This window comes from Modestobacter lacusdianchii (genome assembly GCF_054177765.1).
In genome coordinates this window covers 1-83,726 of record NZ_JBJJTJ010000017.1, presented here as the reverse complement: position 1 = coordinate 83,726, position 83,726 = coordinate 1, and the positions used below count along the sequence as shown (strand labels likewise).

Below are 83,726 nucleotides of genomic sequence, written 5' to 3'. Positions count from 1 at the left end.
TGGTCGCCGCCGAACTCAACGGCCGACCCCGCCAGACCCTCGGCTGGCGAACCCCCGCCGAAGCCCTCAACGACCTACTCTCACCACCTCAACCAACAGGTGATGCAACGACCGCTTGAACTCACCTGACCTGATCCAACGCTGAGCTCAGCCGCGGGGGTCCCAGGGCTCCCGGCCCGGCGGGAGGTTGGAGCGGTCGGGGGCGATGACCGTGGCCTCCTGCGAGTCCGGCAGCGCCACGGTCGCCGTCGCCCGGTCGAGCACCAGGTCACCGGTGCCGCGCAGCATCGTCTCGCCGCGGAAGAACGCCGGGGCGACCCGGTTCCAGACCACCATCAGCACCAGGCCCAGCACCAGCGAGCCGACGCCGACCACGAACACGCCGCCCACGCCGAACAGCACCGTCTCGCCGTAGTCGGGGTCGGCGTACTCGATGCAGGCGAGGACGAAGACGGCGAGCATGAACAGCCCGCCGAGCAGCGGCAGCACCAGCCGCATCAGCACGTCGCGGACCGAGTGCAGGGAGCGGCGGAACTCCCAGGCGCAGGCGAACCCGGTCAGGCCGTAGTAGAACGCGATCAGCATGCCGGTGGCGGTGATCGAGTCGATCAGCACGTTCTCGCTGACCAGGGTCAGGCCGACGTAGAAGGCGATCGACACCAGCCCCATCCACACCGTGGAGACCGTCGGCGTGAAGTAGCGCGGGTGGATCCGGGCGAAGGAGCGGGGCAGCGCGCCGTAGGCGGCCATGGACAGCGAGCCGCGGGCGGTGGGCAGGATCGTCGTCTGGGTGCACGCCGCCGCTGAGGTGAGCACCGAGATGATCAGCAGCGCCTCGAAGGTGTGCCCGAAGACCCCGCCACCGAAGACCGTCGCCCCCAGCGAGGCGAACACGTCCTCGGCGTTGGCCTCGTTGCCCAGCCCGATGCCCTCGGTGCCGACCCCGGCGAAGGCGACGGTGGCCACCGACACCACGGTGTAGATGCCGACCAGCAGCACCGTGGAGATGATCGCCGCGCGCCCCGGGGAGCGGGTCGGGTTGGCGGTCTCCTCGTTGACGGCGACCGCGGAGTCCCAGCCCCAGTAGATGAAGATGGCCAGCAGCAGTGCCTCGGTCATCGCCGTCCAGCTGACGCCCGAGGGCCACAGCCAGGACAGCGACGGGGTGAGCGAGCCCGCCGGCGCCGTCCCGCCGTACACCTTGACCAGGGCGTAGGCGGCGAAGGCGACCAGGACGACGACCTCGATGGCCAGCAGCACCATCTGCAGCCGCGCCGTCGGCTCGATGCCGCGGTAGCAGATCCAGGTCATCAGGGCGATCCAGCCGACGCCGGCGAGCGTCGTCCAGAAGGCGCTCTCGGCCAGCCCGTCCAGCCCGAGCAGCCGGTACCCGTACGAGCCGGCGATCTGGGCCAGGTTGGCCATCACGATGACGTCGGCGGCGATGATCCCCCAGCCACCCATCCAGCCGGTGCGTGGCCCGAAGGCGCGGGCGGCCCAGGTGAACGTCGTCCCACAGTCGGGCTCGCGCTTGTTCAGCTCGGAGTAGGCGACGGCGATGAGCCACATCGGCACGAAGGCGAGCAGCATGATCGCCGGTGCGTCGACCCCGACCGCGATGACGACGAAGCCCAGGGTCGCGGCGAGGGCGTAGGCCGGTGCGGTGGAGGAGACGCCCAGGACGATCGAGGAGACCAACCCGAGCGCCCCGCTCTTGAGGCCCTTGTCGACGGCGGCACCCTCGACCCGGGTCGGTGCGGAGGACGCGGTGCTCATGGGGCGGTGCTCGTGCGGGGGGTGCTCATGCGGGGGCCGGACGCGCAGTCATGGCACGGTTTATCGCACAGGCCGGTGACCACCCGCGCACCGGACTCCCACCGGACGGGAACGGCGACGTGATCTGCGCCGGGGTGCTTGCTCCAGCCTGTTGCGCGTGACATAACTGCCTGCGGGCCGTTCAGCAGTCAGCGGTCGTCTACCTCCGGCGCAGCCGCCGGGCGATGCGTGGAGTGGGTGGCCGTGGTGGAGCCGACATGGGTCGGCGGCCTGGACGACCTCGAGGGAGCTCGGGTCCGGGCGCAGCTCGCGATCGACGCCGCCGGGATCGGCACGTTCGACTGGGACCTGCGCACCGGCCGGCTGGTCTGGGACGAGCGCCTGATGACGATGTTCGGCTACGACCCGAGCACCTTCGCGCAGACCATCGAGGCGTTCAACGCGCGGCTGCACCCCGACGACCTGGCCCGGGTGTCCGACGCCCTGCAGAGCGCGATCGGCACCTGCGGCGAGTACGAGGCCGACTACCGGATCGTGCTGCCCGGCGGGCACACCCGGTGGATCTCCGCCCGCGGCAGGGCCCTGGGCGGCCCCGAGGGCGGGGCCAGCCGGGTGATCGGGGTGGCCTACGACGTCACCGCGGAGGTGGCCGAGGAGGCCCGGGTCAGCCGCGTGCTGGAGGCGATGCCGGCCGGCTTCTACTCCCTGGACGCCCAGTGGCGCTTCGCCGCGGTGAACGCCGAGGCCGAGCGGCTGCTGGGCCGGCACCGCGACGAGCTGCTCGGCCAGGTCATCTGGGACGCCTTCCCGGCGGCGGTGAACAGCGTCTTCGAGGAGAACTACCGGCAGGCCGTGGCCACCGGCGAGCCGATCGCCTTCGACGCGCACTACCCCGCGCCGCTGGACGGCTGGTACGAGGTGCGCGCCTGGCCGACCCCCGACGGGCTGTCGGTCTACTTCATCGAGGTCACCGAGCGACGCCGGGCGCAGGAGCAGGTCGAGCGGTCCGCCCGCCGGCTCGCGTTGCTGGCCCAGGTGAGCGCCGAGCTCGCCTCCACCCTGGACGCGGGTTCCGCGGTCGCGGCCCTGCCCCGGATCGTGGTGCCCGCGCTCGGTGACTGGTGCATCGTCTCGGTGCTCGACCCGTCGACGGGGGCGCCGACCGACGTCGGCTCGTGGCACCCGGACCCGCAGGTCGCCGCCCGGGTCGCCCGCTACTCGACGTTGCGGCTGGGCGCGCTGCCGGCGGCCGCCCCGGCCGTGTGGTCGATGCGCCACGGGCAGGCGGCGACCGCGACGCTGCCCGAGCTGCTCGACCTGCTGGTGCCCGGCGAGGCCCGCGACCTGCTGGCCGAGCTGGCGCCCGACCGGGTGGTCGCCCTCCCGCTGCGCGGCCGGAGCCGGACCCTGGGGCTGCTCAGCCTGTACTTCGAGGACGGGCGGGTGCCCACCGACGCGGAGCTGGCCACCGCGCAGGACGTCGCCGACCGCGCCGGGCTGGCCCTGGACAACACCCGGCTGTACGGGCAGCAGCAGGCCCTCGCCGAGGGGCTGCAGCGCAGCCTGCTCACCGACCCGCCGGAGCCGGACCACGCGGAGATCGTGGTGCGGTACCTGCCGGCCGTGGAGGCCGCGCGGGTCGGCGGCGACTGGTACGACGCCTTCCTGCAGCCCAACGGCGCGACGATGCTCGTGATCGGCGACGTGGCCGGGCACGACACCGCGGCGGCCGCCGCGATGGGCCAGGTGCGCGGTCTGCTGCGCGGGATCGCCGCCTACAGCGACGCCGGCCCGGCCGAGGTGCTGCGCGGGCTGGACGCCGCGATGACCGTGCTCCAGCTGGACACCCTCGCCACCGCGGCGATCGCCCGGTTCGAGCAGACCGACGACGAGCTCCGGCGCGGGGTGACCCGCATGGTGTGGGCCAACGCCGGGCACCTGCCGCCGCTGGCGATCGACCCCGCGGGCGACGTCGTGGTGCTCGCGGACTGGAAGGCCGACCTGCTGCTGGGCGTCGACCCGACGGTCACCCGCACCGAGCAGGTGGTCACCCTCGACCGCGGGACGACGGTGCTGCTGTACACCGACGGCCTGATCGAGCGCCGGGACAGCGACCTGGACGCCGGCCTCGCCCGGTTGCGCACCCACCTGGCCGACCTGGCGGGCCTGCCGCTGCAGCAGCTGTGCGACGCGCTGATCGAGCGGCTGGTCGACGGCCGCCCCGAGGACGACGTCGCCCTCGTGGCCGTCCGGCTGCACCGGCAGGACCGGCCACGGCCGGTCGAGGCGGGCCCGAACCGGGTGTCCGCCGGCGTGCCGGCGGACCCGGCCACCCCGTGAACGGACGGCGCGACGGACGTCCGCGGGGAGCCACGCTCAGCGTGCCGCGGCCGGTCGGCCTACCGTGGGCCCGGCACTCCGGCGCAGGTCGGACCACGACGACCGGAGGGAGCTCCACCGTGACGACGACCGAGCGGGGCCCCTCCCGGTACGTGCACGACCTGCTGCTGCACGACAGCCCCGAGGAGCTGGCCGCCGGCGCGGTGCCCTTCCTGCGCGCCGGGCTCGACGCCGGGGAGGTCGCGGTGATCGCCACCGACGAGCCCTCGGCGGCGCTGCTGCAGGACGCACTCGGCCCGCACGACCGGCTGCAGGTGCTCAGCCAGGCCGACGTCCACCCCGGGCGCACCCCGGCCGCGATCACCGAGCTGCGCCGGCTGGCCGACCGGTGGGGCGGGGACGAACCGCGGCACGTGCGCATCGTCGGCCAGACCGACTTCGGCGCGACGCCGCGGGACTGGCTGGAGTGGCAGCGCTACGAGGCCGCGGTCAACGAGGTGCTGCGCCCCTGGGGCGTCTGGGGGCTGTGCACCTACGACACGCGGGTGATCCCGGCCGAGGTGGTCGCGACCGGCTTGCGCACCCACCCGCACCTGGTGACCGGCGAGGGCCGGGTGGCCAACCCGGAGTTCGTCGACCCGGCCGGCTTCCTGCGCAGCTTGCCCACGCCGGACGAGCCGCTGGAGCGCACCGAGCCGCTGCTGGACGTGGCCGACGTGCGCGACTACATCGGGCTGCGGCACGCGGTGGGCGGGCGGCTCGCCGCCCTCGACGGCGACCGGGACCGCCTGGAGGACCTGCACCTGGCCATCGACGAGATGAGCTCCAACGCGGTGCGGCACGGTGGCCCGCCGGTGCAGCTGCGGCTGTGGGCGTCGGCCGACCGGGTGGTGTGCACGATCAGCGACGGCGGCACGGGCATGGACGACCCGTTCGCCGGTTACGGCCCGGCCCACGGCGAGGACCTGTCCCGAGGCGGCATGGGGCTGTGGCTGGCCCGGCAGCTGTGCGACCACGTCGACGTCGTCGACGACGGCACCGGCCTCACCGTCCGGCTGACCACCGCCCTGCACTGAGCCAGGCCCGCGCACGCCCCACCGCATACCGCTCCGCGCGCTACCGCAGACCGCTCCGCGCGACGCCCTCCACGAACTGCCGCTGGAAGAACGCGAAGACCGCCAGGATCGGCAGGGTCGACACCAGGGCCATCCCCATCAGCGCCGGGTAGTCGGTGCCGTACTGGCCCTGCAGGAACGCCAGCCCGATCGGGACGGTGAACAGCGACTGGTCGTTGAGCACGATCAGCGGCCAGGCGAACTCGTTCCAGCGGTACATGAAGGTCAGGATCACCAGCACCGCGATCAACGGCCGGCACATCGGCAGCACGATCGACCAGAACACCCGCAGGTGCCCCGCCCCGTCCATCCGGGCGGCCTCCAGCACCTCGTCGGGGATGTTCAGCATGAACTGCCGGCACAGGAAGATGCCGAAGGCCTCCGCGGCCCGGGGCACGATCACCGCCCAGTAGGAGTCGACCCAGCCGAGCCCCGCGACCAGCTGGAACTGCGGAACCATCACCACCTGCACCGGGATCATCAGCGTCGACAGGATCAGCACGAACACCACCTGCCGGCCGCGGAAGCGGTACTTGGCCAGCACGTAGCCGGCGAGCAGGTTCAGCGACACCGACAGCGCCATCGCGACGACGGCGATGGCGGCGGAGTTCAGGAAGAACCGGCCGAAGGGCAGCAGCTCGAACGCCCGCCGGAAGGCCTCCAGGCTGGGCGACTCGGGCCAGAACCGCAGCGGCCCGCTGGTGAGGGTCCCGCCGTCGCTGAGCGCGGTGACGAGCATCCAGTAGAGCGGGAAGAGCATCACCAGCGCGCCCAGGACCAGCGCCGGAGCCCGCCAGGACAGCCACCCCTGCCCACCACGACGGCGACGGCGACGGCGGGCCGGGGCGGGGCGAACGGCGGTGCTCACTGCGCGGCCTCCTGGGCCTTCTGCCGGCGCCACCACAACGCGGTGAGCACCAGGACGAGCAGGTAGGTGACGACGCCGATCGCGGCCGCATAGCCCTGCCGGCGGGCGTCGAACCCCTCGGCGTAGGCGTAGGTCACCAGCATCTCGGTGGCGTTGCCGGGCCCGCCGCCGGTCAGCACGTAGACCACGTCGAAGACCTGGAAGCTCTCGATCACCCCCAGCACGACCAGGAACACCGTGGTCGGCTTCAGCAGCGGGACGACGATGTGCCGCAGCCGCTGCCACGAGCCGGCGCCGTCCATCGCGGCGGCCTCCAGGTACTCGCCGGGGATGCTCTGCAGCGCGGCCAGGTACACCACCATGGCGAAGCCGATCTTGGTCCACACGCTGATCAGCACCAGCGCCGTCATCGCCGGCGCGGCCTCCGACTGCCAGGCCACCGACGGCAGCCCGACCGCCTGCAGCAGCCGGTTGACCACCCCGACGTTCTCGTCGAAGACCCACCGGCCGGCCACCGCCACCACCACGCCGCTGATCACGTAGGGCACGTAGTAGACGGCGCGCAGCAGCCCCCGCCCGCGCAGCGGCCGGTTCATCGCCAGCGCCACGCCGAGCCCCAGCACCAGCGAGACCGGCACCGTGATGCCGGCGTAGACGGCGGTGTTGACCGCCGAGCGCCAGAAGGTGCTGTCGCCGAACAGCTCCCGGTAGTTCTGCGTGCCGACGAAGTCCCGGGGCCCGAAGCCCGAGGAGCTGTAGAGCGACAGCCAGAAGGTCGCCGCCAGCGGCAGCAGCAGGAACACGCCGAACAGCAGCAGGTTCGGCAGCAGCAGCCCCCAGGCCGCGGCGGCGTCCCGGCCGGCTCCCGGGCGCCGGGACCGCCGTCCGGGTGCCGCGGCTGCCGGGAGCACCACCGATGCCTGCGCGGCCGTGGTCACGACAACCGCCCCTCGATGTCGCCGGCCAGGCCGTCGAGCACCTCCGCCGGGTCGTCACCGCCCAGGAACGCCTGTTCCAGCCGGTCGACCAGGGCGGTGTTGACGGCGTTGAACTGCGGCACGGTCACCTGCTCCACCAGCTCCGGGGTGATCGCGGTCGCCTGCTGCACGAACAGCTCCATCAGGTCCGGCCGCAGGGCGTAGTCCAGACCGCGGTCGATGAGCGAGGTCCGGGTGGGGAGCACGACGGCGTCCTGGCAGAACCGGGCCTGCGCCTCGTCACCGCCGAGGAACGCCAGGAAGTCCGCGGCCGCCTCGGCGTTGACCGTCGTGGCCGTGGCCACCACCGCGTTGCCGCCGAGGTCGGCCGACGCCTGCTCGGCGCGGGGCAGGAAGGTGGCGCCGTAGCGCCGGCCCTGCTCGGCCATGAGCGGGTCCAGGGTGGGCAGCAGGAAGTCACCGGCGAACACCATCCCGACGGTGGAGTTGGTGAACAGCTCGTCGGCGTAGGAGCCCTTGGTGCTGGTGGTCGGCGGCACCAGCCCGTCACGGAAGAACGACTGGGTCAGGGCGAGCGCCTCGCGGGCCGCACGGCTGGGCACCGCCGGGCCGGTCAGCTCCTCGTCCAGCAGCCGGCCGCCGGCCTGCTCCACCCAGTTCAGCCAGCGGTAGGCGCCGGCCTGCTGCCAGTTGACCGCGAAGGCGTACTGGCCCGGCCCGGCAGGCAGCCGACCGGCGGCGTCGGTGAACTCCTCCCAGGTCCACGCGTCGTCCATCGTCGTCGGCGGGGTCAGCCCCGCCGCCTCCACCGCCTGGGCGTCGAAGAGGACGAGCGAGGTGTCGGTGTGGTGCGGGATGCCGTACAGCCGGCCCTCGTGGGTGACCGCCCGCCGGAACGCCTCGGCGATGCCGTCGGCCACGCCGGCCGGCAGCCGGTCGGTGAGGTCGAGCAGTGCACCGCCGGCGGCGTAGAGCCCGACGTCCTGGTAGGTCACCCGGAACAGGTCCGGCGCCCGGTCGCTGGCCAGGCCGGCGTCGATGCCGGTGAGCAGCTCCCCGAACGGGACGACGTTGAAGGCCACCGGCACCCCGCTGGACGTCGTCCACTCGTCGGCGAGGGCACGGAAGGCGGCGAGCTCCACGTCCCCGGCCCACAGGGTGAAGCTGAGCCGGCCCTCCTGGCTGCCCGTCCCACCGCCCTGCAGCGCGAACCCGGTGCCGCAGCCGGTGAGCGCGAGCGCGCCGAGCGCGGACCCGGCCAGGAAGCGCCGGCGGGAGAGCGTGGGGAGACGATCGCGTGCTGCGGTGCTGCCGTTGCTGGGCGTCACGCGGCTCACTGTGTCGGCTGCCCGTCGCGCGCGCCACTCGATCGCGGGGCATCTTGTTGCCCGCCGGTCGGTGCGCCTCGGGCACCGCGTGGCGGACCGTGACAGGGTCGCCCTCGCCCGATCCGCTCCCGAGAGGACGACCGTGGAACTGCCCGCCGGACTGCTCGACCTGCTCCGCCGCCCCAGCCCCTGCTTCGTGGCGACCCTGATGCCCGACGGCGCCCCGCAGATGACCCAGACCTGGGTGGACACCGATGGCACCCACCTGGTGATCAACACCGTCGCCGGCTTCCAGAAGGTGCGGAACATGGAGCGGGACGCCCGGGTGGCGCTGAACGTGGCCGACCCGGACGACGTCTCGCGCTACTACGCGGTGCGCGGCCGGGTCGTGTCGATCACCGCGGACGGCGCCGCCGAGCACATCGACCGGCTGGCGCAGAAGTACCTCGGTGGCCCCTACCCGTGGTTCGGCGGCCGGGACCAGACCCGGCTGGTCGTCACCATCGCCGCCGACCGGGTCAGCTCGCCGCAGGGCTGACCAGCGGGTCCCGCGGCATCGTTCCCACGATCCCGCGGTGCCCCGCGCGGGGGATGCGCTCCCGGCGAGTCCCGGCTCACCTGCGGTTTCACCGGCCAGAGCCGCTTAGGATCGCCCGGCGCCCGCCGGCCGGCAACGACGCCCCGGCGGCCCGCACCCCACGTCGGGCGTCGCGCACGGTGCGTGCCCGGAGAAGGAGTCGACTCGTGCGCTGGTCAGCCACACGGAGCACTGCCCCTGCGGTTCCCGAGCCGGTGGAGCCGGTCGAGGTGCCGCAGCCGCGCTCCGCGGCGGCGCCGCGGCCGCACCGGCGGGTCGAGCAGGACGCCAGCATGGAGACCGCCGCCCAGCAGGCCGGGGTGCTGTCCCAGGCCAGCCGCGAGGTCTCCGACACCTCCCGCCAGGCGGCCGAGTCCCTCGCCGAGCTGCGCGCCGCGATCGGTGACATCTCCGCCAGCACCAGCCGCGCCTCGTCGATCGCCGAGGTCGCGGTGCAGGACGCGCAGGCGGTCGACGAGCGGATCACCGCGCTGCAGAACGCCAGTGCAGCGATCACCGAGATCGTGCAGCTGATCTCCGCGATCAGCCAGCAGAGCCGGTTCCTGGCGCTGAACGCCTACGTCGAGGCCGCCCGCGCCGGCGAGGTCGGCCGGGGCTTCGCCGTCGTGGCCGACGAGGTCAAGCAGCTGGCCGGCCGCACGGCGCAGGCCGCCGAGGACATCGGCGCCCAGATCGGCGCCGTGCAGGCCGAGACCCGGCAGGCCGTCGAGGTCATCCAGCGGATCAGCGGCACGCTGGGCTCGATCGCCGAGGCGCAGGACTCCATCGCCGCCGCCGTCGAGCAGCAGCGGGACGCCGCCGACCGGGTGGTGGACAACGTCGACCGGGCCGCCAGCGGCTCGGCACGGATCACCGAGGCCGTCGCGCAGCTGGCCGACAGCCAGCGGCTGGTCTACGTGCGCCGCGCGCTCTCCCTGGCCCAGGACCTGCTGGACGACGAGGGCGGCGCCGCGCTCGGCGACCAGCTGCGGGCGCACACGGTGAAGGAACAGGTCAGCGGCGCCGCGCACACCGCGCAGCTGCCCGAGCTGCTGCTGGGCGGTGCGGTGCTGCCCTGGAACGACGACCCGCACCGCCCCTCGCGGCTGGTCGACGACGTGGTCGCGGCGGTGGGCGGCAGCTGCACGCTGTTCCAGCGCCTGGACGCCGAGGGCAGCATGGTGCGCGTCGCGACGACCGTGGTGAACCCGCAGGGGCGCCGCAACGTCGGCACCTACCTCGCGCGCACCGACGTCACCGGCTCGCCCAACCCGGTGCTGGCCACGGTGCTCTCCGGGCAGGTGTACACCGGCCCGGCCACCGTCGCCGGCAAGCCGTACTTCACCGCGTACGCGGGGGTGCACTCCCCCACCGGCGAGTTGGTCGGCATGCTCTACGTCGGCCTGCCGATCGACGCGCTCTGACCCGCGGACCCCGCTGGGCGGGTCAGCCCAGGGACTCCAGGAGCCCCAGCACGGCCGGGCCGACGACCACGATCATCAGCGCCGGCAGGATGCACACCATCAGCGGGAAGGTGACCTTGACCGGCACCTTCATCGCCTGCTCCTCGGCCCGCTGACGGCGCTTGACGCGCATCTCGTCGGCCTGCACCCGCAGGACGTCGGCGAGCGGGATGCCGTAGACGTCGGCCTGGTTCACCGCGCCGACGAAGCGGCGCAGGTCGGGCACCCGGGTGCGGGCGGCGAGGGCCTCGTAGGCCGCGCGCCGCGGCCGGCCGGCGGCGATGTCGTGCTGGGTGCGCACCAGCTCCTCCGCGAGCGCACCCCGGCCGGTGGTGGCCGCCCGGGACAGCGCGGCCTCGAAGCCCAGGCCGGCCTCCACCGCGATGGTCATCTGGTCCAGCACGTCGGGCAGTTCGCGGCCGATGACCTGCTGCCGTTCCTGACCGCGACCCCACAGCGCGGCCTCGGGCAGGTGGTAGGCGGCCAGCACCGCCACCACGGCGGCCAGCCCGGCCGGGAACCCGGGCGCCTCGAGCAGCACGAGGCCACCGAGCAGCGCCGCGGCGACGGCGAGCCCGAGCTTGGCCCACAGCACGCGGGTCATCGTGAAGCTCGCCGGCCGGCCGGCGACGTCGATCATGCGGCGGATCCGGCGGGCCGCCGACTCGGGCGTCAGGGCGCGGAGGACGGCGCCGGCACCGGTGCCCCGCGCCTCCAGCGTGCCGACCTCGAAGGCGGGTGTGACCAGGCCGCGGGTGAGGTTCTGCCGAGCGACGACCCCGGCCTTGCCGGGGCGGGTCAGTGTCAGGTGGGCCAGGACGGCGACCGGGACGACGAGCGCGGCGACCGCGGCCCACACGAGCGCGGGCATCAGAACCGCACCGTCACGACGCGGCGCACCCAGAGCGCCCCCACGACCATGAGCAGCCCGGCGGTGACCAGCAGCGCCAACCCGGTGCCGTTGTCGACGAGCCGGCCGATGTAGGTCGGTGACACCAGGGCCATCGCCCCACCCACGACGATCGGCAGCGTCAGCAGCACGACGGCCGAGGCGCGCCCCTCCGCCGAGAGCGCCTGCGCCTGGCGGCGGAGCTGGCCGCGGTCGCGGATGGTGGCGCCGACCCGGTCGAGCACCTCGGCCAGGTTGCCGCCGACCTCGCGGTGGATGGCCACGGCCTGCGCGATCCAGGCGAAGTCGTCGCTGCGCATCCGCTCGGCCACCTCGTCCAGCGCGAGGACGACGTCCCGCCCGACCCGGACCTCGTTGAGCACCCGGGCGAACTCCTCGCTCGTGGGCACTGCCCCGTCGTGGGACACCGCCTCCAGCGCCCGGAGCACGCTGTGCCCGGCCCGCAGGCTGCTGGCCATCAGCCGCAGCGTGTCGTCGAGCTGCTCGGCGAAGGCGGTCCGCCGGCGGCGGCTGCGCACCTCGAGGGTGACCACGGCGGCGACCGGGGCGACCAGCGCGAGCAGGAGACCGCCCAGCAGGCCGGAGGCCAGGCCACCGACGACGTCGCCCACCAGCGCGCCGACGACGACCAGCCCGAACACCTGCGCCGGTGGCCGGTGCACGCCGGCCCGCTCCAGCGCGGCGGCCAGGGCGTCCCGGCGGCCGATCCGGCGCAGCGCGCGGTCACCGAGCCGGTGTGCCGCCGCGGCGAGCGCCGGCCGACCGTGCAGCACCGGGGCCGCCGTCGGGTCCAGCCGGGTGACCTCCACCCGGGGACGCCGCGGGACGGCGACCAGCGCGACCAGCAGCGCGAGGGCGAGGGCGGAGGCCGCGACGCCGGCCCAGACGAGCGGGCTCACCGCCCGCTCCCCCGCACCGGCGCCAGGTGCGGCACCCCCAGCACCCGCGGCGGGACGGTGACCCCCCGCTCGGCGAACCGCTCGAGGAACCGCGGCCGGATGCCGGTGGGCACCGCCCGGCCGGGCTCACGGCCCTCCCGCTCACTGCCCCCGGCAGGGTCGCTGCCGGCAGCGTGGTCGAAGACGAAGACGTCCTGCAGCGTGACGGTGTCGCCCTCCAGGCCGAGCACCTCGGTGACGCGGGTGACCCGCCGGCTGCCGTCCCGGAGCCGGGACACCTGGACGATCACGTCGACGGCGGAGGTCACCTGCTCCCGCACCGCGCGCAGCGGCAGGTCCATCCCAGCCATCAGCACCAGCGTCTCCAGCCGGGCGACGGCGTCGCGCGGGGAGTTGGCGTGCACCGTCGACAGCGAGCCGTCGTGGCCGGTGTTCATCGCCTGCAGCATGTCCAGGCTCTCCCCGCCCCGGACCTCACCGACGATGATCCGGTCCGGGCGCATGCGCAGGGAGTTGCGGACCAGGTCGCGGATGCTGATCGCGCCCTTGCCCTCGATGTTGGCCGGTCGCGACTCCAGCCGGACGACGTGCTCCTGCTGCAGCTGCAGCTCGACGGCGTCCTCGATGGTGATGATCCGCTCGCCCTCGGGGATGAAGGAGGAGAGCACGTTGAGCAGCGTCGTCTTCCCGGTGCCCGTGCCGCCGGAGACGATGACGTTGAGCCGGGCCGCCACGCAGGCGCGCAGCAGCTCGGCCATGTCCGCGCTGAGCGTGCCGCCGGCGATCAGGTCGCCGATCTCCAGCGGCCGGCGGGCGAACTTGCGGATGGTCAGCGACGAGCCGCTGAAGGCCAGCGGCGGGATGATCGCGTTGACCCGGGAGCCGTCGGGCAGCCGGGCGTCGACCAGCGGTGAGGACTCGTCGATGCGCCGCCCGACCCGGGACACGATGCGCTCGATGACCCGGCGCAGGTGCTGCTCGTCGGCGAACCCGGCAGCGGTGCGCACGATGCGGCCGCCGCGCTCCACGTAGACGGTGTCCGGGCCGTTGACCATCACCTCGGTGACGTCCGGGTCGTCCAGCAGCGGCTGGAGCGGCCCGTAGCCGAGCACCTCGTCGGTGAGCTCGTGGATGAGCCGCCGCCGGTCCTCCTCCGACAGGGGCGTCGGCTCGTGGGCGATGACCCGCTGGAGGTCGGCGCGCACCAGGGCGTGCAGCTGCTCGTCGGGGATGTCGGCGTCGGACAGCTTGCCGCCGAGCCGCTCGAACAGGGCGCGGCTGGCGCGGTCCTTGAGCTGGGTGAGGGTGTCCGCTCCGGCCGCCGGGCGGGCAGCGGCGTCGGGGTGCACCCCGGTCGTGCCGGCGAGTCGTGACGCCAGGCCGGTGGGCGGCGGGGCGGGGCGGCCCACGACACGGACCACGACGTCGTCGTCCGGCCGGGCGCCGGCAGGGCCGGGCTGTGCCGCGGCGTCACCGCGGACCAGCGCGAGGCGGGCGCTCAGGCTCACCGGGCACCGACCCGACGGCGTCCACGCCGGCCCTGCCCGGCAGCCGTCTGGGGGGCGAACCGGGCGACCAGTGAACGGAGCCCGCGGGTGACCGGGTCCTTGCCGCCGCTGACCAGCAGGGGGACGCCGGTGTTCGTCGACAGCGGGACCGCGTCGTGCCGCGGCAGGACGAGGTCCAGCGGGGCACCGACGGTGCGCTCGACGTCGGCCAGGGCCAGCCCACCGGAGGAGCCGGCGCCGTTGAGCACCAGGTGGCGGCCGGCGGGCACGAGCTGCAGCTCCCCGAGCACGTCGAGCTCCTTGCGCAGCCCGCGCACCCCGGGCACGTCCATGCTGCCGACGAGCACCAGGTCGGTGGCCCGCTCCAGCGCGGTCAGGGTGTGGTCGGTCAGCCCGGGGGCGGTGTCGAGCACCACGTACCGGAACTCCCCACTGAGCATGTCGACCAGGCGGGCGACCTCGGCCGGGGTGACCGCGTCGCCGGCTGCGGGTGAGTCGCTGCCGGCGACGACGTGCAGGCCGGACGGGTGCCGGGTGAGGAAGGTCTTGAGCACCAGCGGGTCGTTGCTCGCCGCGCCGCGCACGGTGTCCGGGAGGGTGAACTCCGGTGCCAGGGCCAGGGCGCTGGCGACGTCACCGAACTGCACGTCCAGGTCGACCAGCACGGTCGAGCCGGGCTCGGCGGCGGCCAGGCCCACGGCCAGGTTGGTGGCGACGGTGGTCTTGCCGACCCCGCCCTTGGGTGAGGCGACGACCACCACCCGGTGGGTGGGCAGGCTGCCCACGGCCGTCGACGCCGCGCGGCGGGTCTCGGCCCGGGCGGCTGCCCGCTCCAGGACGGCGGCGACGTCGGCGGGCCCGGCGTGCGGGGAGAGGACGTCGCGGACGCCAGCGCGCATCGCCTCCAGCCAGAGCTCGGGGTCGGCGAAGGCGACGACGACGACGCTGGTGTCCGGTGCCGCACCGTCGACCTGACCGGCGATGGCGAAGGACTCCTCCAACGGGACCTCGGGCCCCAGCACCACCAGCTGCGGGGCCTCCGGCCCGGCGAGGTGACGGAGCAGGGCGCCGTGTGCCAGCGACTCGACCCCGAGGGCGAGGACGTCGCCGCCGCTGGCCTCGGCGAACCGGGCGACGAGGTCGGCGTCGGCACCGATGGTCAGGACGGTGCTCACTGGTCTGCTCCCGTGGTCGTCGCGGTGGTGCTGTCCAGGGAGGTGTCGGCAGGTCCGGCCGGGTCCTGGAGCGACAGCCACACCGCGCCCCGCTCCATCCCGGCGATGACCACGGCGGCGTCCGCCGGGGTGAGGGCCAGCGTCACCGTGACCGTCTGGGCCGCACCGGTCATCGCCGCCGTCTGACCGTCGGTGCCGTCGACCCGGGTGACGAGCACCTCGCCGACCGCGAGGGCGGTGGTGGTCGGGTCGCCCTGGCTGATGAACACCCCGATCCGGTCTCCGGCGGCCAGTGCCCCGCCCACCGCGCGCTGGGGCTCGAGGGTCAGGCTCACCTCCTCGGTGTTCTCCGGTAGCTCGACCTGGCCGTCGGCGGCCGCCTGCACCGACGGATCGGCGAAGCGGGCGAAGACCAGCTGCTCGCCCTTCACCAGCGCGGTGGTCGTGGTCAGGCCGGCCACGTCGGCGAGGTCCTCGACGGAGCCGGTGACGACCAGGCGACTGGGCACCTCCGCGATCGTCACCAGGTCGGCGACGTCCTCGGCCGGCGTGCCCGCCGAGACGTCCTGCTCGGCGACCAGCACCGGGACCAGCACGGCGCCGGCCTCGGCGCGCGCGTCGGCGCCCCGGACGTAGCTGACCAGGACGACGGCACCGAAGGCCGCCAGGGCGAGTGCCGCGAGGGCGGCGAGGACGCGACGCATGGTGGTCATCCCTGAGGAGTGAGGCTGATGGAGGTGGCGCCCAGGTCGGCCGCCGGCGCGGTGCTGGTGCTGCTGGCCGGGGCACCCGCGACGACGGCGCGGGTGAAGTAGCCGTAGAAGACCGGCTCGCTCGAGGTGAGCTGGTAGCCGGTGAGGTGGAAGAGCGCGTAGCCGTAGACGTGCGCGCGGTTGCCGAAGATCCAGCCGTCGACGTAGTCCCAGACCGGGATCTGCAGGTCGGTGCCGATCAGGCTGTCGAGGTGCGACGCCGAGCACCGGTTGGGCAGCACGCTGCTCCAGATGCTGATGCCGATGAACTGACCCACCGAGGACGTCGACCGGCACACGGTCGAGGAGTCCGTCCCGGTGAGCGCGTGCCCACCGCCGAACACGAGCCCGCCGCCGGGCCCGGTGCACAGCGACAGCCAGCCGAGCTCCCAGTCCAGCCGGCGCGGGACCGTGCTGGTCAGCGGGTACTTCGCGATCTGCTGCTTGTACTCGCACCAGGAGATCGCCAGCGGCAGCTGGGCGACACCGGTCGACATCGCCCGCCAGGTGGCCGTCGCGGTCGCGGTGACCCGGGTGGAGTCGATGCCGAGCACGGGGGCGAACCAGTGCGCCTGGTCGGCGCTCACCGTCACGGTGACCGTGTTCCCGGTGAGCGCGACGTCGGGGGTGCGCAGGGTGGCGCCGGCCGCGTCGGCGGCGCCGGCGTTCGCGGTCAGCGCGGCGGTCGCCGTCGCGACGGGGTTGGCGCAGGCGCCGCGCGCGCAGTCGGTGGCGACGGCCAGGGCTGCCGAGTCGGCGGCGTTGCGGAGCTGCTCGCGGTCAGCGTACAGCGAGGCGACGTCCACCGCGATGGCGGCGAACCCGAGCAGCGGCACGAGCATGAGCGCCACCATCACCGCGACGGCTCCACGCTCGTCGGCCAGCCGCCGCGGCCCGAGGAGCCGCAGCAGCCGAGAGGTCAGCCGCATCGCATGGCCGCCCGGCCGGTCAGGGTGATGCCCGAGGACCCGAGCACCCCGCCGAGGAACGTCTGGCGGTGGGTGACGGTCACCGTCACCGTGGTGCCGGCCGCCGCACCCACGCAGGTGAGCGGGGTGATGCTGATGGCGGAGGTCGGGACGCCCAGCGACCCGGCCGCCGACTGCACGATCGACAGCGCGGACGCGGCCGTGCCCGCCGTGGCGATGGTGCGGGCACCCTCACGGGCGGCCGCGGCCAGCGTGGCCTGGGTGTTGAAGGCCTTGCTGAACTCCATGATCCCCACGAGCAGCAGCAACAGCAGCGGGACGACCAGCGCGAACTCGACCGCCGCCGCGCCCCGCTCGCCGAAGAGCCGGCGAGCGGGACGGCGGTGGAGCCGGGCAGGGCGTCCGGGCACGGAGCTGCTCCTGTCGTGGAAGGCGGGAGAGGGGGTCAGCTCTTGGGCGCGGACGTCGGAGTGCTGAGGGTGATGCTGTTGAACAGCGCCTCCAGCTTCGAGCCGAAGACCAGGACGGCAGCCGCGACCACCAGCGCGATGGCGCCGACGAGGATCGCGTACTCGACGGCGGAGGCGCCCTTCTCCTCCTTGACGGTCCGCAGCCGGTCCGCGGCACGGTCGACGGTGACGACGGACAGGGCGTGCAGCGTCTGGAACAGGCTGACCAACGTGATCTCCTGGGGAACCGACCGTCGACTGAGCGGGTCGGTTGACCCGGGTCGCGGTCCTCCCCCCGTTGATCGACCGTGCACGACCGACTCCGCAGCCGGGGCCCGCCGGCCTCACCCGCCCGGGTGACGCGGGTCGGCCGGTCAGGAGAGCGGCAGTGCCCACTCCCCCGCGAGCAGCGCCGCGAGCAGGGCGCCGACCAGCAGCGCGGGCCCGAACGGCAGACCGGTGCTCCGGTCCACCCGACGGGCGGCGAGCAGCCCCAGCCCGACCAGCGCCTGCAGCAGGAAGCCGACGAAGAAGCCGGCGAGGACGACAGACCACCCCAGCCAGCCCAGGTACAGGCCGAGCAGCGCAGCCAGCTTGACGTCGCCCATGCCCAGGCCGCTCGGGCTGATCAGCGCCATGGCCAGGAGCACCGCGAACGCCGCTCCCCCGGCCAGCAGCGCCCGGCCACCGGCCGACCAGTCGCCGTCGACGGCGGCGGCCAGGCCCAGCAGGGCGACCCCGCCGATCACCCCGGGCAGCAGCACCCGGTTGGGCAGCAGCTGCTCGCGCAGGTCGACGACGGCCAGCAGCAGGCCGACGGCGGCGAACCACAGCCAGGCGGCGAGCTGTGGGCTCCAGCCGAACCGGAGGGTGACCGCGGCCGCGCAGAGCGCCCCGGCCAGCTCCGGCCACGGCGCCCCGACCGCCCGCGCCCGCCGGTCGACCCGCACCGCGACCCGGCCGTCCCCGGCGGGCCGTCGGGACGCCACGAGTGCCACCGAGTCGGCGGCACGGCCGACGAGGGCACCGCCCAGCCCGGCGACCAGCGCGGCCAGCAGGGCGCTGCTCACGTCAGGCGGGGGCGGGTCGGCGGGCGCACGCCGGACAGGGTGACACGCAGGCGCCGTCGACCCGGGCAGGTCCGGGTGGCGCCGCGCCCGGGCGTCAGGGCCGGACGGCGCGCACCAGCCAGCGGTCCTCGGCGTCGTCGACGTCGGTGCAGGTCCACCCGGCGGCGGTCAGCAGCGCCCGGATCCGGGGCTCGGACCGGACGTCCTCCGGGGTGAGCTCGCGGCCGTGCCGCCGGGCCAGCGCCGCCCGGCCGACCGGGTGGAACAGCCCGAGCCGCGCCCCGGAGGCGGCGACCCGGGCCAGCTCACGGAGGCCCGCTGCCGGGTCGGGCAGGTGCGACACCAGCCCGGAGGCGAAGACGACGTCGAACGTCGCGGGAGGGAACGGCAGCTCGGTCACGTCCGCCCGCACCAGCTCGGCGAGCCGGTCACGGCCCCTGCGCTGTGCCTCGCCGAGCATCTCCGGGGTCAGGTCGACACCCACCACGGTGCCCGCCGGCCCGGTGGCGGCCCGCAGCACCGGCAGCGCGCGGCCGGTGCCGCAGGCGGCGTCCAGGACGGCGTCGCCCGGTCGGACGCGCAGCTCACCGACGGCCCGCTCGAACCGCGGGCCGTCGTCGGGGAACTTCTCCTCCCACCCGGTGGCGCGGGCGCCGAAGAACGCCCGGCTCTCCCCCGCGGTCACCGACCCGATGCCGGTCAGCCGTTCGCGCCGGCCGGCTCGGTGGCCGTGGCCGGCGCGGTCACCGGCTCCGTGGCCGCCGGCTCAGTGGTCACCGGCTCGGTGGTCGCCGCCTCCGTGGCCGCCGCCTCCGTGGTGGCCGGCTCGGTGGTCGCCGGCTCAGTGGTCGCCGGCTGGGCGGGGGTGGTCTCCTCGGTGGTCACCTCCTCCTCCTCCGCGGCCGGCTCGGCGGCCGGACACGGCAGGCCGGTGAAGGCCCGAACGGCCTCGATCAGCGCGGCGGAGTCGGTGCCGCCCAGCACGACGGTGATCCGCTCGACCGGCTCGACCCGCAGCAGGTCGGCCATGCCGAGCGCCTCGGCCAGCGACCGAGCCTCGGCGGCCGCGCTCTCCGGGTGGGCGATCCCCGAGGCGGGGCGGTCGGCGGAGTCGCGCGCCTCGCCGATCGTCAGTCCGCCGTCCGTCAGCCGGGCGACCACCTCGGTGGCCGCTTCCGGTGAGCCGGTGCCGTTGACCACGTCGACGGTGAGCGCCGCAGCCGGCTGGTCCGCGGTCTCGCACGGGGTGGGCGCAGAAGCTGGTTCCTCGACCGGCGGCTCCGGCGCGGGCTGCTCCGGTGCGGGCTGCTCCGGTGCGGGCTGCTCCGGTGCGGGCTGCTCGGGCGCGGGCTGCTCCGGTGCGGGCTGCTCCGGTGCGGGCTGCTCCGGTGCGGGCTGCTCCGGCGCGGGCTGCTCGGGGGCGGGCTGCTCGGGGGCGGGCTGCTCCGGCACCGGCTGCTCCGGCACCGGCTGCTCCGGGGTGGGCTGCTCCACCACCGGAGGCGGCGGGACGGGGGCCGGCAGCTGCGGCGCCACCACCGGTGGGCGGTCGGCCGCGGACACCGGCGGCTCGGGCAGCGCGGGCGGGCGTGCCGGGTCGACCGGCGGCAGCGCGGGCGCCGGGCCCGCCGGGGTCGGCACCCGCGGCGGCGTCGTCCCTGCGTAGGTGGCGGCCAGCGACAGCACCGACGCGACGTAGCTGTCGGAGTGGTTGTAGGCGAAGACGGCGCGCGCCTGCCCGGCCGGCGTCGAGAGGTCCTTGCCCCCGGCGCACAGGTACTTCCCGGCGGCCGCGGCCGCGTCGTGGATGTTGAACGGGTCGCGGCGTCCGTCGCCGTTCCCGTCGGCGGCGTAGACAGCCCAGGTGGTCGGGATGAACTGCATCGGGCCCACGGCGCGGTCGTACACGGCGTCGCCGTCGAGGCGGCCGCCGTCGGAGTCGGTGATCCGGGCGGTGCCACCGCTGCCGGTCAGCGGGATGCCGATGATCGGCGGGCTCGACAGCCCATCGGTGTGCAGGGTGGCGCCGGCGAAGCGGCCGTGGTTCGACTCCACCCGGCCGATGGCGGCGATCAGCGTCCAGGAGATCCCGCAGTCGGCGTTGGCCTCGGCGGCGGCGGTGTAGGCGTCCATCGCGGTGGAGGGGATCCCGCTGGAGGCGAGCGTCGAGCTGGCACCCGACCGCGGGGCCGACCGGTCGAACGCGGCGGGGTCCTGGTCGAGGTCGGGGCTGCCGTACCCGTCGTCGGTGCCGGTGTCGTCCGGGGCGGAGCTCATGGTGTCCAGGTCGGGGTCGGCGGGGCCGGCCACCCGGGTCGATCCGCCGAACAACCGGGACATCGAGCCCTGGGGCTCGTCGGCCTCGGCGCCGGCCACCACCGGTTCCCAGTCGGGGTGCATTCCCGGGGCGGCACTGGCGGCCGGCAGGAAGGCGACCAGCGCGGTGGTCACGCCGGCGGTCACGGCGATCCCGCGGCCGCTCGGGAAGGGACGGCGGTGCCGCGGGCTCATGGCCGGGCTCCCCGGCACGCCGGCCGGCGACGCGTTCGGGCGCGTGGCCGTTGCCGCAACGCGAGGTCAGGCACCAGTTCCCCCTGTGGCCGCCGAGCTGTCCACGCCCGCACCGTCGGGACCCGAGGGCGCCGATGACCGCGGACGAGGAAGACGTTAAGCCGCCGGCACCCTCCGCACCATGCCCAGACGGTGAACTCCAGGCGGCGGGTCAGCCGCAGCCGAACCGGGCCGGCCGGAAGTCGGCCAGCAGCGGGCTGGGGTCTCCGCCGACGAGCTCGCCGGCAAGGAGCTCGCCGGCGATGAGCCCGAGCGTCGCGCCGCTGTGGCTGAAGGCGGCGTGCAGGCCGTCGACGCCGGGCACCGGGCCGAGCACCGGGTGCCCGTCGCCGGGGATCGGCTTGCGCCCCACGCCGTAGGACGCGCAGGTCAGCTCCGGAGAGCCGGCGAGCACCCGCGCCGCCTCGGCCAGCAGGCCCCGCACCGTGCCGTCGGGGACGTCGAAGCTGCCGTCGTCCCGGCGCACGACCTGCGCCTCCGACCAGGCGGCGTCCATCACCAGGGCGCCGTCCGGTGCCGGGCGCAGCGCCACCCGCGGGGTGTTCAGCACGGCCCGCAGGCCGTGGTCGACCGGCCGGGTGCGGACCAGCAGCGCGTTCGAGGTGGCGTCCGGGACCTGGACGCCGAGGTCGGCGAGCGCCCCGGGGACGGCGGCACCGGTGGCCAGCAGGACGGCGTCGGCGGGGAGCACGTCACCGGAGCCGGTGCGGACGCCGGTGACCCGGCCGCCTGACACGACCGCCGCGCAGCGGCCGGCGGCGGTGCGCACCGCTCCCCCGGCGGCGACCAGGTCGCGGGCGAGCTGGTCGATCAGTGACGGCAGGTCGACCCAGCCCTCGCCCGGGTTGAACAGCGCACCGTCGTCCGGGAGCACGCCGGCGTCCACCGCGGGGAACCGCGCAGCGACGTCCACGCGGCTCAGCCACTGCGCCGGGTAGCCGATCTCGTCCTGGTGCTCGAACGAGGCCCGGACGCCGTCGCCCCAGCGGAGGCCGCCGTCGAGCGCGACCCGCGCGGTCGAGTCGGTGCGGGCGGCGAACGCCCGGTAGCGGTCGAGGCCGAGCAGGCGGAGGCGGTGGTACCCGGCGGGGAGGTCACCGGCCGAGTTCAGCCAGGCCAGCGACCGTCCGGAGGCGCCGTCGGCGAGTCCGCCGTCCGTCAGCAGGGTGACCCGGGCGCCCCGGGCGGCCGCCTGGGCCGCGGCCGAGACGCCGAGCACTCCCCCGCCGACCACGACGACCCGCGGTCGGCCAGAGCTGTCGATGCGCACCATTCCCGCAGTCGCGCGGCGACGGTCAGGCCTGCGCCGGGGTGGACGTCCCCCGGCCGGCGTCAGCCACTGCGACCGCGTCGTCCGCGCCGTCCAGCGCCTGGAGCAGCGCCTGCCCCTGCCGGAGGTGGACGGTCAGCATCCGGCGGGCGACCCCGAGCAGCTCCGCGGTCTGCGGGTCGCACAGCGTGCAGAACACGTTGTTGCCCACCCGTCGGCTGTCCACGATGCCGGCCCTGCGCAGGACGCTGACCTGCTGCGAGAGGTGGGACAGCTCCAGCCCGGTGGCCTCGGCCAGCGCGCCCACCGTCTGCTCCCCCTCCGCCAGCAGCTCGAGCACCCGGATGCGGGCGGGGTGCGCGAGCGCCTTGAAGAGGTCTGCCTTGGCCTCGGCCAGCGGTCGACCGGGAGTGAACGGCATGGGCGCTATCCTACGAGCGGATCGGTTACGGACGACTTGATAAGTTCATCAAGTAGGCAACACAACTCGACCGAGTGACGAGGTTCGATGGCGCGCTGGTGGCGCACAGGCGGCGAGGTCGGCGACGACGACGCGCAGACGTTGGAGACCATGCCGATCGGGCTGCTCGAGCTCGACACCGAGTGGACCGTCCGCTTCATCAACGCCGCCGCCGAGCGGATGGTCGGGTACTCCCGCGGCGACCTGCTCGGCCGCTCCTACTGGTCGGCGTTCCCGGCCAACGTGGACAACGAGTTCGGCCGCGCCTTCCGGCGGGCGGTCGACACCCGGGAGCCGCAGAGCGTGGAGGCCTTCTACCCCGAGCCGCTGAACCAGTGGTTCGAGGTGCAGGCCGTTCCGACCCCCCAGGGCCTGTGGCTCTACCTCACCGAGGTCACGGCGCGGCGCAGCGCCAGCGAGCGGCTGGCCCTGCTGGCGCGGGTCAGCCACGAGCTGGTCGGCACGCTGAACGCGCCGGCCGCCGTCGGGCGCATCCCCCGGGTGCTGGTGCCCGGCCTCGCCAGCTGGGCGACGGTCACCCTCCTCGGCGAGGACGGCGGACTGCGGGACGCCGGCGGCTGGCACACCGACCCGGCGGGGACGCCCCTGGTACGCCGCTACGGAGCCGCGACCCAGGAGTCGTCCCCCACGACGGCGCCGGTGCTCCGCGCGATGACCACCGGCGCCCCGGTCCACGTCGCGGGCGTGGAACTGGCCGGCCCGGCGCTGAGCGCGGTGGCCACCGGCGCCGCTCGCGAGATGCTGCAGGTGCTCGCCCCGGGCGCCATGACCGTCCTGCCGATCCCCGGCCGGGACCGGGTGCTGGGCGCCCTCACCCTGGGCCACGACCGGCACCGGCCGGTGGACCCAGCCGACGTGGCGACCGCGACCGAGGTGGCCGAGCGCGCCGGCCTGGCACTGGACAACGCCCGGTTGTACGAGCAGCAGCGACGGCTGGCCGAGGAGCTGCAGCGCAGCATGCTGACCGCACCGCCGGAGCCCGACCACGCCGAGGTCGTCGTCCGGTACCTGCCCGCCGCCGAGGCGGCCCGGGTGGGCGGGGACTGGTACGACGCGTTCCTGCAGCCCGACGGCGCGACCGTGCTGGTCATCGGCGACGTGGTCGGCCACGACACGACCGCCGCGGCGTCGATGGGCCAGTTGCGCAGCATGCTGCGGGGCATCGCCGTCAGCGGGGACGCGAGCCCGGCGCAGCTGCTGGCCCAGCTGGACGCCGCGATGACCCAGCTGCAGCTGCACACCTACGCCACCGCGGCGCTGGCCCGGTTCGAGCAGAGCCCGGCCGACCTGGAGCGCGGCGTCACCCGGATGCGCTGGGCCAACGCCGGCCACCCGCCGCCGCTGGTCATCCACCCCGACGGCACGATCGCCGAGCTGGCGAGCTGGCGGGGTGACCTGATGCTGGGCGTCGACTCCACCGCGCAGCGCGACGACTCGGTCGTCAGCCTCGACCGCGACACCACCGTGCTGCTCTACACCGACGGGCTCATCGAACGCCGGGACGCCGACCTCGACGACGGCATGAGCCGGCTGCGTGCCGCGGCCGCGGAGTTCGCGGGCCGGCCGCTGGCCGAGCTGTGCGACCAGCTCATCGACCGGCTGGTCGACACCACGCCCGAGGACGACGTCGCCCTGGTCGCCATTAGCCTGCACCGGCAGGACCGCCCCCGGCCGGACGAGGCCGGTCCGGGGAACGTCCCGCCGACCGTGCCGGCGGACCCCGCCGGCAGCTGACGGCCCCCCGGGTCGACCGGGCTCAGGCCCCGGTCGACCCGGTGGACGCCGCCTCGACCGTGCCGAGCGTGCGGATCAGGTCGAACCGGGACGCGTCCTCGGTGCCCGGTTCGGCGGTGTAGGCGACGATCCGCAGGTCGGTGCCGATGGCGGTGAGGACGTCGCAGTCCATCGTCACCTGCCCGACGAGGGGGTGCAGGAAGGTCTTCGACTGGAACCGGTGCTCGACGACCGTGCCCTCGGCCCACAGCTGCCGGAAGCGGTCGAAGGCCTCGCACTCGGCGAGCACCGCCCGCACGGACGGGTCGTCGGGGTAGCGGATGAGCGCGGTCCGCAGGTCGGAGACCAGGGCGCGCTCGTGCCGCTCGCGGTCGCCGGCGGCCCACACCACCTCCGGCTCCCGGCCGGCGAAGTGGGCGAGCACCAGGTTGGTGCCCGGGCTGATCGCCCCGAGCAGCGACCGCCACGCCGCGTTGGCGGTCAGCAGGGTCCAGTGCGCCGTCCAGACGCCGACCGCGACGTCCGGGAGGCGGGCCAGCAGCCGCTGGACGCTGGCCGGGATGTGCGTGGGGACGGCGCTGGGCAGCGGGGCCGGCAGGCCGGCGGCGAGGTACAGCTGGTCGCGCTCGAGGTCCGACAGCTGGAGCACCCGGGCGAGCGAGCCGACGACCTGCGCAGAGGGCCGGTCGGCGCGCCCCTGCTCCAGCCGCACCAGGTAGTCGACCGAGACGCCGGCCAGCAGGGCGACCTCCTCCCGCCGCAGCCCCTTGGTGCGGCGCTGCCCGGTCGGGAACCCGACCGCGGCCGGCTGGAGGCGTTCCCGCCATGCACGCAGCAGCGCCGCGAAGTCGCCTCGATCGGTCATGCGCTCATCGTCGTCCACCGCGGGCGGGATGGGTGGTACTGCCGGTCATACGGTCGAAGGGCACCAGCCGACCTCCCCCGGACGGGCGCAGGGTCGGGGCCATGACGACGACACTGATTACTGGTGGCAACAAGAGCCTGGGGTACGAGACGGCCCGGCGGCTGACGGAGCACGGGCACCGGGTGGTCATCGGGGCACGGGACGCCGACCGCGGGCAGCGCGCGGCCGAGGAGCTGGGCGTGGAGTGGGTGCGCATCGACGTGACCTCCGACGAGTCGGTGGCCACGGCGGCGGAGGAGGTGCGCCGGCGGTTCGGTGGGCTGGACGTGCTGGTCAACAACGCCGGCATCTCCGGGCCGTTCGCCGCGATCGAGGAGTTCGACGGCCCGGGTGTGCTGGCGGTGCTGGACACCAACACCGTGGGCATCGTGCGGACGACGCACGCCTTCCTGCCGCTGCTGCGCGGGTCGGCGGCGCCGGTGATCGTGAACGTGACCAGCGGGCTGGGTTCGTTCACCGTGCGCGGGGACTCCTCGCGGATCGAGTCGACGCTGCCCACGGTCGGCTACTCGGCCAGCAAGGCGGCGGTGAACATGCTGACGTCGGTGTACGCCCAGTTCATCCCGGACGTGCGGGTCAACGTGGTCGACCCGGGCTACACGGCGACCGACTTCAACGGCCACTCCGGCCCGCAGACCGTCACCGAGGGCACCGACGCGATCGTCGCGATGGCCACCATCGGCGCCGACGGCCCGACCGGCACCTTCACCGACCGGCACGGCGCCCTCGGCTGGTGACCTCCGCCCGGGGCCCGGGCCGGTGACCCGTCGTGGGCGTCGAGCGGCTCGGTGACAGGCAAACCGCTGCGGCCTGAGCCGGTGCGGGCGCCACCGGGCTCGACGACGGTGACGCCGATGGCGAACGGCGCCGCCTCGGGAGCCACCGCTCGTGTGGGCGGCCCCGGCGTACCCGGGGGCTCCCGACGCTGCTCGGGTCGCACGGTCCCGAGCCAGGGACTTCCGGCCCTGCCCGGACGGCGTGCGGCAACGTGGAATCGGAGCCGGTCCCGCACGGAGACGATGCCTACCGGTGGTCCCGGGCAACGGCCTCCGTGGCGAGGACCTCCGTCGTCCTGCGCTCGGTCGGCAGGCCCCGACCAGCTGGGGGAGGACCCCGCTGCCCCACCACTCGAGGAGAACCGATGCTGTCCGACACCTCGCGCCCGGTCATCGAGGCCACCCTCCCGGTGGTCGCCGAGAACATCGAGGAGATCGCCCGGCGCTTCTACGCACACATGTTCGGCGAGCACCCCGAGCTGCTCGACGGCCTGTTCAACCGCGGCAACCAGGCCGAGGGCACCCAGCAGGTCGCGCTCGCCGGCTCGGTCGCGGTGTTCGCCAGCACGCTGCTGCACGACCCGGAGCAGGTGCCGGAGGCGCTGCTGTCCCGGATCGCGCACAAGCACGCCTCGCTGGGCCTGCGCCCCGACCAGTACCAGACCGTGCACGACAACCTGTTCTGGGCGATCGTCGACGTCCTCGGGGACGCGGTCACCCCGGAGGTGGCCGCGGCCTGGGACGAGGTCTACTGGCTGATGGCCAACGCCCTGATCAACATGGAGCGCGGCCTGTACAGCGCCCGCGCCGTCACCCCGGAGGCCGTGTGGCGCGAGTGGGAGGTCACCGAGCGCATCCAGGAGACCCCGGACGTGGTCACCTTCCGGGTCACGCGGGGCGACGACCGGCTGGTGCGCTCGTCGCTGCCGGGCCAGTACGTCTCGGTGCTGGCGCTCATGCCCGACGGGGTGCACCAGCCCCGGCAGTACAGCCTCACCCGGGCCGACGACGGCGAGCACCTGCAGTTCTCGGTGAAGCGGGTCGCCGGCGGCGGCAAGCCCGCCGGGGAGGTCTCCACGCTGCTGCACGACACCGTGGCCGTCGGTGACCGGCTGACCATCTCGGTGCCCTTCGGCGACGTCGTGCTGGACGACTCCGGCCGCCCGGTGGTGTTCGTCAGCGGCGGCATCGGCGTCACCCCGATGGCCGGGATGATCTCCCACCTGGTGGCCGCGGGCTCACACCTGCCGATCACCGTGCTGCACGCCGACACGGCGGAGTCCACCTTCGCGCTCCGCCGGCAGCTGCTGGACGACGTGGCCGCGCTGCCCGGCGCCCGGGTGCAGGTCTGGTACTCCGACGGCGGGGACAGCGAGCTGCCCGCCGGCGATGTGCACACCGGGCGGATGGACCTGAGCGGCGTCGGCCTGCCGCAGGGCGCCGGGTACTACCTGTGCGGCCCGCTGCCGTTCATGAAGGCGGTCCGCAGCCAGCTGATCGCCCGCGGCGTGCCGGCCCGGGACATCCAGTACGAGGTGTTCGGCCCGGACCTGTGGCAGGCCGACCTGGCCGCGGAGCCCGCGCCGGAGACCGTCGCCGCCCCGGCCGACGCCCGCTGACCGCACCCGACGACCGGTCTCCTCGCGCGACGGGGGGCCCGGTCGTTGTGCCGGAGGCCGGGGCGACCGCCACGTGGCAGAGCCGCCGCCGGTTCCGGGTCGAGCCGTCCGGACGCCGGGTGGTCCCTCCGCCGCGCCCCAGGGGATGCTGGCCGGGATGAGCGCCGCAGGAACTCCCCGGGACCCGGACGACGCCCTGCCCGCCGGGACGTCCGCACTGGCCGGCATGCGGCTGACCGAGCTGCTCGACGAGGTGCGGGACCGGCTGGCCACGGTCGCCCGCACCCAGGCCCGGATGCAGGACCTGCTCGACGCCTTCCTCAGCGTCTCCGCCGGGCTGGACCTGGACGCCACGCTGCGCCGGATCGTGGGAGCGGCCACCGGGCTGGTCGACGCCCGGTACGGCGCCCTCGGCGTGCTGCGGCCCGGCGGTGGCCTCGGCGACTTCATCACCGTCGGTCTGCCGGCGGGCCACCCGGCGCTCGACGGGCCGCTGCCGCAGGGCAAGGGCCTGCTCGGCCAGCTCATCACCGATCCCCGGCCGCTGCGGCTCGGCGACCTCAGCCGGCACCCGGCCGCCGTCGGCATCCCGGCCGACCACCCGCCGATGCACTCGTTCCTGGGCGCTCCGGTGCGGGTACGCGGCGAGGTCTACGGCAACCTCTACCTGACCGAGAAGCGCGAGGGCGAGTTCACCGCGGAGGACGAGGCCGTGCTGGTCGCGCTGGCCGGGGCCGCGGGCATCGCGATCGACAACGCCCGGCTCTACGAGCAGGCGACGGTGCGCCGCCGGTGGCAGGAGGCCGTGGCCGACGTCCGGGTCGCCCTGCTCGGCGGGGCCTCCCCGGACGCCGCGCTGCAGCTGGTGGCCGACCGGGTGCGCACGCTGACCGGGGCGGACGCGACCTGGCTGCTGGTCGCGCTGCCGGACACCGACACCTACCAGGTGCAGGCGCAGAGCAGCGGCCCCGAGCTGGCCGACGTCACCGGCGCCCGGCTCCCCCCGGAGGACACCCCGGCGCTGCGGGCGGTGCTGTCCGCCGGCGCGGTGGCCTCGCTGGACCTGACCGGCCTGCTGCCGGACGCGCCCACCGGCCGGGTTCCGTGGGGCCCGGCGATCGGCGTGCCGCTGGAGCGCACCGACGCCTGGCCGGCGGTCGTCGTCGCCGTGCGACGTGGCGGCGCGCAGCCGTTCGACCCCGCGCTGGGGCCGCTGGTCGCCGCGTTCGCCGACCAGGTGGGGCTGGCCCTGGACATGGTGGCCCGCCAGCAGGTGGCCCGCCGGCTGGACGTCTACGAGGACCGCGACCGGATCGCCCGGGACCTGCACGACCACGTCATCCAGCGGCTGTTCGCCGCGGGCTTGAGCCTGCAGGCGGCGGCCACCCGGGTGCGGGACGAGCCGGTGCAGCAGCGGCTGCGTGGCGTCGTCGACCAGCTGGACGAGACGGTGCGGGACATCCGGACCACCATCTTCGACCTGCACACCACCGACGACGCGAGCACCGCGGACAGCCTGCGCCGGCGGGTGCTGGACATCGTCACCGCCGCCGCCGAGCCCGGTCTGCACCCCACGGTGCGGATGTCCGGCGCGGTCGACGCCCTGGTCACCGGTGCGCTGGCCGCCGACGTCGAGGCCGTCGTCCGGGAGGGCGTGACCAACGCCGCCCGGCACGCCGCCGCCCGGCACCTGACCGTCACCCTGGACGTCGGTGACGAGGTGGTCGTGGAGGTGCTGGACGACGGGTGCGGCATCGACCCGCTGGTGGCCCGCAGCGGGCTGGGCAACCTGGAGCGGCGGGCGCTGGCCCGCGGCGGCAGCGCCTCGGCGCAGCGGGTCGCCGAGGGCGGCACCCGGTTGCGCTGGCACGTCCCGCTGCCGGCCCGCAGCGGGAGCTGAGCCCGGGCCTGCGTCTCAGCTCACTGCGAGGGCCGGACCGGGCCGCGCAGCTCGGTGGCCAGGATGGCGGCCTGGGTGCGGCGTTCCAGCCCGAGCTTGGCCAGCAGGTGCGACACGTAGTTCTTGATCGTCTTCTCGGCGAGGAACATCCGCTCGCCGATCTGCCGGTTGGTCAGCCCCTCGCCGATCAGCTCCAGCACGGTGCGCTCCTGCTCGCTGAGCTTGGCCAGCGGGCCGGCGGGCTCGGCCGAGCGGCGCATCCGCTGCATCACCGCGGCCGCGGCCGTCGGGTCGAGCAGCGAGCCGCCGGCGGCCACCGTGCGCACCCCGGCGACCAGGTCCTGCCCGAGGATCTGCTTGAGCAGGTAGCCCGACGCGCCGGCCATGATCGCCTCGAACAGCGCCTCGTCGTCGCTGTAGCTGGTGAGCATGACGACCTTGAGGTCGGGCATGCTCGACCTCAGCTCGCGGCACACCGAGACGCCGTCGCCGTCGGGCAGCCGCACGTCGAGCACCGCGACGTCCGGGCGCAGCGCCGGCACCCGGGCCAGCGCTTCCGCTGCGTTCTTCGCTTCTCCCACCACGACGATGCCGGGGTCGGTCTCCAGCACGTCGGCCACCCCGCGGCGGACGATCTCGTGGTCGTCGAGGAGGAAGACCCGGATGGTGTCCTGCTCGGCCTGGGCGGTCACCGCGCCAGCTTAGGCACCGCCGACGGGCCTCCCCGGCGCCGCCCGAGCGTGCCGGCGCGGACCGGCTCAGCCGGCCGCGGCCACCTCGGCGACGGGCCGGACGACCATCACCGGGCACGGGCCGTGCATGGCGCAGTGCAGGCCCACCGAGCCCAGCAGCAGGCCGCGCACCTGCCCGCGACCGCGGCTGCCCACCACCAGCAGCTCGGCGTCGGCCGCCCTCCGCACGAGCACGTCCGACGGCGCCCCCTCCACCACCACGGTCGACACGGTGGGCGCCGTCCCGCCCGGGTGGTCGGCGCCGCGGAACACGTCGGCGACCGCACCGTCGAGCCGGCGCTGCACGTCGGCGGTGATCTCGGCGACCGTGGGCAGCGACCGGCCGAGGCCGTCGGTCCATTGGTCGGAGAGGGTGAAGGTGGCGACCGCCTCGACGTCGGCCCCGAGCCGGGCGGCCTCCTCGACGGCCACGGCGAGGGCCGCGCGGGACGGCGCCGAGCCGTCGACCCCGACGACGACGGTGCGCTGCCGCCCCTGGTCGGCCGGGGTGCGGTGCACCACGACGACCCGGCAGGGCGCGTGCGTCACGCAGTGCAGGGCGACGGAGCCGAGCAGCGCGCTGCGCACCGCGCCCCGGCCGCGGTTGCCGACCACCAGCACGGCGGCGCCCGCGGCGCGCCGCACCAGCAGCTGGGCGGCCGGGCCGGCGTCGACGGTGAGCTGCACGGGCACGTCTGCCGCCCCCTGGGCGCCGATCACCGCCAGGTCGTCGCGCACCTCCTGGACGAAGGTCCCGATCGCCTGGGTGGTGGCGTCGGCGACCTCGTCGGTGGGCTGCACGCCGGCCAGCTCGGGCCCGGCCCACCAGGTGGGCGCGACCTGGTACGCCGCCACCACCTCGACCTCGGCGCCGGTGCGGGCCGCGGTGAGGAGGGCGTGCGCCAGCGCCGCCCGCGAGCCGGCCGATGCGTCCACGCCGACGACGACGCGGGGCCGGGCCCCACCGCCGGCGCCACCGACCCGCTGGACATCCGTCTCGGTCATGACCACTCCTCGGCTCCGGGCCCGGACCTCTTCCGGGCCCATCCCGACCCTCCCGCGCAGCCGTGCAGAAGTCGCGAGGCCGTGCGTCCCCGCCTGCGGGACGAAGGTCCCCATCGGCCACTCCCCCGCCGTCGAGCCCTTTCGGGCCCCGCCGACCGGTCCGCCCCGACCGGCGCGACAGGATGCCCGCATGTGCACGGTGGTGGTGCGCCGGTCCGCCGGCCGACCGGTGGAGCTCCTCGCGGTCCGCGACGAGCTGACCTCGCGGGAGTTCGACGACCCCGGCCGGTGGTGGCCGGAGTTCCCGGACGTCGTCGGCGGGCGGGACAGCGTCGCCGGCGGCACCTGGTGCGCCACCTCCCTCGCCACCGGCGTGACCGCCCTGGTGCTGAACCGGTACCACGACCGCCCGGCCGCGCCGGGAGCACCGAGCCGCGGGGTGCTGCCGCTGCTGGGCGCCGTCCACGGGCCCGACTGGACCGCGCACGTCCGGCTCGCCGGGATGGCCGGCTTCCTGCTCGTCCTGGCCGCCCCGGACCGGCTGACCACCTGGGAGTTCGACGGCGACCGGCTCACCGCGACCGAGCACGCCGAGGGCACGCACCTGCTGACCTCCGGCGGGCCCGAGGACCGCAAGGCCGACCGCTGGCTGGCGACCTTCGCGGCCGCGGAGTTCACGGCGGGCTGGCGGGCCCTGCTCCAGGGGCAGCCGCCCGCCGACGACCCGGCGGCCCTGGTGGTGCGGCGGGAGCACGACGGCCGGGTGTTCGGCACGGTGTTCGCCGAGACCATCGACGCCCGGCCCGGGCGGCTGCGCCTGGCGCACAGCCGCCGCCCCTGGGCCGACGCCTCCTGGGACCTCGCCGAGTTCGGCCCTGCCACCGGTCGGCCGTGACCTACGGTCGACGAGCTGCAGCTGCGCCGTCCGCCCCATCGCCCGCCGACGCCGAGGCGCCGATCGGGGCGGCCCGTGCCCGCCCCGGGCTCAGGCGCTGAGCGCCTGGAACATCCACGCGCCGCCACCGACGGCCGCGATCGCCAGCCCGAGGGCGTAGGCGACGATCCACTGGAAGCCGCGCACCCGCGTGCCCTCGGTCGGCACCATCTCCCGCAGCTCCAGCACCGGCGCGGGGCTGCGCCGGTACCAGCCGCGCACGACGACGTCGGTGTCGATGAGGTCGGGGGCCTGGAGCAGCCCGAAGAGGCTGCGGGCGAACGGCCAGGGCTGCAGGTAGAGCACGGGCACGAAGCCGGACTCGTCCTGGACGACGAGGTCCGGGCTCAGCGCGTAGCCGGGGGTGCCGCGGCCGATGATCCGGCCGCGGATCTCGACCGGCAGGCCGGTGACCGGGCTGGCGTCGAGCCGGGTGAGCAGCTCGGTCACCCGGGAGACGGGGCGGCTGGGTGCGAGCGGCCGGCTGAACGCGGTGCGCACGACGAGCGCGACGCCTCCGACGGTGGCCGCCTGGGCGAGCAGCAGCCAGTCGTCCGAGCCCCAGGCGACGGCGCCGACCAGCACCGCGATGAACGGCAGGTACCGGACCGGGAGCTCCAGCCAGAACCGGCGCCGGGCCCGGGTGACCTCGAGGCCCACGCAGGAGCGCGCCACCTCGTGGGCGCTCCACCGCGTCGGGGCGCCGGGCAGGCCGCTGTCCTCCAGCGCGCCGATGCGCCGCACGATCAGCGGGTGGGTGCTGAACAGCTGGGTCCAGCGCGCCCAAGGGTTGCAGGTGTCCCAGCGCAGCGCGCCGATCACCTCGCGCGGGTCGAGGCCGCGCTCCCGCGCGGCCAGGACGGTGGCGCCCTGCGCCTGGTCGGCGATGCCCAGGACGCCGGCCGCCCGCATCCGCTGGTGCCGCCCCTCCACCTTGGCCAGCACCTTCTGCTGGTCCTTGTCCTTGCTCTCCTTGGCCTCCTGCACGGCGGCGGCCAGCTGGGCGTCCACCTGGCCCATGCCGTAGCCGATGGTGACCAGGGCCGAGCACAGCGCGTCACCGTCGCCGGTGACCGAGCAGCTGTAGTGGTCGGCGCCGAGCTCGCGGGCGCGACCGAGGGAGAGCACGACCAGCTGGGAGAGCAGGTAGCCGACGAAGCTGACCACCGCGGGGATGGCCGTGTTCGCGTTGCCGTTGCCGCGGAGTGAGAGGAAGACGTAGTACAGCAGGATCGGCACGGTGCTGGCGATCGCCATGGCCAGGACGTCGTTCTGCTTGACGTGCCCGACCTCGTGGCTGACGACGGCGTCCAGCTCGCGCTCGTCGAGGCGTTCCAGCAGCCCGCTGGTGACGTAGATGCGGGCGTTGCCGCGGGTGTGGCCGAAGGTGAAGGCGTTCGGTGTCCCGTCCTCGACGATGCCCAGCCGCACCGGCTTCAGGCCGGTTTCCGCGCACCGCCGGGCGACGATGGCCCCGACCTCGAGGTCGGTGTCGTAGCGCTCGCCGGTCCAGGCGATCCGGCGGGCGGGGATGAGCCACTGGATCAGGTACGGGGCGACCGCGTACTGCGCGCTGACCACCACGACCGCCAGCACGACCGGCACCCACAGCGGGGCACCGAGAAGCAGGAGCGCGCCCACACCGGCGGCGAGCAGCACCGCGAGCAGGGTGAGCGAGAGGACGGAGTGGCGGAGCACGGTGCCGGTCATGGATCGCTTCCCGGGCGTCGACGACAGAACGTGGTGCCTGGTCCCCCGCGCCCCGCAGCAAGATCACGTAACGCGCCGGGGGTGACGTTGCCGTGGTCCGGGGCCGGCCGCAACCCCCGGCGGGTGACACGGACGACGCGTGGTCCCGCCGGTCAGGCGATATCCGGCGCGCGCCGGTCAGGCGACACCTGGCACACGCCGGCCGGTCCACACGTGGCGCACGCCGGTCGGTCCACACGCGGCGCACGCCGGTCGGGCCACACGCGGCGCACGCCGGCATCCGGCCGCGAGAGAACCGTGGCCGGATGCCGGTGACGAGGAGCCTTCAGTGCCGTGGTGCCCGAGCAGATCTCAGTGCAGCAGGGGCCCGAAGAGGATCTCGGTGCCGTCGGGGCGCCAGGTCCGCCATCGACCACCGGGATCTCGCTCGACCGAGAACCCGTGGTGCACCTTGGTGTGGTGACGTTCGCACAGCAGCGCGGAGTTCTCGAGCTTCGTCTCACCGCCGTGCAGCCAGTGGACGATGTGGTGGACGTCGGCCCACCAGTGCGGCGCACCGCACCCGGCGAACACGCAGGTCTTGTCCCGCGCCACCACTGCCCGACGCAGCCCGGGGGTGACCACCCGGTGCTTGCGGCCCAGGTCCAACGGTTCCCCGTCGGGGCCCATGACGATCCGGGAGATGTCGGCGTCGCAGGCCAGCCATCGGGCCCGCGCGGCGGAGATGCTGGCGCCGAACCCGGTCTGCGCAGCGCCGGGACCGGTGGCCGGGTCGACCGCGTCCTCCAGGTCCAGCTGCAGCACCACGTGCGGCTTCACCGTCCGCAACGTCGGTAGCTCGCCTGACGCCAGCTGGTTGTCGCACACCTGCACAAAGGCATCGGCGTTCTGCTGGGACCGGGTGCGGGTGTCGCCCTTGGGCCGGTCGGCCTGCACGTGCGACTCGATCGCGGTCTGCACCTTCTCCCCACCCACGGCATCGAGCTCGAACCGGCCGGACACACTGCCGTCGGCGTGCTTGACCATGCTGAACCGCCGACCCTCGGTCGGGTCCGGTTCCGGTCCGTCAGGGTCCAGTGCGTCGTCGAACTGCTGCACCGCCTGCGCCAGCGACGCGTGCGGCGCCTCTCGCGCGACGCCCGCCCACACGGCGTCGAAGGCACCCAGGTCGATGCCCTGCTCCTCGGCCTGCGCCCGCTCTTTGTCACCGACCTTGCCGGCGACCACGTCGAACTGTGCTGCAGTCACGTCTCCCGCCGCGAACCCGGCGGCCAGCGCCGGGAAGTGCGCCAACGCCCGCCCCGACCGCACGATCCGATCGGCCTCCCCCGCCGACAGGCGGACATGTCCGATGAACCACGACCGCATCGACTTCAAGCCGTCGTGCTCCACGGCCTGGGTCACCGCCGCGTGCCGCGCCGTGCGGGTCAGCTCCGCGTCCAACCGGTTCCGGGCCGCCACCAGCAACGCCGTCCGGTCCAGCACCTCGCCATCGGTCAACCCGTGCAGGTCGTCGGTGGCGATAGCGTCCAGCGCCGACATCAACTCGCTCACCGAACACCTCCCCACCAGTTCGAACATATGTACGAATTCTAGTGGCAGGTGCGGACTCACACCAGCTGAATCCGCAGGTCAAAGCCCTGTCCACAGATCCACCAAAGGCCTTGACAGGCCACGCGCCGACCCGGTCGTCGACTCGGCGCCGACCAGGCGCTGGTGTCCGAGGGCAGCTGGAGCGTCACCGACGGCTCAGGCAGCCCGCAGGGCCGAGCACCCCGCCGCACAGCCGGTCCCACCGCCGGCTGCCGACGCCGCTGACGTAGTGCTTCTGCTGCCCCGCACCGCCGGGCCCGCGTGGGGTCTCGGGAACCCGGCCGCAGAGCCGGTCGACGTTGGTGTCGTCGCTCGGGTCGTTCCAGGTCCCGTCCATGAACACGGCGAGCTTCACGGTGCCCTCCCCGGGGACTCGCGCACGACTGACCGGCGCTCCGCGGGTGACTGTCCCCGGGCGCCGTCACCCCGGCGTCACCCGCCTGTCACCGCCGTCCGCGTGCGACCGCCTGTCGGGAGACACCACCACGACGGCTTCGCCGAGCAGGCACAGGACGCCGTTCCCATGGAGCCCTACCAGCGCACCACCGATACCAGCGTCAACATCAACACCTGCCTATACGAGGGCCTCGCCCCGACGGCGCCGCCAACCGGGAGCGACAGGGCAACGGTGGCCGATCACTCGGGGGAGCCGTCGCGCTGCGACAGCCGACGGCGCTCGCAATCTCGACTTTGAACGCGTGCCATTCGCGGCGGGGCGGCGCGAGTACCCCGCTGCCACCTACTGGGGCTGACCCACTTTCTGCTCGACCATCACCGCAAGATTCGAGCGAAGGACGCTCGCAGAGTTCGGCGAGGCGTGCGAATCGCCCACCGCCGACACTGGCCGGATGAGCTGTCCGAAACGACTCTGGGTGACAGAATCTCCAAGGTCTTGTCCGCGACGGGTCCACCGCCCGCTGATGGAAGAAGCAACGTGACTGACGCATCAAGTCCTGCAGACATGCGACTGACGCCGCCCACGCCCACGTCGACGTCGACGCCCACGTCGACGACACCAGCTCTATCAGCGGAAGAGCTCGCAGCGAGAGTCGACCGGTTCTATGCAAGATACTCAGACGACTTGGAACAGATTCGCGAAATTTTGAGCTTACGACTGAGGCAGCTTGCTCGCGCGTATACACTGCAGAATGCCTTGCCACCAGAGGCAATAGAAGTGTCCGCACGAGTGAAGTCAGCCGTCAGCTTCAAGCGAAAGCTTGCCGACAAGAATTGGCCCCAGTTCTACTACCCGACAGAAGTCGTCGGCGACCTAATAGGAGCACGCGTCGTCTGCTGGTTCCCGGAAGATTGCTACGGCTTCATCGACTTGATGCGAACATCTTCTCATCTGCAGGTTCACGATGCATTGAGCGATTACACCACGAACCCTAAGCAGTCTGGATACAGGTCGATCCACCTAGATTGCAATGTCTCATACGACAGTGCGCTGCGAGAAGAGGGGAAGATTGCGATCGTTCAAGACGATATGACTTGCGAGTTGCAGGTGAGGACAAAACTCCAAGACGCATGGGCCGACGTTACTCACGAGTTCCATTACAAAGCTCGGCTAGCAGGCGTCGAGGACGACACGCTCGAAGGTTTTATGGCGGACATATCAGCCCGCTTGGCTCTTGAAGACAAGGCTCTCGCGAGGCTGAGAAGAGCCTACCAGCAGATCGCCGACGAAAAGACTAGCTTGGGCGTCAGAGAGGGGTTTCGGAAGAATGACCTTTCCTGACCTAATTCCCTCTTTCATGAGATATTGAGTCGGCTCCCCCGATGCGCAGTCGGGTCGACGTGCCATAGCAGGTCGCCTCTAGATGAGGCCAGCGCCACCAGGCAGCAGGCGATGCCGATTTCGTTAGCGCCCGCCTTATTCCATGGTCAACCTAAGTCAGGATTTTGCGCACGCCTGACGACCTACCCCGACAACGCGTCGAACTCCCGCGAGTTGTCCTGCATCGCAAAATCATTCGCAACGTGTGACGATTCGTTGACGAACTCGCTGGAGGCGGAGCCCCGTTCGGCGTCATCGCTGCCGTACTGACGATCCGGCGCCCTAACTGCGAGACAGCGCACCACCGGTGCCGTCCGCGCGCGGCAGCACCAACAGCGTGAAGGTCGACGCAGCCCTGCCGCGTACCAATCGAGCCGCCCACCGAGCGGGTGGGCGACCTGATCAACCAGGGCTGAACGATTTGGGCGAAACTTCGGGACGCACGACAAATTGTGGCTTAGCCTGGGGGGCTCGGAAAGCGAGCTCCCCTCTCACTCTCAGGATCCTAGATCCAGTCGGCCGTCCAGATGACCCCTAACGAAATTGGTGAAGCGACTGGTGTCCGCGAAGTAGTTCGGGTAAGCGTCGCGAAGCTGGCCGATGCATGCAATGTTGATGAGAACTGCGTCAAGGTTCTCGTCGTTTAGGGCCTCCAATGCGGTCAGCCGCGCTTCCGCATCGGCCAGCGTTTCGTGAACTGTCACCGTGAGCCGACCCTCGCGCCGCTCCAGTTCAAGAGTCAGAGTGTTTCGGCGGTCAGTCTTCGCGTGCTCACCGACGATCGCCGCATAGCCGCGAAGTCGAGTCAGGACGCCGACGCGCTTCTCCAGCCGCGCCAACTCGCCCGCCAACACTTCGGGCGTGCCCTCGGCGCCCGGTACCGAGGCAGTGCCCTCCTCGTGGGCCATCAGTGACGCAACCAGGACGAAGAATCGAAGGAGGTCCGAGTCACCCTTCCCATACTTCAGCTCACTACCCGAGAAGAGGTCCATGGTTTCGACCGCCGTCGCCCACGCATGCTGCAACTGGGTGCGCACTTGCAACTCGATCCGCAGGCCGTGGTACTCCTTCTTCGAGGCTCCGTACTCGTATACAAGGTGGACGCCGCGATAACCGGAACTGCGTGGCCCCGGCCCATCACGCAGGTAGTCGTGGACCTTCTGAACACGGTTCTTAGTCCGCGGAGAATTCACCAGAATGGCGACCAACTCGTCGACCTCGGCGACGGTCTCAAAGACCACCCGACAGCCCCCGAGATCTTGCATGGTCGTTACGCTCATCGTCGGGTGGCGCTTCAGCTTGTCGATAATCGTGGGGAGACGCTTTCGGCGCTCAGCCACGACGGCATTTTGGTTCACGTTGAGCGCGCGCTGACGGACAGTCACAGTGACCGCGTTCAGCGGGAACGCGTGAGCCAGGCGGTAGTTGCTCAGGATGTCACGCGCCGCCTGACTCTCCTCGGACGTCGCGGTCCCCTTGCCGATCACCCGGCTCGCCCGTTGGACGGCCTTGTTTGAGTGCTCAGGCACCACCCACTTCTTCATGTGGTCGACCGTATCTGGTGGGGCTGACACTCGTATCGAGGTTTATGAGGTGGCCGGAAATGACTCAGGCCGCCTCTCTCGGAGAGACGGCCTGGTCGCAAGAGTGGAGCTGAGGGGACTCGAACCCCTGACCCCCACACTGCCAGGCCGACCTGACGACGTTCGCGGACGTTCGCGGATGTCCGAAAAGGCCTGCTGAACAGGCGATCGTTGCTCTCCCGGACGACGGCGAACGACTGCGAACCAAGATCGATCTGTACCAACTGCAACCAGAACTGCAACCAGAAACGGCCCGAAGATGCGCCCCCTCCGCGCCGGTGGCCACGCTCACCCCGTCTCCCGGTCCAGTTGCACCGGTGGCGCGTTCTGTCGCTTCTAGCGGCGATGCGCACATGCGTCGACACTGCGTCAGACAGCGGCGAAGCGCAGTCCGATGACGCCCGGGTAGCTACTTGCAGTTCTTGTTGTACCAGTTCTCCATCACCGTGATGACCGCATTCGCCGTATAAGCACCGGCCCTCGGGTTCCAGGCCGTCAGCTCGGTGTTGTCGTCGTTCAAGTTCTGCCGAAACAGCTCATCCATGACCAGCGGCTCCGTGACGACCGCACCTCCGCCCTTCGCTGCCAGCTTGGACGCCTGGTTGACGACATCGCCCATGTATACGACGTCGTTGATGCCGCTGCCGTTGTAGCCAGCCTTGATCATCAGGGCTCTGCCGTACGACATGCCGATACCAACGTCAATGCCTTCGTAGCCTGCTTTCTCCAACTTGTAGTTGAGCACCTTCATCAGGGCGTTGACCCGGGCTGCCACCACGAACGCATCGTCGATGTCCGGCCTAGTCGGCGTGTTGAAGACCCCCCAGACGCAATCGCCCACGATGTTGATCTCTCGCGCAGCCTTATTGCCGTTCATCGCAGCAACGACCTCGGAGATGAACGCTCGGTACAGCTTCGCGAGCGCTGGCCGCGTGTACTTGTCTGGCAGCTCCGAAGACCCCCTAATGTCCACGAAGAGAGCCGAGCAGTAGGCATAGAAGCCGTTCTCGTATGTGAGTTCGTCGCGGTCGGGCAGCTTCTTCCGTTTCTCGTACTCGGTGTCGGAACGTGCCAGGATTTCGTCAATCCGCTTGAATGACGCGACGTGGTTGTAGAGCTTGTAGTTGCTGTCCACTTACGGCTCCCCCAGTGACGCAATCCCGAGCACCGCGGCCACGAGCGCGACGCTAATGAGGGCCACGGCCAGGGCGATGAGCGCCCAGGCTGACCACTTGTACTTGTCCTTCGCGACCCGCGCGTTGGACCACACCTGCTGTGCGATCTCGGCGACCAGGCTCGAGGGCGACGCCACGAGCGTCGCCAACTCCTGCTGGTAGGGCGCCGGGTCGGTGCTCGTGTGACGTCTGGCGATGTGGTCGAAGTACAGGGTGCTCGTGGCGTCCTCCTGCGACCGCAGACGGGGCCTCAACGCCAGCAGGGCGAAGACACCGCCCACGATCACCGCCGCGCCGCAGACGGTCGACATGACCGCCAGGAAGCCGCTCACGTCATTCTGGGACTTCACTAGGTTGTAGAGCGCGCCCCCGGTTACGCCGAGGGCAGCCAGGGTCGCGGCAGCCTTCGTCTCGGCGTGCCGCACCCAGTCGTTGACCAGCCCCAGCGCCTTCCAGGCTTCCCCGGTTTCATCAAAGGACGCCGGCCCCGTGGTGGGCGTGTCCGGATCGGATTGGTCGGGATCGTCCGCGGTCATCGACGGCTCCCGGGGCGCTCACTGTTCAACACGGGGTGAGGGTCGCATGCCGCGCCGACAGTTTCAGGGCTGCTGTGTCGCCGCCGCCCACTACCGTTCTAGAGGTGGCGAGCGTATGGGGCGACGACGTGCAGCCGGCCAAGTCGGAGGAGGAGGTAACCGCGGAACGTGAGCTCGGGACCGCAGTCAGGCTTCTGACGCACCGCGATCACCACAAGGCAGTCGCGATGCTTGTGGGAGCCCAGCAAGTCCGGGTGATCTACGAGGACAGCGACTGGGGCGTCGGGTACTACTCGATCAACCTGGTGGTCGACATAGCCTCGTTCGACGACTTCACGGATCAGCAGAGCTTCGACGCAATCGAGGTTGCCTACAACGAGGTATGGCGCGGTTCGAGCCGCGAGGTGCGGTCGGTCGGCGTGCTGCCGGCGCTGGTGGAAGCCGACTGGCGTACCAACATGAACGCCCCTCCCCCGCCGGACGCGTCCAATCAAGCGACACTCGCACCGCTGCCGGAGCGCGCGCCGCGGGAGGACCAGCTCGCGTTCCGCGATCAGGCGGAACTCGTGCTGTACCGAGCGCTCAAGGCCAAGCAGGCGTCCCTACCGAAGACCGAGACGTTGACGATCATCCCCAATTCCGGTGTCCGTGTGCCGACTCGGACCTGGGAGCCGGATTTCGTCGTCGTCTACAAGGGTCGAGCCGGGATCATCGAGGTGGACGGCAGCTCGCACACCAAGAAGTACGCGAGCGATCGCAGCCGGGACTACAAGCTCGAGGAGGCCGGGTTCCACACCATCCGGCGGATCGACGTGGCAGACGCAGAGAACCCTGACGAGGCGGAAGCGTTCATCGAGAGCTTCCTCGCCCGCCTCGGAAAGTAGGCAGACAGCCCACACAACGAGTGTCGAGCTGCGGAGTTAGGCAAGCTACTCGAAGCGGAAGCCGAAGAGTCCGCCGTCCTCTCCCGAATCGGTCAACTTCGTATTGATGGCGTAGTCGCTGCCCTTGAACGCGCCCTGGGACTCAACCGAGGCAAGGAAGTCCGAGTTCATAGTGACGATGTACTGGAAGCCATGCTCTTCGGCCAGCCTCGCCCCAATGTTCAAGCATGAAGCAACCTGGCGGTGATCCATCGCGTCGAAGAGGTGGCTGTCATGCACCAGGAGCCTTGGAGCTCGCCCGGTCTCTAGAGCGGCGATGAGGCAGACCATGTCGAGCAAGTACGTCTCGACACTTCGGATGCCCTCACTGGCGTCCCCACTAACACGTGGCTGCACCTGAAGCAGTCCGCGACTGGCTTGGATGAGCAGGTCCGCCTCACGGTCTATATAGATCTCCCGACCGAGTTCGTTGAAGAGCGAGATCGGCCGATCGAGGAAGGTGGACCGCTCAGCCACCTCAGCCCGGACCGCGGCCTCGTTCTCAGCAGTGGCGACCTTCAAGCGTGTGTCGATCTCGTTGATCTCGATGGCCGACTCAAGACGGCGCTCAAGATCCGCCGCCGTTGCATCCAGTTCACTCAACGAGCGCTGGGCCTCAAGGAAGGTGTCGAGGGCTACGGAGTTGCTCAGCAACCGCAGGACTTCCGCGCGCCGATCATCTAGCCGAGCGCGGCGCTCAGCGATGACATCGAGCTGCTGGCGAAGAGCGTCGAGCTCGCTCTGCAGGAACACGCGCCGGTTGCGAACCACCGACTCGTGGAAGTCCGCTACGTCCTCGAAGCGCTGCAAGACCGTGCCGGGAAGCTCTAAGCCGAGCTCGCCGTAAACCCGGACGACCCGAGTCCGGAGCTCCTCGTCTGCAGCAGCGTCGACCTCGCTTGCTAGGGCGCTCGTCAGCTCGCGAACACGGCGCTCAATCGAGAGTGCCTCTTCGTTGTGCCGCTTGATCCGGGCAGACAGATCGTCCGCCTCAACCTGATGCTCCGCGTACTGCTGGTCGACCTTGAAGTCGCGCAGGCTCGTCTGGACACGGTCGCGGCGACGCCTGGCCGTTGCTAGTTGCGAGCGGAGGTCGGCCTCGTCCGCCGAGAGGTGCCTGATGGCGCCCTCCCTGACGGCCGCACGAATGGCCTTCCGCTGCTTACTCAGACGATCAACGTCACCAGCGCGTTCGAGCACCTCGGGCGACAGCCCCAGGAAGTAGCCGAGCTTGACGCCGGTCTCCCAGTCAGCCTCCGACCCATGCCCCTTAGTTGGCCGACCGAAGTACGTCCGCACTAGCTGACTCCACAGTTGCCCCGGCGTCGGCCGCGAGACCTCGGTCGGCAGATGGAAAACCTCCTGGCCGAGCAGTACCCGCCACTCGTCCACGTGCAGGTCGGTCCGGCCTTCGGTCGCGGACCAACCTTCAACGACAACGCGCGTTGTCGGGCTCACGCGCCTTGACACGGAGAAGTGCTCCTCCTTCCCGCCGGCGTTGGCGACGCTCAGGAACAGCTCAAAGCTGTGATCAGCGAGGAAGGGGCTTGAAAGCTCCGACGCCAGGCTTCCGCCGAAGGCGTAACGAAGGAGCCGGACGAAGCTCGACTTCCCCGTGCCGTTACGACTGTCCCCCTGCCGGGACGACTCGGTGCGCTCCGCCACGATGAGGTTGAGGCCGTCGTGAAAGGAGAGGGTCTTGAACCGCTCGTCGTTGGAGCTCAGCCTACGGAGAAACATGAGGCCGCCGCTTCAACTGGCCTGATGCAGTCCACTCCACAAGACCCATCGCGAACAAGGCAGCAAGCGCAAGCGAGAACCAATCGAACGTAATGCGCTCGCGGCCCTTCTTTTTCTCATTCGAAAACCGGTCCCAAAGCACCGAGACAGACGCGGGTCGATCGAGCAGCGGCAACAGGTCTGAGCCCAGCGTCAGAAGAGCCCGCTCCGCACTAATGCCCTTAGTCGGCAAAAGCACCCGGATCACCCACCTTATAACTGGCCGGCGGTTCCTCGAATATGTGACAAGCGTCGAAGAAGTACGATGTAACAGCATACACCGCGTTCGCCCGTGAATTGTCAAAGCGGAAGTTAGTTCCCCCCAAAGATGCATAGATGCGCTCGAGGATGTCTTCCGGCTGTTTCGAGACGGCGCGGTGCGTCAGATAGATTTCACGGAACCGCCCAGCTTGGCGGTCGTACAGCTCCGGATCACTGACTTCGGCGAACCAAGTATCAATGCTGGCGGCCGACAAGCGCCCAGCATTGAACTCCAACTGCTTGGCGACCGAAAGGCCGTTGTAGTCCATCTTCTCGACCGGTACGGGCCGGATGCTCCCGACTGTCCCCGGAGCCACAGCGGTCGACCCAAGCGCCTCCAGCAGCGGGATAAGGTCAGCCAGCTGCACATTCGCCGTACCCGGCAGCCCGGGGAAGACCTGAGCCAGGCGGTCCGGCGCGAGCTTGCTGACAACGTCGAACCAGAACTTCTCCACCGTCCAATGCCGAACAGCAATCGGTCGAGTCGAATCGTTCTCATGCTTGGACTTGAGTTCGATCAGCGCCTTGGTCGCTATTGGGCCGACCGGGACGTTGGTGATGAACCGCCAGGCATTAAAGCTTGGGTAGCTACTCAGGGCCCGCGCAAAGTCTGACTTGATCTTCGCCGTGAGTTTCTCTTCAACTTTGGTCTGGGCGACTGATCCGTAGCAGGCATAGCAAATCGTTCCCGCCTCAGCCAGCCCGTCGCTACCGCCGTCACCCAGGCTCCCGGTCGGAACGGGGTTGTCGAAGTCGTCGTGGAAGAACGACAGGACGCGTGTGACATGGTCCTCGAAGGCCTGACCCGACTGACGGCAGGCGCGCTCGTTCTGGTTGGCGTACCAGTCAAGCCAGGCAGCTGTTGGCAGCACCGGTCCTCGGACCCTCCCGATCGCGGCCGTCCCCCGTCGCACGGCTGACGCCGGTGACAGTATCGGCAGGCTCGGACAGGCTCTGACCGGACACTTCGACGCCGGCCACGCCCGGCTGGCCCGCGCCATCTTGGACCGGCTGGACCGGGTGGAGTCCGCACTGGCCGAGCTGGACGCCGTGCTCGCCGAAGCGTTCACCCCGTGGGCGAGGCAGATACAGCTGCTGCGGACCATTCCCGGCGTCGGACCACGGGTCGCCCAGGTGATCATCGCCGAGACCGGTGGGGACATGTCCCGCTTTCCGTCGGCGGCGCATCTGGCGGCGTGGGTCGGAGTCGCCCCGGCGGTCTATGAGTCGGCCGGCAAGCGCAGTCCGGCCGGCGCGCGGCACGGCAACAAGTGGCTCGACCACATGCTCGTCGAGGCCGCCGGCTCGGTCGCCCGGATGAAGGGAGCCAACTACCTCTCCGCGCAGCACGCCCGGCTCACCGCGCGGCGGGGGATGGGCCGCGCGCAGGTCGCACTCCATCCTGGTCTCGGCGTACTACATGCTCCGCGGCGACGAGCCCTACCAGGAACTCGGCGCGGACTGGCTGGCCCGGCGCAACGACGAGGCCCTCACCCGCCGCTTGATCGCCCAGGTCGAACGCCTCGGCCACACGGTGGTGCTCGACCTGGTCGCCTGACCCGACTGCAGGAGAACCGGAGGACGGGCTTCGCCCGCCCCGCGCTGACGCGCGCCTGCAACTCACCTATTCACGGCTCTGTGTCTCTCTTGATCTTGCGGCTCCTCCAGTGAGGATGCGCGCCCTGGGTGCGCGACCCGCCTGCGACTTCACGGCCATCTGCGTGCCGACGGACGTGGACCGTCGGCACGGCCCAACTGAGAGGTGGTTCACCCTGATGGACGATCGCGCCCGCGTCGTGGGTCAACCTTCGGATGCCACTCCGCGCCGCGGGGGAACGGCAGCCCTCTGACGCCGGTCAGGTCCCAAGATCACGAGCCGACACACGTCTTGCATCTGAGGTAGCGGGACTCGTTGTGACGGATCGGCGAGCAGCCGCTGCAACCGGTTCTCCGGCCCCTCGTCCGCTCCTCCCCCGTCGCCGCGTTCCTGTACCAGCAAGCTGCCGACGTCCGCGACGCCCAGGGCTGCCCCCCGCCATCGTCGCCATGCTCAGCGCGGCCACGAGTCACCCACCGACGATCTGGAAATCTCTGGGTTGCAGCTGTGGGGCGCGATAGGGGACGTGCGTCAGGAGCGGACCTCCAGGGAGCGCATGAGCGGCTGACCAGAGTGGCTCAACTGACCTACGGCCCGGCGTCGACCATCCCTCTGCACAACGACTCACCAAGTGCAACGATGCCAGGATGCCTGTCGGCCAGTGCCCAATCTGCTCGAACAATGACGTGCTTACACGTGAGCACGTGTGGCCGAACTGGTTCCTTCAGCGGATGGATCAGGCAGGAGCGCCGCCGTACGGCTGGTCACTGAACGGCGAACCATTGCTCTCCCGGAGCGGCGCTCAGATCAAGGGTGACCGGCGCCATCGGGTTATGATGCCCATTTGCGGGCGTTGCAATGGAACGATGAACACCTACATCGAGGTCCCGGCTAGACCGATTGTAGAGATCCTTGCATTGAATGGCTGGCACGGCGAGTACAACCGCGAAGAGTGGCGAGCCGTCGGTCTCTGGTGGGCCAAGGTTCTTCTTCTCGTCGGACATCCGGACTCCTTCCTGGAAAATCCGAGGCTGCAGAAGCAGGTAAAGCTGGACTTCGACTCCAAACCCGACCTGCGGTGGTTGACGGATGGCTCCGGCACCCCTGGGCACGTCTCCGTATTCGTTCACAACATTGACTACTCCGCCACGGGGGCCGAACACGAATTGATAGTTCCCTCACACGTGCTGTTCGACAACGGGGATTCCGCCCGCTGTCACATGCTTTCAATGGCGACTCCGAACATGTCCATATCTGTGGTCTCCCACCCAGGCATCGCTATCGAACACCCACTGGTGAGGTTTGGCCGGGCTTGGGAGCTGCTGCACTCACCGCCGCGCCGTGGTGACATTGGCGATTTGGAGCCACTGTCGCGTGACAACGTTCGCTACCTTCAAGGCGGGGGCGTTCCGGAAGGGCACGTAGTCGACGCAAGTGAGACATCTCGGCTCGCGGCCCTCTTTAGCATTGAGTCGGACCGACTGGGGCCCGGTGATCCCGCTACAGCGGCGCGACCCGCGTCTACACCGGAAAACGCGCCAGATTCAGCCGCTGAGGAAGGCTGAGCGTACCGTCGGCACATACCTGGGGATCGCTTCGACTTTGCTGAGGGCTATTCCCCCCGCCGACGGCCCCTGCGAACGGTTCGGACCAGGTTGAGGAGCGACATGACCGGGGTTGGAGAGTACATGGACGCCCCTGCCGGATATGGCAACCTACTGCTTGAGCCGGGAAACCCGTATGACATCACGCGAGATGACCTTGAGCCATTGCGAGCACAGATGGCGGAGGTGACTCGACCTACGGTTGCCGTCGCAGCCCATCCACATAGAGGTGCGGGGGTAACGCTTAGTGAGGTCCTCAACTTCTGGGTACCTAACGCAGAATTTCTGCGCGACGAGACCTACGGCATCTTGCTAGGAATGGCCATAGAATTTATGCGCGGGCGCTTCGCGAGGAAGCATAGCGCCATGAGGCCTAAGGTCATAATCGTACGGGACGCCGGGACCAATGGACGAGTCATCGAGACTGTGACGATCGCGAGTGAGGATGAGCCGGAAACCCACGAGGCGGGGTCAGGCGACGAGCCGCGGCCGCGACCCCCTGTCCAAGACTAAGGGAGGACTTAGTCCCTGGGCTGAACCTCCCCGAGGTCCACTGGGACTGCTAGCCCCACGGGATAATTGGGCCGCAGCCAAGCAAATTGACGGCATACCAGGCGAATGGACTTACCCTGTCTGGGCTTGCCGCGCCACACGCTTCCATGTCCGTAGACGGATATTTTACGAGAGGCTCAGCTCCTTCGACAAAGTGTTGGAGTGGCTTGTCGTTAACCAGCGCCTGCAGGCGTGCAGCCTGCCGCCAGCGCAGGTCCGGATCATGGTCGAACTGTACGAAGGTGTGTTCGATGCACCAAAGGGCGAACTGCCGCTGCCAGAACCGGGTGAAAGATTTGTCGGGCACCACATGCTGTCCCCGCTAGCTTGGACAGAGGGTGCCGCTGCGCTCACCTATGTCAGTTCTTGGGGGCCCGCTTGGGGCGACCAAGGCTTCGGCCAAATCGACAGGAATTACTTCGAAAGGTACGTATCCGAAGCTTGGGTCTTGCGCGTTGGAGACTATGGCTACGACCTTCCGCGAGACTTCGAGCTCTTTGACCCCAAGCTTGAAGACACAGCGTTCAAGCGCGCGTGGAAGCACCTCCCGGCCGGACAGAGTGTGGACATCGGCGAAGGCCGAGTACTCCGGTGGTACACAGCGCCATCCTTATCCGGCTCGACTTGGACGCTTGTCGCTGATGTCATCGATCACAGCCGCGTCCGTCTGGGCTGGTGCCATCTGGAGATTGGCCGATATGACGAGGGTTTGCTGGCTGACATCACCGAGTTGTACGTCTGGCCTGCGTTCCGACGCTTGGGCGTTGGCAGCGAGCTCTCGTCTTGGGCGCGCGGTCAAGCGGAAGCGGCAGACTGTGAGTGGTTCAGAATCCTGGTGTACAACGCGGACCTGGATAGCGACCATGCCGTCCCCCGGCAGCAAATGGCACAGGGTCGAGGGCTTGAATGGATCTACCCATCGGTGGCTGGGATGATGGGTGTGGGAGCGGTCGCTGGTGAATGGCTCCGCCCTCCGGCAGTGTCAACTCGACCCTGACCAACGCTTCGGCGGTGTCTCTGAAGCGGCCTTCAACCGCAATGCGACGTCTGAGACGAGACTCGGCAACCGGCCAACCCTCTCGCCTGTGGTCGAATTTGAAGCGTGATGGGATTCCCCGCCATCCCGACTGCAGGATCACAAGATCAAAAGGGACACGCCTCCTGCATCCAGGGTCTGGGAGCTCGTGGTGACGGGTTACAGGAGGATCGACAGCAGACTGGGGGCATGGGAACCAGCGGCACCCCTGAGTACCGGGCACGACGACGGGCAGGTGAGCAACAACGCCGTCAGCGCCACCAGGAGACCGCAGTGAAGCGCCCCCGTTCGGGCCAGGCCGGCCCTGCGGCGGACGGGCCCGAACGCCGGACCGCCGCGACGACCTGCGGATGGTGCGGCGGACCGATGACCCCGCGCAGCCGCGGTCCGATCCCGAAGTGGTGTTCGGCCACCTGCCGGCACCGGGCCTGGGAGCAGAGCCGCGCGGCGAACTCCGGCCGGACGGCGGTGCGGGTGGTCGAGCGGCGGGTCGAAACCCGGGTACCTCTCGAGCCGACCCGTCGAGACTGGCCGCGGTTGCTCGGCGAGCTCGCCGGTCAATTGGATGACGGCCGCGTCTACGACCGGGACCTGCCCGCCCTCGGCCGGGCATTGGACCCGGTCCTGCGGTCCTACCGGCGGCGGGCGCGCTGGAGCGGCGCCCCTGACCTCCCCTGAGTGCCCGGAGGCGGAGTTCCCGTATTGCTCCTGTAGGGCACCGGCGTCGACGGTGACGTCGGGACGGCTGTCGTGGAGCTAAGGCCAACGGGGGTGACGTAGGTGACGGGGCCGGTGACGACCCAACCGGCCTGATGTCACCCCGACCGGCGCGCCAGTGACTGGCGCGGGCGACGTAGCTGCCGGCCCTGCTGGACGGCAGTGCCCCTCTGCCCGAGCAGCACGCCCCGCCAGGAGGCGCGCCGATCCGGTCCGAGGGGTAACGGTGACGCCCGCGCGGCATACCGCTCGGCACTGACCGCATCTCTGTCACCCCGTCGTCGGCTGCTCGTCACAACGGATTGCGCAGTCCTGGATGCATAAGGTGTGTCGGCTCGTGATCTTGTCCGGTTCGGCAGTCGAGATGGCCGCGGAGAGCGCGCAGCCGAGGACGCGTGTACGTAGCTAATCGGGTCGACGGTCCCTAGGTCCGCTGACGGGGTGACGTGGCGCCGCACGTGGCGGCGACCCTGCCGAGGACGTGGGGTTGGACCCTCACTCAACGGGCCAGCAGTGCCCCTACACGGCGGCCGCCTGCACGCCTTCCGAGGTCAGGGTCGAATACTGCGCAACGATCTCTTCGGGGCTCATTCCGGCGGTAAGGCAGTCGAGCACCACGCTGACGGGGACGCGGGTGCCGCCGATGACCGCCCGGCCGCTCAGCACGGCCGGATCGCTGGGGATCAACGCCAGTCGGTCGGCACTCACGCACCGAGTGCGCCCGCGGTCCACGCCCAGCACGCCGAGCCCCGGGCCGTGCAGACCTCGTCGAGCGGGACCCTCGATGCCTGCCGCGACCGCGTGACACTGCCCGAACCGCTCGACGTACTTGAGGAAAACGGGAGAGGCGCCGGAGCAGGTCAGGAGACCCGAGCAACTCGACGGACGTCGGCCCCAGGTGATCAGGAGCTCGGACAGCAGGGACTGGAGAAAGACAGGAACTTCGCCGGGCACTGTCACCAACTGGCCGGGAATGGCGCCTTCCCCAGGTGGGCGTGCGCCGCCGGACACCAGCGCACGAGGCCACAGGACGAGGAGGGCGAGATGACCGACGCGCAGCGACCTCGGGAGCCTGTGCCTGACGACCCACTGCTGCTCACACCCGAGGAGGCCGCCACGGTGCTCCGCCTCGGGCGCACGACGATCTACGCGCTGATGAAGGCTGGCGAGCTGCGGGCGGTCCACATCGGCCGGAGCTGTCGCCTCTCCCGCAGCGAGCTCGAACGTTACGTTCGCGGCCTGGAAGCTCCTCGCACCGCTCCTCGTGCGCTGCGCCGGGCCCGGGCCACCACAGCCCAGCGCGGACTCTTCGAACTGGGCCCGACGTCGCCCGATGCCGCGTGAGTCCACAACCGCTCCGCCGGTGTCGGACCGCTCGGCCAGACTGACACTCCAGCCCACGACCCAGGGGTGACCGATGGCAGGACGCGCCTCGAACGGTGAGTCGACGATCTACCAGGACGCCGACGGGCGGTGGCACGGTTACGTCTCCGTCGGCTTCACCCTCACCGGCAAGCCCGATCGCCGGCACGTCACCGGCAAGACCCGGGCCGTGGTGGTCGCGAAGGTCCGCGACCTGGAGCGCAAGCGCGACGCCGGCACCCTTAGCGCCGTCTCCACCCCGACCGTCGCCGACTGGCTGGAGCACTGGCTCACCACCATCGCCCCGCGCCGGGTGCGGCAGCGGACCCTGGAGAGCTACGAGTCGGCCGTCCGCAGGCACCTGGTCCCCGGACTCGGACGGCACCGCCTCGACCGACTGCGCCCCGAGCACCTCGACCAGCTCTACACCGCGCTCCTCGACGCCGGCTACTCCCCCGCCACCGTGCTGCGCCATCACCGCATCCTGTCCCGCGCCCTCACCGTCGCCGTCCAGCGCGGACACGTTACCCGCAACGTGGCCGGACTCGTCGATCCACCGGCCCAGAAGCAGAGCGACCTCGCCACCGCCCTCGACCTCGGCGAGGCCCGCGCCGTCCTGGAAGCCGCCGCGCACGTCCGCAACTCCGCCCGCTGGACTGTCGCCCTCGCCCTCGGGCTTCGGCAGTCCGAGGCCCTGGCGCTGCAGTGGAAGGACATCGACCTGCTCACCGGCACGCTGACGGTCCGGCGGAGCATCCACCGGGTCCGCGGCGGCGGGCTGATCTACGAGGAGCCCAAGACCCGGCGCAGCCAGCGCACCCTCGCCCTGCCGCTGCCCCTGGTCACCCAGCTGGAGGAGCACCGGACCGCCCAGCGCGGCGAGCGGATGCTGGCCGGCTCCGAGTGGCACGACGAGGACCTGGTCTTCGCACAGCCCAACGGCCGGCCGATCGACAAGAAGACCGACCACGACGACTGGACGCGGCTGCTCCAGGCCGCCGGCGTCCGGCACGTCCGGCTGCACGACGGCCGGCACACCGCCGCCACCCTGCTGCTGAGCGAGAACGTCCACCCGAGGGTCGTCATGGAGCTGCTCGGCCACAGCCAGATGCGCACGACCATGGACATCTACAGCCACGTCATGCCCGCCCTCGCCCGCGAAGCCGCCGACCGGATGAGCGCCCTGCTGCTGCCAGGTCAGGGTGGGCAAACTGCAACCACAACTGCAACCAGAGACGACTCAGGCCGCTCCCCAGAAGGGGAACGGCCTGGTCACACGGGTGGAGCTGAGGGGACTCGAACCCCTGACCCCCACACTGCCAGGGCGGCCGAGGGGGGTCCGCGGCGGTACGCCAGAGTTCATTTGCGCAGGTCAGGGGGCTGCGTCGGCGGCTGCGGACCCCAGCGGACGACCCTGTACGACATCGCTAGGCCACCACAGTGGCACCACCGGCCGGTCGTCGGACCGGGCGGCCATCGAAGGCCGTAGACGTCGACGACCAGTCCCCCGAACAACCATGGTCGGTCGGCTGGCCGATCACGGCAGCTGTGGACGCTGGGGAACAATGCTCGGGCTTTAGGCAGCTCCTCGGCACTGAGCCGGACGAGGCTCGGGTCGCGGGCCCCCCGAGCAGGGCGCAAGCAAGGGCCGGCCAGCGTCGGGGGTCCCGCTCCAGTGGTCCGTTCAGCAGGATGAGCCCGACTCGTCAGCTTTCGTCGCGTCGTCGCTTGGGTAGGGAGCGGGCCCTCGCTTTCGAAGAGTTTTAGCGGAAGACCCACGCTGGCGCGAAGCGCGGCGCCCTCATGAGGACGCCTCCAGCACGGGCTCGGGCCGAGAAACTCATGTGCGTGCCGCTGGTTCTGCGCCGACGAGAACCCCCAGGAGAACGGCAGAGCTACCGATGCGATACCTCTTCAGGCCGCCAGCCCCCGAAGGCGCAGACCTGATGGGTCTCCCCTGGGAGCAGCCATTGGAGGAATGGGGTCCTTCGCTGCTGCTCGAAGTCCCTCAGCGGGGCCTTTCCCGGCACGTCGTCCGGTTCATCGCTCGATCCGGACGCGTGTACGCCCTCAAGGAACTCGCGGAGCACTTGGCCCGCCGTGAGTATGCGCTGCTCGGCAGGTTCGAGGACGAAGGACTGCCGGCCGTTTCGGTGCTGGGAATCTGCGTCGACCGGCCCCACGGTCAGGACGCGATCCTCGTCACCCGGTACCTCGAGAACTCGATGTCCTACCGATACCTGTTCTCCAACCCTCCCGGCGAGCCATCAGCGGCGCAACTGCTCGACATCCTCGTCATCCTGCTGGTTCGACTGCACCTCGCCGGCGTGTACTGGGGCGACTGCTCGCTCTCCAACACCCTGTTCCCGCCCGACGCCGGAACGTACAGCGCCTACTTCGTGGACGCCGAGACCGCCGAGCACCACGTGGCCCTGAGTCCGGGGCAACGGCGGCAGGACGTCGACCAGGCCCGCGAACGCGTGGGCGGCGAACTGCTCGACCTGCAGTCCGCGGAAAGTCTGCCTGCCGACTTCGATCCGATCGGCGTCGCCGACGCCCTGCCCGTGCGGTACACGGAACTCTGGCACGAGGTGACGCGGGAAGAGGTGTTCCAGCGGGCGGACCAGCGCTACCGCATCGCTGAGCGGCTTCGCCGTCTCAACGATCTCGGCTTCGACGTGGGCGAGGTCGAACTGGTCGATCTGCCCGGCGGAGGGGTGAAGCTGCGGGTCGACACCCGCATCTCTCCTCCGGAGACCAACCGCCGTGAGCTGTTCCGCCTGACCGGCCTGGAGGTCCAGGAGGGGCAGGCCCGCCGCCTGCTGAACGACGTCCGCTCCTTCCGAGCCCACCTGGAGCGGCAGACCGGCTCGTCGGTCAGCGACACCGTTGCCGCGCAGCACTGGCTGACCGAGGTCTATCAGGCGGTCATCGATGCCATCCCCCCGGAGCTGAGCGGTCGACTGGCCGCGGCGGAGGTGTTCCACGAGGTGCTCGAGCACCGCTGGGTTCCTCTCCGAGGACGCCGGTCGCGACATCGGCACGACCAAGGCTGCCGCGTCCTACTTCGCGACCGTTCTCCCGCACGTTCCCGAGGAGGTCACGTCCCCGTCGGTCACCGCTGGCGATCAGTGACCCGAGAGCGGGTTCCCCGCGCTTACGGCCTTGGTGCCACCCCGACGGAGGGTTGAAGTCACTGTTCGGGTGGGCAGCACTCCGAGGACCGTCAGACCGACACGTCCTGGAAGGCAGGTCGCATGGCCGACCCGTTGCGGCCGATGCTGCGCCGCGCAGTCGTGATGCCCGCCGACGACTTGGCTGCGGCGGTGGCAGACGCTGCCCGCGCGATGGGCGCGCGAGAAGCCGTGGTCTACCTCGCCGGATCATGAGCAGACGCACCTGGTGCCCGTCCCTTACGAGAATGGGCCCGGGCGGCAGTCCTTGAGCGTCGAAGGCACCCTCGGTGGGCTCGCCTACCGCCGCGGCGAGGTGACGGCCGCGCCCTTCCGGGAAGGACATCCTCGGCTGTGGGTGCCACTGCTCAACGGATCGGAGCGCCTGGGCGTCCTGGAGCTGTCCTTCACCGCACCGGCCTCCGATGTTGCACACGAGGCGCGCCTGCTTGCCGATCTCGCGGCAGCCCTCATTGTCGTCAAGGACGCCAGCAGTGACGCCTTCTCACGCCTGCGCCGGCGCCGGACGCCGAGCCTCGCCGCAGAGATTCAGTGGGAGCTGTTGCCCCCGCTGACGTTCAGCACCGGCCGGGTGACCATCGCGGGCGCACTGGAGCCCGCCTACGAGATCGGCGGCGACAGCTTCGACTACTCCGTCACCGGCGACCACGCCGATGTGGCCCTCTTCGATGCCGTCGGCCACGGCCTGCCCGCCGCCATGATGGCCAGCCTGGCCGTCAACGCCTACCGCCACGCGCGGCGAGACAGGCTGGGCCTGCCGGACATTGCCGTGGTGGTCAACGACGTCATCGCCGGCCACTTCGACGGCAGCCGCTTCGTGACCGCACTCCTCGCCCGGCTGGACCTCGAGACAGGTGCCTTCGCCTGGGTCAACGCCGGGCATGCCGAGCCGCTAATCCTGCGGGAGGGCGCGCTAATCCCGACTCCTCCCAACCCTCCTGGCCGGCCGCTGGGGCTCCAGGAGGACAAGCCCCCCTGCCGCGAGACGCGCCTGCAGCCCGGCGACCGACTGCTCTTGTACACCGACGGCATCGTGGAGGCCCGCAGGCCGGACGGAGAGAGCTTCGGAGAGGACCGACTCGCCGACTTCCTCATTCAGGCCGAGGCTGCCGGCGACCCACCTCCGGAGACCATGCGCCGGTTGATCCGGCACATCATGGAGCATCAGGCCGACCAACTTCAGGACGACGGCACGGCCGTGCTGCTTGAGTGGCACGGTGGACGTCGGCGAACGAGTTCACCTGGTTGATCACCGGCCGGCCACCATGAGAGCCAGGACGCCGACGAGCAGCACCACCGGAACGCCGAGCAGGCCGAGACCGAAGAACTCGCGAAAGCGTATCGAGACGCCGGCCGCGCGGCACCGGTCCGCCCAGAGCAGGGTCGCCAGCGAGGCCCAGGGCAGGAGCAGAGGACCGGCGTTCGTGCCGATCAACAGCGCCGCCGTCCGCAGGGAGGACGGACTGGCCACCGGCTCCAGGGCGAGATACGCGGGCAGATTGTTCAGCGCGTTGGACGACAGCGCCGCGACAACCGTGAGCCGCAGCAGGTCCGCCGGCCCGTCGCCGGCGCCGGCGACGTCGGTGAGCACATCGTCCAGGCCCAGCCCCAGCGCGGCCTGAACGATCAGGAACAACCCGACCGTCGTTATCGTCAGACGCCACGGCACCAGGTGACCGCCGAGCGCGCGACGGGCACGAACGGCGAACACGGCCACGAGCGCTCCCGCGCCGACCGACGCGGTGGCCGCCACCGGAATGCCCAGTGGCTGCCCCACTGCGAACAGGGCGCCGGCGACGGTGCAGATCGCGACCGCGAACCGCAACAGCACGGGGTCATCAACCGGCTTAGGAACCGGCACCGGGTAGCGGCCCCTCAGCTGCCGCCGATAGCGGATGCCGACGACGAGCACGCTGGCCGCGGCAACGGCGACCGCGGGAAGGGCCATGAGCCCGACGAACGAGGTGCCGGCGTCCAGCCGATCGACGGCGAGCAGGTTGGTCAGGTTGGACACCGGCAGGAGGAGGCTGGCCGTGTTCGCCAGCCACACGATCAGCATCGCGAACGGCACCGGAGGGAGACCGAGCCGGCGAGACATCGTCAGCACGACCGGCGTCAGCAGCACCGCGGTGGTGTCCAGGCTCAGAACCGCCGTCACCGCGGTGGCCAGCCCGGCGACCAGCACGAACAGTGCGCCCGTCGACCCGCGTCCGGCGCGAGCCACATGGTCGGCCGCCGTCGAGAACACCCCGGCAGCATCGGCCAGTTCGGCGAGCACCGTCACGGCGACGAGGAACACCAGGATCGGGGCGATGCGCACGAGCACGTGGCCCGCCTCGTCAGGCGACAGGACGCCGCTGACGAGGGCCACGCAGGCCCCAGCGCCCACCCACTTCCACATCACCAGGCGCCACGGGGCTCAGGCCGCGCCCGGTCGACGAGCCGGTGGGGAACCAAGGCTTCCTCTCACGCGAGGACCCGGGAGGCGACATGCCTCCCGGGTCCAGCACGATCGTGCCGTGCGACGGCGCTACCGCCGTGTTTTCAGCTCCCGGCAGCGGTGACGCCAAACATGAGAACCCGGCGCTCGATGTCGTAGTGCACCGTGCCCGTGTTGGCGAGCAGGTCCTGCAGGTTGTCCGCGTCGTCGGGATCGAGGGTGAGAACTTCCTCCCACGCGCCCTGATCGAGCACCAACTGCAGGGTGTAGGTACCCGGCTTCCCGGGCTCCCCGGCGATCCAGCTGAACTGGTAGTGGCTGAGCTGGCGCACCTTGACACTGTTGTCGGTGACCGGCTGTGCGACCTCGGGCATGAGCAGTTCCTCTCCATCGGGGTGGGTGGCCGCGACGTTCATGCGGCCCTTCCGTGCTGCTCCCCCATTGACGACGCCATGGGTGACGTCGAGGGAGCCACGTCGAACGACGAGCTGGGGGTGGTGCGGGGTGGGTCGCTAGCGCCGGCTCACCGAACCGCGTCGGCCCGTGACGGCGACGTAGACGCGCGGGTGACGGCGTACCGAACGCCGCGTTCGCTGCACCGTGTGACGGCCTCCCGCCAGCACCGGGCCAGCGGTGTTTCCCAGTGCCGGCGATCAGAGGCCGAGCTTGCCGCCCAGTCCTCCGCCGAGGCCGCCGAGCAGCTGCTTCGGGTCGATGCCGAACTTGCTCAGCAGGCCGGCGTGCTGGTCGGTGTCGACCTGGTCGGGGAGCTCGCTGTTGGCCTGGTCGGCCTTGCTGCTGTCTCCCTTGGAACGGAGGAACTCGAGGATCTGGTCCTTGGGGATCTGCATGAGGACTCCTGCCCGGCGCTCGCACGCCCTACATGGATAACGATGTAAACGGAGTGCCCACGACTCGCGGAGATGTCACCCCGGCGGAGGCGAATTCTCGGATTCCTCATCGGGGCCCGCCGTCGTGCCGGTCAGAGCAGGCCGCGTCCGGTTGACCGGGTCTTCCCGGGGCGGAGCTCGATGTCGACGGGCAGCTTCGGGTCGTCCAGGGCCTGACGGGCATCGCTGACCACCCGGTCCTCCAGAGCCTGCCGGATCTCGGAGATGTCGGCGTAGTCGGCCAGATCCACGGCCAGGGTGACCCGTCGGCCCCCTCGGTCGAGCACGTGCGCCGAGGCGCCGGCGACGCCGCGCAGGCTCTCGGCCTCGGTCTCGATGGCCTCGGCCAGCGCACTGGCGTGGACGGTCGTGAGCCCCTCGCGGTCGTCGGTGGTCAGTTCCAGGCGCCCGATCCGGTCGGTGCGCAGCTGCGCCAGCAGCCACCCGAGCCCGAGCAGGGCGAGCAGAAGGCAGACAGCAGCGACGGCCCACCAGAACCATGGCTGGTCCTTGGCGAAGTCGCGCATGGGCTGCGGCAGGACGGGGCGATCGCCGTCCCCGAAGGCGCCGAAGCTCAAGGCCAGCCCGAGCCCGCTGGCGGCGAGCAGGAGCAGACCCAGCAGCGTCAGCACCGTGCGGTTGACGCCGTTGACACGTGAGCTCATCGCGAGGACTCCCCGGAGACGGTGACGCGCGGGCGGAGGACGCCGGACAGGCCCAGCTCGTCGAGCCGCTCGGACACGGCAGCGGTGACCGGCTGTTGGAGTTCGTGCGGGGAGCGCACGGCTGTCGCCGCCTTCACCCGCACGGCGCGGCGTCCGGCCTTGACGCTGGCGCTCCGCACGCCGTCCGCTCGACGAGCCGCGTTGGACAGGGTGCGCTCGATGCCGCGGCGCGAGGCGGTGACCCGGACACCCTCGGTGCGGCCGGGAAGGGTCAGGGAGCCGGGCTTCCCGCGACGGAGGGCAACCAGCAGCAGGAGCAGGCCGATGATCGCCAGGCCGATGAGGACGGCCCGGACGACGCCACCGGTGAAGGACTGCTCACCGAGCCACGTGCTCCACGTCGGGTGGGGAATCAGCCAGTACGGGCGGTTCACGGCCGCGAGGACGATCTCCACGATGGCGAGCAGGCCGCCGAGGAGCAGGGCCAGGGCCAGCACGGTGGCGATGACCCGGTTCACGATGGACACGAGCACTCCTTGGTGGAGTCGGGGGTCACTGGACGCGCCGCCGTTTCGCGGAGGGGCTGCTCAGGCTGACGACGTCGATGTCGACGTGGGCAACCTGGACGCCGGTGATGTGCTCGACGTCCTGGCGAACCCTCGCCCGGAGCCGAGATGCCACGGTGCGAATCGAGGCAGGCCAACCGATCGCCACGGTCGCGTCGACCGTGGCGGTCTGCCCGTCGACGCGGGCGTCCACTGACGCCTCCTTGTCCGGGCGGACCTCCCCCACGTTGATGCCGAGCAGGCGGCGCGGAGCGGCGGTGGCACCCTCGACCTGGGTGACCGCGTAGCCCGCGACCCGCTCCACGACGCGGTCGGCGATCTCCAGAGTGCCCCTCTCGGCCGGATCTCCCAGTTCCGGGAGGACGCCGCTCTCATCGTCCCGCCCGGAGGTGCCCGGTGGGCCGTCGATGGATGCTGCGACGGCGCCGCTCACCGGGACCCGCGCCCACCGAGGTAGGGGGTGAGGTCCAGCTGGCCGGACACCACCTTGCCGATCAGGAAGCCGATCACGCCGAGCACGGCGGTTCCGACGAACGCGTCGAAGCCGCCGATGACCCAGGCGAGACCCAGCAACAGGCCGGTGAACAGACCCACGACGGTGGGTGGCATGGCAAACCTCCAGGACGAGACAGGAACGAGGGGAATCACTGGACACGCCGCGGTCGGCGGTGCCGGCGGTACCAAGCAGCGATCCTGGCGAGGCCGCGGGGCCGGCGGACGAAGCGGACGTCGTCCGCCGGCTCCGGGCCGCTGCTGCGTTCGCGCCCCTCGAGGACCGCCATGATCCGGAGGAACTCGGACGGATCGCCACCGCGATCGGGATGGTGCGCCTTCACGAGCGCGCGCCGGCGACGCCGCTCCTCCGGGTCGGTGGGCGCAGGCATCAGGCCGGCGGGGCAGCCGCGCCGGACGGCCCGGGGGGCAGGGCAGGCGGTTGCTCTTCGGGGAGCTGGACGTCCGCGACATGCACATCCACGAGCTGCCCTCCCACGATCGGCCCGACCGCCTGGCGCACCTGGTCCGCGATCACGATGATCGGAACTCCCTGCACCGCGACGACGGATACCAGCACACGACCCGAATCGACCCGCACCCCGTCGACGCGCCGCCCGGGGAGATAGGTGGCCACCGGCCGCAGGCCTCCGCTGGAGAGCGACGCGACGGCAGGGCACCGGACCGCGGCAGCGGCGATGGCGTCGGCCAGCTGGGCCTCCGACATCGCCGCGACCGCTGCCCGGGGGCGCGGCGTTGACGTCACTGGACCCGCGGAGGCTCCTGGGAGCCCTCGTCGTCCGACGGCAGGTGGATGTCGTTGACCGAGATGTTCACCTCGGTGACCTGCAGGCCGGTCATGCCCTCGACCGAGGCGATGACGTTGCGTCGGACCGACCGGGCGACGTCGGCGATCGGGGCGCCGTACTCGGTCACCAGGTCCAGATCGACGGCGGCCTGCTTCTCCCCCACCTCCACCGACACGCCCTGACCGGCCGACTGGGTGGCCCCCGGGATGCGCTCGCGCAGGGCCCCGAGGGTGCGGGCAGCGCCGCCGCCCAGGGCGTACACGCCGGACACCTCGCGCGCGGCCAGGCCCGCGATCTTCTGCACGACGTTGTCGGCGACGGTGGTGGTGCCCTGACTGGTCTGCAGCGCCGACGGCGACGCCTGGGCGACCGCGCTCGACGACGCGGAGGTGCTGGAACTGGGAGACTGCGTCACTGGGAACCTCTTCCGTGATGGACGTTAACGTCGTAAACCGACGGGTGACCGGCTCATGCCCGCTGGTCACCGACCTACACACCTTGGACACGGCTACGGCGCGAGGGGTTACAGCAGATGGTCACAAGGGCTCCTCGGACGCGCGGGGTTCACCGGTGACCCGGAACGCCGAGCCCGTCGCCGGCGGGACCGATCCGATGGAGCGGCACTGGATCTCGCTGGCGGTGCAGGGCAACGAGGACGCCTTCGCGTCGCTCGTCCGTGCCCATCAGGACCGGCTCTACTCCGTGGCGCTCCGCTTGCTGGGTGCCCCCGTGGACGCCCAGGACGCCGTTCAGGAGTCCTTCCTGCAGGCCTGGCAGCACCTGGACGGCTTCCGCGGCGACGCCCGGTTCTCCACGTGGATCACGCGCATCCTGATCAACCGCTGCCACAACGTGCTGCGCGCTCGCAAGGTGACCGTCGCCCTGCCCGACGATCCCGGAGCCGCCGAAGGACTTCCTCAGACGCCGGCGGCGGAGGACCTCGCCCTGCGCGCGCAGCGTCGGGACGCCGTCCGCGCCGCGCTGCTGTCGCTGCCTTTCGACCAACGCGCGCCACTCGTCCTGACCGCCTTCGGCGACTACACACACGCCGAGACGGGGCGCATCCTCGGCATCTCCGAGACAGCGGCCAAGGTGAGGGCGCATCGTGGGCGGAGAGCTCTGCTGTCCCGGTTGCAGGAGTGGAGGTGAGTCGCGTGTTCCCGAGCAACGGCAAGGACGAGGACCGGCTGCCCTGCGGCGTCCGTGTCGATGACCTGCTCGCCCAGGTCGCCGACCAGGCGCCCCCCCGGGACGCGGCACATCAGCGAGGCTGCCCGCGCTGCCGGGCCGCGCTGGCCGAGCTGGCCGACCTGTGGGCCCCCGTCGCCGACCTCGCGGCCGAAGAGGTCCGGGCTCCGGCCAGCCTGCTGCAGGAGGTCATGGCGCAGATCCGCGAGATGTCCCGCAACGCCTGGCACGCCGTCCTGACCGATCCGACAGGGCAGACCCGCATCGCGGCACGCGTGATCGGCGCGGTCGCCCGGTTGGCCGCCGAATCCGTGCCGCACGTCGCGGTCGCCCTCGGCGGTGGCCGCCCGGTGACCCGGCACGGAGAGACGCCGTCTCTGGCCGAGATCGCCGGCTCCGCTGGGGAAGCCGCCACCGATGTCGGGGTGGCGGGTTCCCGCGTCGTCGTCGATGTGCAGATCGCCGTCGACTACGGCGTCCCCATCGCCTCTGTCGCCCAACTGGTACGCGACCGGATCGCCGCGCATCTCGCGGCGCACACCGGCCTGACCACCAGCGAGGTGAACGTGACCGTCGTCGACGTACGTCCGCCGCCGCTCGGTTCCTGACCGGGATCGAGGGGCAGCGCCCTCGGGGATGGGTATGCAGCCGGCCATGACCGCCGAGTCCTCCGCGCCCGAGGCGCCGACCGCCCCGAAAGTCCTGTCCGGAACCCGGACGGGGCGTCGACGCCCGGCCCGCACCTCCAAGCGACAGCAGACCCTGATGACCGACAACGCCGCAGACGAGGCCCGGCCGCAGGACCCCGAGCAGGAGCCCACCACCTCCGCGGCCGCCGACGGCGATGTGCGTCAGTCGCCGACCGCCGCCACATTGGACGAGGAGGACCCCGAGGAGGCCATGTCCGCCGACGAGCGGCTGGCCGCCGCGCTGACCAACGCGGACGCTCCCGATCCGACCCAGACATGGAAGCAGGGCTACCCCTATGACCGGAAAATGTCGCGCAAGGAGTACGACGCGCTCAAGCGGGACCTGCAGATCGAGCTGCTCAAGATGCAGAACTGGGTAAAGGCCACCGGGCAGAAGGTCGTGCTGGTGTTCGAGGGCCGGGACGCCGCCGGAAAGGGCGGCACGATCAAGCGCTTCACCGAGAACCTCAACCCGCGTGGCGCCCGAGTCGTCGCGCTGGACAAGCCGAGCGAGCGCGAGCGATCGGAGTGGTACTTCCAGCGGTACGTGCGTCAGTTGCCGGCCGGCGGAGAGATCGTGTTGTTCGACCGGTCCTGGTACAACCGCGCCGGCGTCGAACGCGTCATGGGCTACTGCACACCCAAGGAGTACTTGGAGTTCATGCGCGAGACGCCGGAGCTCGAACGGATGTGGACGCGCAGTGGCATCTTGCTGCTCAAGATGTGGTTCTCCGTGTCACAGGCCGAGCAGCGGACCCGTTTCGCCATGCGCAGCGTGGACCCGGTGCGCCGGTGGAAGCTCTCCCCCACCGACCTCGAGTCCCTTGACAAGTGGGACGCCTACACCGAGGCCAAGGAGGCGATGTTCTTCTACACCGACACCGCCGACGCCCCCTGGACAGTCCTGCGCAGCAACGACAAGAAGCGCGCCCGGATCGAGGCCATGCGCCATGTCCTGACCGCCCTGCCCTACGAGGGCAAGGATCTCGACGTGATCGGCCCCGTCGACCCGCAGATCGTGGGCGTCGGTCCGGCGGCGCAGATGTTCGAGATCGGCGAGGACGCCGGGCGGCTGTTCCCCACGCCATAGGCGGTGGGCCGCGGGCCGGAATTCCCCTCCCCGGTGACCCCGTCCTCGAGTCTCGGACGGGGTCACCGGGCCCGGCTGCCACCGGACCGGTCGTTTGCCGTGCTGGCGTCGCGGTCCGCTACGGCTGGTCCGTCCGATCGACCTCCACGCGCTCGCGCCGCACGGCTCCGGTGATCGGAACCTCCTCGGTGAGCTGCACCCGAGACAGATGCACCCGCTCGGTCGGCACAACCGTGAGGACGACGTCCGGGACCTCCTCGTGCAGCACGAGCACGATCTCGTCCTGCGACCGGCCGTCCGCGGCGCTCCCGCCGTCCGCCGCCAGTCGCTCGGTGTACAGCTCCTCCCGGCGAACCTCGACGGTCAGCGTGCGCGTCTCGGTGACCACGCGCTTGCCGATGATCACCCGCTCGACAGGTTCGGCGAGGGTCGAGACGCGGAGCCGTTCCTCCGACACCACGACGTCCACGTGCGTCGAGGCAGACTCCCTCTCGTTTGCTTCGGCCAACTGGTGCTCTCGCTCTGCCATGGCAAGCCCTTCTCGGTGTCGTGCGACGTGTGGGAAGTCGGTCTCGCGGGACGTGCCGACAGGGAGCAGCGAGCGCCCGTCGCGGCCACCGCGCGGGTCGCCGGTCGGGGCTTTCCGGCCGGATTTCCGCGACGCTCCTTTGCCTCCGGCTCGTCGCGATCATCGTCGGTGTTGACGATGTAAACAGACTTCTTCCCAAGGCGCTCCGCCTCCACACAAGAAGAAGCTGCCCGTTTTCGCTGCGGCGGGGCACATTCCTGTCACCGCAATGCCGGTGCCCGACCACTGCCTCGACCGAAGCGCAGCTGACGTGCAAGCGCGCACGTCTCGACCCTGGCGTCGGCCCGCCGCCGTGGTCGGCCACCGAATGCGGTCCGTTGTCTTCAACCTCTGCGGCCGCGCCCGGGCCGCGACTCAGACAGGATCCGCTCCAACCGGTTCAGCAGGTTCTCGAGGGATTCTTCGAACTCGGCCGCCGACTCGTCCTGGGACAGCAGCGGCTGCATCCGCTGGAGGTGGGGGAACTCGTCGAGGTCCACTGACGCTGCCGTCTGAGGCTCGGCTTCGTCGAGCGGACTGATCGGCACGCCGCGCTGAGCTACTTCGAGCATCAGGTGTCCCAGCAGGAAGCTGGTGTAGGCACGGTAGGCAACGACGGTCGCCTCCTCGGTGAAGCCGCTGGTGTTGAACGCCTCCAGGAACGACTCGACCCACCGCAGGCTGCGCAGCGGCGGTCGCACCCACGGTGCCGCGGGCGGACGGGTGGCGAGCAGGGGGAAGACGGCGGGATGTGCCAGCGCGATGCGGCGCAGGCCGTGCGCCAGCCGGATGAGGTAGTCCTGCCAGCCGTGCTCGGCAGCAAGGTGCACGTCCGGATCCCCGTACAACTCGTCGACGACCGTTTCCACGACTCCATCGAGGAGGTCGTTCCGCCCGTGCACGTGCCGGTAGAGAGCCATGCCCTCCACGCCGAGGCGTGCGCCGAGGCGGCGCATGGTCAACGCCTCGAACCCGTGCTCGTCGATGAACTCGATGGCCGCCCCGAGCACCAGCCGGCGATCCAGCGCCACCCGACCTGTCGCCGGCGGCCCGGCCGGGATGGTGCCGGCTGCTCCTCCCCGAGCCTCTGGTGAGTCGGGGTCGATCTGCTCGCTCCTGCTGTCCATGAGTGCTCCTCCCGCGATGCCGCTGGTTGGACATCGGCGCCGCATGCCGGGCGCTGGTCCGGCGTCCCGCGACGTGTGATGGCCCGGAACCCCCTCGGCCGAAACGTGAGGCACAGCAGGAATGACGCGGGCGAGCGCTGGGGATCGAGCGCTTCCACGGGCCTTTGTTTATCGCGTAAGCACGGCTGGTTTATCGCGTAAGCAGGAGGGCATTGAGCCCAAGCCACGACAGCGGAACAGCCCGCACGCGGCGTCACCGTCCCCACGTCAGAGGAGTCCCATGATCACCGAGCAGCAGATCGACCAGCTCATCGGCAGCACCGCCGTCGACAACAATGGCGACAAGCTGGGCCGCATCGGCGAGGTCTACCTCGACGACGAGACCGGACGCCCCGAGTGGGCCACGGTCAACACCGGCCTGTTCGGCACGAAGGAGTCCTTCGTGCCGCTGGCCCAGGCCTCCGTGGACGGCGACCGGGTCCGCTTCCCGTACACCAAGGCCAAGGTCAAGGACGCGCCCGGTGTCGACGCCGACGGTCACCTCTCGCCCGAGGAAGAGGCCGAGCTCTACCGGTACTACGGCGTGGGCTACGCCGACAGCGACGCCGGCACGCAGCTGCAGGCGAACGATGTCGTCGGTCGCGACACCTCCGGGCCGGCGACCGACGCGGCGATGACCCGGTCCGAGGAGCAGCTGCGAGTCGGCACCCAGCGGGTCGAGGCCGGGCGGGTCCGGCTGCGCAAGCGCGTGGTGACGGAGAACGTGACCCAGACGGTGCCGGTCAGCCGCGAGGAGGTCCGGATCGAGCGTGAGCCGATCACCGACGCCAACATCGGCAACGCCCTGGACGGGCCGGCGATCTCCGAGGAGGAGCACGAGGTCGTCCTGCACGCCGAGCGCCCGGTCGTCCAGAAGGAGGCGGTGCCGGTGGAGCGCGTGCGGCTGGACACCGAGACGGTCACCGAGCAGGTGCAGGTGAGCGAGCAGGTGCGCAAGGAGCAGATCGAGCTCGACACCGACGGGGTCGACCCCCGCCGCTGACCTCGGGCTGGCTCGTGCCCCGCTCCGGGGGCAGAGCGGGGCACGGGCACCTAGCGACTGCGCACTCGAGCAGCTGCATCTGAGTCATCTCCCGCGCGTCGCAGGTTGCGGAGCGCCCTACCCCAGAAGGACCCATGAACGACATCAGTCAATCGTTCCGCGATCTGCTCGACCAGCTGATCCAGTTCCTCCCCAAGCTGTTGGCATTCCTCGTCATCCTGATCATCGGCTTCATCATCGCCAAGGTGCTGCAGCGGGTGATCAACAAGCTGCTCGAGCGGGTGGGCTTCGACCAGGCCGTCGAGCGCGGCGGGGTCAAGAAGGCGCTGGCCAAGTCGAAGTACGACGCGTCCGACATCCTCGCCAAGATCGTCTTCTACGCGGTGATGCTGTTCGTGCTCTCGACCGCGTTCGGCGTCTTCGGACCCAATCCGATCAGCGACTACCTCGGCGCGGTCATCGGTTACCTGCCCAAGCTCTTCGTTGCCATCCTCATCCTGGTCATCGCCTCGGCGGTGGCGGCCGGCGTGAAGCTTCTCCTGCAGGGCACGCTGGGCGGGCTGTCCTACGGTGCGGTGCTGGCCAACGCCGCCTCCGTCGTGATCCTCGCCCTCGGCGTGATCGCCGCCCTGAACCAGCTGCAGATCGCGCAGAACGTGGTCAACGCTGTGCTCTACGCATCTCTGGCCACCGTGGTCGGCGTCGTCGTCGTTGCGGTCGGTGGCGGTGGCATCGCGCCCATGCGTCAGCGATGGGAGAGCGCCCTGGCCAAGGTCGAGTCCGAGGCGCCGCGCGCTGCGGCCGAGGCGCGGGGCACCGATCCGATCGACGCTGTCCGCTCGGAGGCCCGCCAGTACGCCGGGGGCGCCGGCGACACCCAGCAGCTGCCGTCCAACGGACGGGGTGGCGCTTCCGAGCGCTGAGCAGCCAGCCAGAACCAGGACGGCGGACGTCGGCGAGACGTCCGCCGTTCTGCGTCTCGGTCCCGCGCTCGGCTGTCGAGCGCCGCGATACCTCGGCCGAACGAGGACCGCTTCCATGTCTCCGTGACCCCTGAGTCACGGTGCGTCGCGCCTTCGGAGCGCGGCACCTCCACCCTGCGTGCCGTCCCGACGAGGCGCGCCGCTGAACTCGAGGAAGTCATGACCACTCCCGATCCCCACCCCCGCCGCCAGGTCGGCGCGACTCCCGTCGGCGCGTCCGAGCGGAAGCGTCGCCCGGCGTGACCTCTGCCGCTCCTGCTCTTGCTGGCCGCGATCGTTCTGGGCTCCCTACTGCTCAGCCAGTGCGGCGGAGACGACGATGACGACGCCTCGGCCGCCGGCCGTTCGACCTCCGACAGCTCGCCAAGCTCAACGAGCAGCAGCCCGACCGACCCGAGTCCGAGCACGACGGGCTCCGCGAGCCCGACCGCCGGCACGGGGGCCGGTCAGGCCGGCGCTGGGCAGGCCGGCACCCTCACCGCCGGGACGACGTCAGTGCTCCCCCTCACCACGCAGGCCGACCCGGCGAGTGCGCTGAGTGGAGTGACCGGCCAGGACGTCCAGGGCACCGCCGTCCAGGTGCTCGAGGTCCCCGCTGACGAGGGCTTCTGGGTGGGGACGTCGGACAGCGAGCGGATCTGGGTCCAGCTCACCGGCGGCGGCGAATCGCCGTACCAGGTGGAGGCGGGCGACGTCATCGACCTGCAGGGCACCCTCGTTCCGCATGCCGCGGGGTTCGCCGCGCAGGTCGGCGTCACCGACACGGCAGCGGCCGCACAGCTGGACGCGCAGGGCCATCACGTCGAGGCCGCCAAGAACACGGTCGCCCTGAGCAGTTGAGGCCTCGGTCGCCGCGCCGGATCCTGGCGCGGCGACCGAGCTCGAGCGCAGCGCGTCCGAGCACCGATCCAGGCGACCACGCCGCTGCTCCCCCCAGCCGCGCACACGCGGCGACGGACGCAGCCGCGACATTCCTCGTGCTCGACGGGCGAGCGATGCGAGCTGCCTCCACCGGCTGTGAGCCACGGGCCAGGGCGCCGTTCGCAAGGGCGCTCAGCCAGAGAGCGCCGAGTCTCGGTTTACCTCGTAAGCACGAGGGCATTGAGACCAGACGACCCCACGCGCGTGGAAACAGCCGCCGCGGTGCAGTCGTCTCACCACAGGCCCTGAACGGACCGGCTTCTACCGGCATCTGGCCGTCACTACCGGCACCTCCCGGGCCTGCCGCTTCCCTCAAGGAGAATCGTGACCGCTAACGATCCACGCGCCAGCACCGACGCCGGCGCGCATGCCACCAAGGGTGCCGCCCGCGACGCCGTCGATGCCCAGCACGAGCGGCACGGGGGCCTGAAGTGGGGAGCCGCGTTCTTCGGCTGGCTGTCCGCCAACGGCCTTGCCGTGCTGCTCTTGGCCCTGCTGTCAGCCGCCGGTGTGGCCTTCGGGCTCACGCAGGTCTCCAACCCGGAAGCAGCCGCCGATCAGGCCACCGCGCAGGCCGACACGATCGGCCTCGTCGGCGGCATCACGCTGCTCGTCGTCCTCTTCCTGGCCTACCTGGCCGGCGGCTACGTCGCCGGCCGGATGGCCCGCTTCGACGGGATCAAGCAGGGCGTCGCGGTCTGGGTTCTCGGGCTGCTGGCGACCGTAGCGCTCGCGATCGCGGGTGCGGTGCTCGGCTCGGAGTACAACGTCCTCGGCCAGCTGAACCTGCCCAGCATCCCGATCGACGGGAACACCGCTACCACCGCCGGAATCATCGCGCTGGTCGCCGCCCTGGTCGTCACGTTGGTGGGAGCCATCCTTGGCGGCAAGCTCGGTGAGCGTTACCACCGAAAGATCGACCGCGCCGGCTTCGACGCGTGAGCGGGTGACCGCCTGACCCGTGGGCTTGTTCAGCCCTACAGCCCACCCCGCGCGATCCCGCAATCCAGCCCGACGCGTGCCATGTCCACCGCCGCGGCCAGGAACCGAGCGTGGACCAACAGCCAATCCCGACGAACCAGGAGCCCCGGTGATGACCTCTCCGACACCCTCCCCCGCTGATCGAGACGTCGACGTCTCGGGTCTGCCCTCCGACGACGGTGCAGTCGAACCGGCCGACGACGCCGGCGGCGTCACGCTGACCACCGACGAGGACGCCCAGCGGGACGACCAGCCGATCAAGACCGACAACGCCTGATCCTCGTGACGACGCTCAGCCTGCCGGCTGGCCCGGACACCGTGCCCCCGTGTCCGGGCCGGCCGCCCGGCAGCGACCGCGCCTGCGCCCGTGCCTACTGCGGCCCGGCGCACGGCCGGGAGTGGAGCGTTGATTCCGGTCGCCTGCTCGACCAGGTCGATCTGATCTGCGACGGGACGCCCGTGGTGTACCGGCTCGTCCGCCATCGGCACACCGGCCGACCGGGGAGAGACCGCCTCGGCAATCACCTGTACATGCCGGCCGACACCGCAGTCGTCCTCCCGGACGGCCCTCGCGGCATCGGCCGGGCCAACCTTAGGAGGCGTTCGTGACCACTCCGCTCCAGCAGCTGACCGAGCACGGCCAGAGCCCGTGGCTGGACTTCCTGTCCCGCCGCTTCGTCCAGGACGGGGACCTCGCCGGCCTGGTGAAGGACGGCGTGCGCGGGGTCACCTCCAACCCGACGATCTTCGCCGCAGCCATCGGCGAGGGCGACGCCTACGACGACCAGTTCCGCGACGTCCTGGCCACCGAGGACGATCCCAAGGACGTCTTCCTGGCCCTGGCCCGCACCGACATCCAGAACGCCTGCGACGTGCTCGCCGAGGTCCACGGCCGCGGGGACGCCACTCGCGACGGATGGGTGTCGCTGGAGGTCGATCCGCACCTGGCGCACGACACCGACGCCACCGTCGCGGAGGCGGCGCGGCTGCACGCGATGATCGACCGACCGAACCTGTTCATCAAGATCCCCGGCACCGAGGCCGGTATACCGGCGATCGAGGAGACCATCGCCGCAGGCATCCCGGTCAACGTCACTCTGCTGTTCTCCCTGCAGCGCCACCGTGCCGCGGCGCAGGCATACATCCGCGGGCTGCGCCGGCTGCAGAGCAGCGGCGGCGACCTGCGCGCGGTGGCCTCGGTCGCATCGTTCTTCGTCTCTCGCGTGGACACCGAGGCCGACCGCTGGCTCGATGCGGTCGAGGACCACGACGACCTCAAGGGCACCCTCGGGATCGCGAACGCCAAGCTGGCCTACCAGACCTACCTGCAGCTGTTCACCGGCGCGGTCTGGGACGACCTCGCCGCAGCCGGAGCCATCCCGCAGCGCTGCCTGTGGGCCTCGACCGGCGTGAAGAACCCCGCCTATCGGGACACGCTCTACATCGAGCAGCTGATCGGCCCGGACACCGTCACCACCATGCCCCGGGACACCCTGGAGGCGTTCCTGGACCACGGCGCCGTCGCCGACACCCTCGAGCGGGACGTCGACGGCGCCCGCCGCACGCTGGAGCGGTTCGCCGAGGCAGGCATCGACTACGACGACCTCACCGCCGTGCTCGAACGCGACGGCGTGGAGAAGTTCGTCGCCTCCTTCGACCAGTTGTTCGCCACCGTCGCCGCCAAGCGGGACGAGCTGATCCCGGAATGATCCGATCCCCGCGCGCAGAGTCCCCGGTGCAGAACGCCGCGTTCCACCGCGAACTGGGCCAGCAGTTGCGGGTGGACTCCATCCGTTGCAGCACCGCCGGGGGCTCCGGGCACCCCACGTCGTCGATGTCGGCCGCCGACTTGATGGCCGTGCTGCTCGGCCACCTGCACCTGGACTACGACCGGCCCGAGGACCCGCGCAACGACCACCTGATCTTCTCCAAGGGCCATGCCTCACCGCTGTACTACGCGATGCTCAAGGCCGCCGGCGCGATCGCCGACGAAGAGCTGCTGACCTTCCGCCGACTCGGCAGCCGGCTGGAGGGCCACCCCACCCCCCGGATCCCGCCGACCGACGTGGCCACCGGCTCCCTCGGACAGGGCCTACCGATCGCGGTGGGCATCGCCGAGGCAGGCAAGCGGCTGGACCGGCTGCCCTACCGGGTGTGGGTGCTGTGCGGGGACTCGGAAATGGCCGAGGGCTCGATGTGGGAGGCCTTCGCCCACGCCGGCTTCGCCGGCCTGGACAACCTCACCGCCATCATCGACGTCAACCGGCTCGGGCAGACGCGCGAGACGATGCTCGGCTGGAACCTCGAGGCCTACGCCGCCCGCGCCCGGGCCTTCGGCTGGCACGCCATCGTGCTCGACGGCCACGACGTCGAGGCCATCGACGCCGCCCTCACCGAGGCCGCCGGCACCACCGGCCGGCCCTCGGTGCTGATCGCCCGAACCCTCAAGGGCCGGGGCGTCACCGTCGTCGAGGACCAGCCGGACAAGCACGGCAAGCCGCTCGACGACCCGGACGCCGCGATCGCCGAGCTCGGTGGCTCGCGCGATCTCACGTGCGCGTCGCCCGTCCCACCGGCGATCGGCTCGCGCCGATCGAGCCGCCGGGCGGGCAGGAGCTGCCCTCCTGGGATATCGGCGTGCAGATCGCCACCCGAGAGGCGTACGGGCGATCGCTGGCCGCTCTCGGCGCGCAGCGCGGCGACATCGTGGCCCTGGACGGCGAGGTGTCGAACTGCACCTACGCCGAGCTGTTCGCTCAAGCCCATCCCGACCGCTACTTCGAGATGTTCATCGCCGAGCAGCAATTGGTCGCCGCCGCGGTCGGCATGCAGGTGCGGGGCTACACCGCCTTCGCCTCCACGTTCGCGGCGTTCTTCGCCCGCGGCTACGACTTCGTCCGGATGGCCGCCATTTCCCGCGCCGACCTGCGGCTGGTCGGCTCGCACGCAGGCGTGTCCATCGGCGAGGACGGGCCGTCGCAGATGGCCCTCGAGGACCTCGCGGCGTTCCGGGCCGTACACGGCAGCACGGTGCTGCACCCCTCGGACGCCAACCAGACCGTGCGCCTGGTGGCGGCGATGGCGGACCGCCCCGGGATCAGCTACCTGCGCACCCTGCGCGGCAAGACCCCGGTACGCACCAGCTCGGACGAGGACATCCGCATCGGCGGCAGCAGGCTGGTCCGCACGTATGAGCGAGACGACCAGATCACCGTGGTCGCCGCCGGCATCACCGTGGACCAGGCCGAGCGGGCGGCGGACACCCTCGACGCCGAAGGCGTTCAGGTCCGCGTGCTGGACTGCTACTCCATCAAGCCGATCGACGCCGAAGCCCTGATCAAGGCGGCGGAGGAGACCCGTGGATTGGTGACGGTCGAGGACCACTGGCCAGAGGGCGGCCTGGGGGACGCCGTGCTCGCCGCGCTCGCCGAACGGTCGGTGACCGCGCCCGTGATCAAGCTGGCGGTCACCGAGATGCCCACGTCGGGCAAGCCTGACGAACTGCTTCACGCCGCGGGCATCGACGCCGCCGCCATCGTGCGGGCCGTCCGCGAGCTCGCTTCCCGCTGACCCACACCGCACTGGTCGGAGGAGATCCGCATGCCCGACACCGCCATCTTCGATGTTGACGGCACCCTGGTGGACAGCAACCACCACCACGCGCTGGCCTGGTACCGGGCGTTCCTGCTCGACGGCAAGGCCATCGCCGACGTTTCGATGACCTCCGACGACGCCGAGCAGCGCAAGCCTGAACCGGACCTGGCGAGAACTTCCCTCGCACGAGCGGAGCGCTGAGGTCTTCGTGCCCGACGCACCCAGCCTTCTCTACGCTGCGGCCGGAGCGGGCGCTCTGCTCGCCGCGCTCCTCCCCCGGCTTCTTCAGCGGGCGCCGATCTCGCTGCCGATGGTCTTCCTCGGGCTCGGCGTCCTCGTCTTCGGACTGGTCGACGAACTCCCCTCCCCCGATCCTCTCCAGCACGGGACGATCGCCACCCACCTGACCGAGCTGTGCGTCATCGTCTCGTTGATGGGCGCCGGGCTGGCCCTGGACCGACCGCCGGGTTGGCGCCGATGGATGGTCACCTGGCGACTGCTGGCAATCACGATGCCGCTGTGCATCGCGGCCGTCGCCCTCCTCGGCGGATGGCTGCTCGGCCTGGGTGCCGCCGCGGCGTTGCTGCTGGGCGCCGCGCTGGCGCCGACCGATCCCGTGCTGGCCACCGAGGTCCAGGTCGCCGAGCCCACGGACGACGAGGAGAGCGAGGACGAAGCACGGTTCGCGCTGACCTCCGAGGCCGGCCTGAACGACGGTCTGGCGTTCCCCTTCACCTACGCCGCCATCGCGATGGCGACCGTGGGCGTGGCTCCCTCCGGTTGGCTGGGGAAGTGGCTGGCACTCGACGTCGCCTGGCGGATCGCGGCCGGCGTGACCGTCGGACTCGCAGTGGGCTGGCTGCTCCGGAGGCTCTTCTTCTCTTCGGCGGCCGAGCGTCTCGGGCTGGCCGAGCGCGGGGAAGGGTTCGTCGCGCTGGCCAGCATCCTGCTGGCCTACGGCGCGACCGAGGCGGTCGAGGGCTACGGCTTTATCGCGGTCTCCGTGTGTGCCTGCACCCTGCGCGCGGCCGAGCGGTCGCACGGCCGGCACCGCGTGCTGCACACCTATGTGGAGCAGTCAGAACGACTGCTGACCATCGTGCTGCTGGTTCTGCTCGGCGGCGCGATCAGCCGCGGCCTCCTCGACGACGTCAGCTGGCGCATGGCCGCCCTGGTCGCGCTTTTCCTCCTCGTCATCCGGCCCGTCGCCGGGTGGATCGGACTCAAGAGCAGCGAGACCGGTCCCCGGGAGCGCGGCGTCATCGCCTTCTTCGGCGTCCGCGGCATCGGTTCCCTTTACTACGTCAGCTACGCCCTCGGCGAGGCGGCCTTCCCGGAGGCCCGAACCCTGTGGGCCACCGTCGGGCTGGTGGTCGCCGCCTCCATCGTCCTGCACGGCGTGACCGCGACCCCGGTCATGACCTGGCTGGACCGTCGCCGCGCACACGCCGCGCGCATCCTCCACGGTGACGAGAGCCGGGCACCCGTCACGCCCGTATGACCGCTATGCCTCCAGGCGGAACTCATCCTGGCGGCGGCCGCAGCATGGGCTGGTCCACCGATCCCTGATGACAGCCGGGGACTGTGCGCCCCGGCCCCAGAGGTTGCGTCGGTTGCCTGCTGGGCACTACCGGTGCAGCACCCGCCCGTCGAGAGCACGGCAGGCACCCCGCAGAAGTTGGACGGGAGGTACCGCTTTGGCGGGTGACTCACAGCACGAGGCGGAGGACGGACCGACCCCGTTCTACGGCCGTCCGTTGGATTCCATGAGCTATCCGAACGATGGGCTGCCGCCGCCCACGGGCGCAGACGCTTGGCGCGACGACGCGCTGTGCGCCCAGACCGATCCTGGCCTGTTCTTCCCCGAGAAGGGGGAATCGACCGGTCCGGCGAAAGATGTCTGCAGTCGGTGCCCTGTACGGGATCCCTGTCTCGAGCACGCCGTGCTCAACGACGAGCGATTCGGAATCTGGGGCGGCCTTTCGGAAGGGCAGCGCCGACGCCTGGGGTAGGTCTACCGGCGCAACTGCTGATCCTCCCTCGACGCGATGCACCATCCCATCCCCGCGGCAAGGCAGCTCCTGGCGTCTGACGATGCCGACCAGCACGCCTGCCGTGGTTCCGGTGATCGTCATTCTCCCGGCCCGCTGACCCCTCCCCCTCATCAAGATCACGATCCGACACACCTCATGCACTTCGGGGTCGCCGAACTCGTGGTGACGAGTTACGGGGGGACTGCCGGCAGACTTGCGGCATGGGAACCAGCGGAACCCCCGAGCACCGGGCCCGCCGCCGAGTTCGTGAGCAGCAGCGGCGGCAACATGTCGCCCCGACGCCGACCGAGCCCGCCGATGCGGATCAGGCCGGCGCTTCGGCGCGCGGGCGCGAACAGCGCACCGCCGCCACGAATTGCGGATGGTGTGCTGGGCCGATCACGCCGCGCGGCCGGGGTCCGATCCCCAAGTGGTGCTCAGCCACCTGCCGGCACCGAGCCTGGGAGCAGAGCCGCGCGGCGAACTCCGGCCGAAGCGCAGTGCAGGTGATCGAACGGCGGGTCCAGGTCCGCGTCCCCCTGGAGCCGACCCGGCGGGACTGGCCGACGCTACTGGGCGAGCTGACCCGACAGCTGGACGACGGCCGCGTCTACGACCGCGACCTGCCCGCCCTCAGTCGGGCACTGCAGCCCGTGATGGAGGCCTATCGCCGGCGGGCCTGCCGGACCGGCGCCCCGGACGTGCGCTGAGCCAGGAAACTTCAATCCTCATCCGGTAGCGGGAGACGACAGCGCCCGAGCGCATGCCCGGAGAGCCGGTGCACCGAACCGCCGAGCGATCGCACCGGCGTCGTCCGGGTCGTCGACGCCACCGACGTCACCCCGGCGCGTTCACGCCCGACGAGCCGCCCGATGCTGGCGCACTTCTCGTCACAACGGATTCGCTCGGCCTGGATGCACCAGGTGTGTCGGCTCGTGATCTTGCTGCGGGTTCGGCGGACGGCATGGAGAGGCAGCAGCACGAGCTCAGCAGAGGGCTGCTCGGCCGGCGACCGTGGTGAGCGGCGCGGCCCGGACAGCGAGCTGGGCTACAGCGCTGCTGTCCCGTTCAGACGCCTGCGCGGCCGCGCCCTCAAAGCCGGCCGCAGGCGAGGAGCGGAGCGGCCGGTGCGAGGCGCCCCGTGATCGCCGGTGCGCGGGCACGACCTGCACGCGGTCTAAATCCTCGAAGCGGCTCCGCGCTCGCCGTAACCGGCCCGGGTGAAGGAGGCAGACCTGCTCCACGAGCTCCTAGGGACGCTTGGTATGGAGGTGTCCGCTGCCCCGGCCACCGCGGTCGCGCCGGCAGGCTCGACCACCGGGCTGGAGATCGGCGGCCGACGGCGAACCGACCGCGCCCGCGCAGGCCCCGATCCTCTGGTCTCGACCGGGGTGACGTCCCACCATCCTCCGGGGTGACACCGCTCGGTCACCTGCGTCCTCTTACGTCACCCCGGTCCGTCCCGCTGACGCGGCCGGCCTGTCGGCCGCACGGAGCCCGCAGTCCCTGGCCACAGGAGAAGAACCGGAGAGATACAGGAGATTGCCGCGGCAGTGTCACCAATCGGCCGAAAATGGCGCCTTCTTCAGGTGGGCTGCCGCGCCAAGAGCCGGCGCACGAGGCCAGCCGACGAGGAGGGCGACATGGGCCACGCGCAGCGACCTCGGGAGCCGGTGCCCAGCGAGCCGCTGCTGCTCACCCCCGAGGAGGCCGCGGAGCTGCTCCGCGTCGGCCGCACCACGATCTACACCCTCATGAAGGCCGGCGAGCTGCGCCCGGTGCACATCGGAAGGAGTTGCCGCCTCCCCCGGGCCGAGCTCGAGCGCTACGTCCGTCGGCTCGAGGCTCCCGCGCCGAGCGCTCCGGCTCCCCCGCGCCGACGCCGGCGAACCAGCACGAACCAGCGCGGCTTGTTCGAGCTCACCTCCGACCCGGTGGAACGAGCCTGACTTGTGGATTCCCAGCACCCGAGGTCCGCGCGCACCACGACACTCGACGCCGAGTCTGAACCAGCGACGCAGGGAGCGACCGATGACGGACGCCAACGAACCAGACAGCACGCAACCGCGGCGTCGACGGACGTCGGAGCAGAGGAAGCGTGCCAGCGGTGAGTCCTCCATCTACCAGGACGAGGACGGCCGGTGGCACGGCTTCGTCTCCATGGGGAAGAAGGAGAACGGCCGGCGCGACCGACGCCACGTCTCCGCCGCCAAGCGCGCCGACGTGGTGTCCAAGGTCCGTGCCCTCGAGGCCAAGCGGGACGCTGGGATGGTGGACGCGGCCGGCCGCGCACCCACGGTCGGTGAATGGCTGGACCACTGGCTGGACAACATCGCGGCGCGGAAGGTCCGCGCGCGGACTCTGGAGAGCTACCGCAGCACTGTGCGGCTGCACCTGCGCCCGGGCATCGGGCATCACCGGCTGGACCGGCTGCAGCCAGAGCACCTGGAGCGTCTCTATGCCGCGCTCAGCGACAAGGGCCTGGGCCCGGCCTCGATCCTCCGCGCGCATCGGGTTCTGTCCCGCGCCCTGCGCATCGCCTCGCAGCGCGGGAAGGTCGCGCGCAACGTCGCCACCCTCGTAGATCCGCCCGCGGTCAGGCGACCCGAAACCGCCCTGCCGCTGACCGCGGCGGAGGTCAAGCAGGTCATGGCCGCCGCGCTGACCCACCGCAACGCGGCCCGGTGGACCGTGGCGCTGGCCGTCGGGTTGCGCCAGTCCGAAGCCCTCGCTCTGCGATGGAGCGACGTGGACCTGGACAACGGCACGCTGAGCGTCCGACGCGGACTGCACCGGCTTAGCGGGCGGGGCCTGATCTACGAGGAACCGAAGGCCGACCGCAGCCGCCGCAATCTGGCGCTGCCCACACCACTCGTGCAGGCGTTGAAGGCGCACCGGGCGGCCCAACTCGAGGAGCGAGTCGCCGCCGGCTCGTTGTGGGAGGACCACGACCTCGTCTTCGGGCAGCCCAACGGCCGGCCAGTCGAACGCAAGTCGGACTGGCGAGCTTGGAAAGCCCTCCTTCAGGAGGCGGGGGTGCGCGAGGTCCGACTGCACGACGGGCGGCACACCGCGGCGACCCTGCTGCTGTCCGAGGGCGTGCATCCTCGAGTCGTCATGGAGGTGCTCGGCCACGCACAGATGCGCACGACGACGGACACCTACAGCCACGTCATGCCAGCCCTCGGCCGGGACGCCGCGGACCGCATGGGCCAGGCGCTCTGGGACTGACGTGGAGCGTTGCGTGTGCTCGGGTGGTTGCCACCCTGGCATGGAGGCGACGCTTCATCTTGCCGATGAGCGCATCAAACGCGCTTACCAAGCATCTCGAGTGGGCGAGGTGGCAGCTCGACGTTCGTAGACAAGTTCTCGACCTGTGGTCCCGCGGCGACCTGGCGCAGCGCGCGCTCACCCGACAAGGTTGGCCAAGTCCAATTCGATGTCTTGGCCGTCCACCGTCACGACAATGCGTGGATGGTCGCCAGCGGCCGTCAAATACTGGGTCAGCGTGGATAGGAGCATGTCGTGCTGACGCTCCAGGCGACTGATGACCGTCTGGGCCACGCCCATCTGCGTAGCCAGTGCGACCTGCGTCAGATCGGCGGCCTTCCGGATCTCTGCGAGACCTGCTGCGTGGACTCGGTCGGTCTCGACCATCTCGGCCCGGACCTGTGCGGAGCGCTCCTTCACACCGGGGATGGCACGGGCCCGCGCCATCTTCTCCGCAGCGCGTTCGGGTCCGACGAACGTGGCCCGTTCACTCATCCCTGTCTCCTTCGGTACGGGTGCGAAGCAGGTAGCTCTCGGTAGCGGCGTCGGCCCGCGGCCCGACGCTGTCGTAGAACACATCGCCCATGCGGGCCTTGTCGGCGCCCAACAGCACCAAGACGACCTCCCCGGGGCGATCGGGCGGAAACCAGACGATCAAACGGATCGCGGTGCCAGGGCTGAAGGGGTGGGCCACCCGCCAGACCTGGTGGCGGCGCGACTGGAGAACCCGTCGCAGCGTCGGCGTGTCCGCATCCGGTACAGCTGTGAGTTCCTGCAGGACGCCGAGCTCGGCGTCGACGAGTGCGAGCTGCTCGAACGAACGTCGATCACCACCTTCGGCGCGCTCGATCAACTGGTCGTACCAGCGATCGAATTCGCCGGTCCAGTCGATCAACACGACATGAATATAACACAGGAGTACTAGTACTCCAGCATACTCAGCGGGCGCCCTGGACCCTCGCAGCCGACAAGCCGGCTAATGACGGCCGCCGTCTCACCCCACGACCGGGTTCCCTCCCGCGCGAGGTGGGCGGGCCGAGCGCCGGGTGCGCACGGCGGACCGGGTGGGACGCGCTGTCCGCCTGACCCGGCACCGCATCTGCACCGGTGGCCACCACGCTGGCACCAACCACGACTCAGGCCGCCCCTCCGGAGGAGGAACGGCCTGGTCATCGGGGTGGAGCTGAGGGGACTCGAACCCCTGACCCCCACACTGCCAGTGTGGTGCGCTACCAGCTGCGCCACAGCCCCTTGCCGACCCGGTCTGGTGTGTCCGAGCCGTGGAGAACTCTACATGCCACCGAGAAGGTCTCGGTGAGGGGGTCCCCCAGCGGTACACGGCGTGTCCACCGCTGGAGGACGGTAGTCACCCCTCGGCGCCGAAGCGCTGGTCGAGGGCCAGGTTGAGCTCCAGCACCCGCACGTGCGGCGCCCCGATGAAGCCGAGGTCCCGCCCGTCGGTGTGCTCGTCCACCAGCGCCTGGACGTCGTCCACCGGCACCCCGCGCGCCTCGGCGACGCGAGCCACCTGCAGCGCCGCGTACTCCGGCGAGATGTCCGGATCGAGCCCGGATCCCGACGCCGTCACCGCGTCGGCCGGCACCTCCGACGCCTCGACCCCGTTGAAGGCGGCCACGTCAGCCCGCCGCTCCCCCACCGCGGCGACCAGCTCCTCGGAGTTCGGCCCCAGGTTCGACCCACCCGACGCCGCGCCGTCGTAGTCCGAAGCCGACGGCCGGGTCTGGAAGTACTCGGGCAGCGGGTCGACGTCGGAGTCGGTGAACGACTGCCCGATCAACGACGACCCCACGACGGTGCCGTCGGGAGACGTCACCAGCGACCCGTCGGCACGGCCCGGCGCGATCAGCTGGGCGACGCCCGTCATCAGCAGCGGGTAGGCCAGCCCGAGCACCACGGTGGCGACGAGCAGGGCACGGACGGCGGCCACCAGCTGGCGGCCCGAACGCAGAGCGGACATCACGCGATCCCGGGGATGAGAGAGACCAGCAGGTCGATGAGCTTGATCCCGACGAACGGCAGCACCACGCCGCCGACGCCGTAGAGCAGCAGGTTGCGGCGCAACATCGCCGACGCGGACGCCGGCCGGTACTTCACGCCGCGCAGCGCCAGCGGCACCAGCGCCACGATGATCAGCGCGTTGAACACGACGGCCGACAGGATCGCCGACTCCGGCGAGGACAGCCGCATCACGTTCAGCGCGTCCAGCCCCGGGAAGACCCCGGCGAACATGGCCGGCAGGATGGCGAAGTACTTCGCCAGGTCGTTGGCGATGGAGAACGTGGTCAGCGACCCGCGGGTGATGAGCAGCTGCTTGCCGATCTCCACGATCTCGATCAGCTTCGTCGGGTCGGAGTCCAGGTCGACCATGTTCCCGGCCTCCTTGGCCGCGGTCGTCCCGGTGTTCATCGCCACCCCGACGTCGGCCTGCGCCAGCGCCGGGGCGTCGTTCGTCCCGTCCCCGGTCATCGCCACCAGCCGGCCACCGGACTGCTCGCGCTGGATCAGCGCCAGCTTGTCCTCCGGCGTCGCCTCGGCCAGGACGTCGTCGATCCCGGCCTCCGCGGCGATCGCCCGCGCGGTCCGCTCGTTGTCACCGGTGATCATCACCGTGCGGATGCCCATCCGGCGCAGCTCCGCGAAGCGCTCGGCCATGCCCTCCTTGACGACGTCCTTGAGGTGGATGACGCCGAGCACCCGCGCGCCGTCCGACGACGCGACAGCCAGCAGCAACGGCGTCCCGCCGGCGGCGGAGATGCCGTCGACGACGTCCCCGACCTCCGGCGGCACCGGGCCGTCCTGCGACCGCACCCACGCCAGCACCGCGCCCGCGGCGCCCTTGCGCAGCTGCCGGCCGTCGGGCAGGTCGACCCCGCTCATCCGGGTCTGCGCGGTGAACGGCACGAACGCAGCCCCCGGCAGGTCGTCCCGCCCGCGCAGGCCGTAGCGCTCCTTCGCCAGGACGACGATGCTGCGCCCCTCCGGCGTCTCGTCGGCCAGCGAGGCCAGCTGCGCGGCGTCGGCGACCTCGTCGTCCGAGCACCCGCCGACGGCGACGAACTCCGACGCCTGCCGGTTGCCGAGGGTGATCGTGCCGGTCTTGTCCAGCAGCAGGGTGTTCACGTCACCGGCGGCCTCGACCGCGCGGCCGCTCATCGCCAGCACGTTGCGCTGCACCAGCCGGTCCATGCCGGCGATGCCGATCGCCGACAGCAGGGCGCCGATCGTGGTCGGGATCAGGCAGACCACCAGCGCGATCAGCGTGGTCAGCGACTGCTCCGCACCGGAGTAGATCGCCAGCGGCTGCAGCGTGATGACCACGATGAGGAACACGATGGTCAGCGAGCTGAGCAGGATGTTCAGCGCGATCTCGTTCGGCGTCCGCTGCCGGGAGGCGCCCTCGACCAGGGCGATCATCCGGTCGACGAACGTCTCCCCCGGCTCGCTGGTGATCTCCACGACGATCCGGTCGCTGAGCACCGTCGTCCCGCCGGTCACCGCCGAGCGGTCACCGCCGGACTCGCGGATCACCGGTGCGGACTCACCGGTGATCGCCGACTCGTCGACGCTGGCGATGCCCTCGACGACGTCGCCGTCCCCCGGGATCACCTGCCCGGCGACGACGACCACCCGCATGCCCGGCCGCAGGTCCGCGGCCGGCACCTCGGTGCCGTCGAGCAGGTACGCGACGGTGGTCTGCCGGGCCTTGCGCAGGGTGTCGGCCTGCGCCTTGCCCCGCCCCTCGGCCACCGCCTCGGCGGCGTTGGCGAACAGCACGGTCAGCCACAGCCAGCCGGCGATCAGCCAGCCGAACACCGACGGGTCGGTGATCGCCAGCACCGTGGAGAACACCGAGCCGACCCACACCACGAACACCACCGGCTGGCGCACCAGGCCGCGCGGGTCGAGCTTGCGGACGGCGCCGGCCAGCGCCGGCCCCCACTCGATCGACGCGCGAGGACGTGGCTCGGTGGGTGCGGGAGAGACGGGACGACGATCGAGCGCCGCGGTCATGACAGTCCTTCTGTCGACAGGAGGGGCCAAAGTCGCGACTTCGGCCCTGGGGTTGGGGCGGTCACGCGAGGGCCTCGGCGAGGGGGCCCAGCGCGAGGGCCGGGAAGTACGTGAGGCCGGCGACGACCAGGACGACGGCGCCGAGCAGGCCGACGAACAGCGGCTGGTGGGTGGGCAGCGTCCCGGCGGTCACCGGCGCCTTGCCCTGCGCCGCGAGCCGGCCGGCCAGCGCGACCACCAGCACGATGGGCAGGAAGCGCCCGAAGGCCATCGCCAGGCCCAGCGCGGTGTTGTAGAAGGGCGTGTTCGCGCTCAGCCCGGCGAACGCCGAGCCGTTGTTGTTCGACGCCGAGGTGAAGGCGTAGAGCACCTCGCTCAGCCCGTGCGAGCCGCTGTTGAGCAGCGAGCTCAGGCCGGTGTCGGTGACCACCGCGACCGCCGTCCCGGTGAGCACGAGCACCGGGGTGACCAGCACGTAGAGCGAGGCGAGCGTCATCTCGCGGCGGCCGAGCTTCTTGCCCAGGTACTCCGGGGTGCGCCCGACCATCAGGCCAGCAACGAACACCGCGACGACGGCGAGCACGAGCATCCCGTAGAGCCCGGAACCGACCCCGCCGGGCGCGACCTCGCCGAGCATCATGTTGAACAGCACCAGCAGGCCGCCGGTGGGCGTGTAGCTGTCGTGCATCGAGTTGACCGCACCGGTCGAGGTCAGCGTCGTCGCCGTCCCGAAGAGCACGGACAGCGGACCGCCGAAGCGGACCTCCTGGCCCTCGGTCGCGGCACCCGCGAGCTGCAACGCCGCTCCCCCGGCCCGGGCCTGCGCCCAGCTGGCGAACGCCAGCGACGCGGCGGCCAGGCCGGCCATCACGCCGACGATCGCGAGGCCCTGCTTGCGGTCACCGACCATCGCACCGAAGGTGCGCGGCAGCGAGAACGGGATGACCAGCAGCAGGAACACCTGGAACAGCGAGACCCAGGCGCTCGGGCCCTCGAAGGGGTGCGCCGAGTTGGCGTTGTAGAAGCCGCCGCCGTTGGTGCCCAGCTCCTTGATCGCCTCCTGCGAGGCGACCGGCCCACCGGGCAGGAACTGGGTCGCGCCGGCCAGGGTGGTCGCGTCGGTGCCCGAGGACAGGTTCTGCACCACGCCACCGAGCACCAGGACGACGGTGGCGACCACGGCCAGCGGCAGCAGCACCCGGGTGACTGCGCGGGTCAGGTCGACCCAGAAGTTGCCCAGCCGGTCGGTGCCGCTGCGGGCGAAGCCGCGCACCAGCGCGATCGCCACCGCGATGCCGACGCCGGCGGAGACGAAGTTCTGCACCGCCAGCCCGGCCATCTGCACCAGGTGGCCCATCGTCGACTCGCCGCTGTAGCCCTGCCAGTTCGTGTTGGTCACGAAGCTGACGGCGGTGTTCCAGGCCGAGCCCGGCTCGACCGCGGCCATGCCGTTGCCCAGCGGCAGCCACCGCTGCACGCGCTGGAGCAGGTAGAGGAAGAGCACCGACACCAGCGAGAAGGCCAGCACGCTGCGCAGGTAGACCGGCCACCGCTGCTCGGTGTCGGCGTCCACGCCGACGGCCCGGTAGACCAGCCGCTCCACCCGCCAGTACCCGAGGGGCCAAAGTCGCGACTTTGGCCCCTCGGGGGCGGTGGTGAAGGCGTGGGCCATCCAGTCGCCCAGCGGCTTGTGGACGGCGACCAGCGCGACCACCAGCAGCGCCACCTGCAGCCAGCCGGCTGCGGTGCTGCTCATCAGAACCGCTCCGGGAACAGCAGGCTGCCGAGCAGGTAGAGCACCAGCCCGGCGGCCACGGCCAACGCGACCCAGGTCACAGCCGTTCCACCCCCCGCACCGCCAGCGCGAGCAGCCCGAAGACCACCAGCGTCAGGAGCACGTAGACCACGTCGGTCACGTCGAGAGCACCTTCATCCGCATCCGGGTGGACGACCGGTCGTCGTCCACGTCCGGGCGGCGACGCTAGGAGCGCGCCGGGCCTCCGCACCCGCTCTTGACGGGTCCTTGACGCCGGCGGCCGGCCTCCTTGACGTACTCCTGACGGGATCCGGGACCTCCCTGATGCGCCGGCGCACCGCCGACCGACACCCTGAGGGCAGCGCGTGTCAGCCCGACCGATCAGTTCGGGCGGCGGCCGCGGTCAGGAGGGGCGTGGAAGGCATGGTGACCGCGCTGCTCGACCAGGTCGGCTCGTGGCCGGCGGTGCTGGTGCTCGGCGTCGCCGCGGTGGTGCTGGGCTTGGAGAGCGGTGTCGTCGCCGGTGTGCTGCTGCCCGGCTCGACGATGCTCGTCGCCCTCGGGTTGTGGTCCGCGGCCTCCGGCACGCACCCGGCGCTGCCCATCGCCGTCGCGGCGGCGGCGAGCGCCGGCGGTGCGCTGCGCGGCTGGTCGCTCGGCTCCGCCCGCCGCGGCATCCCGCTCCCCCGCGGCCGGCTGCGCGCCCGGGTCGAGCCGGCGGTGCGCCGGGCGGAACGGTGGCTGACCGTGCAGGGCCCCCGGCGCAGTCGCACGGTGCTCGCCGCCGCGCACTGGGTGGCGGTCAGCCGCACGCTCATGCCCCGGGTGGCCGGCGGCGCCGGGCTGCCGCTGCGGCTGGTGGCCCCGGTCGTCGTCGTCAGCGGCGCGGCCTGGATGACGACCGTCGTGCTGCTGGCCCGGGCGTTCGGTGAGCAGGTGGCCACGGGCGCCGGCTGGGTGCCGGCGGTCGCGTTCGCCGTCGTGGTCGCCTGGCTGCTGGTCCGCTCGCGCCGGTCGCCCCACGCTGATGTGCGCTGACCTCGACACCGCCCCGACGCAGCGACCCCTGGGGGGGCTCGGTCGCGTCTTTTGCACCCCACGGGGTGAGGTCGGCGGCGGGGTCATCTTGGGGATGGGGACCGAGTTGC

The 83,726-nt window shown here is 71.4% G+C and carries 85 protein-coding genes, 1 tRNA gene and 2 pseudogenes; 39 read left to right on the top strand and 49 right to left on the bottom strand.

Annotated elements, in window-relative coordinates; all coding sequences use genetic code 11:
• Positions 1 to 147: 147 nt before the first annotated feature.
• On the bottom strand, positions 148 to 1,776 hold the full coding sequence (locus ACJTNH_RS13670; protein ID WP_458176533.1) for an APC family permease: 1,629 nt from the start codon (positions 1,774 to 1,776) through the stop codon (positions 148 to 150).
• 243 nt (positions 1,777 to 2,019) lie between these two features.
• Here ACJTNH_RS13670 and ACJTNH_RS13665 point away from each other — a divergent pair, with 243 nt between their 5' ends.
• The gene (locus ACJTNH_RS13665) at positions 2,020 to 4,116 is read left to right on the top strand and encodes a SpoIIE family protein phosphatase (protein WP_458176531.1); all 2,097 of its coding nucleotides are present in this window, start codon (positions 2,020 to 2,022) and stop codon (positions 4,114 to 4,116) included.
• Between the two features lie 119 nt (positions 4,117 to 4,235).
• The gene (locus ACJTNH_RS13660; protein ID WP_458176529.1) at positions 4,236 to 5,192 is read left to right on the top strand and encodes an anti-sigma factor RsbA family regulatory protein; all 957 of its coding nucleotides are present in this window, start codon (positions 4,236 to 4,238) and stop codon (positions 5,190 to 5,192) included.
• Between the two features lie 40 nt (positions 5,193 to 5,232).
• On the opposite strand, the gene ACJTNH_RS13655 is transcribed toward ACJTNH_RS13660, so the two are convergent.
• From ACJTNH_RS13655 to ACJTNH_RS13645, 3 genes are read right to left on the bottom strand one after another with little or no spacing between them, the layout of a single operon-like run.
• On the bottom strand, positions 5,233 to 6,099 hold the full coding sequence (locus tag ACJTNH_RS13655) for a carbohydrate ABC transporter permease (protein WP_458176527.1): 867 nt from the start codon (positions 6,097 to 6,099) through the stop codon (positions 5,233 to 5,235).
• Positions 6,096 to 7,037, bottom strand: coding sequence for a carbohydrate ABC transporter permease (locus tag ACJTNH_RS13650; RefSeq protein WP_458176525.1), 942 nt, complete (start codon positions 7,035 to 7,037; stop codon positions 6,096 to 6,098). The genes ACJTNH_RS13655 and ACJTNH_RS13650 overlap by 4 nt, the downstream gene beginning before the upstream one ends.
• Complete coding sequence (locus ACJTNH_RS13645; RefSeq protein WP_458176523.1) at positions 7,034 to 8,365, bottom strand: ABC transporter substrate-binding protein; 1,332 nt, start codon at positions 8,363 to 8,365, stop codon at positions 7,034 to 7,036. The genes ACJTNH_RS13650 and ACJTNH_RS13645 overlap by 4 nt, the downstream gene beginning before the upstream one ends.
• A gap of 142 nt (positions 8,366 to 8,507) precedes the next feature.
• Between ACJTNH_RS13645 and ACJTNH_RS13640 the strand changes: the two genes are divergently transcribed.
• Both ACJTNH_RS13640 and ACJTNH_RS13635 read left to right on the top strand, forming a co-directional pair.
• Positions 8,508 to 8,903: a PPOX class F420-dependent oxidoreductase gene (locus ACJTNH_RS13640; RefSeq protein ID WP_458176521.1), complete on the top strand. Its 396-nt coding sequence runs from the start codon at positions 8,508 to 8,510 to the stop codon at positions 8,901 to 8,903.
• A gap of 269 nt (positions 8,904 to 9,172) precedes the next feature.
• Positions 9,173 to 10,366 (top strand): Cache 3/Cache 2 fusion domain-containing protein, encoded by a 1,194-nt coding sequence (locus tag ACJTNH_RS13635; protein ID WP_458176519.1) that lies wholly within the window; start codon positions 9,173 to 9,175, stop codon positions 10,364 to 10,366.
• Positions 10,367 to 10,388: 22 nt separating this feature from the next.
• On the opposite strand, the gene ACJTNH_RS13630 is transcribed toward ACJTNH_RS13635, so the two are convergent.
• The 13 genes from ACJTNH_RS13630 to ACJTNH_RS13570 form a co-directional block, all read right to left on the bottom strand.
• Positions 10,389 to 11,276, bottom strand: coding sequence for a type II secretion system F family protein (locus ACJTNH_RS13630; RefSeq protein ID WP_458176517.1), 888 nt, complete (start codon positions 11,274 to 11,276; stop codon positions 10,389 to 10,391).
• Positions 11,276 to 12,214 carry a type II secretion system F family protein gene (locus tag ACJTNH_RS13625; RefSeq protein ID WP_458176515.1) on the bottom strand — a complete coding sequence of 313 codons (939 nt, stop codon included), beginning with the start codon at positions 12,212 to 12,214 and terminating at the stop codon, positions 11,276 to 11,278. Before ACJTNH_RS13625 ends, ACJTNH_RS13630 begins: the two co-directional genes overlap by 1 nt.
• Positions 12,211 to 13,722, bottom strand: coding sequence for a CpaF family protein (locus tag ACJTNH_RS13620; protein ID WP_458176513.1), 1,512 nt, complete (start codon positions 13,720 to 13,722; stop codon positions 12,211 to 12,213). The genes ACJTNH_RS13625 and ACJTNH_RS13620 overlap by 4 nt, the downstream gene beginning before the upstream one ends.
• The gene (locus ACJTNH_RS13615) at positions 13,719 to 14,897 is read right to left on the bottom strand and encodes an AAA family ATPase (RefSeq protein ID WP_458176512.1); all 1,179 of its coding nucleotides are present in this window, start codon (positions 14,895 to 14,897) and stop codon (positions 13,719 to 13,721) included. Before ACJTNH_RS13615 ends, ACJTNH_RS13620 begins: the two co-directional genes overlap by 4 nt.
• Positions 14,894 to 15,610 (bottom strand): Flp pilus assembly protein CpaB, encoded by a 717-nt coding sequence (gene cpaB, locus ACJTNH_RS13610; protein ID WP_458176510.1) that lies wholly within the window; start codon positions 15,608 to 15,610, stop codon positions 14,894 to 14,896. The genes ACJTNH_RS13615 and cpaB overlap by 4 nt, the downstream gene beginning before the upstream one ends.
• Positions 15,607 to 16,578 carry a pilus assembly protein TadG-related protein gene (locus ACJTNH_RS13605; RefSeq protein ID WP_458176508.1) on the bottom strand — a complete coding sequence of 324 codons (972 nt, stop codon included), beginning with the start codon at positions 16,576 to 16,578 and terminating at the stop codon, positions 15,607 to 15,609. The genes cpaB and ACJTNH_RS13605 overlap by 4 nt, the downstream gene beginning before the upstream one ends.
• Positions 16,569 to 16,988 carry a TadE/TadG family type IV pilus assembly protein gene (locus ACJTNH_RS13600; protein WP_458176505.1) on the bottom strand — a complete coding sequence of 140 codons (420 nt, stop codon included), beginning with the start codon at positions 16,986 to 16,988 and terminating at the stop codon, positions 16,569 to 16,571. Before ACJTNH_RS13600 ends, ACJTNH_RS13605 begins: the two co-directional genes overlap by 10 nt.
• Before the next feature lie 35 nt (positions 16,989 to 17,023).
• The gene (locus ACJTNH_RS13595) at positions 17,024 to 17,257 is read right to left on the bottom strand and encodes a Flp family type IVb pilin (RefSeq protein ID WP_458176503.1); all 234 of its coding nucleotides are present in this window, start codon (positions 17,255 to 17,257) and stop codon (positions 17,024 to 17,026) included.
• Positions 17,258 to 17,401: 144 nt separating this feature from the next.
• Complete coding sequence (locus ACJTNH_RS13590; RefSeq protein WP_458176501.1) at positions 17,402 to 18,097, bottom strand: prepilin peptidase; 696 nt, start codon at positions 18,095 to 18,097, stop codon at positions 17,402 to 17,404.
• Positions 18,098 to 18,191: 94 nt separating this feature from the next.
• A complete protein-coding gene (locus tag ACJTNH_RS13585; RefSeq protein WP_458176499.1) occupies positions 18,192 to 18,782 on the bottom strand; it encodes a class I SAM-dependent methyltransferase in 591 nt (196 codons plus the stop codon).
• Positions 18,783 to 18,796: 14 nt separating this feature from the next.
• Positions 18,797 to 20,608 (bottom strand): lytic murein transglycosylase, encoded by a 1,812-nt coding sequence (locus ACJTNH_RS13580; protein ID WP_458176497.1) that lies wholly within the window; start codon positions 20,606 to 20,608, stop codon positions 18,797 to 18,799.
• A 211-nt stretch (positions 20,609 to 20,819) separates the two neighbouring features.
• The gene (locus ACJTNH_RS13575; RefSeq protein ID WP_458176495.1) at positions 20,820 to 21,941 is read right to left on the bottom strand and encodes an NAD(P)/FAD-dependent oxidoreductase; all 1,122 of its coding nucleotides are present in this window, start codon (positions 21,939 to 21,941) and stop codon (positions 20,820 to 20,822) included.
• A 22-nt stretch (positions 21,942 to 21,963) separates the two neighbouring features.
• On the bottom strand, positions 21,964 to 22,359 hold the full coding sequence (locus ACJTNH_RS13570) for an ArsR/SmtB family transcription factor (RefSeq protein WP_458176493.1): 396 nt from the start codon (positions 22,357 to 22,359) through the stop codon (positions 21,964 to 21,966).
• 87 nt (positions 22,360 to 22,446) lie between these two features.
• Between ACJTNH_RS13570 and ACJTNH_RS13565 the strand changes: the two genes are divergently transcribed.
• Positions 22,447 to 24,153, top strand: a complete 1,707-nt coding sequence (locus tag ACJTNH_RS13565; RefSeq protein WP_458176491.1) for a SpoIIE family protein phosphatase — start codon at positions 22,447 to 22,449, stop codon at positions 24,151 to 24,153.
• Positions 24,154 to 24,175: 22 nt separating this feature from the next.
• Here the strand turns inward: ACJTNH_RS13565 and ACJTNH_RS13560 are convergent, their stop codons facing one another.
• A complete protein-coding gene (locus tag ACJTNH_RS13560) occupies positions 24,176 to 25,018 on the bottom strand; it encodes a helix-turn-helix transcriptional regulator (protein ID WP_458176489.1) in 843 nt (280 codons plus the stop codon).
• Between the two features lie 101 nt (positions 25,019 to 25,119).
• Between ACJTNH_RS13560 and ACJTNH_RS13555 the strand changes: the two genes are divergently transcribed.
• The 3 genes from ACJTNH_RS13555 to ACJTNH_RS13545 all read left to right on the top strand — a co-directional run bounded on the left by ACJTNH_RS13555 (position 25,120) and on the right by ACJTNH_RS13545 (position 29,373).
• Positions 25,120 to 25,815, top strand: coding sequence for an SDR family NAD(P)-dependent oxidoreductase (locus ACJTNH_RS13555; protein WP_458176487.1), 696 nt, complete (start codon positions 25,120 to 25,122; stop codon positions 25,813 to 25,815).
• Positions 25,816 to 26,219: 404 nt separating this feature from the next.
• Entirely contained in the window at positions 26,220 to 27,473 is a 1,254-nt protein-coding gene (locus tag ACJTNH_RS13550; protein WP_458176485.1) for a globin domain-containing protein, read from the top strand.
• A gap of 157 nt (positions 27,474 to 27,630) precedes the next feature.
• Entirely contained in the window at positions 27,631 to 29,373 is a 1,743-nt protein-coding gene (locus ACJTNH_RS13545; RefSeq protein ID WP_458176484.1) for a GAF domain-containing protein, read from the top strand.
• A 20-nt stretch (positions 29,374 to 29,393) separates the two neighbouring features.
• On the opposite strand, the gene ACJTNH_RS13540 is transcribed toward ACJTNH_RS13545, so the two are convergent.
• Positions 29,394 to 30,065, bottom strand: a complete 672-nt coding sequence (locus ACJTNH_RS13540; protein ID WP_458176482.1) for a response regulator — start codon at positions 30,063 to 30,065, stop codon at positions 29,394 to 29,396.
• Between the two features lie 66 nt (positions 30,066 to 30,131).
• Positions 30,132 to 31,109 carry a universal stress protein gene (locus ACJTNH_RS13535; protein ID WP_458176480.1) on the bottom strand — a complete coding sequence of 326 codons (978 nt, stop codon included), beginning with the start codon at positions 31,107 to 31,109 and terminating at the stop codon, positions 30,132 to 30,134.
• Between the two features lie 190 nt (positions 31,110 to 31,299).
• On the opposite strand from ACJTNH_RS13535, the gene ACJTNH_RS13530 reads away from it, so the two are divergent.
• Positions 31,300 to 32,004, top strand: coding sequence for an NRDE family protein (locus tag ACJTNH_RS13530; protein WP_458176478.1), 705 nt, complete (start codon positions 31,300 to 31,302; stop codon positions 32,002 to 32,004).
• Positions 32,005 to 32,094: 90 nt separating this feature from the next.
• Here the strand turns inward: ACJTNH_RS13530 and ACJTNH_RS13525 are convergent, their stop codons facing one another.
• From ACJTNH_RS13525 to ACJTNH_RS13515, 3 genes are all read right to left on the bottom strand, one after another.
• Positions 32,095 to 33,753, bottom strand: a complete 1,659-nt coding sequence (locus ACJTNH_RS13525; protein WP_458176476.1) for a M48 family metalloprotease — start codon at positions 33,751 to 33,753, stop codon at positions 32,095 to 32,097.
• A gap of 351 nt (positions 33,754 to 34,104) precedes the next feature.
• The gene (locus ACJTNH_RS13520) at positions 34,105 to 35,307 is read right to left on the bottom strand and encodes a DUF222 domain-containing protein (RefSeq protein ID WP_458176474.1); all 1,203 of its coding nucleotides are present in this window, start codon (positions 35,305 to 35,307) and stop codon (positions 34,105 to 34,107) included.
• Positions 35,308 to 35,491: 184 nt separating this feature from the next.
• Positions 35,492 to 35,701, bottom strand: a complete 210-nt coding sequence (locus ACJTNH_RS13515) for a hypothetical protein (protein ID WP_458176472.1) — start codon at positions 35,699 to 35,701, stop codon at positions 35,492 to 35,494.
• A gap of 831 nt (positions 35,702 to 36,532) precedes the next feature.
• Here ACJTNH_RS13515 and ACJTNH_RS13510 point away from each other — a divergent pair.
• Complete coding sequence (locus ACJTNH_RS13510; protein ID WP_458176471.1) at positions 36,533 to 37,084, top strand: GTP pyrophosphokinase; 552 nt, start codon at positions 36,533 to 36,535, stop codon at positions 37,082 to 37,084.
• Between the two features lie 536 nt (positions 37,085 to 37,620).
• Here ACJTNH_RS13510 and ACJTNH_RS13505 read toward each other — a convergent pair.
• The 3 genes from ACJTNH_RS13505 to ACJTNH_RS13495 all read right to left on the bottom strand — a co-directional run bounded on the left by ACJTNH_RS13505 (position 37,621) and on the right by ACJTNH_RS13495 (position 40,417).
• A complete protein-coding gene (locus tag ACJTNH_RS13505; protein ID WP_458176469.1) occupies positions 37,621 to 38,667 on the bottom strand; it encodes a RelA/SpoT domain-containing protein in 1,047 nt (348 codons plus the stop codon).
• 448 nt (positions 38,668 to 39,115) lie between these two features.
• The gene (locus ACJTNH_RS13500) at positions 39,116 to 39,841 is read right to left on the bottom strand and encodes an adenylate/guanylate cyclase domain-containing protein (protein ID WP_458176467.1); all 726 of its coding nucleotides are present in this window, start codon (positions 39,839 to 39,841) and stop codon (positions 39,116 to 39,118) included.
• A complete protein-coding gene (locus tag ACJTNH_RS13495) occupies positions 39,842 to 40,417 on the bottom strand; it encodes a Pycsar system effector family protein (RefSeq protein ID WP_458176465.1) in 576 nt (191 codons plus the stop codon). It abuts the gene before it with no gap.
• 104 nt (positions 40,418 to 40,521) lie between these two features.
• Here ACJTNH_RS13495 and ACJTNH_RS13490 point away from each other — a divergent pair, with 104 nt between their 5' ends.
• Positions 40,522 to 41,301, top strand: coding sequence for a DUF559 domain-containing protein (locus ACJTNH_RS13490; RefSeq protein WP_458176463.1), 780 nt, complete (start codon positions 40,522 to 40,524; stop codon positions 41,299 to 41,301).
• 45 nt (positions 41,302 to 41,346) lie between these two features.
• Here ACJTNH_RS13490 and ACJTNH_RS13485 read toward each other — a convergent pair whose 3' ends face one another.
• Genes ACJTNH_RS13485 through ACJTNH_RS13475 form a run of 3 tightly spaced genes read right to left on the bottom strand, consistent with a single transcriptional unit; the run spans position 41,347 to position 44,252 of the window.
• On the bottom strand, positions 41,347 to 43,080 hold the full coding sequence (locus ACJTNH_RS13485) for an ABC-three component system protein (protein ID WP_458176461.1): 1,734 nt from the start codon (positions 43,078 to 43,080) through the stop codon (positions 41,347 to 41,349).
• Positions 43,067 to 43,396 carry an ABC-three component system middle component 6 gene (locus ACJTNH_RS13480; protein ID WP_458176459.1) on the bottom strand — a complete coding sequence of 110 codons (330 nt, stop codon included), beginning with the start codon at positions 43,394 to 43,396 and terminating at the stop codon, positions 43,067 to 43,069. Before ACJTNH_RS13480 ends, ACJTNH_RS13485 begins: the two co-directional genes overlap by 14 nt.
• Positions 43,302 to 44,252 carry an ABC-three component system protein gene (locus ACJTNH_RS13475; protein ID WP_458176457.1) on the bottom strand — a complete coding sequence of 317 codons (951 nt, stop codon included), beginning with the start codon at positions 44,250 to 44,252 and terminating at the stop codon, positions 43,302 to 43,304. Before ACJTNH_RS13475 ends, ACJTNH_RS13480 begins: the two co-directional genes overlap by 95 nt.
• A gap of 148 nt (positions 44,253 to 44,400) precedes the next feature.
• Here ACJTNH_RS13475 and ACJTNH_RS13470 point away from each other — a divergent pair.
• From ACJTNH_RS13470 to ACJTNH_RS13450, 5 genes and pseudogenes are all read left to right on the top strand, one after another.
• Positions 44,401 to 44,691 (top strand): annotated as a pseudogene (locus tag ACJTNH_RS13470) (transposase); the annotation flags it as partial.
• 109 nt (positions 44,692 to 44,800) lie between these two features.
• Positions 44,801 to 44,938 (top strand): hypothetical protein, encoded by a 138-nt coding sequence (locus ACJTNH_RS13465; protein ID WP_458176536.1) that lies wholly within the window; start codon positions 44,801 to 44,803, stop codon positions 44,936 to 44,938.
• Positions 44,939 to 45,843: 905 nt separating this feature from the next.
• On the top strand, positions 45,844 to 46,542 hold the full coding sequence (locus ACJTNH_RS13460; protein WP_458176455.1) for a hypothetical protein: 699 nt from the start codon (positions 45,844 to 45,846) through the stop codon (positions 46,540 to 46,542).
• 814 nt (positions 46,543 to 47,356) lie between these two features.
• Positions 47,357 to 48,130: a hypothetical protein gene (locus tag ACJTNH_RS13455; RefSeq protein ID WP_458176453.1), complete on the top strand. Its 774-nt coding sequence runs from the start codon at positions 47,357 to 47,359 to the stop codon at positions 48,128 to 48,130.
• Positions 48,131 to 48,535: 405 nt separating this feature from the next.
• Complete coding sequence (locus tag ACJTNH_RS13450; RefSeq protein WP_458176451.1) at positions 48,536 to 48,847, top strand: hypothetical protein; 312 nt, start codon at positions 48,536 to 48,538, stop codon at positions 48,845 to 48,847.
• Between the two features lie 558 nt (positions 48,848 to 49,405).
• On the opposite strand, the gene ACJTNH_RS13445 is transcribed toward ACJTNH_RS13450, so the two are convergent.
• The gene (locus ACJTNH_RS13445) at positions 49,406 to 49,594 is read right to left on the bottom strand and encodes a DUF433 domain-containing protein (protein WP_458176449.1); all 189 of its coding nucleotides are present in this window, start codon (positions 49,592 to 49,594) and stop codon (positions 49,406 to 49,408) included.
• A gap of 336 nt (positions 49,595 to 49,930) precedes the next feature.
• Between ACJTNH_RS13445 and ACJTNH_RS13440 the strand changes: the two genes are divergently transcribed.
• From ACJTNH_RS13440 to ACJTNH_RS13420, 5 genes are all read left to right on the top strand, one after another.
• The gene (locus ACJTNH_RS13440; protein ID WP_458176447.1) at positions 49,931 to 50,230 is read left to right on the top strand and encodes a helix-turn-helix domain-containing protein; all 300 of its coding nucleotides are present in this window, start codon (positions 49,931 to 49,933) and stop codon (positions 50,228 to 50,230) included.
• Positions 50,231 to 50,303: 73 nt separating this feature from the next.
• The gene (locus ACJTNH_RS13435) at positions 50,304 to 51,737 is read left to right on the top strand and encodes a tyrosine-type recombinase/integrase (protein ID WP_458176445.1); all 1,434 of its coding nucleotides are present in this window, start codon (positions 50,304 to 50,306) and stop codon (positions 51,735 to 51,737) included.
• Between the two features lie 571 nt (positions 51,738 to 52,308).
• On the top strand, positions 52,309 to 53,439 hold the full coding sequence (locus ACJTNH_RS13430) for a DUF4032 domain-containing protein (RefSeq protein ID WP_458176443.1): 1,131 nt from the start codon (positions 52,309 to 52,311) through the stop codon (positions 53,437 to 53,439).
• 66 nt (positions 53,440 to 53,505) lie between these two features.
• On the top strand, positions 53,506 to 53,637 hold the full coding sequence (locus tag ACJTNH_RS13425; protein ID WP_458176441.1) for a hypothetical protein: 132 nt from the start codon (positions 53,506 to 53,508) through the stop codon (positions 53,635 to 53,637).
• Between the two features lie 142 nt (positions 53,638 to 53,779).
• On the top strand, positions 53,780 to 54,691 hold the full coding sequence (locus ACJTNH_RS13420; protein WP_458176439.1) for a PP2C family protein-serine/threonine phosphatase: 912 nt from the start codon (positions 53,780 to 53,782) through the stop codon (positions 54,689 to 54,691).
• On the opposite strand, the gene ACJTNH_RS13415 is transcribed toward ACJTNH_RS13420, so the two are convergent.
• The 9 genes from ACJTNH_RS13415 to ACJTNH_RS13375 form a co-directional block, all read right to left on the bottom strand.
• The gene (locus ACJTNH_RS13415) at positions 54,692 to 55,843 is read right to left on the bottom strand and encodes an SLC13 family permease (RefSeq protein WP_458176534.1); all 1,152 of its coding nucleotides are present in this window, start codon (positions 55,841 to 55,843) and stop codon (positions 54,692 to 54,694) included.
• 143 nt (positions 55,844 to 55,986) lie between these two features.
• Entirely contained in the window at positions 55,987 to 56,298 is a 312-nt protein-coding gene (locus ACJTNH_RS13410; RefSeq protein ID WP_458176437.1) for a hypothetical protein, read from the bottom strand.
• A 237-nt stretch (positions 56,299 to 56,535) separates the two neighbouring features.
• The gene (locus ACJTNH_RS13405) at positions 56,536 to 56,733 is read right to left on the bottom strand and encodes a hypothetical protein (RefSeq protein ID WP_458176435.1); all 198 of its coding nucleotides are present in this window, start codon (positions 56,731 to 56,733) and stop codon (positions 56,536 to 56,538) included.
• 131 nt (positions 56,734 to 56,864) lie between these two features.
• Complete coding sequence (amaP, locus tag ACJTNH_RS13400) at positions 56,865 to 57,437, bottom strand: alkaline shock response membrane anchor protein AmaP (RefSeq protein WP_458176433.1); 573 nt, start codon at positions 57,435 to 57,437, stop codon at positions 56,865 to 56,867.
• Entirely contained in the window at positions 57,434 to 57,964 is a 531-nt protein-coding gene (locus ACJTNH_RS13395) for a DUF6286 domain-containing protein (RefSeq protein ID WP_458176431.1), read from the bottom strand. The genes amaP and ACJTNH_RS13395 overlap by 4 nt, the downstream gene beginning before the upstream one ends.
• Positions 57,965 to 57,989: 25 nt before the next feature.
• The gene (locus tag ACJTNH_RS13390) at positions 57,990 to 58,436 is read right to left on the bottom strand and encodes an Asp23/Gls24 family envelope stress response protein (protein WP_458176429.1); all 447 of its coding nucleotides are present in this window, start codon (positions 58,434 to 58,436) and stop codon (positions 57,990 to 57,992) included.
• A complete protein-coding gene (locus tag ACJTNH_RS13385; protein ID WP_458176427.1) occupies positions 58,433 to 58,612 on the bottom strand; it encodes a hypothetical protein in 180 nt (59 codons plus the stop codon). Before ACJTNH_RS13385 ends, ACJTNH_RS13390 begins: the two co-directional genes overlap by 4 nt.
• A 274-nt stretch (positions 58,613 to 58,886) precedes the next feature.
• Positions 58,887 to 59,222: a hypothetical protein gene (locus tag ACJTNH_RS13380; RefSeq protein WP_458176425.1), complete on the bottom strand. Its 336-nt coding sequence runs from the start codon at positions 59,220 to 59,222 to the stop codon at positions 58,887 to 58,889.
• 35 nt (positions 59,223 to 59,257) lie between these two features.
• Positions 59,258 to 59,719 (bottom strand): Asp23/Gls24 family envelope stress response protein, encoded by a 462-nt coding sequence (locus ACJTNH_RS13375; protein ID WP_458176423.1) that lies wholly within the window; start codon positions 59,717 to 59,719, stop codon positions 59,258 to 59,260.
• Between the two features lie 155 nt (positions 59,720 to 59,874).
• Here ACJTNH_RS13375 and ACJTNH_RS13370 point away from each other — a divergent pair, with 155 nt between their 5' ends.
• Genes ACJTNH_RS13370 through ppk2 form a run of 3 tightly spaced genes read left to right on the top strand, consistent with a single transcriptional unit; the run spans position 59,875 to position 62,271 of the window.
• On the top strand, positions 59,875 to 60,453 hold the full coding sequence (locus ACJTNH_RS13370) for an RNA polymerase sigma factor (protein WP_458176421.1): 579 nt from the start codon (positions 59,875 to 59,877) through the stop codon (positions 60,451 to 60,453).
• Positions 60,450 to 61,100 carry an Asp23/Gls24 family envelope stress response protein gene (locus ACJTNH_RS13365; RefSeq protein WP_458176419.1) on the top strand — a complete coding sequence of 217 codons (651 nt, stop codon included), beginning with the start codon at positions 60,450 to 60,452 and terminating at the stop codon, positions 61,098 to 61,100. Before ACJTNH_RS13370 ends, ACJTNH_RS13365 begins: the two co-directional genes overlap by 4 nt.
• Before the next feature lie 46 nt (positions 61,101 to 61,146).
• Complete coding sequence (gene ppk2, locus ACJTNH_RS13360; protein ID WP_458176417.1) at positions 61,147 to 62,271, top strand: polyphosphate kinase 2; 1,125 nt, start codon at positions 61,147 to 61,149, stop codon at positions 62,269 to 62,271.
• Positions 62,272 to 62,389: 118 nt separating this feature from the next.
• On the opposite strand, the gene ACJTNH_RS13355 is transcribed toward ppk2, so the two are convergent.
• Together ACJTNH_RS13355 and ACJTNH_RS13350 are read right to left on the bottom strand one after the other, a co-directional pair.
• Entirely contained in the window at positions 62,390 to 62,740 is a 351-nt protein-coding gene (locus tag ACJTNH_RS13355) for a YsnF/AvaK domain-containing protein (protein ID WP_458176415.1), read from the bottom strand.
• 443 nt (positions 62,741 to 63,183) lie between these two features.
• Entirely contained in the window at positions 63,184 to 63,966 is a 783-nt protein-coding gene (locus ACJTNH_RS13350) for a TetR/AcrR family transcriptional regulator C-terminal domain-containing protein (RefSeq protein ID WP_458176413.1), read from the bottom strand.
• A gap of 280 nt (positions 63,967 to 64,246) precedes the next feature.
• Between ACJTNH_RS13350 and ACJTNH_RS13345 the strand changes: the two genes are divergently transcribed.
• The 12 genes and pseudogenes from ACJTNH_RS13345 to ACJTNH_RS13290 all read left to right on the top strand — a co-directional run bounded on the left by ACJTNH_RS13345 (position 64,247) and on the right by ACJTNH_RS13290 (position 74,230).
• Positions 64,247 to 65,008: a DUF2382 domain-containing protein gene (locus tag ACJTNH_RS13345; protein WP_458176411.1), complete on the top strand. Its 762-nt coding sequence runs from the start codon at positions 64,247 to 64,249 to the stop codon at positions 65,006 to 65,008.
• 134 nt (positions 65,009 to 65,142) lie between these two features.
• Positions 65,143 to 65,931 carry a membrane protein gene (locus tag ACJTNH_RS13340; protein WP_458176409.1) on the top strand — a complete coding sequence of 263 codons (789 nt, stop codon included), beginning with the start codon at positions 65,143 to 65,145 and terminating at the stop codon, positions 65,929 to 65,931.
• Positions 65,932 to 66,252: 321 nt separating this feature from the next.
• The gene (locus ACJTNH_RS13335) at positions 66,253 to 66,831 is read left to right on the top strand and encodes a hypothetical protein (protein WP_458176407.1); all 579 of its coding nucleotides are present in this window, start codon (positions 66,253 to 66,255) and stop codon (positions 66,829 to 66,831) included.
• Positions 66,832 to 67,236: 405 nt separating this feature from the next.
• Positions 67,237 to 67,854 (top strand): hypothetical protein, encoded by a 618-nt coding sequence (locus ACJTNH_RS13330; RefSeq protein ID WP_458176405.1) that lies wholly within the window; start codon positions 67,237 to 67,239, stop codon positions 67,852 to 67,854.
• A 151-nt stretch (positions 67,855 to 68,005) separates the two neighbouring features.
• Entirely contained in the window at positions 68,006 to 68,170 is a 165-nt protein-coding gene (locus ACJTNH_RS13325) for a hypothetical protein (protein WP_458176403.1), read from the top strand.
• A gap of 328 nt (positions 68,171 to 68,498) precedes the next feature.
• On the top strand, positions 68,499 to 69,602 hold the full coding sequence (tal, locus tag ACJTNH_RS13320; RefSeq protein ID WP_458176401.1) for a transaldolase: 1,104 nt from the start codon (positions 68,499 to 68,501) through the stop codon (positions 69,600 to 69,602).
• Positions 69,599 to 70,402 (top strand): annotated as a pseudogene (locus tag ACJTNH_RS13315) (transketolase); the annotation flags it as partial. The gene tal and the pseudogene ACJTNH_RS13315, both read left to right, overlap by 4 nt.
• A 44-nt stretch (positions 70,403 to 70,446) precedes the next feature.
• Positions 70,447 to 71,463, top strand: coding sequence for a transketolase family protein (locus ACJTNH_RS13310; protein WP_458176399.1), 1,017 nt, complete (start codon positions 70,447 to 70,449; stop codon positions 71,461 to 71,463).
• A gap of 30 nt (positions 71,464 to 71,493) precedes the next feature.
• Positions 71,494 to 71,688: a hypothetical protein gene (locus ACJTNH_RS13305; RefSeq protein ID WP_458176397.1), complete on the top strand. Its 195-nt coding sequence runs from the start codon at positions 71,494 to 71,496 to the stop codon at positions 71,686 to 71,688.
• Positions 71,689 to 71,695: 7 nt separating this feature from the next.
• On the top strand, positions 71,696 to 72,988 hold the full coding sequence (locus tag ACJTNH_RS13300; protein ID WP_458176395.1) for a cation:proton antiporter: 1,293 nt from the start codon (positions 71,696 to 71,698) through the stop codon (positions 72,986 to 72,988).
• Positions 72,989 to 73,055: 67 nt separating this feature from the next.
• Positions 73,056 to 73,499, top strand: coding sequence for a WhiB family transcriptional regulator (locus ACJTNH_RS13295; protein WP_458176393.1), 444 nt, complete (start codon positions 73,056 to 73,058; stop codon positions 73,497 to 73,499).
• Positions 73,500 to 73,741: 242 nt separating this feature from the next.
• Positions 73,742 to 74,230 (top strand): hypothetical protein, encoded by a 489-nt coding sequence (locus ACJTNH_RS13290; protein ID WP_458176391.1) that lies wholly within the window; start codon positions 73,742 to 73,744, stop codon positions 74,228 to 74,230.
• An 11-nt stretch (positions 74,231 to 74,241) separates the two neighbouring features.
• Here the strand turns inward: ACJTNH_RS13290 and ACJTNH_RS13285 are convergent, their stop codons facing one another.
• Positions 74,242 to 74,502 carry a hypothetical protein gene (locus tag ACJTNH_RS13285; RefSeq protein ID WP_458176389.1) on the bottom strand — a complete coding sequence of 87 codons (261 nt, stop codon included), beginning with the start codon at positions 74,500 to 74,502 and terminating at the stop codon, positions 74,242 to 74,244.
• Positions 74,503 to 75,163: 661 nt separating this feature from the next.
• On the opposite strand from ACJTNH_RS13285, the gene ACJTNH_RS13280 reads away from it, so the two are divergent.
• Together ACJTNH_RS13280 and ACJTNH_RS13275 are read left to right on the top strand one after the other, a co-directional pair.
• On the top strand, positions 75,164 to 75,469 hold the full coding sequence (locus ACJTNH_RS13280) for a helix-turn-helix domain-containing protein (protein ID WP_458176387.1): 306 nt from the start codon (positions 75,164 to 75,166) through the stop codon (positions 75,467 to 75,469).
• 82 nt (positions 75,470 to 75,551) lie between these two features.
• On the top strand, positions 75,552 to 76,751 hold the full coding sequence (locus tag ACJTNH_RS13275) for a tyrosine-type recombinase/integrase (RefSeq protein WP_458176385.1): 1,200 nt from the start codon (positions 75,552 to 75,554) through the stop codon (positions 76,749 to 76,751).
• Positions 76,752 to 76,928: 177 nt separating this feature from the next.
• On the opposite strand, the gene ACJTNH_RS13270 is transcribed toward ACJTNH_RS13275, so the two are convergent.
• The 7 genes from ACJTNH_RS13270 to kdpF form a co-directional block, all read right to left on the bottom strand.
• Positions 76,929 to 77,285, bottom strand: coding sequence for a helix-turn-helix domain-containing protein (locus ACJTNH_RS13270; protein WP_458176383.1), 357 nt, complete (start codon positions 77,283 to 77,285; stop codon positions 76,929 to 76,931).
• Positions 77,278 to 77,688: a hypothetical protein gene (locus ACJTNH_RS13265; protein ID WP_458176381.1), complete on the bottom strand. Its 411-nt coding sequence runs from the start codon at positions 77,686 to 77,688 to the stop codon at positions 77,278 to 77,280. The genes ACJTNH_RS13270 and ACJTNH_RS13265 overlap by 8 nt, the downstream gene beginning before the upstream one ends.
• A 280-nt stretch (positions 77,689 to 77,968) precedes the next feature.
• Positions 77,969 to 78,041 (bottom strand) — tRNA-Ala (locus tag ACJTNH_RS13260).
• A gap of 115 nt (positions 78,042 to 78,156) precedes the next feature.
• The gene (kdpC, locus tag ACJTNH_RS13255) at positions 78,157 to 78,768 is read right to left on the bottom strand and encodes a potassium-transporting ATPase subunit KdpC (protein WP_458176379.1); all 612 of its coding nucleotides are present in this window, start codon (positions 78,766 to 78,768) and stop codon (positions 78,157 to 78,159) included.
• Positions 78,768 to 80,822: a potassium-transporting ATPase subunit KdpB gene (gene kdpB / locus ACJTNH_RS13250; protein WP_458176377.1), complete on the bottom strand. Its 2,055-nt coding sequence runs from the start codon at positions 80,820 to 80,822 to the stop codon at positions 78,768 to 78,770. The genes kdpC and kdpB overlap by 1 nt, the downstream gene beginning before the upstream one ends.
• A gap of 61 nt (positions 80,823 to 80,883) precedes the next feature.
• Positions 80,884 to 82,578, bottom strand: coding sequence for a potassium-transporting ATPase subunit KdpA (gene kdpA, locus ACJTNH_RS13245; protein ID WP_458176375.1), 1,695 nt, complete (start codon positions 82,576 to 82,578; stop codon positions 80,884 to 80,886).
• Positions 82,578 to 82,658: a K(+)-transporting ATPase subunit F gene (gene kdpF / locus ACJTNH_RS13240; protein WP_366139772.1), complete on the bottom strand. Its 81-nt coding sequence runs from the start codon at positions 82,656 to 82,658 to the stop codon at positions 82,578 to 82,580. The genes kdpA and kdpF overlap by 1 nt, the downstream gene beginning before the upstream one ends.
• Positions 82,659 to 82,992: 334 nt before the next feature.
• Here kdpF and ACJTNH_RS13235 point away from each other — a divergent pair, with 334 nt between their 5' ends.
• Complete coding sequence (locus ACJTNH_RS13235) at positions 82,993 to 83,616, top strand: hypothetical protein (RefSeq protein WP_458176373.1); 624 nt, start codon at positions 82,993 to 82,995, stop codon at positions 83,614 to 83,616.
• The last annotated feature ends 110 nt before the right edge of the window (positions 83,617 to 83,726 follow it).

Bases quoted from the DNA above. Each gene is read 5' to 3' on its own strand.
- ACJTNH_RS13280 (WP_458176387.1), top strand. From the start codon at position 75,164: ATGGGCCACGCGCAGCGACCTCGGGAGCCGGTGCCCAGCGAGCCGCTG.
- ACJTNH_RS13565 (WP_458176491.1), top strand. From the start codon at position 22,447: ATGGCGCGCTGGTGGCGCACAGGCGGCGAGGTCGGCGACGACGACGCG.
- ACJTNH_RS13605 (WP_458176508.1), bottom strand. From the start codon at position 16,578: ATGCGGCTGACCTCTCGGCTGCTGCGGCTCCTCGGGCCGCGGCGGCTG.
- ACJTNH_RS13270 (WP_458176383.1), bottom strand. From the start codon at position 77,285: ATGAGTGAACGGGCCACGTTCGTCGGACCCGAACGCGCTGCGGAGAAG.
- ACJTNH_RS13450 (WP_458176451.1), top strand. From the start codon at position 48,536: ATGACCCCGCGCAGCCGCGGTCCGATCCCGAAGTGGTGTTCGGCCACC.
- ACJTNH_RS13505 (WP_458176469.1), bottom strand. From the start codon at position 38,667: ATGAAGAAGTGGGTGGTGCCTGAGCACTCAAACAAGGCCGTCCAACGG.
- ACJTNH_RS13350 (WP_458176413.1), bottom strand. From the start codon at position 63,966: ATGGACAGCAGGAGCGAGCAGATCGACCCCGACTCACCAGAGGCTCGG.
- cpaB (WP_458176510.1), bottom strand. From the start codon at position 15,610: ATGACCACCATGCGTCGCGTCCTCGCCGCCCTCGCGGCACTCGCCCTG.
- ACJTNH_RS13455 (WP_458176453.1), top strand. From the start codon at position 47,357: ATGGTCGAACTGTACGAAGGTGTGTTCGATGCACCAAAGGGCGAACTG.
- ACJTNH_RS13440 (WP_458176447.1), top strand. From the start codon at position 49,931: ATGACCGACGCGCAGCGACCTCGGGAGCCTGTGCCTGACGACCCACTG.
- ACJTNH_RS13435 (WP_458176445.1), top strand. From the start codon at position 50,304: ATGGCAGGACGCGCCTCGAACGGTGAGTCGACGATCTACCAGGACGCC.
- ACJTNH_RS13465 (WP_458176536.1), top strand. From the start codon at position 44,801: ATGCTCCGCGGCGACGAGCCCTACCAGGAACTCGGCGCGGACTGGCTG.
- ACJTNH_RS13580 (WP_458176497.1), bottom strand. From the start codon at position 20,608: ATGAGCCCGCGGCACCGCCGTCCCTTCCCGAGCGGCCGCGGGATCGCC.
- ACJTNH_RS13550 (WP_458176485.1), top strand. From the start codon at position 26,220: ATGCTGTCCGACACCTCGCGCCCGGTCATCGAGGCCACCCTCCCGGTG.
- ppk2 (WP_458176417.1), top strand. From the start codon at position 61,147: ATGACCGCCGAGTCCTCCGCGCCCGAGGCGCCGACCGCCCCGAAAGTC.
- amaP (WP_458176433.1), bottom strand. From the start codon at position 57,437: ATGAGCTCACGTGTCAACGGCGTCAACCGCACGGTGCTGACGCTGCTG.
- ACJTNH_RS13425 (WP_458176441.1), top strand. From the start codon at position 53,506: ATGGCCGACCCGTTGCGGCCGATGCTGCGCCGCGCAGTCGTGATGCCC.
- kdpB (WP_458176377.1), bottom strand. From the start codon at position 80,822: ATGACCGCGGCGCTCGATCGTCGTCCCGTCTCTCCCGCACCCACCGAG.
- ACJTNH_RS13290 (WP_458176391.1), top strand. From the start codon at position 73,742: ATGGGAACCAGCGGAACCCCCGAGCACCGGGCCCGCCGCCGAGTTCGT.
- ACJTNH_RS13485 (WP_458176461.1), bottom strand. From the start codon at position 43,080: ATGTTTCTCCGTAGGCTGAGCTCCAACGACGAGCGGTTCAAGACCCTC.
- ACJTNH_RS13630 (WP_458176517.1), bottom strand. From the start codon at position 11,276: ATGCCCGCGCTCGTGTGGGCCGCGGTCGCCGCGCTCGTCGTCCCGGTC.
- kdpA (WP_458176375.1), bottom strand. From the start codon at position 82,578: ATGAGCAGCACCGCAGCCGGCTGGCTGCAGGTGGCGCTGCTGGTGGTC.
- ACJTNH_RS13575 (WP_458176495.1), bottom strand. From the start codon at position 21,941: ATGGTGCGCATCGACAGCTCTGGCCGACCGCGGGTCGTCGTGGTCGGC.
- ACJTNH_RS13410 (WP_458176437.1), bottom strand. From the start codon at position 56,298: ATGAACGTCGCGGCCACCCACCCCGATGGAGAGGAACTGCTCATGCCC.
- ACJTNH_RS13275 (WP_458176385.1), top strand. From the start codon at position 75,552: ATGACGGACGCCAACGAACCAGACAGCACGCAACCGCGGCGTCGACGG.
- ACJTNH_RS13555 (WP_458176487.1), top strand. From the start codon at position 25,120: ATGACGACGACACTGATTACTGGTGGCAACAAGAGCCTGGGGTACGAG.
- kdpC (WP_458176379.1), bottom strand. From the start codon at position 78,768: ATGTCCGCTCTGCGTTCGGGCCGCCAGCTGGTGGCCGCCGTCCGTGCC.
- ACJTNH_RS13295 (WP_458176393.1), top strand. From the start codon at position 73,056: ATGACAGCCGGGGACTGTGCGCCCCGGCCCCAGAGGTTGCGTCGGTTG.
- ACJTNH_RS13415 (WP_458176534.1), bottom strand. From the start codon at position 55,843: ATGTGGAAGTGGGTGGGCGCTGGGGCCTGCGTGGCCCTCGTCAGCGGC.
- ACJTNH_RS13480 (WP_458176459.1), bottom strand. From the start codon at position 43,396: ATGCTGTTACATCGTACTTCTTCGACGCTTGTCACATATTCGAGGAAC.
- ACJTNH_RS13325 (WP_458176403.1), top strand. From the start codon at position 68,006: ATGACCTCTCCGACACCCTCCCCCGCTGATCGAGACGTCGACGTCTCG.
- ACJTNH_RS13495 (WP_458176465.1), bottom strand. From the start codon at position 40,417: ATGACCGCGGACGATCCCGACCAATCCGATCCGGACACGCCCACCACG.
- ACJTNH_RS13535 (WP_458176480.1), bottom strand. From the start codon at position 31,109: ATGACCGAGACGGATGTCCAGCGGGTCGGTGGCGCCGGCGGTGGGGCC.
- ACJTNH_RS13380 (WP_458176425.1), bottom strand. From the start codon at position 59,222: ATGTCGGAGGCCCAGCTGGCCGACGCCATCGCCGCTGCCGCGGTCCGG.
- ACJTNH_RS13525 (WP_458176476.1), bottom strand. From the start codon at position 33,753: ATGACCGGCACCGTGCTCCGCCACTCCGTCCTCTCGCTCACCCTGCTC.
- ACJTNH_RS13570 (WP_458176493.1), bottom strand. From the start codon at position 22,359: ATGCCGTTCACTCCCGGTCGACCGCTGGCCGAGGCCAAGGCAGACCTC.
- ACJTNH_RS13405 (WP_458176435.1), bottom strand. From the start codon at position 56,733: ATGCAGATCCCCAAGGACCAGATCCTCGAGTTCCTCCGTTCCAAGGGA.
- ACJTNH_RS13345 (WP_458176411.1), top strand. From the start codon at position 64,247: ATGATCACCGAGCAGCAGATCGACCAGCTCATCGGCAGCACCGCCGTC.
- ACJTNH_RS13545 (WP_458176484.1), top strand. From the start codon at position 27,631: ATGAGCGCCGCAGGAACTCCCCGGGACCCGGACGACGCCCTGCCCGCC.
- ACJTNH_RS13305 (WP_458176397.1), top strand. From the start codon at position 71,494: ATGCCCGACACCGCCATCTTCGATGTTGACGGCACCCTGGTGGACAGC.
- ACJTNH_RS13460 (WP_458176455.1), top strand. From the start codon at position 45,844: ATGAACACCTACATCGAGGTCCCGGCTAGACCGATTGTAGAGATCCTT.
- ACJTNH_RS13670 (WP_458176533.1), bottom strand. From the start codon at position 1,776: ATGAGCACCGCGTCCTCCGCACCGACCCGGGTCGAGGGTGCCGCCGTC.
- ACJTNH_RS13560 (WP_458176489.1), bottom strand. From the start codon at position 25,018: ATGACCGATCGAGGCGACTTCGCGGCGCTGCTGCGTGCATGGCGGGAA.
- ACJTNH_RS13340 (WP_458176409.1), top strand. From the start codon at position 65,143: ATGAACGACATCAGTCAATCGTTCCGCGATCTGCTCGACCAGCTGATC.
- ACJTNH_RS13530 (WP_458176478.1), top strand. From the start codon at position 31,300: ATGTGCACGGTGGTGGTGCGCCGGTCCGCCGGCCGACCGGTGGAGCTC.
- ACJTNH_RS13385 (WP_458176427.1), bottom strand. From the start codon at position 58,612: ATGCCACCCACCGTCGTGGGTCTGTTCACCGGCCTGTTGCTGGGTCTC.